The organism is Variovorax ureilyticus (genome assembly GCF_037889935.1).
Taxonomy (GTDB): Bacteria; Pseudomonadota; Gammaproteobacteria; order Burkholderiales; family Burkholderiaceae_C; genus Variovorax; species Variovorax ureilyticus.
The window spans coordinates 506177-617913 of sequence record NZ_JBBKZU010000001.1 but is presented as its reverse complement, the minus strand read 5'-3'; the positions used below and the strand labels follow the sequence as shown (position 1 = coordinate 617913).

General features: G+C 66.9%; 108 protein-coding genes, 1 tRNA gene and 1 riboswitch (2 of these 110 running past the window's edge). Of the genes, 55 read left to right on the top strand and 54 right to left on the bottom strand.

Going from position 1 to position 111737, the window contains the following annotated elements:
* The 10 genes in view from WKW77_RS02990 to WKW77_RS02945 are tightly spaced (at most 45 nt apart) and all read left to right on the top strand, a layout consistent with a single transcriptional unit that may run on beyond the window.
* Positions 1-957 carry the 3' portion of an aldehyde dehydrogenase gene (locus WKW77_RS02990; protein ID WP_340355320.1) on the top strand. Its footprint begins 519 nt before the window's first position, so only the last 957 of its 1476 coding nucleotides appear in the window; its start codon lies beyond the left edge, outside the window; its stop codon occupies positions 955-957.
* A gap of 13 nt (positions 958-970) precedes the next feature.
* Positions 971-1942 carry a VOC family protein gene (locus tag WKW77_RS02985; RefSeq protein ID WP_340355319.1) on the top strand — a complete coding sequence of 324 codons (972 nt, stop codon included), beginning with the start codon at positions 971-973 and terminating at the stop codon, positions 1940-1942.
* A gap of 11 nt (positions 1943-1953) precedes the next feature.
* Positions 1954-2949, top strand: a complete 996-nt coding sequence (locus WKW77_RS02980) for a Bug family tripartite tricarboxylate transporter substrate binding protein (protein ID WP_340355594.1) — start codon at positions 1954-1956, stop codon at positions 2947-2949.
* Between the two features lie 21 nt (positions 2950-2970).
* Entirely contained in the window at positions 2971-3303 is a 333-nt protein-coding gene (locus WKW77_RS02975; protein ID WP_340355318.1) for a hypothetical protein, read from the top strand.
* Between the two features lie 45 nt (positions 3304-3348).
* Positions 3349-3579 carry a recombinase-like helix-turn-helix domain-containing protein gene (locus tag WKW77_RS02970; protein ID WP_340355317.1) on the top strand — a complete coding sequence of 77 codons (231 nt, stop codon included), beginning with the start codon at positions 3349-3351 and terminating at the stop codon, positions 3577-3579.
* A gap of 36 nt (positions 3580-3615) precedes the next feature.
* Positions 3616-4650: a Rieske 2Fe-2S domain-containing protein gene (locus WKW77_RS02965; protein WP_340355316.1), complete on the top strand. Its 1035-nt coding sequence runs from the start codon at positions 3616-3618 to the stop codon at positions 4648-4650.
* Positions 4651-4664: 14 nt separating this feature from the next.
* Positions 4665-5096, top strand: coding sequence for a RidA family protein (locus WKW77_RS02960; protein WP_340355315.1), 432 nt, complete (start codon positions 4665-4667; stop codon positions 5094-5096).
* A gap of 23 nt (positions 5097-5119) precedes the next feature.
* Positions 5120-6091, top strand: coding sequence for a PDR/VanB family oxidoreductase (locus WKW77_RS02955; RefSeq protein ID WP_340355314.1), 972 nt, complete (start codon positions 5120-5122; stop codon positions 6089-6091).
* 35 nt (positions 6092-6126) lie between these two features.
* Positions 6127-7257, top strand: coding sequence for a porin (locus tag WKW77_RS02950; RefSeq protein WP_340355313.1), 1131 nt, complete (start codon positions 6127-6129; stop codon positions 7255-7257).
* 32 nt (positions 7258-7289) lie between these two features.
* Complete coding sequence (locus tag WKW77_RS02945) at positions 7290-8585, top strand: MFS transporter (RefSeq protein ID WP_340355312.1); 1296 nt, start codon at positions 7290-7292, stop codon at positions 8583-8585.
* 34 nt (positions 8586-8619) lie between these two features.
* On the opposite strand, the gene alaC is transcribed toward WKW77_RS02945, so the two are convergent.
* The 6 genes from alaC to WKW77_RS02915 all read right to left on the bottom strand — a co-directional run bounded on the left by alaC (position 8620) and on the right by WKW77_RS02915 (position 15638).
* Positions 8620-9846, bottom strand: coding sequence for an alanine transaminase (gene alaC / locus WKW77_RS02940; RefSeq protein WP_340355311.1), 1227 nt, complete (start codon positions 9844-9846; stop codon positions 8620-8622).
* 118 nt (positions 9847-9964) lie between these two features.
* Positions 9965-10843, bottom strand: coding sequence for an SRPBCC family protein (locus WKW77_RS02935; protein WP_340355310.1), 879 nt, complete (start codon positions 10841-10843; stop codon positions 9965-9967).
* Positions 10833-11309, bottom strand: coding sequence for a (2Fe-2S)-binding protein (locus tag WKW77_RS02930; RefSeq protein ID WP_340355309.1), 477 nt, complete (start codon positions 11307-11309; stop codon positions 10833-10835). Before WKW77_RS02930 ends, WKW77_RS02935 begins: the two co-directional genes overlap by 11 nt.
* Positions 11306-12187 carry an FAD binding domain-containing protein gene (locus WKW77_RS02925; protein ID WP_340355308.1) on the bottom strand — a complete coding sequence of 294 codons (882 nt, stop codon included), beginning with the start codon at positions 12185-12187 and terminating at the stop codon, positions 11306-11308. Before WKW77_RS02925 ends, WKW77_RS02930 begins: the two co-directional genes overlap by 4 nt.
* Positions 12180-14495 carry a xanthine dehydrogenase family protein molybdopterin-binding subunit gene (locus WKW77_RS02920; protein ID WP_340355307.1) on the bottom strand — a complete coding sequence of 772 codons (2316 nt, stop codon included), beginning with the start codon at positions 14493-14495 and terminating at the stop codon, positions 12180-12182. The genes WKW77_RS02925 and WKW77_RS02920 overlap by 8 nt, the downstream gene beginning before the upstream one ends.
* 153 nt (positions 14496-14648) lie before the next feature.
* Positions 14649-15638 carry a Bug family tripartite tricarboxylate transporter substrate binding protein gene (locus WKW77_RS02915; RefSeq protein ID WP_422823107.1) on the bottom strand — a complete coding sequence of 330 codons (990 nt, stop codon included), beginning with the start codon at positions 15636-15638 and terminating at the stop codon, positions 14649-14651.
* A 224-nt stretch (positions 15639-15862) separates the two neighbouring features.
* On the opposite strand from WKW77_RS02915, the gene WKW77_RS02910 reads away from it, so the two are divergent.
* Positions 15863-16426: a MarR family winged helix-turn-helix transcriptional regulator gene (locus tag WKW77_RS02910; RefSeq protein WP_340355305.1), complete on the top strand. Its 564-nt coding sequence runs from the start codon at positions 15863-15865 to the stop codon at positions 16424-16426.
* Positions 16427-16712: 286 nt separating this feature from the next.
* On the opposite strand, the gene WKW77_RS02905 is transcribed toward WKW77_RS02910, so the two are convergent.
* Together WKW77_RS02905 and WKW77_RS02900 are read right to left on the bottom strand one after the other, a co-directional pair.
* Positions 16713-17480 (bottom strand): class II aldolase/adducin family protein, encoded by a 768-nt coding sequence (locus tag WKW77_RS02905; RefSeq protein ID WP_340355304.1) that lies wholly within the window; start codon positions 17478-17480, stop codon positions 16713-16715.
* 23 nt (positions 17481-17503) lie between these two features.
* Positions 17504-18097 (bottom strand): HD domain-containing protein, encoded by a 594-nt coding sequence (locus WKW77_RS02900; RefSeq protein ID WP_340355303.1) that lies wholly within the window; start codon positions 18095-18097, stop codon positions 17504-17506.
* A gap of 94 nt (positions 18098-18191) precedes the next feature.
* Here WKW77_RS02900 and WKW77_RS02895 point away from each other — a divergent pair, with 94 nt between their 5' ends.
* Entirely contained in the window at positions 18192-18914 is a 723-nt protein-coding gene (locus WKW77_RS02895; RefSeq protein ID WP_340355302.1) for a Crp/Fnr family transcriptional regulator, read from the top strand.
* Between the two features lie 75 nt (positions 18915-18989).
* Here WKW77_RS02895 and WKW77_RS02890 read toward each other — a convergent pair whose 3' ends face one another.
* The gene (locus tag WKW77_RS02890; protein WP_422823106.1) at positions 18990-20177 is read right to left on the bottom strand and encodes an ABC transporter substrate-binding protein; all 1188 of its coding nucleotides are present in this window, start codon (positions 20175-20177) and stop codon (positions 18990-18992) included.
* 180 nt (positions 20178-20357) lie between these two features.
* On the opposite strand from WKW77_RS02890, the gene WKW77_RS02885 reads away from it, so the two are divergent.
* On the top strand, positions 20358-20849 hold the full coding sequence (locus tag WKW77_RS02885) for a hypothetical protein (RefSeq protein WP_340355300.1): 492 nt from the start codon (positions 20358-20360) through the stop codon (positions 20847-20849).
* Positions 20850-20877: 28 nt separating this feature from the next.
* On the opposite strand, the gene trmB is transcribed toward WKW77_RS02885, so the two are convergent.
* The 4 genes from trmB to WKW77_RS02865 all read right to left on the bottom strand — a co-directional run bounded on the left by trmB (position 20878) and on the right by WKW77_RS02865 (position 24642).
* The gene (gene trmB / locus WKW77_RS02880) at positions 20878-21651 is read right to left on the bottom strand and encodes a tRNA (guanosine(46)-N7)-methyltransferase TrmB (RefSeq protein WP_422823105.1); all 774 of its coding nucleotides are present in this window, start codon (positions 21649-21651) and stop codon (positions 20878-20880) included.
* A complete protein-coding gene (gluQRS, locus tag WKW77_RS02875) occupies positions 21621-22535 on the bottom strand; it encodes a tRNA glutamyl-Q(34) synthetase GluQRS (protein ID WP_340355298.1) in 915 nt (304 codons plus the stop codon). Before gluQRS ends, trmB begins: the two co-directional genes overlap by 31 nt.
* 16 nt (positions 22536-22551) lie before the next feature.
* Entirely contained in the window at positions 22552-23622 is a 1071-nt protein-coding gene (locus tag WKW77_RS02870; protein ID WP_340355297.1) for an NAD(P)/FAD-dependent oxidoreductase, read from the bottom strand.
* 66 nt (positions 23623-23688) lie between these two features.
* The gene (locus tag WKW77_RS02865; protein ID WP_340355296.1) at positions 23689-24642 is read right to left on the bottom strand and encodes a LysR family transcriptional regulator; all 954 of its coding nucleotides are present in this window, start codon (positions 24640-24642) and stop codon (positions 23689-23691) included.
* A 147-nt stretch (positions 24643-24789) separates the two neighbouring features.
* Here WKW77_RS02865 and WKW77_RS02860 point away from each other — a divergent pair, with 147 nt between their 5' ends.
* The 4 genes from WKW77_RS02860 (at position 24790) to WKW77_RS02845 (ending at position 27742) form a co-directional block, all read left to right on the top strand.
* Positions 24790-25491, top strand: a complete 702-nt coding sequence (locus WKW77_RS02860; protein WP_340355295.1) for a pirin family protein — start codon at positions 24790-24792, stop codon at positions 25489-25491.
* A 48-nt stretch (positions 25492-25539) separates the two neighbouring features.
* A complete protein-coding gene (locus WKW77_RS02855) occupies positions 25540-25983 on the top strand; it encodes a DoxX family protein (protein WP_340355294.1) in 444 nt (147 codons plus the stop codon).
* Between the two features lie 165 nt (positions 25984-26148).
* The gene (locus WKW77_RS02850) at positions 26149-26691 is read left to right on the top strand and encodes a flavodoxin family protein (protein ID WP_340355293.1); all 543 of its coding nucleotides are present in this window, start codon (positions 26149-26151) and stop codon (positions 26689-26691) included.
* A 133-nt stretch (positions 26692-26824) separates the two neighbouring features.
* Positions 26825-27742 (top strand): pirin family protein, encoded by a 918-nt coding sequence (locus WKW77_RS02845; protein WP_340355292.1) that lies wholly within the window; start codon positions 26825-26827, stop codon positions 27740-27742.
* A gap of 9 nt (positions 27743-27751) precedes the next feature.
* Here WKW77_RS02845 and WKW77_RS02840 read toward each other — a convergent pair whose 3' ends face one another.
* Complete coding sequence (locus WKW77_RS02840; protein WP_340355291.1) at positions 27752-28537, bottom strand: sulfurtransferase; 786 nt, start codon at positions 28535-28537, stop codon at positions 27752-27754.
* A gap of 84 nt (positions 28538-28621) precedes the next feature.
* On the opposite strand from WKW77_RS02840, the gene dnaE reads away from it, so the two are divergent.
* Genes dnaE through WKW77_RS02825 form a run of 3 tightly spaced genes read left to right on the top strand, consistent with a single transcriptional unit; the run spans position 28622 to position 33287 of the window.
* Positions 28622-32122 carry a DNA polymerase III subunit alpha gene (gene dnaE / locus WKW77_RS02835; protein WP_340355290.1) on the top strand — a complete coding sequence of 1167 codons (3501 nt, stop codon included), beginning with the start codon at positions 28622-28624 and terminating at the stop codon, positions 32120-32122.
* 14 nt (positions 32123-32136) lie between these two features.
* A complete protein-coding gene (locus tag WKW77_RS02830) occupies positions 32137-32718 on the top strand; it encodes a phosphatase PAP2 family protein (RefSeq protein WP_340355289.1) in 582 nt (193 codons plus the stop codon).
* Between the two features lie 2 nt (positions 32719-32720).
* Positions 32721-33287, top strand: a complete 567-nt coding sequence (locus WKW77_RS02825) for a YbhB/YbcL family Raf kinase inhibitor-like protein (protein WP_340355593.1) — start codon at positions 32721-32723, stop codon at positions 33285-33287.
* 9 nt (positions 33288-33296) lie between these two features.
* On the opposite strand, the gene tolA is transcribed toward WKW77_RS02825, so the two are convergent.
* The 10 genes from tolA to ribD all read right to left on the bottom strand — a co-directional run bounded on the left by tolA (position 33297) and on the right by ribD (position 41180).
* The gene (tolA, locus tag WKW77_RS02820; protein WP_340355288.1) at positions 33297-34268 is read right to left on the bottom strand and encodes a cell envelope integrity protein TolA; all 972 of its coding nucleotides are present in this window, start codon (positions 34266-34268) and stop codon (positions 33297-33299) included.
* A gap of 3 nt (positions 34269-34271) precedes the next feature.
* Positions 34272-34709 (bottom strand): ExbD/TolR family protein, encoded by a 438-nt coding sequence (locus tag WKW77_RS02815; protein ID WP_340355287.1) that lies wholly within the window; start codon positions 34707-34709, stop codon positions 34272-34274.
* A 16-nt stretch (positions 34710-34725) separates the two neighbouring features.
* Positions 34726-35439, bottom strand: coding sequence for a protein TolQ (tolQ, locus tag WKW77_RS02810; RefSeq protein ID WP_340355286.1), 714 nt, complete (start codon positions 35437-35439; stop codon positions 34726-34728).
* Entirely contained in the window at positions 35436-35900 is a 465-nt protein-coding gene (gene ybgC / locus WKW77_RS02805) for a tol-pal system-associated acyl-CoA thioesterase (protein WP_340355285.1), read from the bottom strand. The genes tolQ and ybgC overlap by 4 nt, the downstream gene beginning before the upstream one ends.
* On the bottom strand, positions 35897-37096 hold the full coding sequence (locus WKW77_RS02800) for a pyridoxal phosphate-dependent aminotransferase (protein ID WP_340355284.1): 1200 nt from the start codon (positions 37094-37096) through the stop codon (positions 35897-35899). Before WKW77_RS02800 ends, ybgC begins: the two co-directional genes overlap by 4 nt.
* A gap of 82 nt (positions 37097-37178) precedes the next feature.
* Complete coding sequence (gene nusB, locus WKW77_RS02795; RefSeq protein WP_340355283.1) at positions 37179-37712, bottom strand: transcription antitermination factor NusB; 534 nt, start codon at positions 37710-37712, stop codon at positions 37179-37181.
* Positions 37709-38170 (bottom strand): 6,7-dimethyl-8-ribityllumazine synthase, encoded by a 462-nt coding sequence (ribH, locus tag WKW77_RS02790; RefSeq protein ID WP_340355282.1) that lies wholly within the window; start codon positions 38168-38170, stop codon positions 37709-37711. The genes nusB and ribH overlap by 4 nt, the downstream gene beginning before the upstream one ends.
* Before the next feature lie 28 nt (positions 38171-38198).
* Positions 38199-39359, bottom strand: coding sequence for a bifunctional 3,4-dihydroxy-2-butanone-4-phosphate synthase/GTP cyclohydrolase II (ribBA, locus tag WKW77_RS02785; protein WP_340355281.1), 1161 nt, complete (start codon positions 39357-39359; stop codon positions 38199-38201).
* Positions 39356-40009, bottom strand: coding sequence for a riboflavin synthase (locus WKW77_RS02780; protein ID WP_340355280.1), 654 nt, complete (start codon positions 40007-40009; stop codon positions 39356-39358). Before WKW77_RS02780 ends, ribBA begins: the two co-directional genes overlap by 4 nt.
* Before the next feature lie 43 nt (positions 40010-40052).
* Positions 40053-41180, bottom strand: coding sequence for a bifunctional diaminohydroxyphosphoribosylaminopyrimidine deaminase/5-amino-6-(5-phosphoribosylamino)uracil reductase RibD (gene ribD / locus WKW77_RS02775; protein ID WP_340355592.1), 1128 nt, complete (start codon positions 41178-41180; stop codon positions 40053-40055).
* A gap of 202 nt (positions 41181-41382) precedes the next feature.
* Here ribD and pilV point away from each other — a divergent pair, with 202 nt between their 5' ends.
* The 6 genes from pilV to WKW77_RS02745 are packed head-to-tail and all read left to right on the top strand — an operon-like array spanning position 41383 to position 46621.
* Positions 41383-41961 carry a type IV pilus modification protein PilV gene (pilV, locus tag WKW77_RS02770; RefSeq protein WP_340355279.1) on the top strand — a complete coding sequence of 193 codons (579 nt, stop codon included), beginning with the start codon at positions 41383-41385 and terminating at the stop codon, positions 41959-41961.
* A 10-nt stretch (positions 41962-41971) separates the two neighbouring features.
* Positions 41972-42898 carry a PilW family protein gene (locus tag WKW77_RS02765; protein ID WP_340355278.1) on the top strand — a complete coding sequence of 309 codons (927 nt, stop codon included), beginning with the start codon at positions 41972-41974 and terminating at the stop codon, positions 42896-42898.
* Positions 42895-43539, top strand: coding sequence for a pilus assembly protein (locus WKW77_RS02760; RefSeq protein ID WP_340355277.1), 645 nt, complete (start codon positions 42895-42897; stop codon positions 43537-43539). Before WKW77_RS02765 ends, WKW77_RS02760 begins: the two co-directional genes overlap by 4 nt.
* A 30-nt stretch (positions 43540-43569) precedes the next feature.
* The gene (locus WKW77_RS02755; protein ID WP_340355276.1) at positions 43570-45645 is read left to right on the top strand and encodes a pilus assembly protein; all 2076 of its coding nucleotides are present in this window, start codon (positions 43570-43572) and stop codon (positions 45643-45645) included.
* Positions 45642-46085, top strand: a complete 444-nt coding sequence (locus WKW77_RS02750; RefSeq protein WP_340355275.1) for a type IV pilin protein — start codon at positions 45642-45644, stop codon at positions 46083-46085. The genes WKW77_RS02755 and WKW77_RS02750 overlap by 4 nt, the downstream gene beginning before the upstream one ends.
* Positions 46082-46621: a GspH/FimT family pseudopilin gene (locus WKW77_RS02745; protein ID WP_340355274.1), complete on the top strand. Its 540-nt coding sequence runs from the start codon at positions 46082-46084 to the stop codon at positions 46619-46621. The genes WKW77_RS02750 and WKW77_RS02745 overlap by 4 nt, the downstream gene beginning before the upstream one ends.
* Before the next feature lie 15 nt (positions 46622-46636).
* Here WKW77_RS02745 and nrdR read toward each other — a convergent pair whose 3' ends face one another.
* The 3 genes from nrdR to WKW77_RS02730 all read right to left on the bottom strand — a co-directional run bounded on the left by nrdR (position 46637) and on the right by WKW77_RS02730 (position 49498).
* Positions 46637-47080, bottom strand: a complete 444-nt coding sequence (nrdR, locus tag WKW77_RS02740) for a transcriptional regulator NrdR (RefSeq protein WP_093159501.1) — start codon at positions 47078-47080, stop codon at positions 46637-46639.
* 115 nt (positions 47081-47195) lie between these two features.
* A complete protein-coding gene (gene glyA / locus WKW77_RS02735) occupies positions 47196-48440 on the bottom strand; it encodes a serine hydroxymethyltransferase (protein ID WP_340355273.1) in 1245 nt (414 codons plus the stop codon).
* Between the two features lie 41 nt (positions 48441-48481).
* Positions 48482-48609, bottom strand: a riboswitch (ZMP/ZTP riboswitch).
* A 40-nt stretch (positions 48610-48649) separates the two neighbouring features.
* Positions 48650-49498: a transglycosylase SLT domain-containing protein gene (locus tag WKW77_RS02730; protein ID WP_340355272.1), complete on the bottom strand. Its 849-nt coding sequence runs from the start codon at positions 49496-49498 to the stop codon at positions 48650-48652.
* A 598-nt stretch (positions 49499-50096) separates the two neighbouring features.
* Between WKW77_RS02730 and WKW77_RS02725 the strand changes: the two genes are divergently transcribed.
* Positions 50097-53915 carry a DUF748 domain-containing protein gene (locus WKW77_RS02725; RefSeq protein WP_422823104.1) on the top strand — a complete coding sequence of 1273 codons (3819 nt, stop codon included), beginning with the start codon at positions 50097-50099 and terminating at the stop codon, positions 53913-53915.
* Between the two features lie 93 nt (positions 53916-54008).
* Entirely contained in the window at positions 54009-56807 is a 2799-nt protein-coding gene (locus WKW77_RS02720; RefSeq protein WP_340355270.1) for a DUF349 domain-containing protein, read from the top strand.
* A gap of 18 nt (positions 56808-56825) precedes the next feature.
* Here WKW77_RS02720 and WKW77_RS02715 read toward each other — a convergent pair whose 3' ends face one another.
* The 5 genes from WKW77_RS02715 to WKW77_RS02695 are packed head-to-tail and all read right to left on the bottom strand — an operon-like array spanning position 56826 to position 60141.
* Entirely contained in the window at positions 56826-57620 is a 795-nt protein-coding gene (locus tag WKW77_RS02715) for a M90 family metallopeptidase (RefSeq protein WP_340355269.1), read from the bottom strand.
* Positions 57620-58381: a UDP-2,3-diacylglucosamine diphosphatase gene (locus WKW77_RS02710; protein WP_340355268.1), complete on the bottom strand. Its 762-nt coding sequence runs from the start codon at positions 58379-58381 to the stop codon at positions 57620-57622. Before WKW77_RS02710 ends, WKW77_RS02715 begins: the two co-directional genes overlap by 1 nt.
* Before the next feature lie 8 nt (positions 58382-58389).
* Complete coding sequence (locus WKW77_RS02705; RefSeq protein ID WP_340355267.1) at positions 58390-58899, bottom strand: peptidylprolyl isomerase; 510 nt, start codon at positions 58897-58899, stop codon at positions 58390-58392.
* Between the two features lie 15 nt (positions 58900-58914).
* Complete coding sequence (locus WKW77_RS02700) at positions 58915-59508, bottom strand: peptidylprolyl isomerase (protein ID WP_422823103.1); 594 nt, start codon at positions 59506-59508, stop codon at positions 58915-58917.
* A 51-nt stretch (positions 59509-59559) separates the two neighbouring features.
* Positions 59560-60141, bottom strand: coding sequence for a tetratricopeptide repeat protein (locus WKW77_RS02695; RefSeq protein ID WP_340355266.1), 582 nt, complete (start codon positions 60139-60141; stop codon positions 59560-59562).
* Between the two features lie 192 nt (positions 60142-60333).
* On the opposite strand from WKW77_RS02695, the gene cysS reads away from it, so the two are divergent.
* From cysS to WKW77_RS02665, 6 genes are all read left to right on the top strand, one after another.
* Positions 60334-61713 (top strand): cysteine--tRNA ligase, encoded by a 1380-nt coding sequence (gene cysS / locus WKW77_RS02690; RefSeq protein ID WP_340355265.1) that lies wholly within the window; start codon positions 60334-60336, stop codon positions 61711-61713.
* Positions 61695-62378 carry a DNA-3-methyladenine glycosylase family protein gene (locus tag WKW77_RS02685; RefSeq protein ID WP_422823120.1) on the top strand — a complete coding sequence of 228 codons (684 nt, stop codon included), beginning with the start codon at positions 61695-61697 and terminating at the stop codon, positions 62376-62378. The genes cysS and WKW77_RS02685 overlap by 19 nt, the downstream gene beginning before the upstream one ends.
* Positions 62379-62394: 16 nt before the next feature.
* On the top strand, positions 62395-63375 hold the full coding sequence (locus WKW77_RS02680) for an acetyl-CoA carboxylase carboxyltransferase subunit alpha (protein ID WP_340355263.1): 981 nt from the start codon (positions 62395-62397) through the stop codon (positions 63373-63375).
* A gap of 39 nt (positions 63376-63414) precedes the next feature.
* A complete protein-coding gene (gene tilS / locus WKW77_RS02675; RefSeq protein ID WP_340355262.1) occupies positions 63415-64365 on the top strand; it encodes a tRNA lysidine(34) synthetase TilS in 951 nt (316 codons plus the stop codon).
* Between the two features lie 98 nt (positions 64366-64463).
* A complete protein-coding gene (locus tag WKW77_RS02670) occupies positions 64464-65732 on the top strand; it encodes an aspartate kinase (RefSeq protein ID WP_340355261.1) in 1269 nt (422 codons plus the stop codon).
* A 23-nt stretch (positions 65733-65755) separates the two neighbouring features.
* Positions 65756-65848: transfer RNA gene (locus tag WKW77_RS02665), tRNA-Ser, on the top strand.
* Positions 65849-66470: 622 nt separating this feature from the next.
* Here the strand turns inward: WKW77_RS02665 and WKW77_RS02660 are convergent.
* The 3 genes from WKW77_RS02660 to WKW77_RS02650 form a co-directional block, all read right to left on the bottom strand.
* Positions 66471-66872 (bottom strand): hypothetical protein, encoded by a 402-nt coding sequence (locus tag WKW77_RS02660; RefSeq protein ID WP_340355260.1) that lies wholly within the window; start codon positions 66870-66872, stop codon positions 66471-66473.
* 159 nt (positions 66873-67031) lie between these two features.
* Positions 67032-67370: a hypothetical protein gene (locus tag WKW77_RS02655; RefSeq protein ID WP_340355259.1), complete on the bottom strand. Its 339-nt coding sequence runs from the start codon at positions 67368-67370 to the stop codon at positions 67032-67034.
* 185 nt (positions 67371-67555) lie between these two features.
* Entirely contained in the window at positions 67556-69073 is a 1518-nt protein-coding gene (locus WKW77_RS02650; RefSeq protein WP_340355258.1) for an N-acyl-D-amino-acid deacylase family protein, read from the bottom strand.
* Between the two features lie 396 nt (positions 69074-69469).
* Here WKW77_RS02650 and WKW77_RS02645 point away from each other — a divergent pair, with 396 nt between their 5' ends.
* The 4 genes from WKW77_RS02645 to WKW77_RS02630 all read left to right on the top strand — a co-directional run bounded on the left by WKW77_RS02645 (position 69470) and on the right by WKW77_RS02630 (position 73713).
* Positions 69470-70519, top strand: a complete 1050-nt coding sequence (locus WKW77_RS02645; protein WP_340355257.1) for an aromatic ring-hydroxylating dioxygenase subunit alpha — start codon at positions 69470-69472, stop codon at positions 70517-70519.
* Between the two features lie 58 nt (positions 70520-70577).
* Positions 70578-71543, top strand: a complete 966-nt coding sequence (locus tag WKW77_RS02640) for a PDR/VanB family oxidoreductase (RefSeq protein WP_340355256.1) — start codon at positions 70578-70580, stop codon at positions 71541-71543.
* A gap of 60 nt (positions 71544-71603) precedes the next feature.
* Complete coding sequence (locus WKW77_RS02635) at positions 71604-72071, top strand: MarR family winged helix-turn-helix transcriptional regulator (RefSeq protein ID WP_422823119.1); 468 nt, start codon at positions 71604-71606, stop codon at positions 72069-72071.
* Between the two features lie 73 nt (positions 72072-72144).
* Entirely contained in the window at positions 72145-73713 is a 1569-nt protein-coding gene (locus tag WKW77_RS02630) for a fatty acyl-CoA synthetase (RefSeq protein ID WP_340355254.1), read from the top strand.
* A gap of 15 nt (positions 73714-73728) precedes the next feature.
* Here the strand turns inward: WKW77_RS02630 and WKW77_RS02625 are convergent, their stop codons facing one another.
* From WKW77_RS02625 to WKW77_RS02605, 5 genes are all read right to left on the bottom strand, one after another.
* Positions 73729-73905, bottom strand: a complete 177-nt coding sequence (locus WKW77_RS02625; RefSeq protein WP_340355253.1) for a hypothetical protein — start codon at positions 73903-73905, stop codon at positions 73729-73731.
* 135 nt (positions 73906-74040) lie between these two features.
* Positions 74041-74847 carry a PPK2 family polyphosphate kinase gene (locus WKW77_RS02620; RefSeq protein ID WP_340355252.1) on the bottom strand — a complete coding sequence of 269 codons (807 nt, stop codon included), beginning with the start codon at positions 74845-74847 and terminating at the stop codon, positions 74041-74043.
* A gap of 61 nt (positions 74848-74908) precedes the next feature.
* Entirely contained in the window at positions 74909-75331 is a 423-nt protein-coding gene (locus WKW77_RS02615; RefSeq protein ID WP_340355251.1) for an RNA-binding S4 domain-containing protein, read from the bottom strand.
* A 3-nt stretch (positions 75332-75334) separates the two neighbouring features.
* Positions 75335-76750: a sensor histidine kinase gene (locus WKW77_RS02610; RefSeq protein ID WP_340355250.1), complete on the bottom strand. Its 1416-nt coding sequence runs from the start codon at positions 76748-76750 to the stop codon at positions 75335-75337.
* Positions 76747-77427 (bottom strand): response regulator transcription factor, encoded by a 681-nt coding sequence (locus WKW77_RS02605; RefSeq protein ID WP_340355249.1) that lies wholly within the window; start codon positions 77425-77427, stop codon positions 76747-76749. Before WKW77_RS02605 ends, WKW77_RS02610 begins: the two co-directional genes overlap by 4 nt.
* Before the next feature lie 109 nt (positions 77428-77536).
* On the opposite strand from WKW77_RS02605, the gene WKW77_RS02600 reads away from it, so the two are divergent.
* The 3 genes from WKW77_RS02600 to WKW77_RS02590 are packed head-to-tail and all read left to right on the top strand — an operon-like array spanning position 77537 to position 80533.
* Complete coding sequence (locus tag WKW77_RS02600; RefSeq protein ID WP_340355248.1) at positions 77537-78496, top strand: Bug family tripartite tricarboxylate transporter substrate binding protein; 960 nt, start codon at positions 77537-77539, stop codon at positions 78494-78496.
* 23 nt (positions 78497-78519) lie between these two features.
* Positions 78520-79026 (top strand): tripartite tricarboxylate transporter TctB family protein, encoded by a 507-nt coding sequence (locus WKW77_RS02595; protein ID WP_340355590.1) that lies wholly within the window; start codon positions 78520-78522, stop codon positions 79024-79026.
* A gap of 1 nt (position 79027) precedes the next feature.
* Positions 79028-80533: a tripartite tricarboxylate transporter permease gene (locus WKW77_RS02590; RefSeq protein ID WP_340355247.1), complete on the top strand. Its 1506-nt coding sequence runs from the start codon at positions 79028-79030 to the stop codon at positions 80531-80533.
* Positions 80534-80621: 88 nt separating this feature from the next.
* Here WKW77_RS02590 and WKW77_RS02585 read toward each other — a convergent pair whose 3' ends face one another.
* A complete protein-coding gene (locus WKW77_RS02585) occupies positions 80622-81071 on the bottom strand; it encodes a hypothetical protein (RefSeq protein WP_340355246.1) in 450 nt (149 codons plus the stop codon).
* A 128-nt stretch (positions 81072-81199) separates the two neighbouring features.
* On the opposite strand from WKW77_RS02585, the gene WKW77_RS02580 reads away from it, so the two are divergent.
* Positions 81200-81904 carry a Crp/Fnr family transcriptional regulator gene (locus WKW77_RS02580; protein WP_340355245.1) on the top strand — a complete coding sequence of 235 codons (705 nt, stop codon included), beginning with the start codon at positions 81200-81202 and terminating at the stop codon, positions 81902-81904.
* A 3-nt stretch (positions 81905-81907) separates the two neighbouring features.
* On the opposite strand, the gene WKW77_RS02575 is transcribed toward WKW77_RS02580, so the two are convergent.
* From WKW77_RS02575 to WKW77_RS02555, 5 genes are all read right to left on the bottom strand, one after another.
* Positions 81908-82333, bottom strand: a complete 426-nt coding sequence (locus WKW77_RS02575) for a hypothetical protein (RefSeq protein WP_340355244.1) — start codon at positions 82331-82333, stop codon at positions 81908-81910.
* Positions 82330-85461 carry an efflux RND transporter permease subunit gene (locus WKW77_RS02570; RefSeq protein ID WP_340355243.1) on the bottom strand — a complete coding sequence of 1044 codons (3132 nt, stop codon included), beginning with the start codon at positions 85459-85461 and terminating at the stop codon, positions 82330-82332. Before WKW77_RS02570 ends, WKW77_RS02575 begins: the two co-directional genes overlap by 4 nt.
* A 133-nt stretch (positions 85462-85594) precedes the next feature.
* Positions 85595-86743 (bottom strand): efflux RND transporter periplasmic adaptor subunit, encoded by a 1149-nt coding sequence (locus WKW77_RS02565; protein ID WP_340355242.1) that lies wholly within the window; start codon positions 86741-86743, stop codon positions 85595-85597.
* Positions 86740-88248: an efflux transporter outer membrane subunit gene (locus WKW77_RS02560; RefSeq protein ID WP_340355241.1), complete on the bottom strand. Its 1509-nt coding sequence runs from the start codon at positions 88246-88248 to the stop codon at positions 86740-86742. Before WKW77_RS02560 ends, WKW77_RS02565 begins: the two co-directional genes overlap by 4 nt.
* The gene (locus WKW77_RS02555; RefSeq protein ID WP_340355606.1) at positions 88166-88381 is read right to left on the bottom strand and encodes a hypothetical protein; all 216 of its coding nucleotides are present in this window, start codon (positions 88379-88381) and stop codon (positions 88166-88168) included. Before WKW77_RS02555 ends, WKW77_RS02560 begins: the two co-directional genes overlap by 83 nt.
* A 77-nt stretch (positions 88382-88458) precedes the next feature.
* On the opposite strand from WKW77_RS02555, the gene WKW77_RS02550 reads away from it, so the two are divergent.
* The 9 genes from WKW77_RS02550 (at position 88459) to WKW77_RS02510 (ending at position 98235) form a co-directional block, all read left to right on the top strand.
* A complete protein-coding gene (locus WKW77_RS02550) occupies positions 88459-89988 on the top strand; it encodes a sigma-54 interaction domain-containing protein (RefSeq protein ID WP_340355240.1) in 1530 nt (509 codons plus the stop codon).
* 217 nt (positions 89989-90205) lie between these two features.
* Complete coding sequence (locus WKW77_RS02545; RefSeq protein WP_340355239.1) at positions 90206-91402, top strand: substrate-binding domain-containing protein; 1197 nt, start codon at positions 90206-90208, stop codon at positions 91400-91402.
* A gap of 184 nt (positions 91403-91586) precedes the next feature.
* Positions 91587-93056, top strand: a complete 1470-nt coding sequence (locus WKW77_RS02540; protein WP_340355238.1) for an extracellular catalytic domain type 2 short-chain-length polyhydroxyalkanoate depolymerase — start codon at positions 91587-91589, stop codon at positions 93054-93056.
* 49 nt (positions 93057-93105) lie between these two features.
* A complete protein-coding gene (locus WKW77_RS02535) occupies positions 93106-93870 on the top strand; it encodes an ABC transporter ATP-binding protein (protein WP_340355237.1) in 765 nt (254 codons plus the stop codon).
* A 58-nt stretch (positions 93871-93928) separates the two neighbouring features.
* A complete protein-coding gene (locus WKW77_RS02530) occupies positions 93929-94657 on the top strand; it encodes an ABC transporter ATP-binding protein (protein ID WP_340355236.1) in 729 nt (242 codons plus the stop codon).
* 83 nt (positions 94658-94740) lie between these two features.
* Complete coding sequence (locus WKW77_RS02525; RefSeq protein ID WP_340355235.1) at positions 94741-95721, top strand: branched-chain amino acid ABC transporter permease; 981 nt, start codon at positions 94741-94743, stop codon at positions 95719-95721.
* Positions 95722-95732: 11 nt separating this feature from the next.
* Positions 95733-96785, top strand: a complete 1053-nt coding sequence (locus WKW77_RS02520; protein ID WP_340355234.1) for a branched-chain amino acid ABC transporter permease — start codon at positions 95733-95735, stop codon at positions 96783-96785.
* Between the two features lie 17 nt (positions 96786-96802).
* Positions 96803-97678 (top strand): alpha/beta fold hydrolase, encoded by an 876-nt coding sequence (locus WKW77_RS02515; protein ID WP_340355233.1) that lies wholly within the window; start codon positions 96803-96805, stop codon positions 97676-97678.
* A gap of 50 nt (positions 97679-97728) precedes the next feature.
* Entirely contained in the window at positions 97729-98235 is a 507-nt protein-coding gene (locus WKW77_RS02510; protein WP_340355232.1) for a DUF1993 domain-containing protein, read from the top strand.
* A gap of 2 nt (positions 98236-98237) precedes the next feature.
* Here the strand turns inward: WKW77_RS02510 and hemH are convergent, their stop codons facing one another.
* On the bottom strand, positions 98238-99281 hold the full coding sequence (hemH, locus tag WKW77_RS02505; protein WP_340355231.1) for a ferrochelatase: 1044 nt from the start codon (positions 99279-99281) through the stop codon (positions 98238-98240).
* A gap of 15 nt (positions 99282-99296) precedes the next feature.
* Between hemH and WKW77_RS02500 the strand changes: the two genes are divergently transcribed.
* Positions 99297-100028: an HAD family hydrolase gene (locus WKW77_RS02500; protein WP_340355230.1), complete on the top strand. Its 732-nt coding sequence runs from the start codon at positions 99297-99299 to the stop codon at positions 100026-100028.
* A gap of 134 nt (positions 100029-100162) precedes the next feature.
* On the opposite strand, the gene WKW77_RS02495 is transcribed toward WKW77_RS02500, so the two are convergent.
* From WKW77_RS02495 to WKW77_RS02480, 4 genes are all read right to left on the bottom strand, one after another.
* Positions 100163-100705 carry a hypothetical protein gene (locus WKW77_RS02495; RefSeq protein WP_340355229.1) on the bottom strand — a complete coding sequence of 181 codons (543 nt, stop codon included), beginning with the start codon at positions 100703-100705 and terminating at the stop codon, positions 100163-100165.
* Positions 100705-101397: a C39 family peptidase gene (locus WKW77_RS02490; protein ID WP_340355228.1), complete on the bottom strand. Its 693-nt coding sequence runs from the start codon at positions 101395-101397 to the stop codon at positions 100705-100707. Before WKW77_RS02490 ends, WKW77_RS02495 begins: the two co-directional genes overlap by 1 nt.
* Positions 101398-101407: 10 nt before the next feature.
* A complete protein-coding gene (locus tag WKW77_RS02485) occupies positions 101408-101779 on the bottom strand; it encodes a hypothetical protein (protein WP_340355227.1) in 372 nt (123 codons plus the stop codon).
* Positions 101780-101875: 96 nt separating this feature from the next.
* Complete coding sequence (locus tag WKW77_RS02480) at positions 101876-103351, bottom strand: hypothetical protein (RefSeq protein ID WP_340355226.1); 1476 nt, start codon at positions 103349-103351, stop codon at positions 101876-101878.
* A gap of 794 nt (positions 103352-104145) precedes the next feature.
* Between WKW77_RS02480 and WKW77_RS02475 the strand changes: the two genes are divergently transcribed.
* Both WKW77_RS02475 and WKW77_RS02470 read left to right on the top strand, forming a co-directional pair.
* Positions 104146-105378, top strand: coding sequence for an acetate kinase (locus WKW77_RS02475; RefSeq protein ID WP_340355225.1), 1233 nt, complete (start codon positions 104146-104148; stop codon positions 105376-105378).
* 16 nt (positions 105379-105394) lie between these two features.
* Positions 105395-106897 (top strand): sigma-54 dependent transcriptional regulator, encoded by a 1503-nt coding sequence (locus WKW77_RS02470; RefSeq protein WP_340355224.1) that lies wholly within the window; start codon positions 105395-105397, stop codon positions 106895-106897.
* Here WKW77_RS02470 and hpnE read toward each other — a convergent pair.
* From hpnE to hpnC, 3 genes are all read right to left on the bottom strand, one after another.
* Positions 106852-108195, bottom strand: coding sequence for a hydroxysqualene dehydroxylase HpnE (gene hpnE / locus WKW77_RS02465; protein ID WP_340355223.1), 1344 nt, complete (start codon positions 108193-108195; stop codon positions 106852-106854). The genes WKW77_RS02470 and hpnE overlap by 46 nt on opposite strands.
* Position 108196: 1 nt before the next feature.
* Complete coding sequence (gene hpnD, locus WKW77_RS02460; RefSeq protein WP_340355222.1) at positions 108197-109036, bottom strand: presqualene diphosphate synthase HpnD; 840 nt, start codon at positions 109034-109036, stop codon at positions 108197-108199.
* 157 nt (positions 109037-109193) lie between these two features.
* On the bottom strand, positions 109194-110090 hold the full coding sequence (gene hpnC / locus WKW77_RS02455; RefSeq protein WP_340355221.1) for a squalene synthase HpnC: 897 nt from the start codon (positions 110088-110090) through the stop codon (positions 109194-109196).
* Positions 110091-110146: 56 nt separating this feature from the next.
* Between hpnC and WKW77_RS02450 the strand changes: the two genes are divergently transcribed.
* A protein-coding gene (locus WKW77_RS02450; protein WP_422823101.1) for a potassium transporter Kup crosses the window boundary here: on the top strand, positions 110147-111737 show its 5' portion. It continues 323 nt past the right edge of the window; only the first 1591 of its 1914 coding nucleotides appear in the window; the start codon lies at positions 110147-110149; the stop codon falls past the right edge of the window.

The window sequence follows — 111737 nt, the reverse complement described above, 5'->3', positions numbered from 1 at the left end:
GTCGTCAAGCCCGCCGAAGTCACGCCCGTCATGGCGCTCGAACTGGCCCGCATCTGCGAAGAAGCCGGCGTGCCGAAGGGCATCGTCAGCGTGCTGCCGGGCAAGGGGTCCGTGATCGGCGACGCCATCACCAAGCATCCGCTGGTCAAGCGCGTGTCGTTCACCGGCGGTACCACCACGGGCAAGCACATCGCGCACATCGCGGCCGACAAGATGATGCCGGTCTCGCTCGAACTCGGCGGCAAGTCGCCGACGATGGTGCTCGAAGACGCGGACCTCGACCACGCGGTCAACGGCGTGCTCTACGGCATCTTCAGCAGCTCGGGCGAATCCTGCATCGCGGGCTCGCGCCTGTTCGTGGCGCGCGACATCTACGACGAGTTCGTCACGCGGCTGGTCGAAGGCGCCAATGCGCTGCGCGTGGGCGACCCGGCTTCCGAGCGCACGCAGATGGGCCCGCTGATCACCGCGCGCCACCGCGAGAGCATCGAGCGCTACGTAGAACTCGGAGTCTCCGAGGGCGGGCACATCCGCACCGGCGGCGTGCGTCCGCACGGCAACGGCCTCGACAAGGGCTACTTCTACACGCCGACGATCCTCGAAGGCCTGACCAACAACGCGCGCATCACCCAGGAGGAAATCTTCGGCCCGGTGCTGGTCGCCATGCCATTCGACAGCGAGGAAGAGCTGATCAAGCAGGCCAACGACAGCGTCTACGCGCTGGCTGCCGGCGTGTGGAGCCGCGATTTCAAGCGCGCCTGGAAGCTCGGGCGCGCAGTGCAGGCCGGGACCGTCTGGGTCAACATCTACAAGCAGTTCTCTGTGTCGACGCCGTTCGGTGGCTGGCGCGACAGCGGCCTGGGCCGCGAGAAGGGCCGCGAAGGCATCTTCCAGTACATGGAGCAGAAGAGCATGTACTGGGGCACCAACGAGCAGCCGCTCCCTTGGGCCAACTGACAGGAAGAACAAAATGAGCGTACTTGGCATTGACCAGATCACCTACGGCGCGGAAGACCTCGCGACCTGCCGCACCTTCTTCCAGGACTGGGGCCTCGCCCTGAAGTCCGAAGCCGTCGACGAACTCGTCTTCGAGTGCCTGAACGGCTGCCGCGTGGTGGTCGCTGCGCTGGGCAAGCCCGGCCTGCCGGTCGCGATGGAAGAGGGCCCGACGCTGCTCGAAGTGGTGTGGGGCGTGCAGAACGACGCCGACCTCGACCGTTACGCCGCCGCGATCGCGAAGGACCCGGGTTTCACCGACGGCAACGTCGAGGGCGCACGCCGCATCGGCTGCATCGACCCGAACGGCCTGGCGGTGCGCCTGCAGGTCTCGCGCAAGCGCGCAGTCGAAGTCGACTGCGGCGCGATGAACACCTGGAACGCGAAGCAGCGCATCAACCAGCCCGCGCCGATCTACGAACGCGCGACGCCGATCGAAGTCGGCCATGTGGTCTTCTTCGTGAGCGACGTGAAGGGCACCAGCGCGTTCTACAGCGACCGCTTCGGCTTCGTGGGCTCCGACAGCTACCCGAACCGCGGCGCCTTCATGCGCTGCGCCCCGGACGGCGGCCACCACGACCTGTTCCTGCTGCAGCTCCCGTCGGGCAAGCGCGGCCTGAACCATGTGGCCTTCACCGTGCGCGACATCCACGAAGTGTTCGGCGGCGGCCTGCATTTCTCGCGCAAGGGCTGGGACACGCAACTGGGTCCGGGCCGTCACCCGATCTCGTCGGCGTACTTCTGGTACTTCAAGAATCCGGCCGGTGGCCTGATCGAGTACTACGCGGATGAAGACCAGCTCACCGCCGAATGGCAGCCGCGCGAGTTCGAACCTGGCCCGACCGTCTTCGCAGAATGGGCGATCGATGGTGGCCTCGACGGCAACACCCGTCGCCAGAAAAACGTGCAAGGCCCCGAAGGCAAATTCCTCACTGAAAAAAGATGAAGGTCATGACCATGAATCGCCGCACTTCCATGTTTCGCCTGCTCGGCACGACGTTGCTGGCCCTGGGGGCCCTGGCGTCGGCGCATGCCCAGACCGAAGCCCAGAAGCAGCTCGGCAGTGATCGCTTCACGATCGTCTCGCCGTTCCCGCCGGGCGGGCCGGTCGACACGCTGGCGCGCATCCTTTCGGACGGTCTCGCCAAGCGCTACGGCCAGGTGGCCGTGGTCGACAACGCCGCCGGTGCGGCGGGGAACATCGGCATGGACAAGGTCAAGCGCGCCAAGGGCGACGGCCACACGCTGCTCGTCGTGCCGGCCGGCAACCTGACGATCAACCCGACCTTGATGCCGAACTTCCCGTTCAACATCGAGAAGGACTTCGTGGCGGTCACGATGCTCGCCAAGGCGCCCAACGTGCTGGTGGCCGCACCGACCGCGGGCATCAAGACCGCGAAGGACCTCGTCGCACAAGCCAAGGCCAAGCCGGGCACCCTGTCGTATGCATCGCCGGGCGTGGGCAGCGGCCTGCATCTGGCGGGCGAGCTGTTCAAGCAGCAGGCCGGCGTCGATCTGCTGCACGTGCCGTACAAGGGCACGGCGCCCGCGCTCAACGACGTGCTCGGCGGCGTGGTGCCGCTGATGTTCAGCAACCTACCGGGCACGCTGCAGTTCATCAAGGGCGGCAAGCTGGTCGCACTGGGCATTACCGACACCAAGCGCACGCCGGTGGCGCCCGAGATTCCGACGCTGGCGGAGCAGGGCATCCAGGGCGTGAACGTGACCTCGTGGTACGGCCTGCTGGCGCCCGCCGGTACGCCGTCGGCCGTGGTCGAGCAGCTCGCGAAGGATGCGGCCGACATGCTGGCCAGCCCCGACGTGCGCGAGAAGCTTCAGGCGCAGGGCATGACGGCGGCCACCATGAAGCCGGCCGAATTCGCCACAGCCATGCGCGACGAGACCAAGGTCTGGGCACAGATCATCAAGGCGCGCAACATCGTCGCCGAATAAGCGCAGGAACCGGACCACAGCATGAGCACCGCAGCCGCCTCGCCCTCGTTGCTTCTCACGATCGTGATGAAGCATCACCCCGGCCTCACGCTGGACGACGTGCAATCGCGCATGAAGGCCAGCGACTGGTGGGAGTCCTTCCCGCCGGCAGGCACGCGCATCGTCTCGTGGACGGTGGCGATGGGGCTGGGCCAGATCCTCACGCTGGAGCTGCCGCCGGAGAAGCTGCCGCTGGTGAACCTCGAACTCGAACGTCGTGCCTGGGGCGTGTTCAGCACCGAGTGCTATCCGACCTACGACTTCGTTCCCGTGCGCGAACGCATCCGCGAACGCGTACGCAACGGCGGCCAGTGAGGCCGTATCCAACGCAACCTTTGACGCACCTCCCAACAACCCCCGATGGAGCGAACCATGACCGACCGCATTCTCCAACCGCATCAGGCGCGTACGCGCACTCCCACCACCTACGAAGACCTGCTCGGCGACGCGATCGAGCGGGCCTATGCCGCGGGCGTCCACGACCTGACCGGCCTGGTGGAAGCGCTCAATCGCGATGGCATCACGAGCCCGAGCGGCCAGCTCTGGACCGAGGCCATCTACCGCGAAGAGATCGCCGCGCTCGGCCGCTGATCCGCCGACATCCTTTCTTCATTCGAGGAACCCACCATGACGACCATTCCCATCCAAGTCGATCCCGTTGACCAACTGCTCGAAGTCGGCCTCAAGGACCTCTGGTATCCGATCTGCCCGTCGAGCCTCATCAAGGAACGGCCGGTGTCGCTGCGCCGCCTCGGTCGCAAGCTCGCGTTCTGGCGCGATCACGCGGGCAAGCTGCACGCGCTCGAAGACCGCTGCCCGCACCGCGGTGCGCCGCTGTCGCAGGGCGTGATCCTGGGCGACCGCCTCTCGTGTCCTTACCACGGCGTGGAGGTGCGCTGCGACGGCGTGGTCACCAAGGTGCCGGGCAGCCCGGGCTGCAAGCTCGAAGGCTCGCACGCGACGCGGTTCTTCCACGTGGAAGAGAAGGCCGGCGCGGTGTGGCTCTACAACTCGAAGAACGATGTCGAGACGCCGCCCCCGCTGGTGCTGCCCGAGCAGCTCACCAACGAGGACGAGTACTCGCATTTCCTCTGCTATGCCGAGTGGAAGGGCGACTACCGCTACGTGCTCGACAACGTGATGGACCCGATGCACGGCACCTTCCTGCACAAGCAGTCGCACTCGATGGCCGAGGGCGATTCGAAGGCCAAGTTCGGCATCCGCGCGACCGACACCGGCTTCGTGTTCGAGAAGGAAGGCCAGCGCAACGTCAATTTCGACTGGACCGAATGGGCCGACACCGGCCTGCACTGGATGCGCCTGGAGATCCCGTACCCGAAGACCGGCGGCCCCGGCGGCAACTTCATCATCGTCGGCAGCTACACCCCGATCTCGCCGACCCTGTCGTGCGCCTTCCACTGGCGCGTGCGCAAGCTGCCGAAGGGCTGGGAGCGCGATACGTGGCGCTTCCTCTACAAGAACCGCCTCGAGGCACGCCACTGGCACGTGCTCGAGCAGGACCGCGTGCTGATCGAGAACATGGAGCTCGATGCGAACCAGCACGAGCAGCTCTACCAGCACGACCTGGGCATCGTCCGCCTGCGTCGCCACATGCGCAACCTGGCCCAGCAGCAGATCGAGGCTGCCACCCAGACCGCATGACCGCGGGAGCCGCCATGTCCGTGCGCCGCGTCGCCTGCCAGTCGGTGCCCGATCTGCCGCACGCCACCTGGTCCAACGCGCTTGTCGTCGGCCAGGAGGTGGTGCTGTCCGGCCAGACGGCGCATCCGGCGACGCGCGACGCCGCGCAGGCGGGCAAGCCGCTCGGCGCCTACGAGCAGGCGCTCGTGGTGCTGCGCAAGGTGCAGGCGCTGCTCGAAGCCGCGGGCGGCGGCATCCACAACATCGTGAAGCTCGTGGTGTACGTGACCGACATCGCGGACAAGGACGAGGTCGGGCGCGCCCGGCGCGATTTCTTCGCGCAGGCGCCCGGATCGGCCTACCCGGCCTCCACCCTGGTCGCGGTCAGCGCGCTGGTGTTTTCCGAACTTCGCGTCGAGATCGACGCTTTCGCGCGGCTCGACGTCGACCTGCGCACCGTCAACTGAATCGTTTCTTCGAGGTTTCCGCCATGTCTTCCCCCACGCTGAACGCCCTGGTGCACACGATGCGCTACGAAGCCGACGGCATCGTCAGCGTCGAATTCCGCCCCGCCTCGCCGGACGTGGACTTCCCCGCCTTCGAGGCCGGCTCCCACATCGACCTGCACCTGCCCAACGGCCTGGTGCGCAGCTACTCGCTGTGCAATCCGTCGAGCGACCGCCAGCGCTACGTGGTGGGCGTGCTCAACGACCGCAAGAGTCGTGGTGGCTCGCGCTACGTGCACCAGCAGCTGCGCGTGGGCATGACGCTGCCGATCTCGGCGCCACGCAACAACTTCAAGCTCGAAGAGGGCGCTGAGCGCTCGGTGCTGGTGGCCGGCGGCATCGGCGTGACGCCGATCTGGTGCATGCTCCAGCGACTGGTGGCGATCGGCAAGCCGGTGGAGATCCTGTACTGCGCGCGCACCCGCAAGGAAGCGGCTTTCTGCGAGTCGATCGGCGCGCTCGCGGCCGAGAAGGGTGTGCAGCTCACCTGGCACTTCGATGACGAGAAGGGCGCGCCGCCCAACCTCGTCGAACTGCTGGCAGGCAAGGGCGCCGATAGCCACTACTACTGCTGCGGCCCGACGCCGATGCTCGACAGCTTCGAGAAGGCCTGCGAGCAGCTCGGCTTCCCGCATGCGCACATCGAGCGCTTCGCGGCGGTGCACGTCGAAGCGCCGGCGGCAACGGCGACCTACATCGTCGAATGCGCGAAGAGCGGCAAGTCCGTCGAAGTGCCGCCGGGCAAGTCGATCCTCGACAGCCTGATCGATGCGGGCCTCAATCCCGACCACAGCTGCAAGGAAGGCGTCTGCGGCGCCTGCGAAACGAGGGTCATCGAGGCCGGCGAGATCGACCATCGCGACGGCATCCTGACCAAGGCCGAACAGGCGGCCAACAAGACCATCATGATTTGTGTTTCGGGCTGCAAGCGCGGCCCGCTCGTCCTGGATATCTGACGCGATATCCCCCAGCCCTCGAAAGAAAAAACTAGATGAAGAAGACCTTTGTGGCCGCGGCCGCATGCATGGCCGCGGGCGTCGCCTGCGCGCAATCGAGCGTGACGCTGTTCGGCGTGCTCGATGCGGCCGTCGCCTACACGACGGGTTCCGGCCCGCTGGCCACCAGCAAATGGCAGCTGACCAACAGCTCGAACACCTTCAGCCGCCTGGGCTTCCGTGGCACCGAAGACCTCGGGGGCGGCTATGCGGCGAGCTTCTGGCTCGAAGCCGGCCTGCAGAACGACACCGGCAGCGGCTTCACGACCAACACCAACAACCAGTCCAGCGGCAACACCACGCTCGGGGGCCTGACCTTCAACCGCCGCTCCACCGTGAGCCTGTCGGGCCCTTTCGGCGAAGTGCGCGCGGGCCGCGACTACACGCCCACGTTCTGGAATACGGCGCTGTTCGATCCTTTCGGCACGGGCGGTGGCATCGGCGCCAACCAGATCTACTTCTCGGGCTTCGGCGGGCTGACCTCGCCCACGGGCACGCGCGCGTCCAACAGCGTGGGCTACTTCCTGCCGCCCACGCTCGGCGGCTTCTACGGTCAGCTCATGTATGCGATGGGCGAGAACGAATCGCGCTCGGACATCGTGGGCCTGCTGCCGACCTGGAGCCACAACGACGGCAACTACGTCGGCGCGCGCGTGGGCTACCTGAACGGTCCGTTCAACATCGCGCTGGCCACCGGCCGCACCACCTATACGCTCATCGCGGCCAATCTGCCGGTGTCCAACAACCTGCGCGTGTCGAACATCGGTGCGTCGTACATCTTCGAATCGCTGTGGAGCCTCAAGCTCATGGGCGAGTACTACGACGAGTCGCAGGGCACGCTGGACGGCAAGGGCGCACTCGTCGGCTTCAACCTGCCGATCGGCGCGAGCGAGATCAAGCTGTCCTACGCACGCTACGAGCGTGAGCCGGCGGGCAACGTGCCGAAGCCGACCTCCTCGAAGGTCGCGCTGGGCTACGTCTACAACCTCTCCAAGCGCAGCGCCGTGTATGCGACGGTCGCGCGCATTTCCAACAGCAACGGTGCCTCGCAGGCGCTCAGCGGCTCGACGACCTCGCCGAACCACGCGTCCACCGGAACCGAGTTCGGCATGCGGCACGCCTTCTAGCGCCGGCGCCGCCCACTCACAGGAGCATTGCCATGCAAGCCAGACAATTTCGTTGGTACGGCGTGATCACGTTGTTCGTGATCGTCGCCATCTCCTATGTGGACCGCATCAACATCGCGGTCCTCATCACCGACCCCGCGTTCCTCGGTCACATGGGCATCGCCGCGACCGACCGCGTCAGCCAGGGCTTGCTCGCGACCGCCTTCATGGTGGGCTACGGCGTGTCGGCCTTCGTGCTGACGCCGTTCTGCGCGGCGCTGTTCGGAGTGCGAAAGAGTCTGATCATGGGCCTCGTCCTCTGGGGCGTGGTGACCTTCGTCACGCCCTGGTTCACCGGCTACGGCATGCTCCTCGCGTCGCGCATCCTGCTGGGCGTCTCGGAAGGGCCCTTGTTCTCGCTGGCTTCGTCGTACATCAAGGCGCACTTCGAAGACCGTGAGAACGGCAAGCCGAACTCCTTCGTCAACATGGGCACCGGGCTGGGTCTCGCGGTGGGCTATCCCTTCGTGGGGTATCTGCTCGCCACCTACGCGTGGGACACCTCGTTCCACGTGCTCGGCCTGCTGAACATCGTGCTGGGCATTCCGCTGGTGCTCGCCTTCGTGCGCATGCCGGCGTCGTATGTGAACCAGGCCAAGCCGCGCACTTTCGGCGAGGCGATGGCCAAGGTGGCCGGCATCGCGCGCGGCGCACTGCACACGCGGCACCTCGTGCTCATCACGGTGCTGACTTCCGCGGTGCTTGCCTACCTCTGGGGCGGCAGCAACTGGTTGCCGGCCTACCTCAAGGAAGCGCGCGGCTTCTCGCTGCGCGAGATGGGCTGGCTCGCATCGCTGCCGCAGTACGCGACGGTGCTCGCCGTGCTGCTGGGCGGCGTGCTCATCGACAAGATCGAGCGGCTGCACGTGCCCTTCATATTCATGGGGGCGAGCGTGGGCGTGGCGCTGGCGGTGCTGCTGGCGATCAGCGCGCAGGACCGCTACGTCGCCGCGTACTCGCTCGTCGCCGCCAACTTCTGCTGGGGCCTGATGAGCCCGGCGATCCCGAGCACGGTGCAGTACTGCTCGCGGCCAGAGCACGTGGCCAGCGCCTTCGGCGTGGTCAACGGCACGGGCAGCCTCGTGGCGGGCTTCATGCCGGCCGTCATGGGCGCGGTGATCGGTGCGCTCTCGGGCGGTGCGGGCACGTCGGGCGGCTCGGCAGCGGGCTTCTTCGCGGGCTTCGCGATGCTTATCGGCACGCAGTTGGTCGTGTTCGTCTGCGGCCTGATCCTGTGGCTGCGCGAGCGCCACGCGCCGCAGCCGGGCATGACCGCGACGGTGGCCTGAATGCCGGAGACGGGTTGCGGGCCCGCCTCGACGCTCAGACGGACGCGGGGGCGGTGGCCGGCTTCACCAGGCCATCGGCTTTGAACATGGCCTTGATGCCCCGCACGGCTTGCCGGATGCGCGACTCGTTCTCGATCAGCGCGAAGCGCACGTAGTCGTCGCCCTGGTCGCCGAAGCCGATCCCCGGCGAGACCGACACCTTGGCCTTGGCCAGCAGCTGCTTGGCGAACTCGAGCGAGCCGAGTGCGCGGTAGGGCTCCGGGATCTTCGCCCAGATATACATCGACGCCTTGGGCTTGTCGACCTGCCACCCGGCTTCCATGAGCCCCTTGTAGAGCACGTCGCGCCGCCGCTGGTACTGCGCGGCGATCTCGCGCACGCATTGCTGGTCGCCTTCGAGCGCCGCGATCGCCGCGACTTGCACCGGCGTGAAGGAGCCATAGTCGTGATAGCTCTTGATGCGCGCGAGGGCCGTGACCAGATCGGCGTTGCCCACCATGAAGCCGACGCGCCAGCCGGCCATGTTGTAGCTTTTGGAGAGGGTGAAGAACTCGACGGCGACGTCCTTCGCGCCCTTGACCTGCATGATCGACGGCGCCTTCCAGCCGTCGAACACGATGTCGGCATAGGCGAGGTCGTGCACCACCAGGATCTCGTGCTTGCGCGCGAGTGCAATGACGCGCTCGAAGAAGTCCAGCTCCACGCACTGCGCGGTGGGGTTCGACGGAAAGCCGAGGATCATCATCTTCGGCTTGGGATAGCTGCCGCGGATCGCCTTTTCGAGCTCGGCGAAGAAGTCGATGTCGGGGTTCATCGGCACCGAGCGGATGTCGGCTCCGGCGATGACCGCGCCGTAGATATGGATCGGGTAGCTCGGGTCCGGCACCAGCACCGTGTCGCCGCGATCGAGCGTCGCGAGCATCAGGTGCGCGAGTCCTTCCTTGGAGCCGATGGTGACGATCGCCTCGCTGTCCGGATCGATCTCGACGTCGTAGCGCTCGCGATACCAGTGGGCGATGGCGCGGCGCAGCCGCGGAATGCCCTTGGACGACGAATAGCCGTGCGTGTCCGGCCGTTGCGCGACTTCGGTGAGCTTGGCGACGATGTGCGCCGGCGTGGCCCCGTCGGGGTTGCCCATGCTCATGTCGATGATGTCCTCGCCGCGCCGGCGAGCCGCGAGCTTGAGCTCGGCGGTGATGTTGAAGATGTAGGGGGGAAGGCGATCGATGCGCGCGAAGCGGCGCGTGCCAGCGGATGACATGAAGAGTTTTCCTTGACGTTAGCGCCCGGAACCGTCCGAGCGACGTTTGGCGCCGCGTGTACCGACCGGGGTCGATGCATGTGGCGCCGGACTCATCATAGCGGCTGCTGCCGCTTGGTCACTTCGCGAGCAGTTCGCGCAACCAGTTCTTGCACTGGTCCGCGCCTTCGAGCGGCCATTCGATGTGGATCGTCTTGTCGAGCTGGCGGACCTCGATGCGAATCGAGCGGTCCGTTGCGAGGGCTTGGGCAGCGCGACCGTTGCGCACGCCGAGCAGGCGGGACCACCAGCCGGGTTCGGGTTCGCGCTCATGCGCGTTGGCCGCTCGCGCCGGCGCAACGTGCTGGCGGGCCGCGTGGGTCGGCTTGCCGCTGTCGGAAAGGACCGGGGCGACGGCCGAGGCCGCTTCGTGTACGACCTGTGGCGCTGGCTTGCTCGGGGCGGCAGCAGCCTTGGGTGCAGGCGTCGGCGCGGCAGGTGCCTCCGTCGCCGTTGCAGGCGCGGGAGAGGGCGAAGCGACCGGCGCCGATGCCGATGCCGCCGGCGCCTCCCCGCCATCGATGCGCGCCGCGAGGTTCGCGCCGAACTCTTCCCACATCCGGTCGGCCTTGGTCTTCATCACGCTGAGCCCGAAGGTGCCGAGGCGGCCGAGCACGTCGACGTTGACCTTGATGCGCAGCTCGGTGCCGCCTTCCGCGGTCGGCGTGAGGAAGATCTCGCTCTGCTGCTTCAGCGAACTCGCGACCGAGGCGTCTTCGCCCGTGCCTTCGGCGCGCAGGTAGCTGGGTTCGCGCTGCTCCACGATGGTGGTGCGCAGCTTGAACTTGGCGTTGATGAAGGCGATCTTCACGTGCATCAGCGCCACGTACTCGACATCGCTCACGACCTCGATCGACTTCATGCCCGGCACGCAGCCGCCCATCACCTGCGGATCGAGCAGCAGGGCCCATACGCGCTGCGGGGCCGCAGCGACGGTCAGTGTTTTTTCAATTTCCATGCATCTTCTCCGCGGCGGTCAGGATGGATTCGACGATCTGCGTGTAGCCGGTGCAGCGGCAGAGATTGCCGTTGAGGCCATGCCGCACCTCGTCGGCGGTCGGTCGGGGGTTGTTCTTGAGCATCGCGCACGAGGTCATGAGGAAACCCGGCGTGCAGTAGCCGCATTGCAGTCCGCCGCATTGCATGAAGCTTTCCTGCAGCGGATGGAGCTGGTCGCCGTTGGCCAGGCCTTCGACGGTCGTGATCTCGCAGCCCTGCACCTGCACGGCCAGCTTGAGGCACGACTTGACGACTTCGCCATCCACCAGTACCGAGCAGGCGCCGCAGATACCGGTTTCGCAGCCGCGCTTGGTGCCGGTGAGATGCAGGTCGTCGCGCAGGAAGTCCGACAGCAGTCGGCGTGCCGGCACTTCGACGCTCTGCGCCTCGCCGTTCACGGTGCATTCGATTCGGTGCTGGCTCACTGGAGGGCTCCTTCGTTCATGTCGAGGCCGAACAACTCGGCCACGGTGCGGCGCGCAACGACGCGCACCATGTCGCGGCGGAAGTCCGCCGAGCCGCGCGCGTCCGACACCGGCTCGATGTCCGCGGCGACGATGTTGGCGACCTCGGCCGCGATGTCGGCAGTGACCGTGCGGCCTTCGAGGAAGGCCTCCGCGCGGCGCAGCCGGGTCGGGATCGGCGTCGATGCGCCGACGCTGAGCTTCGCTTCGCGGCACAGTGCGCCTTCGCGCCGTGCCACGAAGGCCACGCTGGCGAGTGGACGATGCTCGGCGGCGGTGCGCAGGAAGCGCGTGTAGACGCCATCGGTGCCGGCGGCGAGCGGCGGCACGCGGATCTCGACGACCATCTCGTCGGGCTCCAGTGCAGTGACGTAGTAGTCGACGAGGAACTCCTCGATGCCGAGGACGCGCTCGCCGCGCGCGCTGCCGAGCACGACTTGCGCATCGAGCGCCATCAGGCAGCCCGGCGGGTCGGTGGAAGGATCGGCATAGCAGAGGTTGCCGCCGATCGTGCCCTGGTTGCGCACCTGCGGATTCGCGACGCGCGAGGCCATGCTCGCGAGCACCGGGTAGTGCTTCTGAACGACGCCCGAGTTCGCGACATCCGCATGGCGCGAGAGGGCGCCGATGCGAAGGCCGCGTTGGGGATCGAAGTCGATGCCGCGAAGCGCCTCGATGCGCGCGAGCGAGACGAGGTGCGTCGGCGTCAGCATGCGCTGGCGCATGCCGAGCATCAGCGCGGTGCCGCCCGCGATGGCGCGGCATTCGTCGCCGAGGTCCGCGAGCATGCGGCTGGCTTCGTCGATGGTGGTCGGTTCAAGGTAGTCGAAGTCACGCATGGCGCGTCTCCTCATTCTTCGCCCGCCATGCGGCGAGGATCTTCTCGGGGGTGATCGGCAGATCGGTGATGCGCACGCCGATGGCGTCGAACACTGCATTGGCGATGGCGGGCGCGCCGGGCAGGATGGCGGTCTCGCTCGCGCCCTTCGCGCCATAGGGGCCGTTCGGATCGTTCGATTCCACGAAGCCGCCGCGCAGCATCGGCACCGCATCGGCGGTCGCCATCGTGTAGTCGGCGAAGTTGCCGTTCATGAGGCGGCCGTTGTCGAGCTGAAGCTGCTCGTAGAGCGCCCAGCCGAAGGCCTGCACCGTGGCGCCGTTGGTCTGGCCATGGATCGCGATCGGGTTGAGCGCCTTGCCGCAGTCGTCCGAGACGTAGCTGTCGAGCACGGTGACCTGGCCGGTTTCGGTGTCGACCTCGACTTCGACCGCCTGCGCGGCGAAGGAGTAGGCCGGCGCGATGTTGCCGTAGACCTTGTCGTCGTGCATCACGGTCTTGGCGTCCCAGGTGCCGCTGACCTGGATGCCTTCGCCGCCGTGCGTCCAGACATGGAGCTTCGCCAGTTCGGCGATGGTCGCGCGGCGCTCGGGCGCATCGGCCACGAAGACCGCGCCGCCCGCGAGCCTTAGTCGCTCGACCGGCACGTTCCACTGCTTCGACGCGAGCGCGAACAGCTTGTCGCGTGCCATGCGCGCCGCGACGATCGCGGCATTGCCGGCCGCGATGGTCACGCGCGAGGCGAGCGAGCCGATCGCGATCGGCGAGGTGTCGGTGTCGGGCTGCAGCACCAGCACATGCGAAAGCGGCAGGTCGAGTTCGTGCGCGACCACCTGGCTCAGCATGGTCATCGCGCCCTGGCCCATGTCGCATTCGCCGCTCATGATGAAGATGCGGCCGTCCTCGTTGATCTTGACGACGACGGTCGAGCCGTCCCAGTTGCCGATGGTGCGGTTGCCGCTGACGTGCATCGCGGCGGCCATGCCGATACCGCGCTTCTTCGGTCCGCTGGACTTCGGCGCCTTGCGCTTGGCCTCCCAGTCGAGCGCCTGCGTGGCCTGGTCGATGCACTCGACGAGGCCGGTGCTGCCGATCTCCCAGCCGTGGATCGACACGTCGCCCTTGCGGATCGCGTTGCGCTTGTGGATCTCCACCGGATCGAGCCCGAGCATGCCGGCCATCGTGTGGATGTGGCTGTTCAGCGCGAACTGCATCTGCGTGCCGCCGAAGCCGCGGAACGCGCCGTGCGGCGGGTTGTTGGTGTAGACCAGCGTGGCATGCGAGCGCACGTTGGGGTTGCGATGCATGTTGTCGCTGCGCATCGCGGTGACGTGCATGACCTCGGCGGAGAGGCCGGAGTAAGCGCCGCATTCGGCAATGATGCGGACGTCCTTCGCGACGATGATCCCGCCCTGGTCCATGCCCAGCTTGAGCGTGATGCGCTCGGGCACGCTGGAGCAGCACGCGAGAAAGTCCTCGAGCCGGTTGTTGACCACGCGCACCGGCTTGCCGGTCTTCACTGCCAGCAGACCGGCGATGAGGTTGTTGGCGTCTTCCACCATCTTGCCGCCGAAGCCGCCGCCGGTGGTCGCCTGCAGCACGCGAATGCTCGAAATCGGACGTTCCAGCGCTGCGGCGAGCCGCAGGCGCGCCTGTGTGATCGACTGCGTCGACGTCCACACCACGAGGCGGCCTTCCGGATCGATGGTCGCGACCGTGCCCATCGGCTCCAGGTAGCCCGGGTACTGCGCGTGCGTGTCGTAGGTCGCTTCATGCACGATGTGCGCGGAAGCGAATCCCGCATCGGCATCCCCGCGCTCGAAACGGATCTCGTGCGAGATGTTGTTGCGTCCCGGGTGCACGCCCGGCGCTTCCTCGTCCATCGCCTCCTCGGGCGTGAGGATCGCCGGCAGTTCTTCGTACTCGACCCGGATCAGGTCCAGCGCATCGCGGGCGATCTCTTCCGTCGTCGCGGCCACCGCGGCCACTTCCTCGCCGGCGAAGCGAACGATGCCTTCGGCGAGGATGCGCCGTTCCTTGTGGTGCACGCCCCACATCGCGCGCGGCGCATCGGCGCCCGTCAGCACCGCCTTCACGCCCGGCAGCGCGAGCGCTTCCGACACATCGATCGACACGATCCGCGCATGCGGATAGGGACTGCGAAGCACCTTGCCGTGCAGCATGCCCGGCACCTTGATGTCGCCCGCGTACATCGCGCGCCCGAGCACCTTGGCCCGCGCCGTGACCTGCGGAATATCCGCCCCCAGCGTCGAAGCGCTGGGCGTGGAGAGTTCAGGGGGATTCTTCATGATTCACCTCAATACCTTTGCGGCGTCACAAGGACGAGCAAGGCGAAGTCCGTTCGCGAAACACCGCGGATCCGGCTCTGCCGGTCCGCCGGTGTTGCCCCCGGTAGGGGGTTGGCGTAGCGACACGAAGTGCGCGCAGCCTGGGGGCGAGCTTTATTCAGCGGAAATGCCCAGGTCCTTGATGACCTTGCCCATGACCGTGTAGTCGGTCGAATTGATCTTGCCCAGCTTGTCGGCCGCGCCGCCTGCCGGCAGGGCGCCGAACACCGCGAGCTTCTCGGCCACTTCAGGCTGCTTGAGGATCTCGTTGAGGTTCTCGTTGAGCATCTTCACGACCGGTGCCGGCGTGCCCTTGGGCGCGAAGAAGCCGTTCCACGAACCGACGATCACGTCCTTGTAGCCCAGTTCCACCAGCGTGGGCACGTTCGGCGCGAGCTTGGAGCGCTGCGCGTCGCCGATCGCGAGCGGGACCAGGCGGCCGTTTTCCAGGTACGCACGCACCGCGCCGAAGGTGACCCAGGCGGTATCGACATGGCCGGCCACCACGTCGGTGACCGAGGGGCCGACGCCCTTGTAGGGCACGTGCGTGAACTTCACGTCCGCGGCCTTGTTGAGCCATTCGCCCACGATGTGCATCGGCGAGCCGGCGCCCGGGCTGGCATAGGTCACCTGCTTGCCGCCCTTGGCGAGCTTGATCAGGTCCGGAAGCGTCTTCACGCCGACGGCCGGGTTGGCGACCAGCACCAGCGGCTGCGTCGCCGTATTGACGATCGGCTCGAAGCCGTGCAGCACGTCGTAGCTGGCGCTCGGCGACAGCTTCATCACCAGCGGGGCGGTGGTGAAGGGGTTGGGCGTGAACAGCAGCGTGTAGCCGTCCGCCGGAGCGCGGCTGACGAAGTTGTTGCCCAGCGCGCCGCCGGCCCCGGGCTTGTTGTCGATGATGACCGTCTGGTTCAGGCGCTGCGAGAGCTTGTCCGCGAACATACGCGCAATGGCGTCGGTATCGCCGCCCGGGGGATAGGACACGATCACGCTGATCGTCTTGGCGGGGTACGGCGCCTGGGCGAAGGCGGCGGGTCCGGCGGTCATGGCGCAAGCCTCCATCGTGGCTGCAAGAAGAACTTGGCGACGGGTCGAGAACATCACTGGCTCCTGGAAAGAGCCATGGGGAGGTGAAGGCTCCGCATGGCAGCTGGCATCGTGGAAGGGATGATTTATTAGTGAAACAGTGATTCACTAGCGAGAGGTCATTGTCCGCTCGTATGTTGATGCATCAACTTGCCGTAACCACCTATTGACGCAATTAATTTCTAATTGAGTTATTTCACGATGGACTGCCGGAACGGCCATGGAACAATGCGCGCCACATGACTGAACAAAGTTCTTCCCGGACAGCCGGCGCACAGACAACGCCGTGGACCGAACTCGACGCGGCGGGCACCGGCCTCACCGTCGATGCCTTCATCACGACCATGATGAGCCAGGTGGGCAACGCCCTGCGGCGCATCGTCACGCTGCCTTATGCCGACCAGTTCGGCCTTTCGGTGTCCGAATGGCGCGTGCTCTCGCTCGTGGCCCATGCGGAGACCCTGGCCTTCAGCGACCTCGTGCAACAGTCGACGTCGGACAAGGCACTGGTGAGCCGCACGCTCAAGCTGCTGGAAAACCGGGGCTTCGTGGAACTGCGCGCAGAAGGCAACACGCCGCGCAAGAAGGTGTTCTGCTCGATCACGGAGGCGGGCAGGGCGCTGCACGCCGAGGCGATTCCGATCGCGCGCCAGCGTCAGGCGACAGCGCTGCGAGTGCTGGATTCGCAAGAGCGCGACGCGCTGTACCGCGCGCTGATCAAGCTGCGCGAGTACTGCCGCGTGGAGGAGGAATCGAGGGGCCGCCTGCCGGCATCACGGGACGGCTCAGGGTTGGATATCTAGCGGGGAGACCTGCCGTGATCGGTCGGGGGTGCGTGGCGAGGCCACCGGGTGGTCCCCTCCGCGGATGTCCCCCGGCCTTCGGCCTCCTCCTTTATTTCGCTGCGGGGACCACCCGGCGACCTCGCCACGGGAAGCGTTGCGTGGTGCCCGCCGATCGACCACGGCCGTGACGGATCACGACGATGGTGTGCTCTGCGCAGCGAAATAAAGGAGGAGCCCGAAGGGCGGGGGACATTCGCGGAGCAGAGCACACCGTCGGCGTGATCCCGCCCCAGCCCCAAAAGGCTCAGTTCTTGTACGAAGGATCCACCCGATCCAACTTGCGGATCAACGACGGCCACACGAAGGCGCCCCCCATCCCCCCGGTCTGCACCTTCATCGCGTGCCCCACGCCCTCGACGATGCGCGGATCGACCTGCGTGAGCTCGCCGCCACCCGCCTGTGCAGCGATCTGGATCTGGCAGGTGTTCTCGAAGGTGTACATCGAGAGGAAGGCGTCCGCGATGGTCTTGCCCACTGTCAGCAGGCCGTGGTTGCGAAGCATCAGGAAGTTCGCCTGGCCCATGTCGGCCTGCAGGCGCGGCTTCTCATCGTCGCGGAAGGCCACGCCCTCGTAGTCGTGGTAGGCCAGCGACGCCAGCACGAAGGTCGACTGCTGGCTGATCGGCAGCACGCCGTTCTTCTGCGCGCTGACCGCGATGCCTGCGCGGGTGTGGGTGTGCAGCACGCACTGGATGTCCTCGCGCGCCTCGTGCACCGCACTGTGGATCACGAAGCCGGCCGGGTTCACCGGGTAGGGCGAGTCGATGATCTTGTTGCAGGCCTTGTCGACCTTGATCAGGCTCGACGCGGTGATCTCGTCGAACATCAAGCCGTAGGGATTGATGAGGAAATGATGCTCGGGCCCCGGCACGCGCGCGCTGATGTGGGTGAAGACGAGATCGCTCCAGCCGTAGAGCGCGACGAGCCGGTAGCAGGCGGCAAGGTCGACGCGCAGCTGCCATTCTTCGGCGCTGACGAGTTTCTGGACTTCGCTGGTGGAGGTGGCGTTCATCGGGGGTCTCCTGTTGACGGGGTTCAGGCCGCGGCCGGTTGGGATTTCAGTGCGGACTTGTAGAGGCTCTGGCGCGGCTGCGCCATCACCCGCCGAAGCATCGGCTCGAATTCGATGATCGGCAAGGTCTCGGCCTTCGGGTCGAAGGCGGGGTTGTCGTAGAGCTCGCAGAACTCGGCGGTGCGCTCGAAGCAGGGATGGTCGCGGAAGTTCTCGCGCAGGTCGCGATCGAGTCCGATGTGATGGAAGAAGTAGTGGCCCTGGAAGATTCCGTGGTGCTGCACCATCCAGTGGTTCTCTTCGCTCACGAAGGGCTTCACGATTGCGGCGGCAATGTCCGGATGGTTGAAGGTGCCGAGCGTGTCGCCGATGTCGTGCAGCAGCGCGCAGACCACGTACTCCTCGTCGCGGCCGTCGCGCAGGGCGCGCGTCGCGGTCTGCAGCGAATGCGCGTAGCGGTCGATCGGGAAGCCGCCGTAGTCGCCTTCGAGGATCTGCAGGTGCCTGATCACGCGGTCCGGCAGGCTGGCCGCGAACTGCATGAACTCGCCGCCGATCAATTGCCAGTCTTCGCGCGTGCTGTCCTGCATGCGGGTGAAGTTCGCTCTTGCGTTCATCGTCTCGTCTCCGTGGGATGCGGCCCACTGTAGACCGCCGGTTGACTCTCAACTGTCAAGAAATTGACAATGCGGCGCCCATACAAACCCCCGCATGCCGAACCCTTCCAGACCCCGCATCTCCGCCGCCCACCGCAGCGCGCTGGAGGCCAATCCATGGTTCGACTCGATGAGCCGCACGCAGCGCGAGGCCTTGCTCGGCGCCGCCGAATTGATCCACGTGCGGCGCGGCGCCATGGTCTTCAGGCAGGGCGATCCGGTGCATGTGGCGGGCGCGGGCTTCTACGGGCTCGCGGCGGGAACCATCAAGATCTCGACGCTGCGACAGGACGGGCGCGAGGCGATCCTCGCGGTGCTCGAGCCCGGCAACTGGTTCGGCGAGATCAGCCTCATCGATGGTTCGCCACGCACCCACGATGCCACCGCGCTGTCGGCGCTCGACCTGATGGTCGTGCCCTACGAAGCCTTTGCACGCCAGATGCAGGATGCCGCCTTTGCGCGCGCGATCGCCGCGTTGCTGGCGGCGCGCGTGCGCGGGCTGTACGGATTGATGGAGGACGCCACCCTGCGCGGCCTGCGCGCCCGCGTGGCGCGGCGCCTGATGTCGCTCGCGCGTGGCGACGTCACGCAATCGCCCGAATTGCGCCGATCCGTCTCGCTGCCTCAGGAGGCGCTCGCGATGATGCTCGGGGTGACGCGCCAGACGCTGTCGAAGGAACTCAACGCGATGGCGCAGGAAGGTGTGATCGCACTCGGCTACGGCCGCATCGAGTTGCTGTCGATCGACGCGCTGCAACGGTTGTGCATCGCCCCATGACGGGAGCACCCGCGGAACGTGGCTCCGCCGGCTGCGGGTGCAGAGCCATAGGCAGCGGGGGGAGGCTGGAGGCGTTCAGCGAAGAACTCGGCCGTCCTTCGCGATGCTGATGAGATCGATGCTTCGGCCGGCATCGCGCAGGCCCGGCCGCAGATTGATTCGGAAGCCGCCGACGTCGTAGTCCGTCATCCCGGTCATCGTGCGCTGCAGCGTGGCGGGTGTGAAACCCTTGCCCGCGCGGCGCACGGCTTCACCGGCGGCCTTGGCGGCGATGAAGCCCTCGAGACCTTCATAGGATGCGGTCTGGTCGGAGTTGTCGACCGCCGCCAGGTATTCCTTGACGATCGGGATCGCCGATGGGCGCGGCGACGGCACCACCTGCGAGATCACCATGCCGCCCACGTCCTTGCCGAGCGTTGCGTACAGCGGATCGATGCCCACGATCGAGAAGGTCGTCAGGGTGCCGAAATAGCCGCTCTTGCGCAGCTTGCGCACGACGCTGGACGTCGTGCCCGACAGCGACACCAGCACGATCGCCTGCGGCGATTGCTTGAGCACCGTCGCCACCGCGGCGTCGATCTTGTCGCTGCTGTCCGACACCATCGCCGTGGCGACGAGCGGCGGGTTCTTGAGTTCGGTGATCGCCTGCTCGACCGCCGCAAGGCCCGCGCGGCCCATGGCGTCGTCGTCGCCGATCAGCGCGATGCGCGTTTGCCCGACGGCGGCGCATTGGCGCAGGATCTTGATCGCCTCGTCGGCCATGCTCGGGCGCACGTGGAAGACGTTGGGAGAGTTCGGACCGCGCAGGTTGTCGGCGGCGGCGAATGGCGCGAACAGGATCGAGCCCTGCTTCGCGGCGATGGCAGCGCCGGCGTCGCTGCTGGCGGTGCCGACGAAGCCGAAGAGCATGTCGGCCTTGTCCGCGTCGAGGAGCTTGCGCGCGTTGGCGGTGGCGCGCGCGGCGTCGTAGCCGTCGTCAAGCTGCAGCAGCTTGAGTTGGATGCCGCTGGCGGCGCTGGATTCGTTGAACTGGTCGGCGTAGAGCTTGGCGCCGGCCGCGAACGCGAGACCGATCTCACTGGCCGCGCCGGTCAGCGGCACCGACTGCCCGAGGACCACGGTGCGCGGCGGCGCGGCCGGGACTGGGGCGCGGCCGGAAGCGGCCGATTGCGCGCGGGCCGGCCGGCCCGCGTAGATCGCACCGCCGCCAAGCAAAAGCATGGCGCCGGTTCTGCCCACCCAACTCCTGCGCGTCAGTTCCATTGCTCACCCTTTCTTGCAATTGATAAAAAATGTATCAATTCGATTGGCGCAGACCAAGGGATTAGTTCACGGGACTGACGTAGTCCCGTCATGAACGCGATCGGGGAGCCGTTGCACTGATCCAAAAATGTTAACTTTTGCATCAAGCATGTGGCATTTTTCACAGGGGCAATCGGGCCCGTGCTGTCACCATTCCGGCCGTACCGGAAATCACCGGCGGCGAATCAAATGAAGTCAACGTCCACCGATATCGTTCTCCTTGAAAACGCGCTCCTGGCCATCGAAAAAGTGCTTGCCCACGCCGACAGTGATCTCGACGGCGGACCGTATTTCGGATTGGCGATCGACCTGCCGTTCAATGCGATCGACGTGGCTTCCCATGATGAGGTGCAGCGTTTTCGCGCCAGTCCTGCGCAGTCGGCGGTCAACATCTGCCTGAGCGCCGCCGCGGCGCTGGTCGATGTCAGCAAGACCTTGATGAGCGCGCCGGGCGACCGGTCGCCGGAAGACCTCGAGCGCGAGTTTCAGGCGCTGATCACCCACACCAAGATCGCGAGCCGCTCCGCGCTTCGCGCAGCGCTGATCCTGGCCGAGCAGAAAGACGCCCTGTCGGCGCGCGGACTCGATGCCGCGACGGCTGGCGAGGCACGGATGCTTTCGCTCGCGTACTGAGCGGCCGGCCTACGGGCGGCGAGCCCGCTCAGACGCGCTCGAACACCAGGTCCCAGACGCCGTGGCCCAGCTTCAGGCCCCGGTTCTCGAACTTCGTCAGCGGACGGTAGGCCGGCTTGGGGGCGTAGTCCGGCGCGGTGTTGTGCAGCAGCGGTTCCTGCGAGAGGACTTCGAGCATCTGCTCGGCGTAGGGTTGCCAGTCGGTGGCGCAGTGCAGATAGCCACCGGGCGCCAGCCGTTCCGCGAGTTTGTGCACGAGAGGCCCCTGGATCAGCCGCCGCTTGTTGTGCCGCTTCTTGTGCCACGGGTCGGGGAAGAACACGTGAACGCCTGCGAGCGTCGCGGGCGGCAGCATGTGGTCGAGCACGTCGACCGCGTCGTGCGCGCAGATGCGGATGTTCTGCAGGTTCTGCTCGCCAATGCGCTTGAGCAGCGCGCCCACGCCGGGCTCGTGCACCTCGCAGCAGAGGAAGTTCTTCTCGGGCAGCAGCGCCGCGATGTGCGCGGTGGCTTCGCCCATGCCGAAGCCGATCTCCAGGATCGTCGGCGCCTTGCGGCCGAACGCCGATTCGAAGTCGAGTGGCTCGGGGTTGTAGGGCAGGAGGAATCGGGGGCCGAACTCCTCGTACGCGCGCGCCTGGCCGTCGGTGGTGCGGCCGGCGCGCCGCACGAAGCTCTTGAGGCGCCGATGCAGCGGATGCGCCTCGCCGGTGGGCTTGTCGCCGGGAGGGGCTTCCGGTGGGATGTCAGGGATGTCGTTGATGGGGCTGGTCACGGGCGCGAATTGTAGAGATCGCGCCATTGGGCAACCCACTGCGCAAGCGCTTCCTTGGCCGAGTGGCCGGATATCGCGCGAAGCCCGAGCCGCTGCGCGGCTGCATCGAGCGCGGCGAGCGCCTCGCCAGCCGTGCCTGTCTGCAAGGGGGTCGCGCCGTTCTGCTTGGAGAGCTTGTCGCCGTCCGGCCCCAGCACCAGCGGCGTGTGAAGGTAGCGGGGCGTCGGCAGGCCGAGCGCGCGTTGCAGCAGGATCTGCCGCGCCGTGTTGTCCGCAAGGTCCTCGCCGCGCACGACATCGGTCACGCCTTGCTCGGCATCGTCGACCACCACGGCGAGCTGGTAGGCCCATGGCCCGTCCGCGCGCTTGAGCACGAAGTCGCCGACTTCGCGCGCCACGTCCTGCTGCTGGTCGCCGAGGCGCCGGTCGTGCCAGTGCACCGGGGGCTCCCCCGATGCCTGCTGGAATGTCGTCGCGGCAAATCGCCATGCGCGCGCGGCCTTGCCATGCAGGCCATCGCGGCAGGTGCCGGGGTAGACCCGCTCCCCATGCCGTGTGTGCCCGATGCCGAGACGCGTCAGCGCCTCGTCGATGTCCTTGCGGGAACAGCCGCAGGGATAGGCGAGTCCGGCGGCTTTCAGCTTGCCGAGTGCCAGTTCATAGCGATGCGTGCGCTGCGTCTGCCACACCGGCGCTTCGTCCGGCACCAGCGCGCAGGCGGCGAGCTGCGAAAGAATCAGCTCGCCCATGCCCGGCAGGCAGCGCTCGGTGTCGGCGTCTTCGATCCGCACCAGCCAGCGCGAATCCGGCCCCTGCGCCCGGACGTCGAGCCAGCTCGCCAGGGCCGCCACCAGCGAACCTGCGTGGAGCGGGCCGGTCGGCGAGGGAGCGAAGCGGCCGATCCGCGTCATGCCTTTGCGCGAGGCGTCAGATGACCTTCAGTGCGAGCGTCAAGCCGGAGAGAAAGGCGTCCTCGACCCGGTGCCCCAGGCACCAGTCGCCCGCCACGCCGATGCGGGCTTCGGCGTCCCACACATGCTCTTCGCCGACAGGCACCTGCGTCTGTGCCTCGGGCCAGCAACGGGCCTGCGAATGCGACGGCTCGGCGCGGATGCCGGTGATCTCGGCGAAGGCCCGCAGCAGCTTGGCTTCGACGCGCGGGCGGTCGTCGCGCAGGTGTTCGTGGGACCAGGCTGGGCTGGCCTGCACCGTCCAGCGTTCGATGCGGTCGCGGCCGGGCTTCGACGATTCGCGCGCCAGCCAGGCGATGCGGTGATGGGTGCTGCGCGCCACGTTCCATTGCGGGCCGAGGTGCGACATCGTGGGCTGGTTGGCCTGCGGGAACGCGATCATCAGCGTCCAGCACGGCGCGATGCGGACGGGATCGACCTTCTTGCTGAGCTTTCGCGAGAGCCGGCCGCCATCGAGCAGTTCGCGCGTGCGCGCCGGCGGCACGGCCAGGAGCACCCCGTCGAAGCCCGAATAGACGTGTTGCGAATCGTCGTCACCGGTCGTGCGGAGCTGCCAGCGCGCTGCATCGAGCGCATCGGGCTCGATGCGCGTCACGCTGGTCCGGGCGACCAGGGCATCGCCCAGCGGGGCTGCCCACTTGGCGACGAGTGCGTCCATCCCCGGCTGGGCCACCCAGTGCTGTTCGAGGCCGGGGAGGGCCGCTTCGGCAACACGGCCATGCGCGTCGAGGACGCGCACGAGGTTTGCGCTCCAGGGCTTGCAGATGCCCGGCGCGGTGTCGATCGCTGCCATGAAGCGCGGGTCGCGCACGGTGAAGTACTGCGCGCCGGTGTCGAAGCGGCCGAACGGCGTCGACACGCTGGCCATGCGCCCGCCCGCTGCGGCTTCGCGTTCGAACGCGGTGACGCGATGCCCCGCCTGGATCAACGTGCGGGCGCAAGCCACGCCCGCGATGCCCGCCCCGACCACCGCATAGTGGCGAGACGGGGTGGATCGGTGGCGGTCGGCAGGGGGGCGAAGAATCATGTCGGTCGTCTCGCTGGTTGGTTTGTGTGAAGCAGGCAAGCCACTCTAACCGCTGGCGACCGGTCTTCAGCGTCCGCGGTGACGTTCGAGCAACGCCCGGCGGCTGCCTTCGTGCTCGAACTGTTCCAGCCACCACTGCAGTGCGCGCCCCGGATTGCCGGCGGCGGGGATGCGCCAGGCGCAGTGCATGGTGGCCAGCGGCTGCACGCGCACCGTCTTGCGCTCGACCAGGTGGCCGGCCTCGATGTAGGGCCGGGCCATCGGCTCGGGAAGGAAGCCGCCGCCCAGGCCGTGGAGTTGCGCGGCCAGCTTGGCCTGCATGGTCGGCACGGTCAACACGTCCTGCCCGCCCACGAGGTTGACCGTCATGCTCGGGCCGGCCCGCGAGGAATCCGCTGCCGCGACCGCGCGGTATCGCTTGAGCACGTCGTCGCTCAGCGGCTCGTCGATGCGCGCGAGAGGGTGGTGCGGCGCGACGGCATAGACGAACGCCAGTTTGCCGATCGGCCGGCTGCGGATGCCCGACGCGGTGAAGGCGAGGCTGGCGGCGTCGAGCACCGCGCCGATCGCGAGATCGGCTTCGCCGCTCGTCAGCGCCTCGATGGTGCCCAGCAGCGTCTCGTCGCGCAGCTTGAGGCGGGTCGGCGGTTCGAGCGCATAGAAGGCGTTGACCAGGTCCAGCAAAGGATCGCGGGCGATGACGCTGTCGACCGCGATGGTGAGCATCGGCTCCCATCCGGTGGCGACGCGCTTGACCCGGTTCGCCACCGAATCGATCTCGCCGAGCAGGCGGGACGCCTCGCGCAGCAGTTCGACGCCGGCCTCGGTCACGCGCGCCTGCCGGCCGCTGCGGTCGAACAGCAGCACGTCGAGTGCGTCCTCGATCAGCCGGACCCGGTAGCTCAAGGCGCTCGGCACGAGGTTCAGCGTGCGTGCCGCCGCAGCGAAGCTGCCCGTGCTGGCCACGGTCTGCAGCATGGCCAGGGCGTCGGGCGTCAGGACATCGCGAGGGGTCGGCATGACGAGTGATCGTTCAAAAAAATTGAATGATGCCATCAAACGGCATTGCTTTTCGCAGAAGGCCCGAGCCCTAAAGTTCTGGACATCCGCCGCGCACAGGGCGCGGCATACCGAATGGCCCTTGATGCAGGGGCAGGAAGTTCAACGATGTTGCAAGTCCGTAAATCCCAGGAACGCGGCTATGCCGATCACGGCTGGCTGCGCTCGTTTCACAGTTTTTCCTTTGCCGGCTACTACGACCCGGAGCACATGGGCTTCGGCAACCTGCGCGTGATCAATGAAGACCGCGTCGCGGCGGGCGCCGGTTTCGGCACGCACGGCCACCGGGACATGGAGATCATCAGCTACGTGCTCTCGGGCGAACTCGCGCACAAGGACAGCATGGGCAACGTGGAATCCATCCCGCCCGGCGACGTGCAGCGGATGAGCGCCGGCCGCGGCGTCATGCACAGCGAGTTCAACCACAAGGCGGACCAGACGACGCACTTCCTGCAGATCTGGATCGAACCGAACGTGCGCGGCATCGAGCCGGGCTACGAGCAGAAGAGCTTTTCCGATGACGAGAAGCGCGGGAAGCTGCGTCTCGTCGCCTCGCCCGACGGCGCCGACGGCTCGGTGCTGGTGCATGCCGACGCGAAGCTCTTCGCGGGGCTGTTCGACGGCGACGAGAAGGCCGATCTGACGCTCGACCCCAAGCGCAAGAGCTACGTGCACCTGGTGCGTGGCGAGCTCGAGGCCAACGGTACGAAGCTCACCACCGGAGATGCCGCCTTGATCCAGGGCGAATCGAAACTCACGCTCGACGGCGGCAAGAACGCCGAAGTGCTCGTCTTCGACCTCGCAGCCTGAGGCCGCAGGATTTCTCTTTCACGTTTTTTCAACCCAGGAGTCCATCCAATGACCACCACCACCGCATCCAACTACGCCGCCCCGGCCGCCACCACCGGCGCAGCGCAAGACGCGCTGGCCCTGATCGGCCGCATCCTGATCGCGGCGCTCTTCATTCCAGCCGGCTTCGGCAAGCTCATGGGCTTCGCGGGCACCGCGGGGTACATCGCTTCGGCCGGCCTGCCGATGCCGCAGCTCGGCACGGTGATCGCGATCGTCGTCGAACTCGGTCTCGGCATCCTGCTGCTGGTCGGGTTCAAGACGCGCCTGTCGGCGATCGTCATCGCCGTGTTCACCGTTGCCGCAGCGGTGTTCTTCCACAACTACTGGGGCATGCCCGCCGAGAAGGCGTACGTGAACCAGCTGATGTTCTTCAAGAACATCGCGATTGCCGGTGGCCTGCTTGCCATCGCAGCGTTCGGTCCGGGTCGCATCAGCATCGACAAGAAATAAGGCCCACCCCCAGCCTCGCCCACTTCGTGGGGCTCTGACACCCCCTTGCAGGGGGCAACACCAGCGGACCGGTCAAGCCGGTCCGCTGTGTTTCTGGCATTAAGCTTCGCCGATTTCAAGCGCCTCGCCACTGGCGGGGCAGGTCGGAGATTCAAAGGAAGAGTGATGGCCGAGATCGTTGTTGTTTTTCATTCGGGCTACGGCCACACGCAGCGCGTGGCGAAGGCCGTGGCCGATGGTGCTGGCGCGCATCTTCTCGCGATCGATGCGGACGGCAACCTGCCTGCCGGTGGCTGGGAACTGCTCGCCGGTGCCGACGCGATCATCCTCGGTGCGCCGACCTACATGGGCGGTCCGAGCTGGCAGTTCAAGAAGTTCGCCGACGCCTCGTCGAAGGTCTGGTACACGCAGGGCTGGAAGAACAAGTTCTTCGCCGGCTTCAGCAACAGCAGCGCGATGAACGGCGACAAGGACGCGACGCTCACCTACCTGTGGCACTTCGCGATGCAGCATGGCGGCCTGTGGATCAGCCTTGGCATCATGCCGAGCAACGACAAGGCGGCGAAGCGGGATTCGATCAACTATGTCGGCGGCTACAACGGGCTGCTGACGACGTCGCCAACCGATGCCAGTCCGGCGGAGATGGCGAAAGGCGATCTGGAAACCGCCATCGCATTCGGCGAGCGCATCGCCGCAGTGCTTGCGTAGACTCTCCCCCAGGCTTGCCCAATTCGCGGGGCCGCCAACCCCCTCGCCGGGGGCAACCTCTGCGGCCCAAGGCGGTTCCGCGGCGTTCCCGGCCGAAGGCAAGAACCAAACGCAACTCCCGGAAGGCAACGCGATGACCGCAACGCTCCAGCTTCAACCGCATGACAAGGACCTGGGAGGCGGCTTCAACGTCCGCCGCCTGCTGCCGGCCGCCCAGCGCCGTTCGGTCGGGCCCTTCGTCTTCTTCGATCATTTCGGGCCGGCGACCGAGCAGCCCGGCAACCAGCATGACGTGCGACCGCATCCGCACATCGGCCTGGCGACGGTCACCTATCTTTTCGAGGGCGCGATGATGCATCGCGACAGCCTCGGGAGCAGGCAGGAGATCCGCCCCGGCGCGATCAACTGGATGACTGCCGGCCGCGGCATCGTGCATTCGGAGCGCAAGCCCGAGCGCCTGCTCCAGGCGACCTATGTGAATCACGGCCTCCAGCTCTGGTGCGCGCTGCCGCAGGCCTACGAGGAAGTCGAGCCCAGCTTCACGCACACCGCCGAGGAGGACATCCCGGCGCTGGAGGTGCAGGGCGTGCCGGTGCGGGTGCTGATCGGCGAAGCCTTCGGCGCGCGGTCGCCGGTGAAAACCTTCTCGAAGACGATCTACCTCGATCTCGCCTTGCCGGCCGGCGCGCGCTTCGAGCTGCCGGCGCTGGCGGAAGAGCTCGCGATCTATCCGGTCGATGGCGACCTCGTGCTCGACGGTGAACCGGTCGCGCGGCACACGATGGCGATGCTGCCGGACGGGCAGGGCGGCGTGCTCACGACGCAGGGCCCGGTGCGCGCGGTGGTCATCGGCGGCGAGCCGCTCGATGGTCCGCGATTCATCACCTGGAATTTCGTCTCGAGCCGGCGCGAACGCATCCTCGAAGCCGGTGCCGACTGGACCGCGCAGCGCATCGGACACGTGCCCGGCGAAACGGAGTTCATCCCGCTGCCCGACCACCCGGCCTTCCGGGTGCAGACGCCGCCCGACAACGGCACGACGCCGGTATGAGCCTGCGGCTCAGCGCTTGATGGCGATGTCCGGGTCTTCGGAGGCCCGGGCACTGACGCCGTTAGCGCGCGCCTTGAGATCCGGTGAGAGCGATTCGCGCCCGTCGAAGACGAAGCATTCGCCCTGATAGTGCGCGCCGCCGACTTCCTCGAAGTACTTGAGGATGCCGCCGTCGAGCTGCAGCACGTTGTCCAGACCGAGTTCGTGCATCAGGATCGCGGCCTTTTCGCAGCGGATGCCGCCGGTGCAGAAGCTCACCACCGTTTTGCCGGCGAGCTCGTCGCGATGCTTTTGCACGGCCTTGGGGAATTCGGTGAACTTGTGGATGCGCCAGTCGATCGCCCCTTCGAAAGTCCCATAGTCGACCTCGAACGCATTGCGCGTGTCGAGCATCGCGACCGGCTTGCCGGCATCGTCATGGCCCTGGTCGAGCCAGCGCTTGAGCGTGGCGGCGTCCACGCCGGGCGCGCGGCCGGTAGCTGGCTGGATCGCGGGATGGTCCATGCGGATGATCTCGCGCTTGACCTTGACCAGCATGCGGCGGAACGGCTGCGACGCAGACCAGCTTTCCTTGGCTTCGAGGTCTGCAAAACGCGGGTCCGCGCGCAGAAAGGCCAGGAAGCCGCGCACGGAATCGGGCGTGCCCGCCACGAACAGATTGATACCTTCCTGCGCGACCAGGATGGTTCCCTTGAGGTCGAGCTCATGGGTCTTGGCGCGAAGCGTTTCGCGCAATTCAGCGGCATCGTCGATCGGGACGAACTTGTAGGCCGCAATGTTTAAAGTCTCTTGCACGGGGCGGCATTTTAGGCGGCCGGGCTCAATGCAATAGGGACAGCGAGATCACATCGTGGAGGTCCCGCTTTCTACAATCGGCGGATGTTTGTTCACCTGCGCCTGCACACCGAGTTTTCCGTCGTCGACGGCACCAATCGCATCGATGACGTCGTCAAGGCGGCCGCCGCCGACCGGCAGCCTGCGCTGGCGATCACCGACCTGAACAACCTGTTCGGCGGCGTCAAGTTCTACAAGGAAGCGCGGGGCAAGGGCGTGAAGCCAGTTCTTGGCGCCGAAGTGGTGGTCGAAGGGCTGGGATCGGACCCCGCCGCGCTCACGCGCATCGTGCTGCTGGTTCAGAACAAGGAGGGATACCTAAACCTCTCCGAACTCCTCGCACGCGCCTGGACCCAGAACGTCGGGCGCGGACAGGCGCAGGCGGCGTGCAAGCTGGCCTGGCTGAAGGAATTGCAGGGCGGGCTGATCGCGCTGTCCGGCGCGCAGGCCGGGCCACTGGGGGGGGCGCTGCTGCAGGGGCAGCACGAGCGCGCCGCCGAACTCGCGCTGCAACTGGCAGGCATCTTTCCGCACCGCTTCTACATCGAGCTGCAGCGCGCCGGCCGGCCGGACGACGAGCCGCACGTGATCGCCGCCGTGCAGCTCGCCGCGCGCCTGAAGCTGCCGGTGGTCGCGACGCACCCGGTGCAGTTCGCGACCGCCGACGACTACGAGGCGCACGAAGCTCGCGTGTGCATTTCCGAAGGCGAAATCCTCGGCAACGCCCGCCGCATCCGCAAGTTCACCAAGGAGCAGTACTTCAAGTCCTCGGCGGAGATGGAGGCGCTCTTCGCCGATGTGCCGAGCGCGATCGCCAACACCGTCGAGATCGCCAAGCGCTGCAGCTTGACACTGGTGCTCGGCAAGCCCCAACTGCCGAACTTCCCGACGCCCAATGGCATGCCGATCGAGGAGTACTTCCGGCACGCATCCTTCGAAGGCCTCGAAGCGCGGCTTGCGCACCTTTATCCCGATGCGGCCAAGCGCGATGCCGAGCGGCCGCGCTACGTCGAGCGGCTGGAGTTCGAGATCAACACCATCCTGAAGATGGGGTTCCCGGGCTACTTCCTGATCGTGGGCGACTTCATCAACTGGGCCAAGAACAATGGCTGCCCGGTCGGTCCCGGCCGGGGGTCGGGCGCGGGCTCGCTGGTGGCCTATGCGCTGAAGATCACCGACCTCGATCCGCTGGAATACAAGCTCCTGTTCGAGCGCTTCCTGAACCCGGAGCGCGTGTCGATGCCCGACTTCGACATCGACTTCTGCCAGGGCAACCGCGACCGCGTGATCGACTACGTCAAGGACAAGTACGGCCGCGATGCGGTGAGCCAGATCGCCACCTTCGGCACCATGGCCGCGCGCGCCGCCATCCGCGACGTGGGTCGCGTGATGGACATGAGCTACACCTTCTGCGACGGCATCAGCAAGCTGATTCCGAACAAGCCGGGCATGTCGGTCACGCTGCAATACCCGCCGTCGCCCAAGGTCGAGGGCGACAAGAACAACTACGCGATCGAGATGGAGCCGCAGCTCGCGGCGCGCATCGAGAAGGAAGAAGAAGTCCGCACCGTCGTCGAAATGGCGCAGAAGCTCGAGGGCATGACGCGCAACATCGGCATGCATGCCGGCGGCGTGCTGATCGCACCGGGCAAGCTCACCGACTTCTGCCCGCTCTACCAGCAGCCCGGCAGCGACTCGGCCGTTAGCCAGTACGACAAGGACGACGTGGAAGCGGTCGGCCTCGTGAAGTTCGACTTCCTGGGCCTGGCGACGCTCACGATCCTGGAGATCGCCAAGGAGTTCATCGTTCGCCGCCACAAGGGACAGGAGAACTTCGCCTTCGAGAACATCCCGCTCAACGACGCGCCGACCTACCGGCTCTTTGCGGACGGCAAGACCGAAGCCGTGTTCCAGTTCGAATCGCGCGGCATGCAGGGCATGCTGAAGGACGCGCGGCCGACGCGGCTCGAAGACCTGATCGCGCTGAACGCGCTGTACCGGCCGGGCCCGATGGACCTGATCCCGAGCTTCGTCGCGCGCAAGCACGGGCGCGAGACGGTCGAGTATCCGCATCCGCTGGTGGCCGACATGCTCTCCGAGACCTACGGGATCATGGTCTACCAGGAGCAGGTGATGCAGACCGCGCAGATCCTCGGCGGCTACTCGCTTGGCGGCGCCGACCTGCTGCGCCGCGCGATGGGCAAGAAGAAGGCAGAGGAAATGGCCGAGCACCGCCAGATCTTCCGCAAGGGCGCTGCGCAGAACGGCATCGACGAAGCGAAGGCCGACGAGATCTTCGACCTCATGGAGAAGTTCGCGGGCTACGGCTTCAACAAGTCGCACGCGGCCGCGTACTCGCTGCTGGCCTACCACACCGGCTGGCTGAAGGTGCACTACACGGCCGAGTTCTTCTGCGCCAACATGACCGTGGAAATGGACAACACCGACAAGCTCAAGGTGCTGTTCGAGGACGCGCAGAAGAACTTCGGCATCACCTTCGAGCCGCCGGACGTGAACCGCGGCAACTATCGCTTCGAGCCGGTCAATGACAAGGTCATCCGCTACGGCCTCGGTGCGGTCAAGGGCACGGGGCAGCTTGCCGTCGAGGCGGTGGTCCGGGCGCGGGAGGAGGGCGGCCCGTTCAAGAGCCTGTTCGATTTCTGCGTGCGCGTGGACCGCCAGCGCATCAACAAGCGCACTGTCGAAGCCCTGATCAAGGCCGGCGCCTTCGATTCGCTGCAGCAGAACCGCGCGTCGCTGATCGCATCCCTCGATCGCGCCTTCGAGTTTGCGTCGGCGACCGAGGCCAATGCGGCGCAGGTGGACATCTTCGGCGACAGCGAGCACGGCTCCGCCGCGCAGGAGCCCGACCTGATCGATGCCACGCCGTGGGGCGTGAAGGAGCGGCTGACTTTCGAGAAGACCGCCATCGGCTTCTACCTGTCGGGCCATCTTTTCGACGAGGTCGAGCACGAGGTGCGCCGCTTCTGCAAGCGCGCGATCGACGACCTGATCGACAGCCGCGAGCAGCAGGTGATCGCAGGCATCGTGAGCGACTTCCGCATGATCAACGGGCAGCGCGGGCGGCTGTGCATCTTCAAGCTCGACGACAAGTCGGGGTCGATCGAGGCGACCGCCGACGAAGCGCTGTTCAACGCGAACCGCAATGTGCTCAAGGACGATGAGCTGGTGATCGTGAGCGGCCGGCTCCAGCCGGCGCGCGGCGGCTTCGAGGCGCGCTTCCAGGTCATGCAGGCCTGGGACCTGGCCGCGGCGCGCTGCCGGTTCGGCAAGTACCTGCGCGTGGCGGTCAACGGCAAGGCGCCGGACATCGCGCGGCTGGTGAAGGAGTTCCCGCCGCGCGCGGAGCAGAGCGAACACGGCGAACTGCTGCAGGGCTTGGCCGTGCGGCTGTCGATGGCCCGGAACGGGGCGCAGGTCGAACTCCAGCTCGGGGAGCGCGCCAAATTCTTCCCGACCGATGCCGCGCTGGCGAGCTGGATGGCGCAGGCCGATGCCGGCAAGGCGGCGGTCGTCTACGAGTAGCGGGTTTTCGTCCGATGTTCGACGCGCTGGACCGCCAGCTTTTTCTTCTGCTGAATGCGCACGGCGATGCACCCCGGTGGTGGATCGGCACGGCGTATTTTTTTGCGGCCTATGCGCACTGGGTTCTTCTGGCGCTGCTCGTGGGCTATGCGCTGCGTCGGGGCAAGCCGTTCCTGACGCCGCTGCTGGCGGCGATCCTCGCGCTGGGACTGGGCGCGGTGGCCTGCGAACTCATCGGCGAGGTCTGGAACCGTCCGCGGCCCTTCGTGCTCGGGCTGGGCTTCCTGCACTTGCCGCATGGTCCGAGCCCCTCGTTTCCGAGTAGCCATGCGACGGCGTACAGCGCCGTGGCTTTCGCGTTCCTGCTCATGTCCGGGTATCGGGCCTTCGGCGGCATCCTGCTCGTGCTCGCCGGCCTCGTGGGCGTGGCCCGGGTGGTGGTCGGGGTGCACTACCCGATGGATGTGTTGTTCGGGGTCGTCGTCGGCGGCCTCGCGGCGATGGCGGCGCACTGGGTGGTCGCGAGGGCTGGACGGCGCTATGCGGCGCGCGGCATGATCGTGCCCCCCCAAACATCCGGGAAGGAGGAGCGATGACCATGCATTCCAAGCTGCGTTCGGTTTCCCTTGCGGTGGCGCTGGCCGCCTGTGCGACGCTGTCGCAAGCTGCCGGATTCGTCCTGACGAGTCCGACCATCAAGCCCGGCAGCACGCTGACGGAGGCGCAGGTGTTCAACGGCTTCGGCTGCAGCGGTAAGAACATCTCGCCTGCGTTGAAGTGGAGCGGTGCGCCCAAGGACACCAGGAGCTTCGCGGTGACTGCGTACGACCCCGATGCGCCGACCGGCTCGGGCTGGTGGCACTGGGTCATCTACAACATCCCCGCCACTGTCAGCGAAATCCCCGAGGGCGCAGGCACCGCCGACGGCAAGGGCATGCCGGCGGGGAGCGTGCAGGGGCGCACGGATTTCGGCGCACCCGGATTCGGCGGCGCGTGCCCGCCGGCGGGAGACAAGCCGCACCGGTACATCTTCACGGTGTATGCGCTGAAGACCGACAAGCTGGACATTCCGGCAGATGCCACTGCCGCGCTGGTCGGCTTCATGATCAATGCCAACAAGCTCGGCTCGGCGGGCTTCACTGCGAAGTACGGTCGCGCGAAATAGCCGTGCGGCTCAGCGCTTGGGCCGTAGCGTGACGATCAGGCGTGGCGGCACCGTGCCATCGATGTCGCGCGGCAGTTGCTCGGTCTTCTGCAGTGCGCGCAGCGCTGCTTCATCCCAGCCCGGCAAGCCGCTCGACTTGGTCAGGACCGGCTTGCCAACGATGGTGCCGTCGGGCGCCAAGCGGACGTCGAATTCCGCGCCCGGATTGCCGTTCACGAGCTCAGCTTCCGGGAAGACCACGTTGGGCCTCACCTTGGCGGCGACCAGGCCGCCGTAGCTACCTGATGGACCGGAGGACCGTGCGGCAGTGCCTTCGCCACCGGTGCCGGCCATCGCCTGCATGCGCTTGAGCGTTGCCGCGCGATCGGCGGCCGCCTGGGCGGCCTGCTTGGCCTCGGCTTCCTTCTTCTTCGCGGCCTCGGCCTGCTGCTTGGCTTCGGCTTCCTGCTTGCGCTTCTGTTCGGCGAGCTTCTTCTGCTCGTCCTTCTTGCGCTCGGCTTCTTCCTCTTCGCGCTTGCGCGCTTCGGCTTCCTTCTTTTCCTGCGCGGCCTTCTTCTGGGCTTCGAGCTTCTTCTGCTGTTCGGCTTGACGCTCCAGCTCGCGCTCGCGTTCCTTCTGCTCCTTGAGCTTCTTCTCGCGTTCGAGCGCGATGTCGGGCGCCTTCGGCGTGGGAGTGGGCTCGGGCGGTTTCACCGCCTGTGGCGGCGGCGGAGGAGGAGGTGGTGGCGGCGGTGCCGGCGTCGGGACCGGAGGGGGAGGCGTCGGCGTCGACGGCGCGACCGCTCTGGGCGCGGCCTGCTGCACGGTCGATGACCACAGCTCGGCCTCGACGGCATCGTTCTCGGCCTCGCGGCGCCAGTTCACGCCCCACGTCAGCAAGGCGATCAGCAGCGCGTGCGCGAACAGCGCCAGCAGCACGGCGCGCAGCGTGCCGCGCTGCGGCGGCGGCGCGAATTCGGGGCGTTCCGCGGCGAGCGACATGCCTTACTTCGCGCCCGTGGTTTGCACCGAGAGGCCGACCCGCTCGATGCCGCTGCGCTTGAGCTGGTTCATGGCCTTGACCACGGTTTCGTACTTGACGGACTTGTCGGCGCTGATGACGACGGGGCGATCGCCATCGCCGCCCTGCGCGTTCTTGGCGGCCGAACCGATCTGCGTCATCGGAATCGAGCTGCCGCCGCTGCCGGTGGACGGGTCCTTCTTGATCTGCACCTCGTCATCGCTCTTGATGACGATCTCGATCGGCTTGTCAGGCTGCTTGTTGGCCTTGTCGACACTGGGCAGGTTGATCACGCTCGGCGTGATCAGCGGCGCGGTGACCATGAAGATGATCAGCAGCACCAGCATCACGTCGATGAACGGGACCATGTTGATCTCGTTGATCGTTCGGCGGCCGCGGCCGCGGGAGGACATGGCTGGCATGGTGTCGTGCTCCGCTTCAGCGGCCTGCAGCCGACGCGACGCTCGCCGGGCTCTGGTGGGCCGTCAGGTTGCGCTGGAGGATGTTCGAGAACTCTTCGATGAAGGTCTCGAGCGCAATCGCGATCTTGTCGATCTCGCGGGCAAAGCGGTTGTAGGCGACCACGGCAGGGATCGCGGCGAAGAGGCCGATCGCGGTGGCCACGAGCGCTTCGGCGATGCCGGGCGCGACGGTGGAGAGCGTCACCTGCGCCAGCGCGGCGAGTCCGGTGAAGGCATGCATGATCCCCCACACCGTGCCGAAGAGGCCGACGTACGGCGAGACCGATCCGACGGTGGCGAGGAACGAGAGGTTCTGTTCGACCGCGTCGAGCTCGCGCTGGAAACTCGCGCGCATCGCGCGGCGCGAACCGTCGAGCAGGGTGCCGGGGTCGGACACGTGGCGTTCGCGCAGCTTTTGATATTCGCGCATGCCGGAGGCGAAGATGCGTTCCATGGGGCCGGCGAACTTCGCGTTCTGCGCGGCCGAGGAGAAGAGCTCGTTGAGGCTCGTGCCCGACCAGAAGTCGCGCTCGAAGTCCTCGTTGAGCGCACGCGTGCGCTTGAGAGAGAAGTACTTGCGGAAGATGGCCGCCCAGCTCCCGACGGAAACGACGATGAGCAATGCCACCACCAGTTGGACCGGGAGGCTGGCGTGCAGCAGCAGGGAAATGATCGAGAGGTCTTGATTCATGGCTTGAAAGGTTGAGACATGGAGCCGGCATGCCGCTCGAGGGTTCCCGAAACGTGACGCGGGATTCGTGCCGGCCGCAGCGTGTCGGCCTGGACCCAGCCGATGCGGATCGTGCCTTCGCACAGGAGCACTGCATTGTCCGCGGTGCCCGCATCGGTGCGTTGCTCTGATTTTGATAGCACGCGCTGGGCAATTATCAGCGACGCGGAGCCGATCTGACGGAGTTCGGCTGTAACCAGCAGTTCATCGTCGAGCCGGGCCGGCCGATGGTATTTGAGCTGCGTTTCGCTCACGACGAAGATGCCGCCGGTCTCCTCACGCAGGCGTTGCTGCGCGATGCCCATCGAGCGTAGCCATTCGGTGCGGGCGCGCTCCATGAACTTCAGGTAGTTGGCATAGAACACGATGCCGCCCGCATCGGTATCTTCCCAGTAGATACGGATCGGCAGAGCGAAGCTCATGCAGCGACGGTCGCGTTCGCCCACACGCGCAGGCGATCGATCGATTCTTCGAGGTGTGCCATCGAGCTGGCGGTCGAGAAGCGCACGAAGCGCGAGGTCTCGGCCGAGCCGAAGTCGCGCCCCGGCGTGACCGCGACGTGCGCCTGCTTCATGGCTTCGAAGGCGAAGTCCCAGCTGCCGGAGATGCCCAGACGTTCCGCGAAGTTCGAGCAGTCGGCCCAGGCGTAGAAGGCGCCGTCGGGCATGACGGGCACTTCGAGCCCGAGCGCGTCGAGCTGCGGGATGAACCAGTCGCGGCGTGCCTTGAATTCGGCGCGGCGGCGTTCGTACTCGGCGATGCTGTCGGGTTCGAAGCAGGCGAGAGCGGCGTGCTGCGACACCGTGCTCGCGCAGATGAAGAGGTTCTGCGCCAGCCGTTCGACCGCAGGCACCAGCGCTTCGGGCACGACGAGCCAGCCCAGACGCCAGCCGGTCATGTTGAAGTACTTGCTGAAGCTGTTGATGCTGATGACCTGGTCGTCGATCGCCAGCGCGGTCTGGCCGAAGGTGCTGTCGTAGGAGAGGCCGAGGTAGATCTCGTCGATCAGCGTGATGCCGCCGCGCTGCGACACGACTTCGTGGATGCGGCGAAGCTCGTCGGGCGCGATCGAGGTGCCGGTCGGGTTCGACGGCGACGCGAGCAGGACGCCGCGCGTGCGCTCGTTCCATGCCGATTCGACCTTGGCGGCGCTGAGCTGGAAGCGCTCGGCGGCGGTCGTCGGCACCAGCACCGCGCGGCCGTCCGCCGCCGTCACGAAATGGCGATTGCACGGGTAGCTCGGGTCCGGCAGCAGGATCTCGTCGCCGGCCTCGATCAGCGCGAGGCAGGCGAGCTGCAGCGCCGCCGAAGCACCGGCCGTGATGACGATGCGCCGGGCCGGCACGTCCACGCCGAAGCGCTCCGCATACCAGCCACTGATGCGCTCTCGCAGGCGGTCGAGCCCGGTCGCATGGGTGTACTGCGTGGCGCCGGCGCGGATCGCACGCAGCGCCGCTTCCTGCACCAGCGGCGGTGCGGTGAAGTCGGGCTCGCCGATGTTCAGGAAGATCATCGGGCGGTCGGTGTGTGCGACTTCGCGCGCGAGTGCGGAGGCGGCCTTGGCGACCTCCATCACATAGAACGGCTCGATGCGCTCAGCGCGCTTCGAAATCTTCATAGGGCCCCCAGGCTCGGCACTGGCGTGTCCTCGCTGCCCCCCGAGGGGGTGTTCGCTTGCTTGGGGCGGCCCGGCGCCGCGCTCATGAACGAGCCTTTCCGGTGGCGCGGTCGGCTTCGACTTCGGCAGCGCGCAGCTTGGGCGCCAGGCCGTTGAGCACCGCGTTCACGTACTTGTGGCCGTCGGTCCCGCCGAACTCCTTGGCGAGCTCGATGCACTCGTTGAGGACCACGCGCCAAGGCACGTCGAGGCAGTTCTGGAACTCGTAGACGCCGATCCACATCACGGCGTGCTCGATGGGCGAGATTTCCTCGAGCTTGCGATCGAGCAGCGGGACGATCAGCGCATCGAGGCTTTCGGCGGATTCGATGGCGCCATGCAGCAGCGCGTCGTAGTGCGCCGCATCGGCCTTGTGGAAGCCGGCGAGGTCGCGTGTGAATTCGTCGATGGCGGTGGCGTCGTTGCGTCCGACCAGGTACTGGTACAGCGCCTGCAGGGCGAACTCGCGCGCGCGGCTGCGCGTGGACTTGGCTGACGCCTTGCGTGCGCCGGTACTCGTGAGGCCGGTGCGCGTCTGGCGCGGCTTGCCGCCGGTGGCTTTGATGTCGTCGCTCATTGGAGGCTCGCCAGCAGTCGCGCCATCTCCACCGCCACGCGCGCCGCATCGCGGCCCTTCTCGCTCTGGCGCGCAACGGCCTGTTCGAGGTTCTCGGTCGTGAGAATCGCGTTCGCGATCGGAATGCGATAGTCGAGCGCCACGCGGCTCACGCAGGCGCCGGACTCGTTCGCCACCAGCTCGAAGTGGTAGGTCTCGCCGCGAATGATGCAGCCCAGCGCGATCAGCGCGTGATAGCAGTTGCGCTCGGCCAGGCCTTGAAGCGCCACCGGCACTTCGAGCGCGCCCGGCACGCGCACATGGTCGATGTCCGCATCGCCCACGCCGAGTGCCGCGAGTTCGTCACGGCAGGCCTTGGCCAGTGCGTCGGTGATGTCTGCGTTGAAGCGCGCTTGCACGATGCCGATGCGCAATCCCTTGCCGTCGAGTTCGACGTCGCCCTTGTTCGCGTATTGCATCAGTCGGCCTGCCCTGCGTTGGCGTTGTTCATTGTTCGTCTTTCGTGATGTAGCCGGCGATCTCGAGTCCGAAACCGGCGGCCATGCTGGGCATGCGACGCGGCGTGCCCATGAGGTTCATGCGATGCACGCCGCATTCGCGCAGGATCTGCGCGCCGATGCCGTAGCTGCGAAGGTCCATGCGTCCGCGCTCGGGCGCCTGCGCGGGGCGGGCGGTGCCGTCGAACTGCGACAGCAGCTCTGCGCCGGTTTCGCCGCAGTTCAGCAGCACGGCGACGCCTTTGCCTTGCGCGGCGAGATGGGCGAGGCTCGCATCCAGGCTCCACGAGTGCATGGCGCGATCGCGTTCGAGTGCGTCGAGCACCGAGAGCGGCTCGTGCACGCGCACGTCGACCGTGTCGCCGGCAGTCCATTGGCCGCGCACCAGCGCCAGGTGCACGCCATTGCTCGGCTTGTCCTTGAAGGCGTGCGCGGTGAAGGGGCCCCAGGCGGTCTGGATCTCGCGGCAGCCGACTTTCTCGACCAGCGATTCGGTGCGGCTGCGATGCTCGATCAGGGCCGCGATGGTGCCGATCTTGAGGCCGTGCTCGGCTGCGAAGAGCTGCAGGTCGGGCAGCCGCGCCATGGTGCCGTCTTCGTTCATCACCTCGCAGATCACCGCGGAGGGCGAGCACCCCGCCATCGCCGCGAAATCGCAGCCGGCCTCGGTATGGCCGGCGCGCATCAGCACGCCGCCGTCCACCGCCTGCAACGGGAAGATGTGACCCGGCTGGACCAGGTCGGACGCCACGGCATTGGGAGCGACCGCGGCCTGCACCGTGCGGGAGCGATCGGCGGCCGAGATGCCGGTCGTGACGCCTTCGGCGGCCTCGATCGACACCGTGAACGCCGTCGAATGCTTGGCGCCGTTGCGCGCGACCATCGGCGGCAGATTCAGGCGCTCGCACATCTCGCGCGAGAGCGTGAGGCAGATCAGGCCACGGGCGTGGCGCGCCATGAAGTTGATGGCCTCGGGCGTGACGTGGTCCGCGGCGAGCACGATGTCGCCTTCGTTCTCGCGGTCTTCTTCGTCGACCAGGATCACCATGCGGCCGGCGCGCAGCTCGGCGACGATTTCCTCGACCGATGAAATGGGCGCCGGCGCGTGGTTGCTGCGAGGCGCGCTGATCGGCGTGACGGCTGCGTTCATGGGGCTTTGTCTTTCTGTGGGGTTGGAATGGCGCCGGCCTGGAGCATGCGCTCCACGTAGCGCGCCACGGTGTCGATCTCGAGGTTCACGCGGCTGCCGTTCTTGAGGCTGCCGAGCGCGGTGTTCTCGACGGTGTGGGGAATGAGGTTGATGCTGATCTCGCTGCCGTCCGCCTGGTCGGTCACGCTGTTGACGGTGAGGCTCACGCCGTTGACCGTGATCGAGCCCTTGTAGGCGAGGAAGCGGGCGAGGGCGGGCGGGGCGAGCACGCGCAGTTCCCAGCTCTCGCCGACCGGTGCGAAGCGGGTGACGATGCCGATGCCGTCCACATGCCCCGACACGATGTGTCCGCCCAGGCGATCATGCGCGCGCAGTGCCTTTTCGAGATTGATCTGGGCGGCTTCTTCCGAGAGGCCGGCGGTCTTGTCGAGCGACTCCGCGGAAATGTCGATGGTGAATTGCTTGCCGGGCAGGTCGAGCGAGGTGACCGTCATGCAAGCGCCATTGAGCGCGATGCTGTCGCCGAGCCCTACGTCGTCGAGATAGCCGTCGGGCGCCGCGATGCTGAGCCGCTTGCCGTGGGATGAAGAGCTGCCGAGGTCGTGGACGGCGGCGATGCGCCCCACGCCGGTGATGATTCCGGTGAACATCCTGCCATTTTCGCAGAGATGCGGCCGGGAATCGGGGGGAACCCTAAAACCGGTGGCGTCCCGCCACCCGCGCGACGATCCGCAGGTCCGGACCGACCGCGTCGAAGGTCCGGAATTCGAGCGCAAGCGCGTCTCCCAGCGAGGTCAGCGCGCCGCCGGCATGTGGCTGGCTGGCAATGCCGAGGCCGTCGCCGATGAACTTCGGAGCGACGTACAGCAGCAGTTCGTCGACCAGCCCTTCGCGCATCAGCGAGCCATTGAGCTTGTGGCCGGCCTCGACATGCAGTTCGTTGACTTCGCGCGCCGCCAGGTCGCGCAGCATCGCCGCGAGGTCGACCTTGCCTTGCGAGTTGGCCATGCACGAGACCGTGGCGCCGCGAGCCTCCAGCGCCGCCGCTTTCGACTCGTCGCGCGTCGCGGCGTAGATCCAGACCATGCGCTCGATCTCGAAAAGCCGGGCAGTCGGCGGCGTCTGCAGGTGGCTGTCGACGATCACCAGGGGTGGCTGCCGCGTCGTCTCGACCAGCCGGACATCGAGTCGGGGATCGTCCTCGATGACGGTGCCGACGCCGGTCAGGATCGCGCCGGCGCGTGCGCGCCAGGCGTGACCGTCGGTGCGTGCCGCTTCGGAGGTGATCCATTGGCTCGTGCCGTTCTCGAGCGCCGTCTTCCCGTCGAGCGAGGCCGCCGCCTTGAGCCGGACCCACGGGGTCTTTCGGACCATCCGGCTGAAGAAGCCGATGTTGAGTTCGCGGGCTTCTTCGGCAAGCGGTCCGATTTCGACTTCGACGCCCGCGGCGCGGAGGCGCTCGAAGCCTTGACCAGCGACCAACGGATTGGGGTCGGCGATCGATGCGACCACCCGGCGGATGCCTGCGGCAATCAAGGCGTCGCAGCAAGGCCCGGTCCGTCCGTGGTGCGAGCAGGGCTCCAGCGTCACGTAGGCGGTAGCGCCCGCGACCGAGTGGCCCTGCGCCGCCGCATCGCGCAGCGCCATGACTTCGGCATGCGGGCCCCCGACGGGTTGCGTGCGACCCTGCCCAAGCACCGCGCCCGATGCATCCACCAGAACACAGCCGACGCGTGGATTGGGGTCGGTGAGAAAACGGCTCTGGATGGCGAGCTGATGCGCGCAGGCCATCAGGTGCGCGTCTGAGGAAAGTGAGGACATGGACATGGAAGAGATCGCGACGCTTCTCCGCGGCAGTCGCGCGGCGCCGGAAAGCGGCGGAAATTGCAGGGCAATTTCTCGAATGATACGAGCGGTAGGGATTGAAGGCCGAACGGTGCATCGATTCAGGGGCGCCTTCATAGACTTCGCCCCGGTCCGTTGGGAGACCTCCGTCGGCCGTTGATCAGGGAGACACAAGAACATGGCGCCATCCAGACGCCGGGCCGCCGGCTTTTCGCTTCTCGAAGTACTCGTCTCGATCGTCGTTCTCAGCTTGGGGTTGCTGGGGGTGGTGGGCATGCTGATGACCTCGGTGAAAAGCATGGGCGAGTCCGGAGCCTTCACTTCAGCAGTCAATCTCGTTCGCGAGCTGTCGGAAGCGGTTCGCATCAACAAGAACGTTTCGACAAGGCATGAACGGGCCGTCAATCCCTATCTGCTTGGCGAGCTGAAGCGCCGGGACGCGCTCCCCGGTGAGCTGACTGGTGTTTCGTGCGTCGGCCTTGGCGCCAGTTGCGATGCGAAGACACTGGCGGCTTGGGATATTCGCCAATGGGTAGGGCGGGTGAGAAGCACGCTGCCCGAAGCTCGCATCGCCGTGTGCTTCGACGACGGTGATGGCATTGACTGGGTCTGCACCGATACGGGTCGCACCCTCGTGGTCAAACTGGGCTGGACGCCGCACATCGGCAGTCCGGAGGAAATGAGTCCCGATGCATCGCCGCGGGTCGTCATGCAATTGGCTCCGGGATATGGCGGCAGCGGTTCGGAAGGTCCATGAGATGACGCGTTTGTCTTCACAGCGCGGCGTGACCTTGATCGAGCTGATGGTGGCGATGGCCTTGGGGCTGGTCGTCGTGCTGGCCGCCTCGACGGCGTTTCTCGCCGGCAAGAGGCTTTTCGACACCGATTCCGACGTGCAGGCCGTCCAGGATTCGCTGCGCTTCGCACGCTACGTGGTGCAGGGACTGGTCCGTCAGGCGGGCTACGCGGACTATGCGCCCGATCCACTCACCGATGGCGTGCCGGTCGTCGCAAGCAATGCCAATCTGCTGGCCGATTCGTCGGACCCGATGGACCTGAACGTTGCGGGCGCGAGCAACACCACGGTGAGCGGCAGCGGCTTTGGTCAGAATGATTCCGACCGGACAGGTGGGAACGATTCGCTTATGGTGCGCTTCTTCGGGCGCAGCGAAGTCGGCAGCCGCAGTGCCGACGGATCGATGATCGATTGCATGGGCACCAAGAGGGCCGGACCTGTCGATGCGCCGACAGCCGGTGATCGGGTGTTGAACATCTTCCATGTGAAGGTCGCGCGCGACGGCGAGCCGAGCCTCTACTGCAAGACCGATGCGAAGTCCGTGGGGCAGCCTCTGGTTCGGGGTGTCGAGAAGTTCAAGGTCGTCTATGGCTACGACGGCAACGGCGATGGCGTGGCGGAGACCTGGCTCGACGCCAGCGCGATCGCGGCCAAGGGAGCGGATAGCGGCAGAACCCATGCCGAGTGGCGCAAGGTCGTGGCGGTCCGTGTGGGCATGGTGGTCAGGAGTCAGCGTCCGAACGGCGACCTGAAGCAGGTGACGGGCGAGGACTATCGCCTGTTTCCGCTGGGGCCCGGATTCGAGGATATCTCCTTCGCGCCGCCCGATGACGGGCGCTATCGCTCGGCCGCGACGTTCACCGTGATGTTGCGCAACGTCGTCAAGGACCCCGGATGAGCGCGTATTCCCCAGGACCTGTTGCGGTGCATCGGGAGGCCGGCTTTTCGCTGATCGTTGTTCTGCTGCTCCTGGTGGTGGTCACGGTCCTCGGCGTCGGCGCGGCACAGCTTTCCATCGTCAACGAATTCGGTGCGCGCAGTGATCGGGACCACGAAGTGGCCTTCCAGGCGGCGGAGGCGGCGCTGATCGAGGCCGAACTGGACGTTTTCGGGCCGAACCGCGACGGCAGGGCGCGTCACTGCCTCTTCGACGAACGGGACATCTCGCCATTCGCTCCGGGCTGCGGACGCGAGGGAGCCCGCAACCATGGTCTTTGCGCCGCGGCCGATCCTGGCGCGATGCCCACCTGGATGAAGGCGGACCTCTCACCCGAAAGCGAGACGTCGGTGGCGTACGGAACCTTCACCGGGCAGAACTATGCGGCCGTTAGCGGCGGCAGCGCTGCGCCCCCGCGTTACGTCATCGAGGCGGTGCGCAACCGCGGCGGCTGGGAAGCCAACCGGCTTCCGAGTGCGAGTGCCGGAGACGTGACCCACATCTTTCGCGTGACCGCCATCGGTTTTGGCGTCAGGAAGGAAACGCGGGTGGTTCTGCAGACCACGCTCTACAAGCCGGTGCCCAGCGCCGGTTGTCCGTGAAGAGGAGTTGAATTGACAAGGACGAACGAATTGAAGGTCGCCTTCGCTGCGGTCGTGCTGCTGCTTGCGGGCGCATCCGAACCCGCGGGGGCTGCGCCAACGGTCGATGTCACGCCGGATGCCGTGCTGGCGAGCGAGCCGCTGTTTTCCACGACCTCGCCGGTCTCGAGCCCCCGTGTCGCAGCCAACAGCGCGACAGTTTTCATCCCCCAACTCGATAGCACCAGCTGGTCTGGTTCCTTGCTGGCCTACGGGCTGAAGTACCAGGACGGTGCGGTGAGCCGCGAAACGACGCCGATCTGGAATGCGGGCGAGTTGCTGACCGGAAATCCCCTTGCAAGCCCCCCGATCGCCGCACGGCTTCCGAGTACGCGAAGGATCTTCACGATGCTCGATTCCGGCCGAGGCGTTCCATTCACCTGGGACGACGTGAAGGACGACGCGGCCCTGGCAGGCTACCTGAATGCCGGGCCCTACCAGCCGACGGGCAGGGTGGACGATCTGGGGGCCGACCGCATCGCCTACTTGCGTGGCGATCGCACGAAGGAAACGCGCCACGCCGGGGGCGTCTTCAGGACGCGCAGTTCGGTCATGGGGGACATCGTCAACTCGACACCCTTGCTGGTCGGTCCCGCGGACAGCCGGGAGAACGATGCACAGGCGGTGTACGTCGACGCCAACGACGGCATGCTGCACGCGTTCGGCGCCGATAGCGGCACCGAGCTGTTCGCCTACGTGCCCCGATCCCTGCACGCCAAGCTCGGCGCGTACACGTCCCCGAACTACGTACACCAATCCTTTGTGGACGGCAGCCCCGTCGCGGGTGAGGTGCAGTTGGCGAATGGCTCGACCAAGACCGTGCTGGTTTCGGGCATGGGCGCGGGGGCGCGCGGCGTGTTCGCCCTGAACGTGACTGAACCGAGAGAGTTCTCCGCGAACGACGTGATCTGGGAATTCAACGGCGACGACGACTCCGACATGGGCCATGTCATGCAGGCTCCGCGCATCATGAAGTTCCATGCCGCGGCGGCCGCGAAAGGCCAGCCGGCCACCTTCGCGGTGGTTGCCTCCGGCTTCAACAATGGCAACGCGGGTAAGGCAGCCGCATTGTTTTTGCTCTCCCTGGACAAGGCCGTCCACGAGCCATGGCAACTTGACAGGAACTACTACAAGATCGTGCTGCCCGAGCCGCTCGACAAGTCGATCGTGAATGCGCTGGGGCCCGTGACTGACTACAGCATTGCCGACAACGCAACGCGCCGGCTGTACGCCGGAGACACGCAAGGCAACCTGTGGCGATTCGACTTCGCGAAAGGTCCGCCAGGGCGACAGGGCGCCTTGGCTTTCAACCGAACACCGTTGATGGTCGCGCAGGACTCGCAAGGCAGCCGTCAACCCATCACGACTGCGCCGCTTGTCGGTGTAGGTCCCCAGGGCGGCGCGATCGTCCTGTTCGGCACCGGCAAGCTTGTCGAAGTCGGCGACCTGAGCACTCGTCGCGCGCAAACGCTCTATGGCGTGCATGACGACGACACGATCATTCCCGATTCCCAGGCGCGGAGGCAACTGGAGCCGCGGCGCATGACACCCGATGAGAGCGGGAAGTTCACCGTCTCCGGCGACACGTTCGCCTATGGAAGCCACGACGGCAAGTCATCGCGGCGCCGTGGCTGGTTCTTCGATTTGCCCGATGCAACGACTCGAGGCGAGCGACTGGTCTCGCAAATGGTGCTCCGCGATGGCTACCTGCTGTTCAACACGCTCATCCCTGATGCCGACGCCAGCAGTGCGGATGGCGGCGGAGGCCACAGCTGCGCCGTGAATGCAATGACCGGCTTGTCGTCGGACAGTACCTGCATCCCTTCGACGGTCGGACCGCTCGGTTCACCGCTCGTGATCGAGGAGGGGGACGCTGCCTTCGTGTCGACGGACGCGTTCGGTCGCCGGATCTACAGGAAGAAGCTGTCCGTCATCAACTTCGGGGCCGGAGCGGGTGCGGGGTCCGGCACCTCGATCGAGAGCCCTCTGGATCGCGGAACGGTGTCGCTGGTGGGCGGGCGGCTCAACTGGCGTCAAGTCGTCAACTTCAAGGGGGCCAGGCCATGAAGAGCGGGACCCGTTCGGCCGCGCGGCAGGGACTCGCCCGTGGTTTCACGCTGCTCGAACTCATGATCGCGTTGGCGGTGGTTGCCATCCTTGCGTCCATCGCCTATTCGGCCTACACGGAGTCGGTTCGAAAGGGCTGGCGCGCGGAAGCGCGTGCTGCGCTCATCCGCGAGATGCAGCAGCAGGAGCGCTTCTACACCCAGCGTGCGAAGTACAAGACCGACAAGGCGTTCGCGGCGACCGCGGGCGTCAATGCGCCAAGCAGCAAGTACGACATCGCCGTGGCTGCATGCGAAGGACGCAACGACCCTGCGCAATGCATCCGCTTGACCGCCATCCTGAGGTCCGGACTCTCCGATTCCGCAGCCGGAAGCATCTGGATCGAAAGTTCAGGCCTCAAGGGCTGCAGCGGTTCGGACGCCAGCAGGTGCTGGCAATGAGCAGCGCACGTCTGTCGTCCCGCAAGGGGCGTGGCTTCACGCTCATCGAAATGATGGTGGTGGTTGCACTCGCCGCGATCCTGGGGGCGGTGGCGGTGCCCGGTTTTCGTGATCTGCTGGTCAACCAGAGGCTGGCGGCGACCACCAGTGACTTCGTCGCCTCTTTGGGCCTGACGCGCGCCGAAGCGATCAGGCATTCGCAGTTGGTGACCTTGCTTCCGAGGAACCAGGATTGGTCCAACGGCTGGGAGGTGGCGACCACGGATTTCGATGGCAATCGGGTCCTGTTGCGCGCGTTCGAAGCGCTGCGACCGGGCATCGCAGTGGATCCCCGCAACGGCGACGGCTTCAACAAGTTCGTCAGCTACGACGCGAGTGGCTTCTCCAAGACCAAAAGCGGCGCCTTTGGTGCGGGCTGCCTGACGTTCGTGGCGGAGACCGGCAGGCGAAGTTCCGTTGTGATTTCTGCTTCCGGTCGGCCCAGGGTCTGCGATCCTGACAAGAAAGGCGATTGCGCCGGTGCTTGCGGCACCTGATCGCACAGTCGCGCCTCAGATATCGCGCAACAATTGCCTGAACTCGTCCACGTCCTCGAAGCTGCGGTAGACCGAAGCAAAGCGCACGTAGGCCACCTTGTCGAGCTTCTTGAGTTCCCGCATCACGAGTTCGCCCACCTTGGTGGACTCGATCTCGCGCAGGCCGCTCGAAAGGAGCTTCTGTTCGATGCGCAGCAGCGCGGTGTCGATCTGTTCGATGCTGACCGGCCGCTTGCGCAGCGCCAGCATCATCGACGCGCGAACCTTGGCGGGCGTGAAATCGGCGCGGCTGCCGTCCTTCTTGACCACGACCGGGAAGTTGACGTCGGGCCGTTCATAGGTGGTGAAGCGCTTGTCGCAGGCGCCGCACTGCCGCCGGCGCCGGACGAAGTCGCCGTCCTCCGAAACGCGGGTCTCGACGACCTGCGTTTCGAGGTGGCCGCAAAAGGGGCACTTCATGCCGACCCGCTGCTTGAAACCGGCACAGCCGAATCCAGGGCGCCTGCGGAACCGGCTCCGCTGGGCCGCTGGGTGCGCCCCCTTGAGGGGGAGCGCCGAAGGCGCTCGGGGGTGATCAAAGGTAGACCGGGAAACGGCTGGTCAGCGCGTTCACCTTGGCGCGAATGGCCTCGATGTTGGCTGCGTTGCGCGGGTTGTCGAGCACGTCGGCGATCAGGTTGGCGGTGAGACGGGCTTCTTCTTCCTTGAAGCCGCGCGTCGTCATCGCGGGGGTGCCGATGCGCACGCCGCTGGTCACCATCGGCTTTTCCGGATCGTTCGGGATGGCATTCTTGTTGATCGTCATGTGGGCGTCGCCCAGCACGGCTTCGGCTTCCTTCCCGGTGATGCCCTTGGCGCGCAGGTCGACCAGCATCACGTGGCTCTCGGTGCGGCCGCTCACGATGCGCAGGCCGCGCTGGGTGAGGGTCTCGGCGACGACCTGCGCGTTCTTGACCACCTGTTGCTGGTAGGCCTTGAACTCGGGCGACAGCGCTTCCTTGAACGCCACGGCCTTGGCGGCGATCACGTGCATCAGCGGACCACCCTGCAGGCCCGGGAAGATCGCGCTGTTGATCGCCTTCTCGTGCTGCGACTTCATGAGGATGATGCCGCCGCGCGGGCCGCGCAGGCTCTTGTGCGTGGTGGAGGTGACCACGTCCGCGTGGGGAACCGGGTTGGGATACACGCCCGCGGCCACGAGGCCCGCGTAGTGCGCGATGTCCACCATGAAGATCGCGCCGACGTCCTTCGCGACCTTGGCGAAGCGCTCGAAATCGATGCGCAGCGAATAGGCCGAGGCGCCTGCGATGATGAGCTTGGGCATGTGCTCGTGCGCCTTGCGCTCCATCGCGTCGTAGTCGATCTCTTCCTTGGCGTCGAGGCCGTAGCTCACGACGTTGAACCACTTGCCGCTCATGTTCAGCGGCATGCCGTGGGTCAGGTGGCCGCCTTCGGCGAGGCTCATGCCCATGATGGTGTCGCCGGGCTTGAGAAAGGCGAGCATCACGGCCTCGTTGGCCGACGCGCCGCAATGCGGCTGCACGTTCGCGGCATCGGCGCCGAAGAGCTGCTTGACGCGGTCGATGGCCAGCTGTTCGGCGATGTCGACGTTTTCGCAGCCGCCGTAGTAGCGCTTGCCGGGGTAGCCCTCGGCGTACTTGTTGGTGAGTTGCGAGCCCTGCGCGGCCATGACGGCCGGCGAAGCGTAATTCTCGCTCGCGATGAGCTCGATGTGGTGTTCCTGGCGGGCGTTCTCGGCCTGGATGGCGGCCCAGATTTCAGGATCGGTCTGTTCGACCAGGTTGTCGCGGTGGTACATGGCAGTCCTTCAAGACGATGGGCCTTGTTCTTCAACCAAACAAGGGCTGCCCAGGCGAACGGCTGAACGCCTGCTCAAGACAGCAGGCGGCACGCTTCCCAGTGGTAGTCCACGTCAGCGCAGCGCACCTGAAAAGATGCAGCGCCTATCGCCAGTCGCGTGCTCGCCGAGTGTAGCTGACCGCGGGAGCCGACGGTTCGAAAAAGGTGTTAATCCCCGACCATCGCGACGCGTTCCGAAGCGGCTTCCTGCTGCTTGGCGGGCGCGGGGTTCACGACCGGCACCGGATTCTGGCGCGGTGCGGCTGATGGCGTATTGACCGCCGGGGGGCGTCCGGCGACGACCTGGCGCAGGCGCTCGTGCTCGGCGAGGACCTTGGAGGCGTAGCCGCCGTCGTCCGTCAGATTGGCCGCACCGACGTAGAAACGCAGCCCGCCTTCGAGCGAACCGGCACGTGCGATGCACTCCTGCAGAACCTTGACGCCGACCCGCATGTTGGTGACTGGGTCGAAAGCGGTCAGGGTGCCGCCGGCGCTCTCGTACTTTTCGCCGTGGACGCGCGTCATGACCTGCATGAGGCCCTGGGCGCCGACTTGGCTCTGGGCGAATGGGTTGAAGCTGGACTCCACCGCCATGATCGCCAGGATCAGCGTCGGGTCGAGCTTGGTGCGCTTGCCGAGGTCGAAGGCTTCCGAAACCAGGACCGCCAGCGGTTCGGCGGCGACGCGGTATTTCTTGCTCAGCCAGTAGGCGACGGCAGCCTGCTGCTTCGGCAGCTCGTGGGGGCTGGCCGCGGTGGTGCGCTCGATGGCGGTCGGCTCGAGTTCGAACTCGGCGGCGGCGGCCACCGGCTGCGGCTTGCGGGACTGGAGCCAGCCCATCAGTTGCTCTTCGCCCGATTGGCGCAGGTCCGGCCTGGCAGCCAGTGCGAGCGCCGCGAAGACGATCGCCAGCCCGACAAGGGCGAAGCCGTTGTGCGTGATTTCAAAGAAGCCGTCGACCACGTCGGACATGAACGTCCGTAGCCCTCGGGCTGTGGCATCAAGCGCCTGCTTCATCGCGTTTCCTTTCTATGCGGAACCTTGTTCGCTAACGCCACGAGGGCGAACGAGAACGCAGCAGCGCCTGGATTGGTACGGATCAGGTCCGCGCGAAGGAGGGGGGGAGCGCGGCCGCCTGATCAAGCCGATTGCATATCGGCAGCGGATTGGGGGATGAGTCCGGACGATTTGGCGATCCGGGTTGGCGGCATTCTAGGAGCGGCTAAATACCCGGTCAAGAATAAGACATGGAGTCGTTATTCTAATTTTGGTTGTAAAAAATGTGAGGATTAGTGCGCGAATCGGCCGCGCCGAACCGATTGAAAAGCTCATTTGGAAATCTTTCCGCTACAGGCCTAGGCTATAGATGCCTCGACTTTGTAGGCGCTTCACCAAGGTCCGGTAACCCAAGGAGCAATCCGGCGGTTCAGCGACTGCGGCCCGACGGTGGCAATCTCTTGCTGCCAGCCTGACCGGAACAGATCAACTTCCGGTCGCGCGAAAAGATGGCATGGGCGTTGCGTCCGCCATCGAGCCCGGTGGCATGACTTCGGTCCCGCCACCGGGCTTTCTCGTTTCTGGGAAGGCGGAGTCGTTTGGGGCACACTCCCGGGCGATGAAAGCAGGTGAGTTGAAACAGAACAAATGGGTTCGGCGCGGGGTGGTCGCGCTGCTGGTCCTCCTGGCCGTGTGGGCGCTCGCATGGATCGCGGTGCCGCCCATCGCCAAGGGGCAGATCCAGCGCATCGCGAGCGAAAAGCTGGGCCGCGAGGTCACCGTCGGCAAGATCGACTTCAAGCCCTGGACGCTCGAGCTCACGGTGCGCGACCTGCGTATCGCCACCGCCGATGGCAAGCAGGCGCAGGTGGCGGTCAATCGCATCTATGTCGATGCGGAGCTGCAATCGATCCTGCGCCTTGCGCCGGTGGTGGACGCGGTGTCGATCGATTCGCCGGCCATCCTGCTCACGCATTTGAGCGACGGCAAGTACGACATCGACGACATCCTGGCCAAGCTCGCGCCCGCGCCGGATGCGCCCAAGAGCGAGCCGCCGCGCTTCGCGATCTACAACATCGGCATTTCGAACGGCTCGTTCACTTTCGACGACCAGACGGTCCAGCGCCGGCATGAGTTGCGCGACCTGACGCTGGCGGTGCCGTTCCTGAGCAATCTGGCCTCCAAGCGGGACATCACGACCGAGCCGAAGCTGGCGTTCGTGCTCAACGGCAGCAAGTTCGACTCGGCCGCGTCGTCGACGCCTTTCGCCGAGAGCCACAAGACCGACGCCCAGATCAAGTTCGAGGGGCTCGATCTCGTGCCTTACCTGGGCTATGTCCCCGGCGGGCTTCCCGTGTCGCTGCGGGCGGGCAAGCTCGATGCCGACCTCCGGATCGATTTCGCGCAGGCCGCTGCGCCGACGCTGAAAATCACCGGCACTGTCGCGGCGAACGGCATCAAGGTGGCGGATGGCAGGGGCAAGGACCTGCTCGGGTTCGAGTCGCTCAAGGTGGCCTTGACAGACGTGCGGCCGCTGGAGCGGATCGTGCACTTGAGCGAGGTGGCGCTGGCCGCGCCGCAATTGGTCGTGGCGCGCGACGAGGCCGGCAAGTTGAATCTGCTGGCGACCGATCCAGCGACCGGCGCCAAGGAAAAGGTGGCGACCGTTCCGGCGCCTGAAGCCCACGGCGACGGCGCGCCCAGGCCAGCCGAGCCGCCGGGGTGGCACCTCCAGGTGGACAAGGTCGCGCTCACCGGCGGCCATGTCGGATGGCGCGACCAGACCACGAAGCCGGCCGCGGAAATCGACGCCAAGGATCTGGCCGTCGAGGTGAATGCGGTGGCCTGGCCGATGGAAAAACCGGCGACCTTCAACGGGTCGACGTCCGTTGCCGGCGCGACCATCAAGTTCGAAGGCCACGCGACGGACAAGGAAGCGAAGGTGCAGACGGAAGTCGGCGCACTGCCGCTGTCACTGGCGGCGCCGTACCTCGCGCAGAGCCTCGAGCCCACCCTGGACGGCAAGCTCAGCGGCCAGGTCGAGGTGGCGTGGGCCAAGCCCGACCTGAAGTTCAAGGCGAGCCGCGTGATCGCCGAGGATCTCGCGCTCACGCAAGAGAAGACGGCGCTCGCCAGCGTCGGCCGGTTCGAGTTGCAGAACGCCGAAGTCGATATGACCAGGCACACGCTGGCCATCGGCTCCTTCGCGGCCGCGAACCCAAAGGTGCGCGTGGAGCGCGACAAGGAGAAGCGCTGGATGTTCGATCGCTGGCTCAAGGTGCCCGCCGGGGGCAACGGCGGCGAGGCCGGTGCGAAGGAGGCCAAGGTCGCCGCGCCGAAAGACCGCGAGGCATCCGAGGCGCCATCGCCGGCGGCGAACACGAAGCCGTGGGAGCTTTCCATCGCCTCGGTCGCGGTCGACGACGGCGCGCTCTCCTATGCCGACAACGCCAGCGACACGCCGGTCGCGTTCGAGATCAGCTCGCTGAAGGTCAACGCGCAGAAGATCGCGCCGAACACCGCCACCGTCTCGCCGCTCAAGGTCTCGGGCCGCATCGCGGCAGGGCGCGCCGAGCCGGGCCGCTTCGAATACGACGGCAACCTGGCGCTCAAACCGATCGCCGCCGAGGGCAAGTTGACCCTTGCGTCGCTGCCGGCGCACGCCTTCAAGGCCTACTACGCCGACGCGCTCAACATCGACATCCGGCGCGCCTTCGCGAGCTACCGGGGGACCGTCAAATATGCGTCGACCCCGGCCGGCATGAGCGTGCGGCTTGCCGGCGACACCGCCGTCGACGACTTCCGCGCCAATAGCGTGATCCTCACGCAGGCGCAGGGGCAGGCGAGTTCGGGCAACAGGCAACTGCTGAGCTGGAAGACGCTGGGGTTGCGCGGGGTGCAGGTGAACATGGTGCCCGGCGCGCCGCTGAACCTCGACGTCCGCGAAACGACGCTCACCGATTTCTTCGCCCGGATCATCATCGACCCGACCGGCAAGCTGAATCTGCTGTACCTGGTCAAGCAGCCTGGGCAACCGGGAACCCCGGATGCCTCGGCGCCGGCGCCCGAGGTCACGACCAAGCGAAGCCTGGGAGGAACCACCACGACGACGAACACCCGCCGCGCGGCCCGCTCGCGCGGCCAGGCGGAAGCGGCACCTGCGGAACTGATGGTGGGTGGCGCTTCGCAGGCGCCGGCAGCCGCGGCGGCCGCGCCTGCGCCCGCTGCGCCGCCGAACCCGATGGCGCCGGTCATCAACTTCGGCCCGATGGCGCTGGTCAACGGTCGAATCGATTTCTCCGACACCTTCATCAAGCCGAATTACTCGGCGGACCTGACCGAACTGACGGGCCGGCTGAGCGCGTTCTCTTCCAAGCCGGTGGGCGACAAGCCGGCGCTGGCGGACCTGGAATTGCGCGGCAAGGCCCAGCAGACCGCGTCGCTCGAAATCACCGGGCGACTCAATCCGCTGGTCAAGCCGCTCGAACTCGACATCACGGCGAAGATGCGCGAGCTCGACCTGCCGCCGCTGTCGCCGTATTCGGTCCGGTTCGCCGGCCACGGGATCGAACGCGGCAAGCTCAGCATGGACGTCAACTACAAGATCGCGCCGGACGGTTCGCTCACCGCGTCCAACCGCCTGATCCTGAACCAGCTCCAGTTCGGCGAGCAGGTGGAGGGCGCGCCTGCGAGCCTTCCGGTTCGGCTCGCGGTGGCGCTGCTGGCGGATCGCAATGGTGTGATCGACGTGGACCTGCCGCTTCGGGGGTCGATCAACGATCCCGAGTTCAGCATCGGGCCACTGATTCTCAAGGCCATCGTGAACCTGATCGCGAAGGCCGCGACCGCACCGTTCGCGCTGCTGACGGGCGGCGGCGGGGGCGGCGAGTCCAGCGCCATCGTTTTCGCGCCAGGCAGCGCCGAACTCTCCGCGGAAGCCAAGCAGAGCCTCGACAAGGTTGCGAAGGCCATCATCGACCGGCCGGGGCTGCAGATGACCGTCGTCGGAACCGCCAGCCTCGAGCAGGAGCGCGACGGCTACCAGCGCCAGCGCGTGCGGCAGCTCGCGCAGGCCGAGAAGCGGCGCGCAGCGGTGCGGGCGGGCCAGAACGCGGCGGACGTCGACACGCTCAGCGATTCCGAATACCCCGACCTCCTGGCTGCGGCCTACAAGCGTTCGGACGTCACCAAGCCTCGCAACATGGTGGGACTCGCCAAGGACCTGCCGCAGCAGGACATGGAGAACCTGCTGGCGGCCAGCATCGCCGTCGACGAGGAGTCGATGCGCCAGCTGGCGGTGGCTCGCGGCGTCGCGGTGCGCGACTACCTGCTCGAGCAGAAAGTGCCGAGCGAGCGCCTTTTCCTCGGCGCGGTGCGCACCAGGGCCGAAGGCGACAATTGGAAACCCAGTGCCGAGCTGAAACTCGCGACCCGTTGAACCGGGCGGCGACAAGTCGGTGAAAATGCAGCGGTGCGCCGGCAAATTGCCGGCGCCTTCGCTTTTCTTCTACAGATAACGATTCTTCGCGCAGTGACTTCAACTTCTTCCAAGCCTCACGACATCCAGTCCCTCGACACGCTGACCGGCGGCGCTTTCACCGCGCCGACCTCGGGCGAGCGTGCGCAGCGCATCCGTGATTGGCTCGCGGGCAATCCGTCATCCGAGCAGATGCAGGACGTCTTCAAGGAACTGAGCGGCCGCGACAAGGGCGCCGCCCGGCTGCTGCGCGAGAAGCTCGACGAACTCAAGCGCGCGAAGGGTCAGGAGGCGATCGCCGCCGAATGGACTCAGAAGGCCCAGGCGCTGCTCGCCCAGCCCAAGCTCAACATTGCCGATGCGCTCGCCTGGCAGCGCGATGCCGCGAAGGCCGGCGCGCCCCTTTCGCGCGAGCCGCTGGCCGGCATCAAGACCCAACTGGCCGAGCGGGTCAAAGGCATCGAGGACCTGCAGCACCGGGCTCAGGTGCATCGCGAGGCCGCGGTACTGCTCGCCCAGCGCTTCGAGGTGCTGTCGACCAAGAGCTGGCGCGACGCGCAGGCGGCCGAGGAGGCCTTGCGCAGCGATGTCGCGCACTGGCAGCAGCAGGCGGCCGAGATCGTTGCCGACGGCAACTGGAGCAGCCTGGACGCGAAGTTCGCACCGCAGCTCGAGTCGTCCAAGGCACAGCTTCTGGTCGTCTCCGATGCATTCCACGGCGCTCTGGCGCAGGCGCAGGCTGCGGCCACCGATCTCGCCGCGCCGCTGCCGCCGGTGCCGGTATGGGCCGACGAACTGCGCGTTGCGCGCGGTGGCGTGCCCGAGGCGGCCGCGCCGGCTCCCGTGAAACCCGCTGCGCCCAAGGTCGATCCTGAAAAGCGCGCCGCGGCACATGGCGCGGTCGAGGCCGCGCTCCTCAAGCTGGAGCAGGAAACCGCGCAGGGACATGGCAAGGCAAGCGCCGGTGCGGCTGCCGCACTGCGGGCAGTGCTCAAGGAGCATGGTCGGTTGGTCGATGCAGCGCTCGAAGCCCGCGTGCATGCCGCGCTCGTCGCGGCGGGCGAACTCGAAGGCTGGCAGCGCTGGAGCGCCGACAAGGTTCGCGAAGAGCTCGTCGCCAAGGCCGAAGGCCTGCTCAAGCGCCCCGAGGGTCAGGCGCTGGGTGGCCGGAAGATGCAGGAAACCCTGCGCGCCCTGCGCGAGCAGTGGAAGCAATCCGATCAGGGCGGGGTGCCGAACCATGCGCTGTGGAAGCGCTTCGACGAGGCCTGCAACGAGGCCCACAAGGTGGTCGAAGCCTGGCTCGAAAAGGTGCGCGCGGATGCCGCGGAACACCGGGCACATCGTCTCGCGTTGATCGAGGAAGTGAAGGCCTGGGCGGCCGAGCACGCGAACGGATCGGATTTGAAGGCCATCAATCGCGCGCTGCATCAGTTCGCGGATCGCTGGCGCGATGCGGGTCACGTCGGCGAGAAGGTGTTCGCCGAATTGCAGTCGCAGTGGTCCGAGGCTTTTGGCGCCGCGCGTGCGCCGTTCGAAGCCCAGCAGAAGGCGAGCATCGAGCGCCGCCAGGCCATGATTGCGGAAGCGGCCGAACTCGGTGCGGCGCCCATGCTGCGCATCGATGCGGTCAAGTCGCTTCAGCAGCGCTGGCAGGCCGAGGCGCAGTCGGTGCCGCTCGATCGCCGGCAGGAACAGAAGCTGTGGGACGCATTCCGCGCGCCTATCGACGAAGCCTTCAACCGCAAGACCGCCGAGCGCGAAAAGGCGTCGGCGGCCATGAGTGCGCATGATCGCAGCGTCCTCGATGCGTCGAAGGCGCTCGAAGCCGCCAGCGGCACGGGCGACGCACAGAAGATCCGCGCAGCGATCGCGCAACTGGAGGCCGCGATGCGCAACCAGGCGTCCGCCGAGGCAGCGCCGGCGGCAGCTTCCGCCGACGGCCCGTCCGTCGGTGCGACCGAAGTCGTGGCTCCGGGGCAGGCGGCTGCCGAGTTCAGCGAAAGCGCGGAGCAGTCGCCCTCGCCGGAAGATGCGGAGGCACAGCCCGCACCCTCGCAGGTCGACGCCCCTGCGGCATCGGCCGATCTGGTGGCACCGGCCGATGGCGCCGATCCGTCGGCGCGCAGCGATGCCGAGGCGACGCCTGCCCCCGCGCCGGCCAAGCCCGCGCCGAAGCCGGTGATTGCCGTGCGCGGCGACGACCGCCCCGGCAACAAGAAGTCCGAACCCGCGCTCGCTGCGCGTGGCGGTCGATTTGGTGATCGCCGCGACAGCCGTGGTGCACCGGGTGGACGACCGGGTGACCGTGCGCCTCGCGGCGGCGAACGTGGCGCGCCCGCGGGCGGGCGCTTCGGCGATCGGCCGCCGCGCGAAGATCGCGGTCCGCGGCTGGGTGATGCCGCGTTCCGCGCGCAGCGTGACGCGTTCGAGCGTGCGGACCTTGCACTGCGCAAGCTGGCGGCGCAAGCCCACGGGGAGGCGCTCACCCAGGTGCTCGGCGCATGGGAGAAGCGCGATGCGTCTCAGCTTCCGAGCGCGCAGGAACTCGGGCGCGCCGTGACGCCGGCCGTCCGCAACGCGTGGTCGCAAGCGCTGGTGGCGACGCCTTCCGCGCCGGCCGGCGATGCGGCGGAAGCCCTGTTGCGGCTCGAAATGGCGGCGGAAGTGCCGACGCCGGCCGAGCAGCTCGAAGCCCGTCGCGCGCTGCAACTCAAGCTGCTCACGCGTCGTGGCGATCCGGCGCCCACGCAGACCTGGGGGCAGGATGCGGGCAAGGTGTTGGCCGCGCCGCACGATGCAGCGTCGGCACGCCGGCTGCAGAACGCGCTCAAGGCCTTGCTGCGCAAGTGAGCGCCGCGCCGGCCCGGACTATCGTTTGTCGGGCGGCGTGAAGAACTCGTCGAAGAGCAGGGCGAGTTCCGCGAACTCGCTGCGCAGCCTCTCGCGGTTCACGAAATACGCTTCACAGGCCACGGCGAAGAACTCGCCGGTCGATTGCGCGCCGTAGGCGTCGAGCCACGGTTCCTCGCCGCCGAAGCGTTCGACGACGATTGTTCTTTCGCGGAAGCTGTCGTAGGCCGGCTGCAGGACCGCGAGCCACGCGGCCCGCGCGTCTCGCGAATTCGACGTGCCGCGAAAGCTCCGAGGCAGCGGCGGGCAGCCATCGGCCGCGCCGCCGCGCATGTCGATCTTGTGGGCAAATTCGTGGATGACGACGTTGTAGCCCTCGTCGCGCGTGGCGCCGCTGGCGAGGACGTCCTGCCAGCTCAGCATCACCGGGCCGCGGTCCATGGCCTCGCCAGCGACGACCTCCTCATACTCGTGCACGACGCCCGTCGCGTCGACCGTCGTGCGCTGCGCGACCGCTTCGGACGGGTGCACGACCACGCCGACGAAATCGTCATACCAGTCCAGTCCGCCCTTGAGGTGCAAGACCGGCAGGACGGCTTGCGCGGCGATCGCCAGTGCGACCTCGTCGGAGATAACGAAGCCGTGCGCGCCGTAAAAGCGCTTGTCGCGCAGGAATTCGGCCGCGAGTTCGCGCAGACGGTCGATGTCGGCCCGCGGGCGCTCGGCCAGAAAGCGGTAGCGGGCCAGCGTGGCCTGCCAGGCCTCGTCGGGAATGCGGGGCGCCGGGCGTAGCCGGCGCAGCCAGGCGAACATCAGCGCAGATCGACGCGCTGAGCGCCGGCGGCGGAAATGCAGAGCAATTGCGCGCGGGGCGGATGCGCCGCCGCATCCCAATCGCTCAGCACGATGCGTTCGAGGCCATCGCCCAGGTCATGTTTCCTGGGCTTGTGCGTATGGCCGTGGACCAGCGTAGCGGCATGGGCGCGATGCAGCCAGTCGCGCGCGGCGCCAGCATCGACATCGGCCCAGACCATGCCGGGACTTTGCTTGCGATCCTCGCTCTGGGCGCGGACCGAGCGGGCAAGGGCGCGGCGCTCCTCCATCGGGCGGGCGAGTACGGCGGCTTTCCACTCCGGCGTGCGCACCTGGGCGCGAAAGCGCAGGTATTCGACGTCGTCAAGACACAGGAGATCGCCATGACTCAGCAGCCAGCGCTTCTCGTGCAGGACGAGCACCGTCGGATCGTCGATCAGCGTCATGCCGCACTGGGTAGCGAAGGCGGGGCCGAGCAGGAAATCCCGGTTGCCGTGCATGAAGAAGACGGGGCGCCGCGCCGTGGCGGTGCGTAGCACCTCGGCGCATTGGGCCTCGAAGCCCGGGAGCGTGGCCGCGTCGTCGCCGATCCAGACTTCGAACAGGTCGCCGAGGATGAAGATCGCGTCGGCGGGCGAGGTTTCGAGATAGCCGCGCCAGGCGCCGAAAGTGGCCTGGTCCGCGGCCTGAAGATGGAGGTCGGAGATGAGATCGACCGTGCGCCAGCTTGTGGGCGCGACGATCTCTGCAAACGCCTCCATTGTCGGCTTCAGGCCTTGACGACGGCCTTCTCGATCACGACGTCCTCGAGCGGCACGTCGTCATGGAAGCCCTTGCGGCCCGTCTTGACTGCCTTGATCTTGTCGACGACCTCCTTGCCGTCCACGACCTTGCCGAACACGGCATAGCCCCAACCCTGGGCCGAAGGCGCGGTGTGGTTCAGGAAGCCGTTGTCCGCGACGTTGATGAAGAACTGGGCGGTGGCCGAGTGCGGCGCGCTGGTGCGTGCCATGGCGACCGTGTAGGTGTCGTTCTTCAGGCCGTTGTTGGCTTCGTTCTGGATTTCGGCGCCTGTGGGCTTTTGCGACATGCCGGGCTCGAAGCCGCCGCCCTGCACCATGAAGCCGGGAATCACGCGGTGGAAGACGGTGTTGTCGTAGTGGCCGTTCTTGACGTAGTTCAGGAAGTTCTCGACCGTCTTCGGGGCCTTGTCCTGATCGAGTTCGAGCGTGATGACGCCCTTGTCCTTGATGTGAAGTTCGACTTGGGGATTGCTCATGAAGGCTCCTTTGGATTACTTGGCCACCACGGTGGCGGATTGAATGGTGATGGTTTCGACCGGCACGTCCTGCATGCCGCCCTTGTTGCCCGTGCGGGCGGCGCGGATTTTGTCGACCACTTCGGTGCCCGAGACCACCTTGCCGAAGACGGTGTAGCCGTAGCCGTCGGGCGAGGGCGCATTGAGGCTGGCGTTGTCCTTCACGTTGATGAAGAACTGCGAGGTGGCGGAGTTCGGATCGGAGGTGCGCGCCATCGCGATCGTGTACTTGTCGTTCTTGAGGCCGTTCTTGGCTTCGAGGGGGATGGGCGCGCGCGTGGGCTTCTGCCGGAGCTCGGACGTGAAGCCGCCGCCCTGGATCATGAAGCCGTCGATGACGCGATGGAAGATCGTGCCGTCGTAGTGCTTGTCGTTCACGTACTGGAGGAAGTTCTCGACCGTCTTGGGCGCCTTGTCCGGATAGAGCTCGACCACGATGTCGCCGGCCGAGGTGCCGAGCTTGACGCGGGGTGCGGCAGCCTGGGCCCAGCCGAGGGTGCTGGTGCCGGCAATCGCCAGCGTAGTGGCAGCGACGAGCGCCGCGCGGCGCGAGAGGATTCGAAGAGTCACTGGAGGTTCGCTTTCCGAAAATGCGCCAAGGCGCGGGACAACGTGGCCGAGTTACCTGCGCACGGGTTTGCGTGCATCCGGCGCCGCCGAAGGCAGATCGCCCGAGGCGGACGTGCCGAACATCTGGCGGATCAGCGCCAGTTTGGGGGGCACGGTGGCGTTGCCGGCCTCGAGCTGCTTGGCCCGGCTGTAGGACTCCGCAGCGAGTCGCACGTACACGTCGCCGAGGTTCTCGTGCGCCGTCGCATAGTCGGGGTTGAGCTTGACCGCCATCTCGAGCGCAGCGCGGGCCTTGTCGAACTGGCTCTGCGCGGCATAGAGGGCGGCGAGGTTGTTGTAGGGCTCGGGCAGCTCGGGGTAGTCCTGGTTGAGCTGCGTGAACGCGGTGATCGCGTCGGCTCGCTTGCCCTGCTCGGTGAGGATCACGCCGCGCAGGAAACGCATCTGCGGATCGCGGGGCTTGCCGCTGATGTAGGCGTCTGCCTTCGCGAGCGCTTCGTCCGCCTTGCCCTGACGCAGCAGCGCGTTGACGTCGCCATAGTCGTCCGCATGCGCGGCGCCGATTGCCAAAGCCAGCACGAGGGCAGGGAAAACGCGGAGGAGGGGAGCGGGGGAGAAGGCGGCAAGCTGCATGGAGCCTCGAGAGTGGGAGGGGGCACAAGCCGCGTAAACACGCGGAAATGTCCGCCGGTGGCCGTTTATACTGCGGGGCATTGTAGCCGAGGGGTCATGCCGAACCGCTCGTCTGCGCAGCACTTCCACCCCTGAAAATCAGCTGTCCTTCGCCCGTTCCTGCACGAGCGCGAACTGACGCTCCTAGTCTTCATGAGTCTTCGCATCTACAACACGCTCTCGCGTGAACTGGAGGAGTTTTCTCCGCTGCAACCCGGCCGGGTTCGCATGTACGTGTGCGGAATGACCGTCTACGACTACTGCCATCTGGGCCATGCGCGCTCAATGATCGCGTTCGACGTGGTGCAGCGCTGGCTCAAGGCGTCTGGCCTTGCGGTCGATTACGTGCGCAACATCACCGACATCGATGACAAGATCATCCGCCGTGCCGTCGAGAACGGCGAAAGCATCCGCGCGTTGACCGATCGCATGATCGATGCGCTGCACGAGGATGCCGATGCGCTCGGCATCGAGCGGCCCACGCACGAGCCACGGGCCACGGAGTACGTGCCGCAGATGCTCTCGATGATCGGCACGCTGGAGCAGAAGGGCCTGGCCTACCGCTCGCCCAACGGCGACGTGAACTACGCCGTGCGCAAGTTCCCGGGCTACGGCAAGCTCAGCGGCAAGTCGCTCGACGAACTGCACGCAGGCGAGCGCGTCGCCGTGCTCGACGGCAAGGACGATCCCCTGGATCCGGTGCTCTGGAAGAGCGCCAAGGCGACCGAGCCCGAGGAGGTCAAGTGGACGAGTCCGTTCGGCGCGGGGCGACCCGGTTGGCATATCGAGTGCTCGGCCATGGCCTGCGAGCTGCTCGGCGAAACGCTCGACATCCATGGCGGGGGCGCGGACCTGCAATTCCCCCATCACGAGAACGAGATCGCGCAGAGCGAAGGCGCCAACGGAAAGCCGCTGGCGCGCTTCTGGATGCACAACGGATTCATCAACATCGACGACGAGAAGATGTCCAAGAGCCTGGGCAACTTCTTCCTCATCCGCGATGTGCTGAAGGAGTTCGACGCCGAGACGATCCGGTTCTTCGTAGTGCGGGCGCACTATCGCAGCCCGCTCAACTACAGCGACGTGCATCTTGGCGATGCGCGTGCATCGCTCAAGCGGCTCTACAACGCCCTGCATCTGGTGCCGCCGGCGGAAGGGGTTCGGATCGACTGGGGCAATCCGTATGCTGCGCGCTTCAAGGCCGCGATGGACGAGGACTTCGGCACGCCCGAAGCCGTGGCGGTGCTGTTCGATCTGGCTGGCGAAGTCAATCGCACTCGGTCTACGGAAACGGCCGGCCTGCTGAAGGCGCTCAGCGCCTGCCTGGGTATTCTGCAGTCCGATCCGCAGGCCTTCCTTCAGGCCGGCGCGACACTGGACGAGGCCGCCATCCAGGCCTTGATCCAGCAGCGCGCGGATGCCAAGGCCGCGAAGAACTTCGCCGAGGCGGATCGCATCCGCAACGACCTTCTCGCACAAGGCATCGTGCTCAAGGATTCACCGACCGGCACCACCTGGTCTTCGGCTCAGTGAACGCGACCAAGACGATGCCCCCTGCGAAGAAGCCGGCCGTGGAGGTCTTCACGCCCGACTATTGGGAAGAGGCCTGCAAGCACTTGGCCAAGAAGGACCGCGTCATGAAGCGGCTCATTCCACGCTTCGGCGACGCGTGTCTCGAATCCCGCGGCGATGCGTTCACCACGCTGGCGCGCAGCATCGTGGGCCAGCAGATCTCGGTGAAGGCCGCCCAGTCCGTGTGGGACCGATTCGCGAAGCTGCCCCGCAAGATGGCGCCGGCGAGCGTGCTCAAGCTCAAGGTCGACGACATGCGTGCGGCAGGTCTTTCCGTGCGCAAGATCGAATACCTGGTCGATCTCGCGCTGCATTTCGACTCGGGCGCGGTCCACGTCGACCGGTGGAAGGACATGTCCGACGAGATGATCATCGAAGAACTCGTCGCCATCCGGGGCATTGGTCGCTGGACGGCCGAGATGTTCCTCATCTTCCACCTCATGCGCCCCAACGTGCTGCCGCTGGATGACCTCGGGCTCATCAATGGCATCAGCCAGAACTATTTTTCGGGCGACCCCGTCAGCCGCAGCGATGCCCGCGAGGTGGCTGTCGCCTGGGCCCCATACTGCAGTGTGGCGACTTGGTATATTTGGCGGTCGCTCGACCCGCTACCGGTCGCATACTGAATAACAGGAGAAGACGTTGGCGAAACGAACCTTTCTCGACTTCGAGCAGCCCGTTGCGGAACTCGAAAGCAAGATCGAAGAGCTGCGCTATGTGCAGACGGAGTCGGCAGTCGATATCTCGGAAGAAATCGATCAGCTCGGCAAGAAGAGCCTTCAGCTCACCAAGGAAATCTACAGCGACCTGACGCCTTGGCAGATCACCAAGATTGCACGGCACCCGGAACGCCCCTACACCCTCGACTACATCAACGAGATCTTCACGGATTTCGTCGAATTGCACGGTGACCGCCACTTCGCGGACGATCTCTCGATCGTCGGCGGCCTTGCGCGATTCAACGGCACGCCATGCATGGTGCTCGGCCACCAGAAGGGCCGCGACACCAAGGAACGTACCGCGCGCAACTTCGGCATGAGCAAGCCCGAGGGCTACCGCAAGGCTTTGCGTCTGATGAAGACGGCCGAGAAGTTCAAGCTCCCGGTCTTCACCTTCGTCGACACGCCGGGCGCGTACCCGGGCATCGACGCCGAAGAGCGCGGCCAGTCCGAAGCCATCGGCCGCAACATCTTCGAGATGGCGCAGCTCGAGGTGCCGATCATCGTGACGATCATCGGCGAGGGCGGCTCCGGCGGCGCGCTGGCGATCTCGGTGGGCGATCAGGTGCTGATGCTCCAGTACTCGGTGTATTCCGTGATCAGTCCGGAAGGATGCGCATCCATCCTCTGGAAGACCAGCGACAAGGCGCAGGAAGCGGCCGATGCCCTGGGCATCACCGCGCACCGGCTCAAGGCGCTGGGGCTGGTGGACAAGATCGTCAACGAACCCGTGGGTGGTTCGCACCGCGATCACCGCCAGATGGCCGCTTTCCTGAAGCGCGCGTTGAACGATGCCTTCCGCCAGGTCGGCGACCTGTCGGTCAAGGAACTGCTCGCGCGCCGCTACGACCGGCTGCAGGGCTACGGTCGCTTCGCCGACACCAAGGCCGACAGCGGCAAGTAAGGCGCGGCGCAGGCACCGGCCTGCGGCGCGATCGCTCGTATGGACAATCCCGCCGACCATGCACTGGCTTCATGGTTGGCGGTTTTGCCGTTGGGCGTGGCCTACAGTGGCGGGGCCGATTCGACCGCCTTGCTGCACGCGGCTGCGAGACGCTGGCCGGGGCAGGTTCATGCACTGCATGTCCACCATGGACTGCAGCGGGCCGCGGATGATTTCGAGGCGCATTGCGCCGCAGCGTGCGCCGCGCTGGGCGTACCACTGCATGTGGGACGCGTGGATGCACGCCATGCGCCCGGCGAAAGTCCCGAGGATGCTGCTCGGCGCGCCCGGTATGCGACTTTGGCGGAGTTGGCGCGGCAGCAGGGGCTGCAGCACGTCGTCCTCGCGCAGCATGCCGATGACCAGGTCGAGACGCTGCTGATCGCCCTCAGCCGAGGCGCCGGCGTGGACGGCCTGGCCGGCATGCCCAGCCGCATGGAGCGTCACGGCGTGGTGTTTCATCGCCCGCTGCTCGACCTGCATGCCGAGGCCTTGCGCGAGTGGATCGCAGCGGCAGGCATTCCCCATGTCGATGATCCGAGCAATGCCGATCTGCGCTATACGCGCAATCGCATCCGCCGTCTGGTGCTGCCCGCGCTCGCGGAAGCCTTGCCGCAGTACCGCGAGACGTTTGCGCGTTCGGCGCGCAATGCGGCGAGGGCCTCCCGGTTGCTGGCCGAGGCGGCTGCAGGCGACCTCGCCGATGCGGGCTCGCCGCCCAGGCTGGCCGCGCTGCGGGCCTTGCCGCGCGAACGGCTGGCGAATCTTCTTCGCCACTGGCTCAAGAGCGAACATGGCGTGGTGCCGAGCGAAGCGCAGCTCGAGCAACTTCTCGACCAGATCGCCGCCTGCAGCACCCGAGGCCATCGGATCCGCATCAAGGTGGCTTCCGGCCGGGTCGAACGCGAAGGCGACACGTTGCATTGGTACAATGCTTCGCCCTTGCCGTAGCTCTCAGCCTCGCGCTGATCTTGATAGGTGAGCTGATTGGCGAAGGCGCACGAATGCCGGCATTGCGGCATGCGAACTCTTCTCTTCTGACTTCACCCATGGCATTGATCGTTCACAAATACGGCGGCACGTCGATGGGCTCGACCGAGCGCATCCGAAATGTCGCCAAGCGCGTCGCCAAATGGGCTCGCGCCGGCCACCAGATGGTCGTGGTCCCGAGTGCCATGAGCGGCGAAACCAATCGCCTGCTCGGGCTCGCGAAGGAGCTTGCGTCCGGCACGCCCGACGACGACCACAACCGCGAACTCGACATGCTCGCCTCGACCGGCGAGCAGGCGTCCTCGGCGCTGCTGGCCATCGCGCTGCAGTCCGAAGGTCTCCAGGCCGTCAGCTATGCAGGCTGGCAGGTTCAGGTGAAGACCGACAGCGCCTTCACCAAGGCCCGCATCGAGCGCATCGACGACGAGCGCGTGCGCGCCGACCTCGATGCCGGCAAGGTGGTCGTGATCACCGGTTTCCAGGGCGTCGACGATGCCGGCAACATCACCACGCTCGGTCGCGGCGGCAGCGACACATCGGCGGTGGCGATCGCCGCGGCGATGAAGGCGAACGAATGCCTCATCTACACCGACGTCGACGGCGTCTACACGACCGATCCGCGCGTCGAACCCGATGCGCGCCGCCTCGCCACCGTGAGCTTCGAGGAGATGCTCGAAATGGCGAGCCTGGGCTCCAAGGTGCTGCAGATCCGCTCGGTGGAATTCGCCGGCAAGTACAAGGTGCCGCTGCGCGTGCTTTCGAGCTTCACGCCCTGGGACATCGACATCAACGAAGAAGCCAAGTCAGGCACGCTGATCACTTTCGAGGAAGACGAAAACATGGAACAAGCCGTCGTATCCGGCATTGCGTTCAATCGCGACGAAGCCAAGATTTCCGTGCTGGGCGTGCCCGACAAGCCGGGCATCGCATATCACATCCTCGGCGCTGTCGCCGATGCGAACATCGAGGTCGATGTGATCATCCAGAACCTGAGCAAGGACGGTCGCACCGACTTCAGCTTCACGGTTCACCGCAACGATTACGCCCGCGCGGTCGATCTGCTCAAGGCCAAGGTGCTGCCCACCCTGGGCGCGGCGGACATCGTCGGCGACACCAAGATCTGCAAGGTGAGCATCGTGGGTATCGGCATGCGCAGCCACGTCGGCGTGGCGAGCAAGATGTTCCGCGTGCTCAGCGAGGAGGGCATCAACATCCAGATGATTTCCACCAGCGAGATCAAGACCTCCGTCGTGATCGACGAGAAATATATGGAGCTTGCGGTCCGCGCGTTGCATAAAGCCTTCGACCTGGACCAAACCGGCGTCTGAAACTGGCATAATGGAGAGCTTCAGGAGCTGTGACCGAGTGGCCGAAGGTGCTCCCCTGCTAAGGGAGTATGGGGTGTAGAGCCTCATCGAGGGTTCGAATCCCTCCGGCTCCGCCAATTCAGGCCTTGGATGTATCCAAGGCCTTCGAGAAAACCCCGTAAGTCATTGACCTGCGGGGTTTTTCTTTGCCTTTCTGGCGCAGCGCGGGAAGGCAGACACGCGATGCGTGATCAGCTGCGCTCGTAGCTTCCGCTGGAGCACCTGGCTTAGGCGGCCTTCCGTGCAGCATTGCTTCTCTCCGGCAGCGGCTCGGTCGTCCTGGATTCTTGTTTCAGCCGAAATGACCAGCGGCGCGTCGACGTGCGGCTCCGTCAGCCGAGTTCTCCATCGCGATCGGCGTCGGCGTCAACCTCGGCGCAGCATGGCTGCCCTCGAGCGCCATGCCCGGTCCATGGAAGAACCGTCGTCCTAGTTGATGGGGCAGCACGGCATGCGCTGAACGAGGCGCGATTGGCGGCGCTTCCATCCTTGCGACGAACCTTCGTTTCTCGCCAATGGATGATGGGCCCCCTGCCGGCCGACTTCCCGATGATCGGATTTGTCCTTGCCGGATGTCCGTGGAGAGAGGCCTCCTCGACCGGCTTGACGGTCTGCAAGCTTTCGGGGCAGAGTCAGGGCGCGAACGGAAGCGCACAGGACCTGCCCGGGTTCTGGCAGAGGACGGATATGCGAACTACGCTACGTGTATGGCTGACAGGCTTTCCGCGTCGACTTGCGCGGCAGGCGTTGATCCTGGATCTGGCGGATCACCGCGCGGCGCTGAAGCGGGTCCGTCACGCGCTGTTCGTACTGCGGCCGACGCCGCTCGACTGCACGGTGAGGGGAGGGCTGACGCGCGTGCCAGAGACTTTTTCTGAGCGCCAAGCCCACCTGGTACTCGATCTGGCGACACTTCATCTGTGCAGCCGTGCGCGAGCTCTTCAGACGTTGCAGGCCTGGGAGCATGCGCGCCTCCTGAGCCCGAGCCAGGCCGAATGCATTGCGCAGATGCTCCTGCTTGACCGGCAGGACTTTTTGGCAACCCTCGCCGACGCGATGGAGCCGTGCGCGCTTCGCCACGAGTTGCGTGCCGTGCGTCATCACTCTCGGCGCAACGGCGCGGCTGCCGCTTGGTCTTGAGTCGAGCCGTCTAGGCGGAGCCAAGGTGACGTCCACATGGCCCCCGCGGGCGCGACCCGTGCGGCACTAAAGAACATGGCGACGTATCGAGGCCTTCCTTGGCGTGGTCGGCCGTTGTTCTCACTTCGGTGCCGGGGAGAGGTACTCGGTCGCGTGCTCCAGCAGCCCTACCAGCCAATAGCGTGCGTCCGTGGCGTCGCCGTGATAGGCGGCAGGAAGCCATGCGCCGGGTCTGCCGTACTCGGTCACCAACTCGTCGAGCGGCGGACAAGGCACGTCGCCGGCTCGTTCGCCGAGCGCTCGCCCGAGTACCAGCCGCCAGTTGTCGTCTGGCAGGGGGATGGTCGGCAGGTACGCCATCGCCATCGATGCGGCGAAGCGCGGCAGGTGTTCGGCCTCCGCACGGAGCACGCGCAGCACGGCGAACTCGTGCATGGTGGGGGGCCTGGTCAAGCTCATGATGTCGCTAGCCGCGGCGCATGAATTCCCGCGCGAGCCGGCGTGCAAGTGTAGGAGCATCGCCATACCGGGCACGCCTTCCGCCGTTATCCCGAGGCTCGCGGGTTGCGCCGACGCGACGTTTTCTTAGGCGCAGCGTCTTCAGGCGTATGAAGGCGCGGACCCCCAATCAGCGGAAGACCTGTTCAGGCGGGGCAGGTGCCCGGCTTCGGCGCGCGCAGCAAAGCCTGGCCGGCGGCGACGCCCGTGGGCTCCCCGTCGTCGACCGCGAGCTGTCCGTTGACCAGAACGGTCTGGACGCCTGTCGACAGCAACGTCGGCTGGGTGTAGGTGGCTCGCGCTGCGTAGCCCTGGGGATCAAACACCACCACGTCGGCGATGTAGCCCGGGCGCAGGTGGCCGCGCCCGGCCAGGCCCAGCGTATCGGCGGTCAGCGCGCTGCTGCTGCGGATGAACTGCGCGAGGGTGATCGTCTTTTCCTTGACCACGTACTGGTCGTACTTGCGCGAGAAAGTGCCGACGGCGCGCGGGTGGCCGGGCGAAGAGTCGGACGAGGTCATCACCCACGGCTGCTTCATGAAGGCGCGGACGTCGTCGTCGCTCTGGTTGAACGATGCAATCAGCAGGTCGCCGCCGCGCAGCACGGCGATGGTGGCGTCCACCGCGTCCTGTCCGCTGGCCTGCATCACCTGCGTCAAGGTCTTGCCGACGTACCGGGGATTGCCGGCCGCAAAAAGAATGGCGTCGGGGCCGCCGCGCAGCCGCAGGTTCTCCTGGGTGTCCGTGCGCAGCTTCTGCTGCACAGACGGATCGTCGAAGCGCTGCAGCAGCGCCTTCGCGCCGCCATCCAGCGCCCACGGCGGGATCAGCGCGGCGGAGAAGCGGGTGCTCGAAGCGGTCCACGGATAGTGGTCGGCCGTGATGTCCAGGCCTTTGGCGCGCTCGGCATCGATGCGCCGGATGATGTCGCCGCTCTGGCCCTGCACGTCCACGCCCAGGGCCTTGATGTGCGCCACGTGAACCGGCAGCCTGGCCTCGCGGCCGATGCGGATGACCTCGTCGATCGAGGCTTTGAGGCCGATGTTGTAGATGGACTCGTCCCGGATGTGGCTGTCGTAGATCCCGCCGTGGCGCGCCGCGACCTTGGCGAGCTCGATGACTTCCTCCGTCTTCGCGAAGTTCTGCGGCGAATAGAAAAGCCCGGTGGACAAGCCGAGGGCGCCTTCGCACATGCCGCGCGCGACGTTCTTCTTCATCGCATCGAGCTGCTCCGGCGTGGGCACTGCGTTCTTCTCGCCGAGCTGATCGATGCGCACGGGGCCGAATCCGACGTACATCGCGAAATTGGTGCCCACGGGCTGCCGGCGGGCGCGCTCGGCTTGCGCAGCGATGTCGAAGCCGCCGAAGCCGTCGTTGCCGATCACGGCGGTCGTGACGCCCTGCGTGAGGAAGGGGGTGTTGAGGCGCTTCTTCAGGTCGTCGGCGAACAGGTCCTGGTCGGCATGCGTATGGGCGTCGATGAAGCCGGGCGCCACGATGCGGCCTGTGACGTCGATCGTGCGTCGTGGGTTGAAGCGCCGGCCCTGCGCGGGCTGACCGACGAAGACGATGCGGTCGCCGGCGATGCCCACGTCGCCGACGACGGGTTGGTCGTCGTCGCCGGTGTAGATGGTGCCGCCGTGGAGGACGAGATCCAGTTCCACGGGTGCTTCCGTCGCATCCGCCGCCTGCAGGGCAGGAGCCGTCAGTGCGATCAGGAGCGCTGCGAGCGGTCTCAGCGCGAAGGATCCGAAGACTTTGGGGCTGGCGGTCGGGACGGTCGGGCAAGCGCGCATCGGATGGAAGTCGGAAGCTGAAGAGCTTGCCAGTTTAGAAGTCGCCTCCTGCGGCGAGCCATTGCATTTGGGCCAGCAGCCATAACCGGAAGGCATGGGCGCGCCGGTCCAACCTGCGTCGCTAAGGGTAATCACGGGGTAGGTCCTGAAAGCTTCGTTCAGTACACTCATCGACAGCAATTCAGTGTACTGAATAAAGCCGAAAAAGCGCACTAAACCGCCACCTCCCGATCCCACTCGCATCCACCCCCACGAGGAGCCACCATGTTTCCGAAGAACGCCTGGTACGTAGCCTGTTCCGCCAACGAGATCGACGACAAGCCCCTGGGCCGCAAGATCTGCGGCGAAAGCCTGGTCCTGTACCGCGCGCTCGGCGGCAAGGCGACGGCGCTGGAAGACTTCTGCCCCCACCGGGGCGCGCCGCTGTCGCTCGGCCACGTGATCGAAGGCAAGCTGGTCTGCGGCTATCACGGCCTCGAGATGGGCTGCGACGGCAAGACGATCGCGATGCCCGGCCAGCGCGTGCGGGGCTTTCCTGCGATCCGCAACTACCCGGTGATCGAGCGCTACGGCTTCGTCTGGGTCTGGCCCGGCGATGCGGCGCTGGCGGACGCGTCCAAGCTGCACCATCTGGAGTGGGCCGAGAGCCCCGAATGGGCCTATGGCGGCGGTCTCTTCCACATCAACTGCGACTACCGCCTGATGGTCGACAACCTGATGGACCTGACGCACGAAACCTATGTCCATTCCACCAGCATCGGCCAGAAGGAGATCGACGAGACGCCGACCACCACCAAGGTCGACGGCGACACGGTCGTCACCAGCCGCTTCATGGAAAACATCCAGGCGCCGCCGTTCTGGCGCATGGCGCTGCGCGGCAACCACTTGGCCGACGACGTGCCGGTGGACCGCTGGCAGATCTGCCGCTTCACGCCGCCGAGCCACGTGATGATCGAGGTGGGCGTCGCGCACGCGGGCAAGGGCGGCTACAACGCCGATCCGGCGCACAAGGTGTCGAGCATCGTGGTCGACTTCATCACGCCCGAGACCGAGACTTCGCACTGGTACTTCTGGGGCATGGCGCGCAACTTCCAGCCGCAGGACAAGGCCCTCACGGCCACCATCCGCGAAGGCCAGCACAAGATCTTCAGCGAGGACCTGGAGATGCTCGAGTCGCAGCAGCGCAACCTGCTCGCGCATCCCACGCGCAACCTGCTCAAGCTCAACATCGATTCGGGCGGCGTTCAATCGCGCCGCGTGCTCGACCGCCTGATGGCGCAGGAAGGCATCGGCGCCGAAGGGGTGACGACATGAGCGCCGCCCGGCCGCCCGAAGGCGCTCGCACCGCAGTGCGAAGCACGGAGGTCTTCATATGAGTTCCGCCGAGCTCGAAGTGCGCATCGCGCGCAAGCACACGGAAGCCGTGGACATCTGCACCTTCGAGCTGGTGCAGGCCGAAGGCCATCCGCTGCCGGCGTTTTCCGCCGGCTCTCACATCGACGTGCACATGCCAGGGGGCGTCACGCGCCAGTACTCGCTATGCAACGACCCGCGCGAAAGCCATCGCTACCTGATCGGCGTGCTGCGCGACCCGGCTTCGCGCGGCGGCTCGAAGACCATGCACGACGCGATGGAAGAGGGTGCCTTGCTGCGCATCAGCGCGCCGAAGAACCACTTTCCCCTCGCGCACGGCGCGACCCGCAGCCTGCTGATTGCCGGCGGCATCGGCGTGACGCCGATCCTCTGCATGGCCGAGCGCCTCGCGATGACCGGCGGCGTGTTCGAGATGCACTACTGCGCACGCTCGCGCGATCGGATGGCCTTCGTCGATCGCATCGCGCAGTCGGCCTTCGCGCCGCAGGTGCATTTCCATTTCGACGACGGCGACGCGTCGCAGAAGCTCGCGCTCGATCCCTTGCTGGCCGCGCCACAGCCCGGCGTGCATCTGTACGTCTGCGGCCCGAAGGGCTTCATGGACTGGGTACTCGATGCCGCGCGCGCAGCGGGCTGGCCGGCCGACCAGCTCCACTACGAGTTCTTCTCCGCCGAAGTGGCCAAGTCCGACGACGACGCCGCCTTCGAGGTCAGGCTGGCGAGCTCCGGCCGCGTGGTCAAGGTCGAGAAGGACCAGACCGTGGTGCAGGCGCTCGCCGCGATCGGTGTCGAGGTGCAGACTTCCTGCGAGCAGGGCGTGTGCGGCACCTGCCTCACGCGTGTGCTCGAAGGCGAGCCGGACCACAAGGACATGTACCTCACGCCGGAAGAGCAGGCAGCCAACGACCAATTCACGCCGTGCTGTTCGCGGTCGCGTTCGCCGGTGCTGGTCCTCGATCTCTAGCCTCGCCCGGGGCCTGCTTCGCCATCGATAATCGCGGGCTGAATGCCAATCGAACGCGCCATGCAGAGCCAGCAATCCAGCACCGCCGAAATCAGCCTGAACGACCAGCCCGGACACCTCATCCGCCGGGCGCATCAGATTTCGGTGTCGGTCTTCTACGAGACGCTGGGCCGCGAGGTCACGCCGGTCCAGTACGCCGTCATGCGCACCCTGCAGGACAACCCCGGCATCGACCAGGTTACCCTCGCGCAGCAGGTGGCGCTCGACACATCGAGCACGGCCGACATCGCGGTTCGCCTCGAAGGCAAGGGCTGGATCACCCGCAAGCTTCTCGCGCGGGGCCAGCGCGAGCTGCGCCTCACCGCCGAAGGCGAAGCGCTTCTCGAGAGGATGGTGCCCGGAATGCAGCAGATGCAGAACGCGCTGCTGGGCATGCTCTCCGACAGCGAGCGCGATGCCTTCCTGCAACTGCTCAGCAAGTTCGTGACGGTGAACAACGAGCGCAGCCGCGCACCCATGCGGACCTGAGCGCCTCAGGCCGGACCTCTGGCGGCGGCGCCGGCCGGGCACTATGCTCGGTGCGCCAAAAAAGGAGACACCGATGCCGCAAGAGACAGCACGCCGCCAGACGCTGGCGGACCTTCTGCGCCGCAGTGCGAGGCGCTACCCCGACAAGCTCGCCATCGCCTGCGGCGAGACGCGATGGACCTACGCCGAATTCGATGCGATCTGCTCCCGCGTGGCCGGTGCGCTGGCCCGCCACGGCATCGGGAAGGGCGAACGCGTCGCGGTCCTCGCGCGCAACTCGCACGCCTTCGCGGCGCTGCGCTTCGCACTCGCACGGCTCGGCGCGGTGCTGGTGCCGATCAACTTCATGCTGAAGTCGGAAGAGGTGGCCTACATCCTGCGGCATGCGGGTGCCTCCATGCTGGCGACGGACTCCGGCCTTGCGGCCCTCGCGCGCGAGGCCGCGGCGCTCGACACCGCGGTGCGCGACTTCCTCTGGCTGCCGTCCGAGGACGCGAGCGATCCGGTGCCCGGCATGCTGCGCTTCGATGCGTTCGCCCGCGGCGACGCCGAAGCGCCGGAGGTGGACTTGCAAGCCGGCGATCTCGCGCAGATCGTCTACACCAGCGGGACCGAATCGATGCCCAAGGGCGCGATGCTCACCCACGACGCGGTGATCGCGCAGTACGTGAGCTGCCTCGTCGACGCCGAGATCACCGGCAGCGATCTCACGCTGCATGCGCTGCCGCTCTACCACTGCGCGCAGCTGGATGTGTTCCTGGGGCCGTCGATCTACGCGGGTGCGACCAACGTCATCACCGCCAAGCCGACGCCGGACAACCTGCTGCCCCTGATCGAGAAGTTCCATATCGGCTCGTTCTTCGCGCCGCCGACGGTCTGGATCTCGCTCCTGCGTTCGCCGCTCTTCGACACCAGCGACCTCGGCAGCCTGCGCAAGGGCTACTACGGCGCGTCGATCATGCCGGTCGAGGTGATGCCCGAGATCATCCGGCGGCTGCCGCAGATGCGGCTGTGGAATCTCTACGGCCAGACCGAGATCGCGCCGCTGGCGACCATGCTCGGCCCGGACGACCAACTGCGCAAACCCGGATCGGCGGGGCGCGCGGTGCTCAATGTCGAGACCCGCGTGGTCGACGACCTGATGAAGGATGTGGCGGTCGGCGAGATCGGCGAGGTGGTGCACCGCTCGCCGCACCTGATGCTGGGCTACTTCCACGACGACGAGCGGACCCGGGCCGCCTTCGACGGCGACTGGTTCCATTCGGGCGACCTCGCGACCATCGATGAAGAGGGCTACATCACGATCGTGGATCGCAAGAAGGACATGATCAAGACCGGCGGCGAGAACGTGGCAAGCCGCGAGGTCGAGGAAATGATCTATCGGATGCAGCAGGTGTCGGAGGTCGCGGTGGTGGGCGTGCCGCATCCGCGCTGGGTCGAGGCAGTGGTCGCCGTGGTGGTGCGCAAGGCCGGTCACACGCTCGACGAAGGGAAGGTGCTCGCGCACTGCAACGAGCACCTCGCCGGCTTCAAGGCCCCCAAGCGGGTGGTGTTCGTCGAAGCACTGCCCAAGAACCCGAGCGGCAAGCTGCTCAAGCGCGACCTGCGCAAGGCGCACGCCGGGCTCTTCGCCGGGGCGTAATCCTCCTGGATGAACTCAGCGGCGCGGCCCGGCGCCGCATTCGTCGAGCACCGCGATGGTCGTCTCGACCCGATGAGCGATCTCGTCGCTGAGAGCCTTGGGCGGCCGGTGGGCCGTCGTCATGATCAGACTGGCCGTGCCGACCAGCATCACGAGCCCTGCAAGCAGATCCATGTGGGTGAGAAAGCTCATCGAAAATATCCCCGCGTTGCACCGGCGGGCGCCGGAATGAACTCGGGACTCTCTCAACGGTGCCGCGCGGCTTCAATCCGTCCGATGGCGTCACGCGTTGTCGGACGGCGCCTACTGCACCGGATTCGCCGCGGCTCACTGCACGACGAGATGGCTCACCGCGGGGCTTGCCGCCGGCAGCGTGAGCTTCATGTTTTCCAGTGTCTTCACGATCAGGTGCGCGACCATCAGGTTGCGGTGGCTCTTGCTGTCCGCCGGCACCACGTGCCAGGGCGCATAGTCGGTGGAGGTGGCGGAGAGCGCCTTCTCGTACGCCTCCTCGTAGTCCGCCCACTTCTTGCGCACCGCGAGGTCGTCCATCTGGAACTTCCAGCGCTTGTCCGGTTCGTCGATGCGCGCCTGCAGGCGCTTGCGCTGTTCTTCCTTGCTGATGTGCAGCATGCACTTGATGACGACCGTGCCGGTTTCCGTCAGCAGGCGCTCGAAGTCGTTGATCTGCGCATAGCGCCGCCGCGCGCCGGCCTTGTCGATGAGTCCTTCGACCACCGGGACCAGCACGTCCTCGTAATGGCTGCGGTTCCAGATGGCCAGTTCGCCGGCCGACGGCACGACCGCGTGGCAGCGCCAGAGGAAGTCGTGCGCGCGTTCGTCCTCGCTGGGCACCTTGAAGGCCTTGACCCGCACGCCCAGCGGCGACGTGCGCGAGAAGACCCATCGGATCGTGCCGTCCTTGCCGCTGGTGTCCAGCCCCTGCAGCACCAGCAGCAGCTTGCGCCGGCCCTCGGCATGCAGCTTGTTCTGGAGGTCGTCGAGGCGAACCGCGAGCGTTTCCAGCTCCTGCCGCTGCGCCTCCTCATCCCCCTTCAGAAAAGGGGTGGCGGCGGGATCGATGCTCGAGAGCTTGAACTTGCCGGTGATGCAGTACTTCTTGAAGCTGGTCATGGCGAGGGGACTCCTTTCGAAAAGCCGCAGGGTACGCCAGGCGGCGGAGCGTGGCCTCGGCTCACTCGTCGTCGTCGAGCGATGCGCTCCAGCGGTTGTCCCAGTTGCCGCGCCGGGCGCTTTCCAGTTCGCGCCGGTCGCGCTTGGTCGGGCGGCCCTGCTCGATGCTGAGCGCGGGCTCGCTGCCGAGACGGCGCTGCTCCCGCACGGCAGCCTGCGCCGCCAGGCTTTCCGGCGTTTCTTCGTAGAGCTGCTGAGCGACCGGCGCCGGCCCGCGCTGGCCGCTGAGTCCGCGCACCAGCACCTCGCGCGTGAACGGGCCGAGCCGCACCGTGACCTTGTCGCCCGGCTTCACCTCGCGCGAGGCCTTGGCGACCTCGCCGTTGACCTGAACGCGATGCTTGCCGATCTCGTCGGCGGCGAGCGAGCGCGTCTTGTAGAAGCGCGCGGCCCAGAGCCATTTGTCGATGCGTAGGCGATCCATGAGTCACCGATTGTCGCGCGCCAGCGGCAGGTGGACCACGGCATCGAGCCCGATCACCTGTCCGCCGGATTCCCGGTTTTCCAGTGCGATGGTGCCGCCGAGCGCCAGCACGATCTCGCGGCAGATCGCCAGCCCGAGCCCGGAGCCGCTCGCCACGTCGCCGGCCGCGAACGGCGCGAACAGGCGCTGGCGCAACTCGTCCGAAATGCCCGAGCCCTCGTCGCTCACGGTCAGCATGGCCGACTGCGCATCCGCCGCCACCCGGACCCACAGCGCGCCGCCGGGCGGGCTGTGCTTGATGGCGTTGTGCAGCAGATTGCGCGACAGCTCCTGCAGCATCCAGCGGTGCGCGCGCACCGGCACCGCCGCGGGCGCGGCCGAGAGCTCGAAATCGAGCGCCTTGTCCGCGATCAGCGGGGACACGTCGAGCGCGATGTCGCGCACGCATTCGGCGAGGTCCAGCGTCACCGATTCGGGCTGCTGCCGCAGCTGCTCGACCTTCGCGAGCGACAGCATCTGGTTGGCCAGGGTCGTCGCGCGTTCGACGGTCTGGCTGATTTCGCGGAGCGCCTGATCCGCCGGCACGTCGCCGCGGCGCGCGGACTGCACCTGTGCCTTGAGCACCGCCAGCGGTGTGCGCAACTGGTGCGCACTGTCGCGCACGAATCGCTTCTGGTGGTCCAGCAGGCGCTGGAGCCGCCCCATGACGCGCGTGGTCGCATCGACCAACGGGCGCAGTTCGCGCGGCGCGTCGGGCGCGTCGATGGGCGAGAGGTCGTCGTCGGCGCGGGCCTCGATCGCCTCGCCCAGCTCGCGCACCGGCCGCGTCGCGCGCTGCACGACCACCACCGTGACCGCGGCGATCACCGAGATCAGCACCAGTTGCCGCCAGAGGGTGTCGATGAGCAGCTTGCGCGCCAGCGTCTCCCGCAGCTCCAGTGTCTCGGCGACCTGCACGACGGCCATGCCGCGTCCCCGCGGGCTCGCCACCGGCTGCAGCAAGACGGCGACGCGCACCGGCATGCCGCGGAACTCGGCGTCGTAGAAGTCCACCAGCGCCGCATAGGGCGGCCGGTCCGGCAGCTTGCCGTGCCAGACGGGCAGGTCTTCGAAGCCGGAAACGAGGTCGCCGCCGAGCGCGGACACCCGGTAGTACATGCGGCTCTGGTTGTCGGCCTCGAAGGCTTCGAGCGCGGAGTAGGGCACGATGGCGCGAAGCTGCGCCTGATCGTCGTAGCCATTCACGTCCAGCTCTTCGCCAATCGTCTTTGCCGAGGCGAGCAGCGTGCGGTCGTAGGCGGTGGTCGCGGCGGCCAGGCTCTGGCGGTAGAGGCTCACGCTGTTGATGACGATGAAGAGCGCGATCGGCGCGAGGATGCCGATCAGCAGCCTCGCGCGCAGCGAAGACACCGGCTTCATGTTTCTTCGCGCAGCAGGTAGCCCAGTCCGCGCAGCGTCATCAGCGTGACGCCCGTGGTCGCGAGCTTCTTGCGCAGGCGGTAGACCACGACTTCGATGGCCTCGTACTGCACGTCCATCTCGCCGGGAAAGACCAGCTCGAACAGGCGCTCCTTCGAAACCGCGTGGCCGGGCTTGACCATCAGCGCCTTCAGCAGCGCGAGTTCGCGCGGCGTGAGTTCGAGCACCTCGGCGCGGTGGTAGATCGCGCCGTTCTCGGCGTCGTAGCGAAGGCCGCCGACTTCGGGCAGCCGCGCGGGCGAATCGGCACCCGCGCTCTGGTTGCGGCGGTGCAGGGCGCGGATGCGCGCCTCCAGTTCGTCGAGGTCGAAGGGCTTGGGCAGGTAGTCGTCGGCGCCGGCGTTCAGGCCCATGATGCGGTCGCCGACCGTGCCGCGCGCGGTCAGCAGCAGCACCGGCGTGCGCAGCCCGGCGGCGCGGGCCTGTGCGAGTACCTGCAGGCCGTCGAGGTTGGGAAGGCTCAGGTCGAGCGCCACCACGTCGGGTTCGAGCGAACGCCATTGCGCGATGGCCTGTGCGCCATCGCCGCACACGCGCACGTCGATCTGGCGGCGCCCGAACGTGCGCTGCAGCGTGGTTTGCATCGACGCGTCGTCTTCGACTAGCAGCAGCTTCATGCCGGGATTTTCGGTGTTTACCCCAGTCCGCTGGACAGCCAACTGACAGCGGGGCGGCGCATCATACCGGCGTCAGCTTCTACTCAGGTCCAAACAAAGGAGACATCGAATGCGCCGAGACACGTTTCTGAAATCCATGGTCGCGCTGGCGGCCACCGGTGCCTTGCCGCTGTCGGCATGGGCCGGCGCCAACATCAAGATGATGATCCCCGCCAATCCGGGCGGCGGATGGGACACCACCGGGCGCGCGCTCGGCAAGGCCCTGACCGACGGCAAGCTGGCCGATACGGTCACCTTCGACAACAAGGGCGGCGCGGCCGGCGCACTGGGCCTGGCGCAGTTCGTCAACGGCTCCAAGGGCGACCCGAACGCGATGATGATCATGGGCGCCGTGATGCTGGGCGGCATCATCACCGGCAAGCCGCCGGTGTCGCTCTCGCAGGCCACGCCGATCGCTCGCCTGACCAGCGAATACAACGTCTTCGTGCTGCCGGCCAACTCGCCGTTCAAGAGCATGAAGGACGTGATCGAACAGCTCAAGAAGGACCCGGGCAGCGTGAAGTGGGGCGGCGGCTCGCGCGGTTCCACCGAGCACATCGCGGCGGCGATGATCGCGCAGCGGGTGGGTGTCGATCCGTCCAAGATCAACTACGTCGCCTTCCGTGGGGGCGGCGAGGCCACCGCGGCCATCCTGGGCGGCAACGTCACGGTGGGCGGCAGCGGCTTCAGCGAATTCGCCGAATACATCAACGCCGGCAAGATGAAGCCGATCGCCGTCACCTCGGCGCAGCGGCTGCCCGGCATCAACGTGCCGACGCTCAAGGAGCAGGGCATCGACGTCGAGATCGGCAACTGGCGCGGCGTGTACGGTGCGCCGGGCATCACGCCCGAGCAGCGCAAGGCCCTGACCGACCTCGTGCTGGCCGCGGTGAAGACGCCGGCCTGGGCGGAGGCGGTGAAGAAGAACGACTGGACGCCGGCGGTGCTCTCGGGCGATGCCTTTGCCAAGTTCGTGGACGACGAGTTCGCGAGCCTGCGCGCCACCATGGTCAAGTCGGGAATGGTCTGATCGTGGAGGCCGAACTGACCTCGATGCCGACGCCAGCGAACTGGCCCCAGACGCTGGTCGGCGTCGGGGTCCTGGTCACCGGCCTTGCCCTCGCGTTCGGCGCGATCGGCATCTCGTCCGAGGCCGGCTACGGCGGCGTCGGACCCAACTTCCTGCCCTGGCTGGTCTCGATCGCGCTCACCGTGTGCGGCGCGTGGATCGTCTGGGAAGCGCGCACCGGCGGCTTCCGCGAAATGGAAGAGTCGGACTCCGCACCTCCGTACTGGACCGGGTTCGTCTGGGTCTCGGCCGGGCTGATGCTCAATGCCGGGCTCATCACGACCATCGGCTTCGTCCTGAGCTGCGCGCTGTGCTATCTGCTCGCGGTGCAGGGCCTGCGCCGCGCCAGCGGGCAGCCGATCGCGAATTCGCCGCGCACGTGGTTCATCGACCTCGCGACCGGTCTCGTCATCTCCGCGCCGGTGTACTGGATGTTCACGAAGTTCCTGGCGATCAACCTCCCGGGCCTGACTGCGACGGGCTGGATCTGACATGGACATTTTCAACGCACTGCTGCACGGCTTCGCGCTCGCGATCACGCCGGCGAATCTTCTCTGGTGCCTGGTCGGCTGCGCCCTCGGCACGGCGGTCGGCGTGCTCCCCGGCATCGGCCCGGCGGTCGCGGTCGCGATGCTGCTGCCGATCACCGGCAAGGTCGACGTCACCGCGTCGATGATCTTCTTCTCGGGCATCTACTACGGTGCCATGTACGGCGGCTCGACCACCTCCATCCTGCTCAACACGCCGGGCGAAACCGCCAGCATGGTGACCGCCATGGAAGGCAACAAGATGGCCAAGAGCGGACGCGCGGGCGCCGCGCTGGCCACCGCGGCCATCGGGTCGTTCGTGGCCGGCACCATCGCCACGGTGGTGGTCACGCTGTTCGCGCCGTTCGTCGCCGACTTCGCTGTGCGGCTCGGCCCGCCGGAGTACTTCCTGCTGATGCTGCTGGCCTTCACCACGGTGAGCGCGGTGCTCGGCAAGAGCACCCTGCGCGGCATGACGGCGCTGTTCATCGGCCTGGCGGCCGGCTGCATCGGCCTCGACCAGATCTCGGGGCAGGGCCGCTACACCGGCGGCATTCCCGAACTGCTCGACGGCATCGAGATCGTGCTGGTCGCGGTCGGACTGTTCGCAGTGGCCGAGGTGCTCTATGCGGTGCTGTACGAAGGCCGTGTCGTCGAAGGGCAGAACAAGCTCAGCCGTGTGCACATGACGGCGCGCGACTGGAAGCGCTCGATCCCCGCATGGCTGCGCGGCACCGCCATCGGCACGCCCTTCGGCTGCATCCCGGCCGGCGGCACCGAGATCCCGACTTTCCTGAGCTATGCGGCCGAAAAGAAGCTGGTGAAGGACCCGGAGGCCCGCGCCGAATTCGGCACCAAGGGCGCGATCGAAGGCGTGGCCGGCCCCGAGGCCGCGAACAACGCGACGGTGACCGCGGCATTGATCCCGCTGCTGACGCTCGGCATCCCGACGTCCAATACCACGGCGATCCTGCTCGGCGCGTTCCAGAACTACGGCATCCAGCCGGGGCCGCAGCTCTTCACTACCTCGGCCGCGCTGGTGTGGGCGCTGATCGCATCGCTCTACATCGGCAACGTCATGCTGCTGGTGCTGAACCTGCCGATGGTGGGCCTGTGGGTCAAGCTGCTCAAGATCCCGAAGCCGCAGCTCTACGCCGGCATCCTGATCTTCGCGACGGTCGGCGCCTACGGCATGCGGCAGAGCGCTTTCGACCTGCTGCTGCTCTACGCCATCGGCGTGCTGGGCGTCGTCATGCGCCGCTTCGACTTTCCGACCGCGCCGGTGGTGGTCGGGATGATCCTCGGGCCGCTCGCCGAAGCGCAGCTTCGCAACGCGATGTCGATCGGCGAGGGCAGTGCGTCGGTGTTCTTCCAGCGGCCGATGTCGATCGCGCTGATTGTCGTGATCCTGGCGGTACTGGTGTTGCCGCGCCTGGCCAAGCGGATGAACGCGAAGCCGAAGCTGGCCTGATTTTCCGGGGCGGCCCCGCACGCAAAAAGACGCCGCAGACCGCTCCAGCGGTCCGCGGCGTTCGCGACGCTACTGCTTGTTCGAATGCCTATTCGGCAGCGGCCGAGCCACGGCCGAACCTCGCGAGGCTCATCGTGCGCGTGCTCTGCGCGCGCTGCACCTCGGCCATGAATTCCGGCCCGTTGCGCATGCGCTGGTAGGCGGCCATCTGCTGGCGGTATTCCGCGCTGTTCGGATCGAAGTTGTCGCGGTTCGCGACCTCGCCCATGCCGGAGCGAATCCACAGGCGCTCGTCGGCGGCGACTTCGGCGCGGCTCATGGCGCCGGTCTTCGCATCAGCAGGACCGACACGGTATTCCGCGGGCGCGCTCGCGTAGGTCGCGCGGCTCGAGGACAGGTCCGCCGCTACTTCTGCGCGGCTGAAATGGCCCATGGCGGGAATCGGTGCACCGACCCATTGCTCGGCCGGGACGGTCTGAGCGGATACGGCACCGGCAAGCGCGAGTGCGGAGATGCCGAGAAATAGTTTTGCATTCATGTTGAAATCTCCTTGAAGCCTTGATGTGTGACGGCGGGGAATCGCTGGATCACAGGGCTGTACTGTGGCGTCGGCAGGCCATTTGCGCTGTGCGTTTGCGCACAGGTTTTCTCAACTGCTTCACACGAATGACCATCCAGCGTTCCAGCCTGGCCCTGAAGCAGATCGCACTGCTCGACGGGCTGTCGCAGCAGCGGCTCGATCAACTGGCCCAGCAATGCCTGTGGCAGAACGTTCCGGCCGACACGCCGCTCCTGTTGCGCTCCGAAGAGAAGAGCGACGTCTATTTCCTGGTGTCGGGCCAACTGCGCGTGACCACCTATTCGGCCAACGGGCGGCAGATCACCTTCCGCGATCTGAACGAAGGCGAGCACCTCGGCGAGATCGCCGCCATCGATGGCCGGCCGCGTTCGGCCGATGTGGTGACGCTGAGGCCGAGCGTGGTCGCGAGCCTGGATCGCCTTGCGTTCCTCGAACTGCTGCGCAGCGAGCCGACGGTGGCCGAGCGCGTGATGCAGAGCCTGACCTCGCTGGTGCGGCAACTGTCGGAGCGCGTCATCGACCTGAGCACGATGGGCGTGCAGAACCGGGTGCATGCCGAGCTGCTGCGTCTGGCGCGCGAGGCGGGCGTCGATGCCAATCGCGCGCGCCTGGATCCGGCGCCCACACATGCCGAGCTGGCGAGCCGGGTCAGCACCAACCGCGAGCAAGTCACGCGCGAGCTCAATGCGCTGCAACGCGCGGGCGTTCTGGAGAAGCACGGCAAGGCGCTCGTCGTGCTCGACGTGCAGCGCCTCGTCGCGATGCTGGCGGAGGTGCGGGGCTTTCCCTGAAATTCAGCGCTGCGGCTGCGCCGGCACCACCACCGTGGAGCGGCCGTCCGGCGAGGTGACCGTCGCCGATCCGGCCGGTGCGGGCGTGCCTTGCGGTGTCACCACGGTCGAGCGGCGATCGCCCGACCGGACCGTCTTCGTGCCGCCGGGCACGGGCGCGCCTTCCGGCTTGACCACGGTGGAGCGCCGATCCTGCGAACGCGTGGTGACGTTGCCGGTGGCACCGCCGCGCGCCCGATCCAGCGCAGCGCCGGCGTCGCGGATGCAGGCATCGCGCTGCGGCCGGGGCAGCGAGCCGCTGTTGCACTTCGCGACCTGCTCGTCGTACTGCCTCTGGGCTTGCGCGAGGTCGGGAGCCTGCGCAAAGGCAGTCAACGAGATGCCCAGAAAGGCGCCGGAAACCGTCACACGCTGAAGGATGTTGATCACGGTGTACCTCTGTCGATCGACGATGGCGGGAGTCTATCGCCAGCATCGTGGCCGTGGCCGTGAGGCATCGCTCCACGAATGCGCTTGACCGTCTTGCGAATCCAGTGCTCGGTGTCGTCCACATAGGTGAACACGGCCGGCACCACCAGGAGGCTCAGCACGGTGGAGGTGATGAGTCCGCCGATCACCGCCATGGCCATCGGCGAGCGGAAGCTCGAATCCGCCGCGCTCCAGCCGAAGGCGATCGGCGCCATGCCCGCGCCCATCGCGAGCGTGGTCATGATGATCGGCCGAGCCCGCTTGTGGCAGGCGTCGCGCAGCGCGTCGAAACGGCTCATGCCATGGTCGCGGCGAGCGACGATCGCGTATTCGACCAGCAGGATCGAGTTCTTCGTCGCGATGCCCATCAGCATGATCAGGCCGATCAGCGAGGGCATCGACAGCGCCTTCTGCCCGACCAGCAGCCCGACGAATGCGCCGCCGAGCGCGAGCGGCAGCGCGCACAGGATGGTGATCGGATGCAGGAAGTCCTTGAACAGCAAGACCAGCACGATGTAGATGCACAGCACGCCGGTCAGCATCGCGAGGCCGAAGCTGTTGAAGAGTTCGGTCATCACTTCCGCATCGCCCACCTCGGCGACACGCACGCCGGGTGGCAGGCTGCGGATGGAGGGCAGCTTCATGGCCGCATCCTTCGCGTCGCCGAGGCCCACGCCCGAAAGCTCGATCTCGAAGTTGACGTTGCGCGACCGGTCGTAGCGGTCGATCACTGCCGGGCCGCCTTCGATGGCGAGCGTGGCCACCTGGCCCAGCATCACCGGCCCGCGCGCACCGGGCACCGCGAGGCGTTCGAGCAGCGAGAGGTCCTGCCGCGCCGAGTCCTCCAGCTTGACCACGATCGGCACCTGCCGCTGCGCGAGGTTGAGCTTGGGCAGGTTCTGGTCGTAGTCGCCGAGCGTGGCGACGCGCAGCGTGTCGGCGATGGCCGTGCTGGTCACGCCGAGGTCGGCCGCGCGCGCGAAGTCGGGCCGCACCGCGATCTCGGGACGGATCAGGCTCGCGGTCGACGTGATGTTGCCGAGGCCCGGGATGGTGCGCAGGTCGCGTTCCACTGCGCGTGCGGCCGTGGTGAGCGCATTCGGGTCGTCGCCGGAGAGCGCGAGGATGTACTTTTCGCCCGAGCCGCCGAGGCCGACGGTGCTGCGCACGCCGGGCAGCGTTTCGAGCGCCGCGCGGATCTTGTTCTCGATCACCTGCTTGCGAGGGCGGTCGCCGCGCGGATCGAGCTGGATCGTGAGCGTTGCCTTGCGGGTCTCCGGCGTGCCCATGTTCGCAAAGGGATCGCCGCCCGCGCTGCCGCCGCCGACCGTGGTGTAGACGCTGCGCACGTGCTCGACCGCCATCACGCGCCGTCGTGTTTCCTCCGCCATCGCGGTGGTCTGCGCGAGCGTCGCGCCCGGCGCGAGAGAGAGGTAGACCTGCGTCTGCGAGTTGTCGTCCGGCGGGATGAAGCCGGTCTTGAGCAGCGGAATCATCGCCACCGAGCCGAAGAAGAAGAGGGTCGCGAGCACCATGGTCACGAAACGATGGCGCATCGAGGCTTCGGCCAGTCGCATGTATGCCGCGAGCCAGCGCGGTTCCTTCTCGGCCGTGACGATGGGCTTGAGGATGTACGCCGCCATCATCGGCGTGAGCATCCGCGCCACCACGAGGGAGGCGAACACCGCGAGCGAGGCCGTCCAGCCGAACTGCTTGAAGAACTTGCCGGCCACGCCGCTCATGAAGGCGGTCGGCAGGAACACCGCGATCAGCGTGAAGGTGGTCGCGATCACCGCAAGGCCGATCTCGTCGGCCGCCTCCATCGCGGCCTGGTAGGGCGTCTTGCCCATGCGCAGGTGGCGCACGATGTTCTCGACCTCCACGATCGCGTCGTCCACCAGGATGCCGACCACCAGCGACAGCGCGAGCAGCGTGACCACGTTGATGGAAAAACCCAGCAGGTACATGCCGACGAACGCCGGGATCACCGACATCGGCAGCGCAACGGCGGACACGAAGGTCGCGCGCCAGTCGCGCAGGAACAGCCACACCACCACCACCGCGAGGATGGCGCCTTCGTACAGCAGGTGCAGCGAGCCTTCGTATTCCTCGCGCACCGGCTCGACGAAGTTGAAGGCCTCGGTCAGATGAATATCGGGCCGCTCGGCGCGCATCTGCGCGAGCACCTTCTGCACCGCATCGCCCACTTCGACCTCGCTCGCGCCGCGGCTGCGCGCGACCTCGAAGCCGACCACCGGCTTGCCGTCGAGGAAGGCGGCGGCGCGCGGCTCCGCAATGGTGTCGCTGATGCGCGCCACCTGGTCGAGCCGGATGCGCCGGCCATCCGTCAGCGAGATCTGGATGTCCGCGATCTCGTTCGCCGAACGCACCGTGGCGAGCGTGCGCACCGGCTGCTCGCTGCCGCCCAGGTCGGTGCGGCCGCCGGCGCTTTCGATCTGTTGCTGCCGCAACTGGCGCGAGATGTCGGCCGCGGTTGCGCCGAGCGCCTGCAGCTTGCCCGGGTCGAGATCGACGTGCACCTGCCGAGTGACGCCGCCCACGCGATTGACCGCGCCCACGCCGCTGATTGCGAGCAGGCGGCGGGTCACGTCGTTGTCGACGAACCACGAGAGCTCCTGGTCGTCCATGCGCGACGAGGAGATCGTGAACGCCAGCACCGGCTGCGCCGCGAAGTCGAGCTTGGTGATGACCGGATCACGCAGGTCCGCAGGCAGGTCGGCGCGCACGCGCTGCACCGCGGAGCGGACATCGTCGACCGCTTCCTGCACCGGCTTCTCGAGGCGGAACTCGACGATCAGCGTCACGGCGCCGTCCTGCACCTTGGTCGTGATGTGCTTGAGGCCCTGCACGGTGGCGATCGAGTTCTCGATCTTGCGCGCGACGTCGTTCTCGAGCTGCGATGGCGATGCGCCCGGCAGCGCTGCCGAAACGGTGACCGTCGGCAGGTCGATGTCGGGGAAGTTCTGCACCTTCATGGCGTTGAAGGACAGCAGACCGGCGAAGGTGAGCAGCACGAAAAGCATCACCGCCGGGATCGGATTGCGGATCGACCAGGCGGAAACATTCATACCACCCCCAGCCTCGCCCACTTCGTGTGGCTCTGCACCCCCTTCCAGGGGGCAATCCCAGCGGCCCGGCAAAGCCGGTTCCGCGGGATTCCTGACCTTGGCTGCGCCGGATTCATCGGATGTGGAGGGTGAATCACTTGGCAGCTCCATTTGTCGGATTGCCGGGCAACGCGTCCACGACGCGCACCAGGTCGCCGTCGTTCAGGAATCCCGCGCCCTGCACGACCACGCGCGCATCGGGCGGCAGCGGCGTCGTGATCTCGACCCGGTCGCCGACGCGGCGTCCGGTCTCCACGCGCAGCATCGAGACGCGGCTGTCGGGCTGCATCACCAGCAGGTGATTGAAGCCATCGCGCGGCACCACCGAGGCGAGCGGCACCGTGACCGCGCTGCTGCGGCCCAGCATGAAATCTCCGCGCGCGAACATGCCGGCCTTGATGCCGGTGTTCTGCTGCACGTCGGGGATGTCCACGTAGATCAATGCGGCGCGCGTCTGCGGGTCGACCGTGGGCGCGACGCTGCGCACCTTGCCGTTGACCATCGCGCCGGTCGCGCTTACGACAACCGCGGGCGTGCCGACCGCGATGCGGCCGAGTTCGGACGACGTGATCTCCGCGCGCCATTCGAGACGGCCCTGGCGGATCAGCCGGAAGAGTTCGGTGCCCGCCGACACCACGCTGCCCACGGTCGCGGTGCGCGAGGAGATCACGCCGTCGTCCGGCGCCATCACCTTGGTGTTGCGGCCGCGCACCTGCTGCGCCGCGAGCACCGCTTCCGCCGCCTCCACGCGCGCTTTGGCGGTCTGCTCGGCGGTCGTGTACTGGTTGATCTGTTGCTGGCTCATCGCGCCGGTCGCCTGCAAGGTGCGCGCACGCGCCGCGGTGCCTGCCGCATCGGCGGCGGTCGCACGCGCCTCGGCCAGCGAGGCCTTGGCCTGCGCCACGTCGGCATCCACCGATTCGCCGGAGAACACCGCGAGCACCTGGCCCTTCTTGACCGCATCGCCCACGTTGACGCGCACTTCGGCGAGTCGCAGGCCGGTGGACTCGGAGCCGATGCTGGCTTCCTGCCACGCGGCGACATTGCCGTTGGCGGAAAGGGTGACGTTGAGCTCGCTGGTTTCCGGCTTGGCGACCGTGACCGTGAGCGTGGGCCGGGCGGCCGAGGCCGCCGCCTTCGCATGTTCGCCGCCTGGCGACTTGCCGCGGACAAGCCAGAACCCTGCGCCCGCGAGCACGAGCACAAGCAGTGCGATGAGGATGAGAGTAGAGCGCTTCTTCATTCTTGTGAGGGTGACGGAGCGGCCGCAGGGGCCGCCGTTGCGACGGATTCGGGCCGCGACCAGCCGCCGCCCATGGCACGGTAGAGCGCGACCCAAGCTTCGGCGCGTTCGCGCTGCAGCGACACGCGCGAGGTCTGCGAGACGAACAGCGTGCGCCGGGCGTCTTCCAGATCGAACAGGCTCGCCAGTCCGGTGCTGAAGCGTGCCTGCGTCGCGTCGAACGACGCCTGGTAGTTGCGCACCGCGGTCTCGGCGTCCTCGGCCCGATCGTCGGTGCTGCGGAGGTTGATCAGCGCCTCCTCGACCTCGCGCACCGCCTGTCGCACGCTCGCGCGGTATTGGGAGACCGCCTCGTCGTAGCGAACCTTCGCCGCCGCTTCGTTGGCCGCGAGCGTGCCGCCGTCGAAGATCGGCAGGTTGAGCGCGAGCGGGCCGATGGTCCAGGTGTCGAAGGTCTCGCGGAAACCGCCCGTGCGCACCTGCACGGTGGCGATCGAGCCTTGCAGCGTCAGCCTCGGAAAGCGCTGCGCGAGCGCGGCGCCTGCATCGGCGCTCGCGGCCGCAACGCCGAGTTCGGCCGCATACACATCGGGCCGTTGCGAGAGCGCTTCGGCCGGCACGCTGTGGACGGCCTGAACGGCCGGCAGCGCGACATCGATCGGCGCCGCCTCGAGCTTGGCCTTGAGCACCGGCGCCTCGATGCCCGTGAGCGACACCAGCGCCTGTTCGAGCACTGCGCATTGCGCCCGCTGCTGCGTGAGCCGCCCCGACGCTTCGGCGGCGCTCGCGCGCGCGAGCGCCGCATCGGCCGGCGCGGTGAACCCCGCGCGCATCGACAGATCGGTGAGGCGCGCCGTCTCGGCACGCGATTGCGCATCGGAAGAGGACACTGCGAGTTGCCGGCGGCAGGCGCGCTCGGCCAGGTAGGTGTTTGCGGTCTCGGCTGCGACCGAAACGCGCGCGTCATGCCACTTCGCATCCGCACCCGCGAGCCGCGCCTGGCTGGCGTCCCGGTTCGCGCGAAGGCCGCCGAACAGGTCGATCTCCCAGCTCGATTGCAGCGCGGCCTGCCCGGTCGTCAGGATCGGCAGGCTGGTGCTCACGCCATCGGTGCTGGTCGATGCACCGGTGAACCCGGACGTCGGCGAATTGCCGCGGCTGGCCGAAAGCTGGCTGTTGAGATTCGGAATCAGCGCTGCACCGGCCGACACACGCGTGGCCCGCGCTTCCGCGATGCGCGCCCCTGCGCTTGCGACCGTGGGGCTCACGGATTCGGAAGCAAAGATGAGCTCGACCAGCAGCGGGTCATGCAATTGCTCCCACCACTGGCCGAGTGTCGGAAGCGAGCCGCCGTGCGGCAACGGAGCGGTGGAGGCGGGGAGCGGGTTGCTCCAGGCCGGTGGTATCGGCGCGTCTGCCTTTTCAGGTGGACGCGGGACGGCGCACGCGGAAAGCAGCAACAGGGACGCGACGAGCGGGAGCGCCGGAAGCCGGAGATTCCTCATGAGAGTGGGGTTCCGCAAAAAAGGCGTCGTCGGCCGGCAGGATCAGCCGTCGCAACGCCATCGCGAGGCCGATAGGCCTCTGGAAATCGCGGAGCATAACAAGGCGAATGATCGTGCCGGTGTCGGTGTGCATCGCGTCTTCAGGGGATCTTTCTTGCGTGAAGGGAAGGCCTGTCCTGAGGCCGCGCAGAGAACGCTACGATCCCGCCCATGCCACCCCCCACCGCCGCTCCACCTGCACTCCCGCTCGATGCCGACGGCATCCTCGCGCTGGCCGCGCGGTCGATGTTCCATCTGTTCTCCAGCATCAGCCAGGGGATGTTCCTGGTCGATCGCACCGGGCGCATCGTGTGGGTCAACGAGGGCTATCGGCGCTTCCTGCCGGCGCTGGGCTTTTCATCGATCGACCAGTTCCTCGGCCACATGGTCGAGGATGTGATCCCCAACACGCAGATGCGCCGCGTGCTCGAAACCGGCGAGCCGATCCTGGTCGATCTGCTGACCAACAAGGCCGGGACTTTCGTGGTCAGCCGCATTCCTTTGCGCGAGGAGCGCGAGGGCGCGGCGATGGGCGAAGTGATCGGCGCGATCGGCATCGTGCTGTTCGATCATCCCGAGACGACGCTGCAGCCGCTGATCAGCAAGTTCGCGCTGCTCCAGCGCGACCTCGACGATGCGCGGCGCGAACTGGCGAGCCAGCGGGCCAATCCGCTCTACCAGCAGTCGGCCGACGGGCAGCGGCGTTCCAAGTACACCTTCGCGAGCTTCATCGGCAGCAGCCCGGCGGCGGTGGAGGTCAAGCGCCATGCGCGGCGTGCGGCGCAGTCGTCGAGCCCGGTGCTGCTGCTGGGTGAGACCGGCACGGGGAAGGAACTGCTGGCCCATGCGATCCACGCGGCGTCGTCGCGGGCGCAGGGCCTTTTCGTGAGCGTGAACATCGCTGCGGTCCCGGACACGCTGCTCGAAGCCGAGTTCTTCGGCGTTGCGCCCGGCGCTTTTACCGGCGCGGATCGCAAGGCGCGCGAGGGCAAGTTCAAGCTGGCCGATGGCGGCACGCTGTTCCTCGACGAAATCGGCGACATGCCGCTGGGCCTGCAGGCGAAGCTGCTGCGCGCCTTGCAGGAAGGCGAGATCGAGCCGCTGGGGTCGAACAAGCTGGTGCCGTTCGATGCCCGCGTGATCGCCGCGACGTCGCGGGATCTGGCGGCGCTGGTGCGGGAAGGGCGCTTCCGCGAAGACCTGTATTACCGCCTCAACGTGCTGCCGGTGCGCGTGCCGCCGCTGCGGGAGCGCCGGGGCGACATCCCCGCGCTGGTGGAGGCGCTGGGCGAAGACATGGCGCTGCGCAGCGGCGAAGCACCGCCCGAACTGACGCCCGACGCGCTCGCACTGCTGGCCGCGCAGCACTGGCGCGGCAACATCCGCGAGCTGCGCAATGTGCTGGAACAAGTCACCATGCGCAGCGATTCGCAGCGCATCGATGCGCCGCAACTCGAACGCATCCTGCGCGAAGCAGGGCAGGAGAACATCGCGCCGCCGACCCGCATGCAGCCCGAGGCCGCCACCGAAGCGGACGAGCGTGCCCTGCTGCTGCGACCGCTCGCGCAGCAGGTCGCCGAGCTGGAGCGCAAGGCGATCGCCGCCGCGATGGCGGAGACCGGCGGGAACAAGCTCGCGACGTCACGGTTGCTCGGCATCTCGCGCGCAACGCTCTACGAACGTCTGGAAAACCCTGAATAAGGAAAATACAAATGCCTGAAATTCAGACAATCTCTTTGTTCTGAACTTGGGCATCTCGCTCCTCAAGCCAGGAACCCCGCGGAACCGGCTCCGCCGGGCCGCCGGGGTTGCCCCCGGAGAGGGGGTGGAGAGCGACACGAAGTGCGCGAGCCTGGGGGTGAGCCTTGATGTGGCACGAACTGTGCAACATTAAGTCACCTTCATCTGGAGACAAAGAATGCAACGTCGTCACCTCGTCGCGCTGGCTGCCATGGCCACTGCGGCTGTCACCACCCTGACCGCACCGGCCTGGGCGCAGTCCAACGAGATCCGCATCGCCCATATCTACAGCAAGACCGGGCCGCTCGAAGCCTACGGCAAGCAGACGCAGACCGGCCTGATGATGGGCCTGGACTACGCCACCGGCGGGACCATGATGGTCAACGGCAAGAAGCTCGTCGTGATCGAGAAGGATGACCAGGGCAAGCCGGACCTCGGCAAGTCGCTGCTGGCGGCGGCCTATGCGGACGACAAGGCCGCGATCGCGGTCGGGCCGACGTCTTCGGGCGTCGCGCTCGCGATGCTGCCCGTGGCCGAGGAATACAAGAAGATCCTGCTGGTCGAGCCGGCCGTGGCCGATTCGATCACCGGCGACAAGTGGAACAAGTACATCTTCCGCACCGGCCGCAACAGCTCGCAGGACGCGATCTCCAACGCGGTCGCGATCGACAAGCCCGGCGTCACCGTCGCCACGCTCGCGCAGGACAACGCCTTCGGCCGCGACGGCGTCAAGGCGTTCAAGGACGCCCTCAAGAAGGCCAAGCTGGCCCATGAGGAATACCTGCCCGCGGCGACGACCGACTTCACCGCCGGCGCGCAGCGCCTGATCGACAAGCTCAAGGACCAGCCGGGCCGCAAGATCATCTGGATCGTGTGGGCGGGCGCGGGCAACCCGTTCAAGATCGTCGACCTCGACCTCAAGCGCTACAACATCGAGATCGCGACCGGCGGCAACATCCTGCCGGCGATGGCGGCCTACAAGGCGCTGCCGGGCATGGAAGGCGCGGCCTACTACTACTTCGGTATCCCGAAGAACCCGGTGAACGAGGCGATGGTCGCGGCGCACTACAAGGAATTCAAGACGCCGCCGGACTTCTTCACCGCCGGCGGCTTCTCGGCCGCGATGGCGCTGGTGACCGCGCTCAAGAAGACGGGCGGCGACACCAACACCAACAAGCTCATTTCGACCATGGAAGGCATGAGCTTCGACACCCCGAAGGGCAAGATGACCTTCCGCAAGGAAGACCACCAGGCGATGCAGAGCATGTACCACTTCAAGATCAAGGTGGATCCGGCCTTTGCGTGGGGTGTGCCCGAGCTGGTCCACGAGATCAAGCCCGAAGAGATGGACATTCCCATCAGGAACAAGCGCTGACCCCCAGCCTCGCGCACTTCGTGTCGCTCTGACACCCCCTTTCAGGGGGCAACCCCGGCGGCCCGGCCGAGCCGGTTCCGCGGGGTTCCTGGCTTCAGTCGCCTAGCCAGCAATGCTTTCCCCATCTGTCCCCTCGCAAGAGGGGTCGGTTCAGTGCACCTCGAAAAACCAAATGGAGACAACGATGAAGCGCAACTGGATGACGATGAAGATGAGCATGGTCGCGGCCTTCGCCGCGCTGGCGGGCCATGCGGCAATGGGCGCGGTGCCGCTGCTGGCGCTCGGGGCCAATGCGGCGGAGGTCAGCGTGTCGGGGCTGTCCGCCGGCGGGTTCATGGCCGTGCAGCTGCACGTCGCCTATTCGGCGACCTTCAAGCGCGGGGCAGGCGTCGTGGCGGGCGGGCCGTACTACTGCGCCGAGGGATCGATCGTCAACGCGACCGGCCGCTGCATGTCGCACAGCAGCAGCATCCCGGTGTCGTCCCTGGTGAGCACCACCAACAGCTGGGCGTCGAGCGGCACGATCGATCCGGTGTCGAACCTCGCGAACTCGAAGGTCTATCTCTACTCCGGCACCTCGGACAACACGGTGGTGCAGGCCGTGATGAACGATCTGAAGACCTACTACCAGAGCTTCGTTCCGACGGCCAACACCTTCTACAAGAACACCATCGGCTCCGGTCACGCGATGATCACCGACGACTACGGCAGCAGCTGCAGCACGACGGCCTCGCCCTACATCGACAACTGCGGCTTCGACCTCGCGGGCGACATCCTCCAGTACCTCTACGGCACGCTGAACGCGCGCAACAACGGCACGCTCTCGGGCACCTTCACCGAGTTCAACCAGACCGATTTCGTGAGCGGCCACGGCATGGCCACGACCGGCTGGATCTACGTGCCGCAAAGCTGCAACAGCACCTCGTGCCGTGTGCACGTGGTGCTGCACGGCTGCAAGCAGAACTACAGCGACATCGGCGACAAGTACGTGCGCAACACCGGCTACAACCGCTGGGCCGACACCAACAACATCGTGCTGATCTATCCGCAGACCAGCACCGCGGCGACCAACAGCTGCTTCGACTGGTGGGGCTACGACAACGCGAACTACGCGAAGAAGTCCGGCCCGCAGATGGCCGCGATCAAGGCCATGGTCGATCGCGTGACGAGCGGCTCGACCGGCGGCAGTGGCGGCGGATCGACGCTCGCCGCACCGAGCGGCGTCGGCACTTCCGGTGCGACCAGCAGCAGCATGGTGATCGGGTGGAACGCCGTTTCGGGCGCCGCGAGCTACAACGTCTACCGCGGCGGCAGCAAGGTCAACGCGTCGGCGGTCTCCGCCACCAGCTACACCGACACCGGGCTTGCCGCATCGACCACCTACAGCTGGACCGTGACCGCGGTGGACGCGAGCAACGTCGAAGGCGCGATGTCGGCCGCCGCCACCGGCACCACGCTCGCCAGCGGCGGCGGCACCACGCCGGTCTGCTACACCGCGAGCAACTACGCCCACACCACTGCCGGCCGCGCCACGCAGACCGGCGGCTACACCTATGCCAACGGTTCCAACCAGAACATGGGCCTGTGGAACACCTTCGTCACCACGACCCTGAAGCAGACCGGAACCAACTACTTCGTGATCGGCACCTGCTGATTCCAAACTCCAAACCGCACCGCCGCAAGGCGGCTTCAACCTTCGATCGATGCTCGAGACCCGAAACCTGACCATCCGCTTCGGCGGCCACGTGGCGGTCAATGCCGTGAGCTGCGCTTTCGCGCCCGGCACGCTGACTGCCATCGTCGGCCCCAACGGCGCCGGCAAGACCACCTACTTCAACCTCATCTCGGGCCAGCTCAAGGCGACCGAGGGCACGGTGACGCTCGACGGGCAATCGCTCTCGGGCCTGCCGGCCTCGGCGCGCACGCGGGCGGGGCTGGGGCGCGCGTTCCAGCTCACCAACCTGTTCCCCAACCTCACGGTGCTGGAGAACGTGCGTCTCGCGGTGCAGGCGACGCGCGAAGGCGCGCACCGGCGCGGCCTCAATCTCTGGAGCATCTGGAGCGACCACCGCGCGCTGACGGAGCGCGCCGACCAGATCCTTGCGGACGTCGCGCTCAAGGCCAAGGAGCACGCGACCGTCGCGAGCCTTCCGCACGGCGACCAGCGCAAGCTCGAAGTCGCCTTGCTGATGGCGCTCGAACCCAAGGTGTTCATGTTCGACGAACCGACCGCCGGCATGAACGCGGCCGAGGCGCCGGTGATCCTCGACCTGATCCGCGCGCTCAAGAAGGACAAGACGAAAACCATCCTCCTGGTCGAGCACAAGATGGATGTGGTGCGCGAACTCGCGGACCGCATCATCGTGCTGCACAACGGCCAGCTCGTGGCCGATGGCGAGCCGTCCGAGGTGATCGCCTCGCCGGTGGTGCAGGAGGCCTATCTCGGCGTCGCGAAGGAGGTCGCATGAGTGCCGCCCGGCCGCCCGAAGGCAATCGCACCGCAGTGCGAAAGCACGGAGGTTTTCAATGACCACGACCAATTTGCTGGAACTGAGCGGCGTGCACACGCACATCGGCGCGTATCACATCCTTCATGGGGTGAATCTCGCGGTGCCCAAAGGGCAGCTCACCATGCTCCTCGGCCGCAACGGCGCGGGCAAGACCACCACGCTGCGGACCATCATGGGCCTGTGGCATGCATCGCAGGGCAGCGTGCGCTTCGGCAGCACCGACATCACCGCGATGCACACGCCGCAGATCGCGGAACTCGGCATCGCTTACGTGCCCGAGAACATGGGCATCTTCTCGGACCTCACCGTCAAGGAGAACATGCTGCTCGCCGCACGCGCCGCGAAGAACGCCGACCAGATGGACGACGCGCGGCTCAAGTGGATCTTCAAGCTCTTCCCCGCGGTCGAGAAATTCTGGAACCATCCCGCGGGCAAGCTCTCGGGTGGACAGAAGCAGATGCTCGCGGTGTCGCGCGCGATCGTCGAGCCGCGCGAGCTGCTGATCGTCGATGAGCCCAGCAAGGGCCTCGCGCCCGCGATCATCAACAACATGATCGACGCGTTCAGCGAGCTCAAGAAGAGCGGCGTGACGATCCTGCTCGTCGAACAGAACATCAACTTCGCGCAAAGGCTGGGCGACACGGTGGCCGTGATGGACAACGGCGCCGTGGTGCACAGCGGCAGCATGGCCGCGTTCTCGGCTGACGAAGCCTTGCAGCAGTCGCTGCTGGGGTTGGCACTATGAGCGCGACGACGGAGCGCCCCGGGCAGGCGCGCACCCCTTCGGCAGGCAGCGCAGCACACGAAGCGGCAAGCATGGGAGCACGAATGAACAAGGACTTCGACTGGAAACCGCTGGCGCTCGTGCCGTTGCTCGCACTGATTGCCTTGCCGCTGACGGGCTCGGTATCGACCTGGCTCACGCTCACCGTGGCGGGCCTCGCGATGGGGATGATCATCTTCATCATCGCCTCGGGCCTCACGCTGGTCTTCGGGTTGATGGACGTTCTCAACTTCGGCCATGGCGTGTTCATCGCGCTCGGCGCCTTCGTGGCGAGCACCGTGCTCGGCGGCATGAGCGACTGGACCGGCTCGCAGGAACTGTGGCGCAATCTCGTCGCCGTCTTCCCGGCCATGCTGGTCGCGATGCTGGTTGCGGGCGCGGTCGGCCTCGCATTCGAGCGCTTCATCGTGCGGCCGGTCTACGGACAGCACCTGAAGCAGATCCTCATCACGATGGGCGGGATGATCATCGGCGAGGAACTGATCAAGGTGATCTGGGGTCCTGGCCAGATCCCGCTGCCGCTGCCCGACGCGCTGCGCGGCTCGCTGTTCATCGGTGACGCTGCGATCAGCAAGTACCGCATCCTCGCGGTCATCGTCGGCGTCTTCGTCTTCGGCCTGCTCGCCTGGACGCTGGGCCGGACCAAGATCGGCCTCCTGATTCGCGCCGGCGTGCAGGACCGCGAGATGGTCGAGTCGCTCGGCTACCGCATCGGGCGGATCTTCGTCGGCGTGTTCGTGGTGGGCAGCGCACTGGCGGGCCTGGGCGGCGTGATGTGGGGCCTGTTCCAGCAGAACCTCATTCCGCAGATGGGCGCGCAGGTCAACGTGCTGATCTTCATCGTGATCATCATCGGCGGGCTCGGCTCGACGACCGGTGCGCTGATCGGCGCGCTGCTCGTGGGCCTGATGAACAACTACACCGGCTTCCTCATGCCGACGCTCACGCAGTTCGCGAGCATCTTCCTGATGGTCGCTGTCTTGTTATGGCGTCCGCAGGGCGTCTATCCCGTCGCGAACCGTTGAAAGGACGAACCATGATTTCCCGTCTTCTTTCCAACGACATGCCGCGCAACCGCTTGCTGGCGCTGCTGCTGCTCGCCGTGGTGCTGGGTCTGGCTTTCGCGCCTTTCATCTTCCCCGGCGTCAAGGCCCTCAGCGTAGCGGCCAAGGTGCTGGTGTTCATCGTGCTCGTCGCGAGCTTCGACCTGCTGCTCGGCTACACCGGCATCGTGAGCTTCGCGCAGACGATGTTCTTCGGTATCGGTGCCTACGGCGTCGCGATCTCGGCGACGCGTCTGGGCTCGGGCTGGGGCGCCTTGCTGCTCGGGCTGGGCGTGGCGCTGGCGATCTCGCTGGTGCTGTCGCTGGCGATCGGCCTGTTCTCGCTGCGGGTGCGCGCGATCTTCTTCGCGATGATCACGCTCGCGGTGGCCTCGGCCTTCCAGACGCTGGCGTCGCAGATGTCGGATTTCACCGGCGGCGAGGATGGCCTGACCTTCAAGTTGCCCGAACTGATCTCGCCGAGCTTCGAGTTCGCGGAAGAACCCTTCCTCGGCGTGTCGCTCGACGGGCGGCTGCTGTGCTACTACCTGCTCTTCGTGCTCGCGGTGGTGCTGGTGCTCGCGTTGCTGCGCATCGTGAACTCGCCGTTCGGCCGCGTGCTGCAGGCGATCCGCGAGAACGAGTTCCGCGCCGAGGCGATCGGCTACCGCGTGGTGGTGTATCGCACGACCGCATCGGTGCTCTCGGCGCTGTTCGCGACGCTGGCCGGCGCGATGCTTGCGATCTGGCTGCGCTACAACGGACCGGACACCTCGCTGAGCTTCGAGATCATGATCGACGTGCTGCTGATCGTGGTCATCGGCGGCATGGGCACGATGTACGGCGCGGTGGTCGGCAGCGTGATCTTCGTGGTCGCGCAGAGCTATCTGCAGGACCTGCTGCGCATCGGCAGCGAAGCCGCGAGCGGCTTGCCGGGGCTGTCGTCGCTGCTGTCGCCGGACCGCTGGCTGCTGTGGCTCGGGGTGCTGTTCGTGCTCTCGGTCTATTACTTCCCAACGGGCATTGTGGGCCGACTGCGTAAATGAATGCGAGGGCGATCGAAATGAACACACCGACTTCCAACTACGCGCAACTCGCCGGGTACGAGATCCACTGGATGGACTGGGGCAGGGCGGGCGACCCGGTCGTGATTGCATGGCATGGCCTTGCACGCACCTGCCGCGACATGGACGAACTCGCGGCGCATTTCGCGGCGCGCGGCTTCCGCGTGATCTGCCCTGACACGATCGGCCGGGGCCTGAGCCAGTGGAGCAGGGCGCCGGACGACGAATACAAGCTGTCGTTCTACGCGAGGCTCGCCTCGGCGCTGTGCGACGAATTGAAGCTGACGCGCGTGCATTGGGTCGGCACTTCGATGGGCGGTGCGATCGGCATGGTCTGCGCGGGCGGGCTGGTCGAGCCGGCGATGAAGCCGCGCATCGCGAGCCTCGTGCTCAACGACAACGCGCCGCAGCTTGCGGCGGAGGCGGTGGAGCGCATCCGCGCCTACGCGGGCCAGCCCCCGGCCTTCGACACGGTGGCGGAACTCGAAGCCTTCTTCCGCACGGTCTACAAGCCCTACGGCTGGCTCAGCGATGCGCAGTGGCGGCGCCTGACCGAGACCTCCGCCCGGCGCCTGCCCGACGGCCGCGTGACGCCGCACTACGACCCGATGATGGTGCGCCAGTTCATCTCGCATCCCGAGGACTACGTGCTCTGGTCGCACTACGACGCGATCGAAGCGCCGGTGCTGTGCCTTCGCGGTGCGGACTCGGACCTCGTCCTGCGCGAGACGCTGGATGAAATGCACCGCCGAGGCCCCGGCGACAAGCGGCGCCTGCAGGTCATCGAAGTGCCAGGCTGCGGCCACGCCCCGGCGTTGAACGTGCCGGCGCATCTGGACCCGATCGAGGCCTTTGTGCGCAGAGCCAGCACATGATTCGTGGCGGCCGCACAATCGCGCGGCCATAAACAACACGGAGTCATCTCATGGCGGTTTCGCTCTATGACGTCTCGGTCCCGGTGTTCACCCGCGGGCTGGGCCAGCTTTCCCACATCCTCGACAAGGGCCTGGCGCATGCGCAGGCTTCGGGCATCGACCCTTCGCAGCTTTTCGATGCGCGCCTCGCGCCGGACATGTTCACGCTCGCAGGCCAGATCCAGAGCGCGAGCGATGCCTCCAAGTTCGGCGTGGCGCGCATCGCCGGCGTCACTGGGCCGAGCTTTCCGGACGACGAGGCGACCTATGCGCAGTTGCAGGCGCGCGTCGCGAAGACCATCGACTATCTGGGCACCGTGGATCGTTCGCTGATCGACGGCCACGAGGATCGCGAAGTGGTCATGAAGGTCCGCGGCAACGAACTGAAGTTCACCGCCCAGCGCTACCTGCTCCAGTTCGCGATCCCGAACTTCTTCTTCCATCTCACGACCGCGTACGACATCCTGCGGCACAGCGGCGTGCCGATCGGCAAGCTCGACTACCTCGGGCGCTACTGAGCCTACTGAGCGCGCGCCCGAGAGTCGGTCGGCCAGCCTGCGATGTGCCGCTCGGCGATGCCCGCGAGCGCGGTGATCCACGTGTGGCTGTCGTTGAGGCAGGGGATGTAGGTGAATTCCTTGCCGCCGGCCTGCAGGAAGGCTTCTCGGCCTTCCATCGCGATTTCCTCCAGCGTCTCCAGGCAGTCGGCGGGGAAGCCCGGGCACATCACGTCGACCCGCTTCACGCCCTTGGCGCCGAGTTCGCGCAACGTGGGCTCGGTGTACGGCTCGAGCCACTTCGCGCGGCCGAAGCGCGACTGGAAGGTGACGCGGTATTGGTCGGGCGTGAGCTGCAGGCGTTCGGCCAGCAGGCGCGCGGAGACCACGCATTGCACATGGTACGGATCACCCAGCCGGATGTTGCGCGACGGAATGCCGTGGAAGCTCATCACGAGCTGGTCCGGCCGGCCGTTGTGCTGCCAGTGGCGCATCACACTTTGCGCGAGCGCATCGATGTAGCCCGCATCGTCGTGGTAGTCGTTGACGAAGCGGAACTCGGGTACGCGCCGCACGCGTGCGCTCCACGCGTTCACGGCGTCGATGACGCTGGCCGTCGTGGTGGCGGAGTACTGCGGGTAGGCCTGCAGTACCAGCACGCGGGTGACGCCTTCGGCCTTGAGTTCGTCGAGCCGGCTTGCGATGGACGGCTGGCCGTAGCGCATGGCGTCGCGCACCATCAGGCGATGGCCGCGCTCGCCGAGCCAGCCGCGCAGCAGGGTGGCCTGCTTCTGCGTCCAGACCTTGAGCGGCGAACCCTCGGGCATCCAGATGCTGGCGTACTTGGCGGCTGATTTCGCAGGCCGGGTGCGCAGGATGATGCCGTGCAGGATCGGCATCCATGCGGCCTTCGGAATTTCGACGACGCGCGGGTCGCCGAGGAATTCCGCGAGATAGGGCCGAACGGCCTTCGCCGTCGGTTCGTCGGGCGAGCCCAGGTTGCACCAGAGCACGGCAGTGCGGCCTGGGGCCATGTCGGCGGCGGGCGGTTCTTGTCGAAAAGGCATGCGATATTCTCGACCATGGCCCTCGCAACCCCGGATTCCCTGACCCTCGACGTGAAGCGCATCGCCGCGATCTCGCTCGATCTGGACGACACCCTCTGGCCGATCTGGCCCACCATCGAGCGCGCCGAGCGCGTGCTGCATGCATGGCTGACGCGCGAGGCTCCGAAGACCGCCGATCTTCTGGTCACGCCCGGTGTGCTGCGCGAGTTGCGCGAGGCGACTGCCAAGGAGCGTTCCGATCTGGCCCATGACCTGAGCGCACTGCGCCGCGAGTCCATCCGCGCCGCATTGGAGCGCTCCGGCGAAGACCCGGCCCTGGCCGAGCCGGCCTTCGACATCTTCTTCGCGGAGCGCCAGCGGGTGGAACTCTACGAGGATGCACTCCCGGCGCTCAAGTGGCTCAGCGAGCGCTATCCGCTGGTCGCGGTTTCCAACGGCAATGCCGACGTGCAGCGCACCGGCGTCGGTCGCTGGTTCCGGGCCGCATTCAACGCGCGCGAATTCGGTAGCGGCAAGCCGCACGCGCCGATCTTCCGAGCGGCAGCGGCATCGGTCGGCTTGCTACCCAGGGACGTGCTCCACGTCGGCGACGATGCCGCGCTCGACGTGGTCGGCGCGCTCGGCGCCGGCATGCAGGCCGCCTGGCTCGTGCGCGAGGAGCGTCCGTGGGAACACGATGCCCGCCCGCAACTCATCGTGCCCAACCTGCACGCGCTGTGCGTGGCACTGGAGACGGCCGGGGCCTGACGCCGACTCCGACCGGAGAAGTCCGCAACCGAGTCCGGGAATCCCGTGGAACCGGCCTCGCCGGGCCACTGTGATCGGGATTGCCCCTGGAAAGGGGTGCAGAGCGACACGAAGTGGGCGAGGCTGGGGGCGGGCTATCGTGATCCGAGCGCCGCCGCGACGCTGTCGTTCAGCGTCGAGAGGATGTTGAGGTTCCTCACCATCCCCGCCGAATTGCTCGACGCGTTGATGATCGTCTGGTTGACGATGGTCTGGTTGTTCAAGGAATTCTGGATCACCGTGCCGGCGTTCGAAACGCCGCTCTGCGCCTGGAAGGTATTGCCGGGCCCGTTCTGGACCAGATTCAGGCTCGCCAGCTGCTTGTCGAGTTGCGCCATCTGTACAGGCGTCAGGTCCGAAATGCGGCCGAAGTCGAGCGTCGTCTGAGTGACGAGGTCACCGTTGATGTAGACGGCGCGCGTGATGCCGAAGCTCACCATCAGCCCGGTGCCGGCGGGGTCGAAGCCGCCCCGCATGCCGTCGAGGTCATGGTTGCTCGCTGCGATCCAGATCTCTTCCGTTCTTTGCGGCTGCTCGGATTCCGGGTCGTCCGCACGCGCGGGCGACAGCACGCTTCCCACCATCAGCGCATAGAGTCCGATGACCAGATGGACCAAAGGGAAGCGACGGACGGCCATCAGAAGTCTCCCGGTCCCAGCTTGGGCAGCGCGATCATGTCCATGCCCTCGCGGGAAATGCCCTGGCCCAGGGGCGCGCGCGGCGCGACGCGCCAGTCGGCGGCGACGTTGAAGCGCGCGATGTCCATCCGGTTGTGGATCACGAAGAGCAGTCCGTTCTGCCACATCTCGTCGAATTCCTTTCGCGGGAGCGCGCGCGTGCCCTGTGCCGGATCGCCGATGAGCACGCGGCCCGGCTGCAGACCCTTCACGACCACGAAGTGGTGGTACCCATTGTTGTTGACGAGCACGATGGCCGGAACGCGCGCCTGCGTAAGTTTTTCGAGTGGCAGCTCGAACCCGTCGGCCTCGAAGCCCAGCGTCTTGAGGTAACGCTTCATGTCCAGCAGCGAGAAGCCTTCCTGGTGGATCTTGATCTGGTCGCCGTTCTCGTACATCCAGGTGAAGACCTGCTGCTCGCTGACCGGATAGTTGAAGTGGTGCGTGAGCAGCGTGGCGACCGCGGCCGAACCGCAGCTGAAGTCGTACTTCTGGATGAGCGTGCGCGACTGGCGCTGCTTCTTCAAACTCGTCACGGGTATGTTGAAGTCGCCCATACCCATGGATGGCATATAGGCCCGCTCCTTGTCGTCCTGGGCGGGCGCCGCGGTGGCCACGGCCAGCAGTGCGAGGGAAATCAGCATGCCACGCATGTCTGTCCCCTCAGTTCATCTGCACGTGGACGATCACCGCGTTCTGGATCAGTACGTTCGCGCCAGAGTTCTGGATCACGACCGGTAGCCCGCTCATGTTGGCGAACGAGCCCGAACTGATGGTGTTGTCCCCTGTGTCGACATTGCGGGCCGAATTGCCGGCCGTGGTGCCGTTCAGGGTCATGTCGTTGCGGACCACCTCGGCTCCGCCCCGATAGCCTGCCAGCGTCTCCGAATCGACCGGGGTGGCGACGAACGCCACGACCCCTTCGGACTTCGCCGTCGTTTCGCTGCCTGGCAGGGCGCTTTGCGCCGCGGCCGCCATCGGCAGCAGCATCCCCAGGGCCATGCTCACGGTCCCCGGAAGAGTGATGGATCTCATGGCGTCTCCCTTTGGCCAGCCGTGAAGGAGAACCCGATGGCGCCGCGCAGCCCGAGCAGGTCAGGCTGCGCAGCACGCACCGGGCTTCACTATCGATCAGTGAACGGTCAGGTTGGCCTGGACGGTCACAGCCTGCTGAACCAGCGACGACAAGCCGCTGTTCTGGTTCATGATCACCACGCCCGCAGCCGATTGAGCGGCGTTGCCCATCGTGTTGGACATGTTGAACGTGCCGGCATTGAGCGACACCGTGCCGCCTGCGCCACCCGTGCCACCGTTGCCGGTGCCGCCGGTGCCGCCATTGGCCGTCTGGGTTCCGCCGCTGCCCGCGCCGCCTGCGCCGCCCGTGCCGCTGCCACCATTGCCGCCCGAGCCGGCCGTGTTGTTGCCGTTGCTGTCGCTGCCGGCAGTGGCGCTGCCATTGGTGCTCGAGCCGCCTGCGCCGCCCGTGCCCGCCCCGCCAGTGCGGGTTCCGCCGGACGCGCTGGTTGCCGCGCCGCCGCCACCGCCTGCACCGCCCGCTCCGCCAGCGCCCGTTGCGCCGCTCGCGCCGCCCGCACCAGCCGTGCTGGTTCCGGTGCCCGCGCCGCCTGCGCCGCTCGCACCGCCCGCACCTGCCGTGCCAGTGCCGGTGCCCGCGCCGCCTGCGCCGCTCGCGCCGCCTGCGCCAGCCGTGCCGCTTGCACCTGCTGCGCCACCTGCACCGCCCGCACCGCCGGCACCGCTCAAGCCGCCGTTGCCGCCGTTGCCGCCGTCGCCACCGGCCGTCCCGCCGGAGCTGCCGCCGCCACCGCCGCCGCCGCTCCTGCCGCCCAAGCCGGCTCCGAGGCTGCTGCTGCTTCCGCCGCGGCCGCTGTCGCCGCCACCGGCAGCTGCCAGGCTGCCGCTGCTTCCGCCGCGGCCGCTGTCGCCGCTGGAGCCGCCGCGACCGCCGCTACCGCCGAGCGATGCCGCCGTTCCGCTGTCGCTCGAACCATTGGCGCCGCCGCCCGTGCCGCGTCCGCCATTGCCGGCATCGCCCGAACTGCCATTCGTCGTGTTGCCGCGCGTGATCGCGCCGTTGGAGGCGCTTCCGCCCGTCGCGCCCACTGCACCGTTGCCCACGGCGCCATTGCCGCCGGTACCCGTGCCGCGTGCATCGCCGCCCTGGCCGGTGCCGCCGTGTCCGCCCAGACCCGTGCCGCCATTGGCCGAGCCGGTGTTCGCCACGGTATTGCCAACACCCCAGATCCTGTTGTTCGACACGGAGCCTTCGAGCTTGCTGATGGCCGCGACCCGCGTGTTGGAGAACGCGTTCGTGAAGTTGTTGTTGCTCGATCCGTTGTTGAGCGCGGCGGAGCGATCAGCACTGGCCCTGGCGTCGCCTGTGTCGTTGTGGCTGTCCGTGCGAGTGCTCGTACTGTTACGCGTACTGCTGCGCGTACTGGTACTCGTGCTCGTGCTCGTATCCGTACTCGTGTTGTTGCCCGCCGTCGTTCTCTGACCGGTGATCTGATCGGTGTCATTCGCGAGAGCAAGACCGCAGAACCCGTAGGCAAGCGCAATGGCCGAGGCCACTAATGTCTTTTTCATGAACCCTCCAGTAAAAGTTGAACAAGCGTGGATTGACGTGCGTCGCCGCAAATCCAGGGGCGCAGTGCAACTTCAATGCCAGCAAATTACGGCTTGTTTCTCAGGCACCTCTCCTCATTGGGAGCGAATCGAAGGCGACGGATCGGCGACAAAGCGACAGGGGCTCGAGGGGCGCGCCGACAGGGGTTTATTCAGCGCTGACTGTCACATCCGATTGACGGTGAGTTGCGTCCGATCCGCCCTGATTTCACTCGCAACGCCAGCGCGCGTATTGGCTTGAGCCGCGACACGCGCGGATTCGCAGTCTGTCTCAGGCGTGATACATGGGCCGCAATCGCTCCAACGTCGTTCGCGGAACCCCGCACCGAGGCAGCGACACCGTGTCTGACGCGTGAACTGCCGTGTTCGCCGGGCGGATTCGCAACGGAAGTGCCACATTCGTGAGACAGCAATCGGGAGACGATCGGGCGCTTACCTTTGTTTGCAACTTCTGGCTTTGCGCAGTTCGAGCATTCCGCTTACGCTGGCTGCAGAAAGCTGGGCGCACGTCCGGCGCAAGAAGTAGGAAGAGAGGGACATTGATGGAGACTTACCGCTCATACGGGGCGTTCTTGTTGCTTGCCTGTTCGTCGATGGCATGGTCGGATGCCACGGCTCAGTCGCAAAGTGAGCAAGGCGCCTCAAGTGCCGCTTCGCCCTCGAGCGCCTCCAGGCCCAAGTCCACGGCCGGGCGAAGCCAGGCATCCCCGGCGAACGCGACCAATACAACCAGCACGACGAACCCGAACAGGCGCGTGGAGGCCCTGCAGAAACAGGTGACCGAGCAGGGCCAGCAGATCGATGCGCTACGCAGGCAGGCCGCCGACCAGGATGCCCGCTATCGCGAACTTCAGGAACGGCTGTCGTCGCAGGAAGCGAGGTCGGCCGCACCCGCGAGACCCGTTCCGATGCCGGCGCCGGGCTCGAAGATCGCCGAGGAAAGGCCCGTGCCCGGCGGCGCCGCCGCCGATGCTTCCGACACCTCGACGCGCGCCGTGCGCGTGGGTGTCGCGCCGAGCGAGGAAACGCAGGCGCCACCGGTGGCTCAGCTCTTCGAAGAGCCCAGCATCCTGACGCCGCAGGGCCATTTCGTGCTCGAGCCTTCCCTGCAATACGGCTATTCGTCGAACAATCGCGTCGCGCTCGTCGGCTACACGGTGATCCCGGCCATCCTCATCGGTCTCATCGACGTGCGCGAGTTCAAGCGCAACACCTTCATCGGCGCGTTGACGGGCCGCTGGGGCGCGACGAATCGCACGGAACTGGAGCTGAAGCTGCCCTACGTCGCGCGTTCGGACTCGACCATCAGCCGCGAGATCTTCACCGGCTCCGCAAACGACAACGTCTTCAACACGCACGGCAACGGCATGGGCGACATCGAGGCGGCCATTCGCTACCAGATCGCCGACGGCCGCGACAACAACAAGCCTTACGTGGTCGGCGGGTTGCGCTTCAAGGCGCGCAACGGCACCGACCCATTCGAAGTCCCGGTCGACTGCGTGACGCGCTGCATCGGCAACACCACAGGCACTGGGCTGCCGCTCGAACTGCCGACGGGCTCGGGTTTCTATTCGCTGCAGCCGAGCCTGACTTTCCTGCTGCCGTCCGATCCCGCAGTGTTCTTCGGGGGGCTGAGCTATACCTACAACTTCCAGCGCAACGACGTCAGTCGCACGGTGCTGAACGGGCAGAAGGAATTCATCGGCGACATCAAGGTCGGCGATGTCTGGGGACTGAATTTCGGCATGGGTTTGGCACTCAACGAGCGCTCGTCGTTCAGCCTGGGCATGGAGCTGTATACCGTCGCGCCGACGAAGCAGAACGGCCAGACGGTGATCGGCTCGGTGCGCACACAGCTCGCATCGCTGCTGCTGGGCTACTCGTACCGCTACAGCGCCAAGTCCGTGTTGAACGTGAGCGTGGGCGCTGGCCTGACGCGCGACACACCCGATCTCCAAATGACGATCAGGTTCCCGATGTCCTTCTGAGCGGGGGAATATCGGCATGCAGCCGGGAAGCATTCTTTGCGTGACGCTGGGCGGTGACGCCACCCAGGTCCTCGAGCCCCTGATCGCGAGGGGCTGGGACGTGACGCAGGCCGGCGACCTCGTCGCCGCGGGCCGTATCCAGGCGCATCGGCATTTCAAGGTGGGCGTGCTCATCGTGGGCGCGTCGCTGAACGTCCCGGAAGCCGCTGTCGAAGCCTGTGTCAATGCCTCGCCGGGCTCCGAATGGGTGACCCTCTGCGAGACCGAGGCGCTGGAGCACCCGGGCTTTCGGGAACTGGTCCTTGGCTGTTTCTTCGACCACCGGGTGATGCCGATCGACCTCGGCGAGCTCGAGATGACGCTGCAGCACGCGGATCAGCGCGCGCTGCTTCGATTGCGCCACGACGCGGCGCATCGCCATGCGGTCGATGCGCTCGGCATGGTGGGTCAGGGGCCCGCGATCACGCGGCTGCGCCAGCAGATCCGCAAGGTGGCCGCCACCGACGCGCCGGTGCTGATCGGCGGGGAAAGCGGCAGCGGCAAGGAGCTTGCGGCGCGTGCGATCCACCAGTGCTCGCAACGATCGGCGGGGCCGTTCGTCGCGGTGAACTGCGGCGCGATCTCGCCGAACCTGATCCAGTCCGAGCTCTTCGGGCACGAACGCGGCGCGTTCACCGGTGCCTCCTCGGAACGGCGGGGGCTCATCGAGGCGGCCAACGGCGGCACCATCTTCCTGGACGAGATCGGCGATCTCCCGGTGGAGCTGCAGACCAACCTGCTTCGCTTCCTGCAGGAAAAGACCATCAGCCGCGTGGGCGCGGTGCGCAACCTGCATGTGGATGTGCGGGTGGTCGCGGCATCGCATGTGGACCTGGCGGAAGCGGTGGCGGTCGGGCAGTTTCGCGACGACCTCTTCTACCGCCTGAACGTGCTGTCCATCGAAGTCGCGCCCTTGCGGCGGCGCATGGAGGACGTGCCGATCCTTGCCGAGTACTTCTTCCAGCGCTGTGCCGCGAAGAGCCGGGCGCGCGTCAAGGGCTTCAGCCGGCAGGCCGTCGCGGCCATGCTCGCGCATGCATGGCCGGGCAATGTGCGGGAGCTCTTCAACCGCGTGCAGCGCGCGGTGGTGATGACCGACCGGCGCCTGATCGGCCCCAACGACCTGGGCCTCGCGCCCGCGGACAACCCGGTGGGCATGGGACTCGACGTCGCCCGAACCGTCGCCGAGCGGGATGCGATCGTGCTGACCCTGACCCGCGTCGGCCGCAACATCACGCATGCCGCGCGCGAACTCGGCGTGTCGCGCATGACGCTCTACCGCTTGATGGACAAGCACAGCATCGCGCTGGATTCCGAAGTCCGGCCGCATGTGACCCAGCCCTGGCCGACACCGCAGCCGAACCTGCGCACCGCGCCCGCCGCATCGACGGCCAATCCGCTGGAGACGATGCTGGGCACGCCGGTGCCCGGCTTTCACGCCGACTGGACCGGCGCGGGCAAACCCTCCGGGCGGGCCTGACGCCCAGGTGTGTTCCATGGCGCCGCGGCGGCCGCGATCGCGCTTCGCACCGCGCCTTCGATCGTTCCGGGGTAGGCGCCTTCGATGTAGTCGCCGCACGCCAGGAGTTGCGGCGCGAGTTGCATCGGCGGACGGACCAGGCCTGGCGTGCATGCGAAGGTCGCGCGCCGTTCCATCACCGTGAGCACGGGCCGCAGCCCGTCCAGCCCGAGCTGTTCGCGGGCCTGCAGGGTGACCTGGCGCTGCAGCAGTTCGCGATCGTCGCCGCTCGCGCTGATGACGAAGGCGAGCAGGCCGCGCGGACCGCCGAGTCTTCCCCGGTCGAAGGCGAACTGAGCGGGAGCCTCCGGCTTGCAGCGCAGCGCGAGGAAGGGCGCCGGGAGTCCTGCATCGCCGTGCAGGTACACGGTGGTGATGGCTTCGTGCGCCAGCCCGTCGGCCGTGGCGGACCAGGTTGGCGCGATGCCGACGGCGATCCGTGCGGCTTCCCACGGCGAGCACGCGAGCACCACGCGATCGAAGAGCTCGCCATCGACACGCCACCCATGTCCGTCCGGCTCGACCGTGCGAACCCGGCGGCCGAGTTCCGTGCGGGCGCCGCGTTCGCGCAGCCAGCGGTCCGCTGCATCTGGAAACAACGCGCCGAGATCGACGCGCGGCAGCAGGAGTTGGGACCCGCCCGGCGTGCGGAACAGCGCCTCGTCGAGCACGCGAAGAAAGACCTGGCCGCTGGCCTCTGCGGCCGGCGTGTTGAGGGCCGAGACGCACAGCGGTTCGGTGAGCTCCGCACGCACGCGCGGCGTGAGCGGCGCGCACAGATCGGACACTGTTTCATGGCCCGCGCAGACGAATCCCTGCCGCTGCCAGAGCGTGGAGGTCTTCAGCAGCGACAGCTTGTCCTGCCATGACCATCCGCGTGCGCCGAGCACGCCGGTCAGCACGTCGAGCGGCGCGATGCGGCGAGTCGCACGGTCGAGCCACGACGGCAACTGAGGCAGCGACAGGCCGGTGCCGTCCGGAAAGCGCAGGTTCAGCGGAACGCGCTGCAAGGCCTGCCGTGGATCGACGCCGACCCGCGCCATCACCTCCAGCGATGCGGTGTAGGCGCCGATGAGGATGTGCTGGCCGTTGTCGAGCAGGACTTCACTGCCGTCGGGCAGCGTGGCTGCGACGGCGCGCGCACGCCCACCCCAGTTGCGAGCGGCTTCGAAAACGCTGACGGCATGTCCCGCGCGCACGGCTTCGACCGCACACGCCATGCCCGCCCAGCCGCCGCCGATGATCGCAACGCGCCCCAAGCTACAGCTTCCCGAGTGCCTGGACACGCCACGCCAGCCAGAGCTTGCGCACCGGCGTCAGGCTCACGCGCTGGTTCAGGACCTGGAAGTTGTCGCGCTCGATTTCCGAGAGCAGCGTGCGATAGATGCTGGCCATCATCAGCCCGGGCTTCTGTGCGCGGCGGTCGGCGGACGGCAGCAGCGCCAGCGCTTCGTCGTACGCGGCCTGCGCGCGCTCCGCCTGGAACTTCATCAGCGCGACGAAGCGGTCCGAATGCACGCGGTTGAGGATCTCGTGCGCCTTGACGTCGAACTGCTGCAGTTCGTTCACCGGCAGGTAGATGCGGCCGCGCAGTGCGTCCTCGCCGACGTCGCGGATGATGTTGGTCAGCTGCAGCGCCAGGCCGAGCCTGTGCGCGTAGGCGGTGGTCTGCGGGTCGGTCTGTCCGAAGATGCGCGCCGCGCCTTCGCCCACCACGCCGGCGACGAGATGGCAGTAGCGGCGCAGCGCCTGGAAGTCGAGATAGCGCGTCTGCTCCAGGTCCATCTGGCAGCCCTGGATCACTTCCTGGAGCTGTCGTTCCTCGATGCCGTACTCGGCCGCGTGCGGCATCAGCGCCTGCATCACCGGATGGTGCGGCTGGCCGGCGAAGGCTTGCGACACTTCGGCCCGCCACCAGGCGAGCTTGGTCGCGGCGACGCCGGGGTCGCTGACTTCGTCGACCACGTCGTCGACCTCGCGGCAGAACGCATAAAAGGCGGTGATCGCTGCGCGGCGCAGCTTCGGCAAAAACAGGAACGCGTAATAGAAACTGCTGCCCGATGCAGCGGCCTTGTCCTGGACGTACTGCTCGGGTGTCACGCTCCAGTGACTCCACCATGCCGCGTGTGATCGGCGACGCGTAAGACCGTACGGTCTGCATCGGGGCTCCCGCGGAACCGGCTTTGCCGGGCCGCTGGGTGCGCCCCCTCGAGGGGGGAGGCGGCTACACGAAGTGAGCAAGCAACGAGGGTGAGGTTCATCCTGGCGATTGTCTCCGCATACGCAGCGCCCGCCATGCGAGCAGCGGTGCATCGGCCTTGCCGACCGTCGGCCGGGACGCGAAGGTGTCGCAGCCGAGTGCCTCGATCTTGTCGAGGATGCGCAAGCCACCCTGAATCACGAAGCGCAGCTCCCACCCGGCGCGGCCTGGGAGCGCGTGAACCAGCGGCGCACCTTCTTCCATGAGGCTGCGGGCCCATCGGGCGAGGCTGGCGACCAATGCGAGCGCCGGTGCGGGCGCCGGCGCCGAACCGAGCGGGCGGAAGGTCTCGAAGCTCGACCCGCTCAATCCGTGCGCCTCGCAATCGTGACGCGGCAGGTAGTAGCGGCCGCGCGGCAGGTCGACACTCAGGTCCTGCCAGAAATTGATGAGCTGCAGCGCGCTGCAGATCGCGTCGCTCTGGCGGAGCGATCGCTCGTCGTTCACGCCGTAAAGATGCAGCAGCAGCCGGCCCACCGGGTCGGCGGAGCGGCAGCAATAGTCGAGCAGTTCAGTGCGGTCCGCGTAGCCGGCGCGGTCGCGCGTCTTCTCGATGTCCTGCATGAAGGCGGAGAGAAGATCGGCGAGCAACTGTTCAGGCAGTGCGAAGTCGTGCATCGCGTGAGCGAGCGGGCCGAACACCTCGGGCCAGCGCGGCGAAGGTGGCGTGCCGTGCGCTACCGCCGCGAGATCGCTGCGATAGGCGCGCAGGTCATCGAGGCGCTGCGCCGCACTGGCGTCGCCTTCGTCGGCGATGTCGTCGGCCGTCCGTGCGAAGGCGTAGATCGCCGCGATCGGCGGCCGCAGCCGCGGCGGGCAGAGCCAGGAGGCGACGGGGAAGTTTTCGTAGTGGGTCGGCGGCGCGGCGACGACCGGAGAGGCACGGGTGGACACGCGGCGGATTGTCCTGCACGCAGGGGTACGATCCGGCACCGGAGGATCTCCACATCATGAAAACGACGTCGCAGCCACTGAGCCCAGGGGATTCCGCCTCCCATCCCCGTGCCGGGCCCGCGTTGATGATTGCGGCCCTGGGGGTGGTCTTCGGCGACATCGGCACCTCGCCGCTCTATGCCTTCAAGGAAACGCTGAATCCCGATCACGGCATTCCGTTCACCCCGGAGGCAGTGCTCGGCCTCCTGTCCCTGGTGTTCTGGGGCCTGATCGTCGTGGTGACGCTGAAGTACGTCGTGTTCGTGCTGCGCGCCGACCACGACGGCGAGGGCGGCATCCTGGCGCTGCAGGCGCTCGCGCGCAAGGCGGCGACGGAGACGAAAGCCGCGCCCTGGGTGCTGCAACTCATCGCGGGGCTCGGACTGGTGGGCTCGGCCATGTTCTACGGCGACAGCCTCATCACGCCGGCCATTTCGGTCCTCTCGGCAGTCGAAGGCCTCGAGGTCGAGGCGCCGGGGCTGCAGCCGTTCGTGGTTCCCATCGCGATCGCGATCCTCATCGGGCTGTTCGCGGTCCAGCGGCGGGGAACGGGTGTCGTGGGCAGGATCTTCGGTCCGGTCATGCTGCTGTGGTTCCTGGTCATCGCGGTGGGCGGCCTGCAGCAGGTGATGCGCGAGCCGCAGGTTCTCGCCGCGCTCGATCCCCGGCATGCGGTGGACTTCCTGTTCACGCACCGGGCGCAATCTCTGGCGGTGCTCGGCGCGGTCTTCCTGGCCTTCACGGGCGGCGAGGCACTCTACGCGGACATGGGGCATTTCGGCGCGCGGCCGATCCGCCTCGCCTGGCTCTTCATCGCTCTTCCGTCCCTGGTGCTGAACTATTTCGGCCAGGGCGCGCTGGTGCTCGGCAACCCGGCCGCGATCGACAATCCGTTCTTCCGGCTGTTTCCGCCCTGGGCGGTGCTGGCGATGGTGGTTCTCGCGGCGATGGCCACGGTCATCGCTTCGCAGGCGGTCATTTCCGGCGCGTTTTCGATCACGGGGCAGGCCATGCGCATGGGCTATCTGCCACGCATGCGCATCGTGCAGACGTCGGGCGAGGCCATCGGGCAGATCTACGTGCCGGGCGTCAACTGGCTGCTGATGGTCGGCGTGGTGCTGCTGGTGCTCGGGTTCCGCAGTTCGAGCGCGCTGTCGGCGGCCTACGGCATCGCGGTGTCGATCACGATGGTCACCACCACGCTGCTGGCCGGGCTCATCGCTTACAAGCTGTGGCGCTGGAACCGCGTGGCCGTGGTGATCGGCACGCTGGTCTTCGCGCTCGTCGACATGACCTTCGTCATCGCCAACAGCCTCAAGATCGCGGACGGCGGCTGGCTGACCCTCGCGGTGGCGGTGATGGTCATGGCGGTATTCACGACCTGGGCGACCGGCCGGCGCCTCGGGCTCCAGGCGGCCGAGGCCGAGCGGCTGCCGCTCGCACCCTTCGTCGAGTCGCTCGCGGCCGACATGCCGCACCGGATCAAGGGCACGGCGGTGTTCCTCAATCCCGATGCCGAGACCGTGCCGCATGCACTGCTGCTCAACCTGAAGCACAACCAGGTCCTGCACTCGCAGGTCATCGTGCTCCGGGTGCAGTCGTGCGACA

Excerpts from the sequence above, each read along its gene's own strand:
- WKW77_RS02845 (WP_340355292.1), top strand. The coding sequence starts at position 26,825 with ATGACCGCAACGCTCCAGCTTCAACCGCATGACAAGGACCTGGGAGGC.
- WKW77_RS02605 (WP_340355249.1), bottom strand. The coding sequence starts at position 77,427 with ATGAAGCTGCTGCTAGTCGAAGACGACGCGTCGATGCAAACCACGCTG.
- dnaE (WP_340355290.1), top strand. The coding sequence starts at position 28,622 with ATGTTTGTTCACCTGCGCCTGCACACCGAGTTTTCCGTCGTCGACGGC.
- WKW77_RS02750 (WP_340355275.1), top strand. The coding sequence starts at position 45,642 with ATGAAGAGCGGGACCCGTTCGGCCGCGCGGCAGGGACTCGCCCGTGGT.
- tilS (WP_340355262.1), top strand. The coding sequence starts at position 63,415 with ATGGACAATCCCGCCGACCATGCACTGGCTTCATGGTTGGCGGTTTTG.
- cysS (WP_340355265.1), top strand. The coding sequence starts at position 60,334 with ATGAGTCTTCGCATCTACAACACGCTCTCGCGTGAACTGGAGGAGTTT.
- WKW77_RS02550 (WP_340355240.1), top strand. The coding sequence starts at position 88,459 with ATGCCACCCCCCACCGCCGCTCCACCTGCACTCCCGCTCGATGCCGAC.
- WKW77_RS02980 (WP_340355594.1), top strand. The coding sequence starts at position 1,954 with ATGAATCGCCGCACTTCCATGTTTCGCCTGCTCGGCACGACGTTGCTG.
- WKW77_RS02965 (WP_340355316.1), top strand. The coding sequence starts at position 3,616 with ATGACGACCATTCCCATCCAAGTCGATCCCGTTGACCAACTGCTCGAA.
- WKW77_RS02600 (WP_340355248.1), top strand. The coding sequence starts at position 77,537 with ATGCGCCGAGACACGTTTCTGAAATCCATGGTCGCGCTGGCGGCCACC.
- WKW77_RS02915 (WP_422823107.1), bottom strand. The coding sequence starts at position 15,638 with ATGTTCTCGACCCGTCGCCAAGTTCTTCTTGCAGCCACGATGGAGGCT.
- WKW77_RS02515 (WP_340355233.1), top strand. The coding sequence starts at position 96,803 with ATGAACACACCGACTTCCAACTACGCGCAACTCGCCGGGTACGAGATC.
- WKW77_RS02660 (WP_340355260.1), bottom strand. The coding sequence starts at position 66,872 with ATGACGCACGGCACGCAACTCGTGGCGAAGCGCGCACGGCTCCATCGC.
- WKW77_RS02760 (WP_340355277.1), top strand. The coding sequence starts at position 42,895 with ATGAGCGCGTATTCCCCAGGACCTGTTGCGGTGCATCGGGAGGCCGGC.
- WKW77_RS02480 (WP_340355226.1), bottom strand. The coding sequence starts at position 103,351 with ATGAAAAAGACATTAGTGGCCTCGGCCATTGCGCTTGCCTACGGGTTC.
- hemH (WP_340355231.1), bottom strand. The coding sequence starts at position 99,281 with ATGCCTTTTCGACAAGAACCGCCCGCCGCCGACATGGCCCCAGGCCGC.
- ribD (WP_340355592.1), bottom strand. The coding sequence starts at position 41,180 with ATGTCCTCACTTTCCTCAGACGCGCACCTGATGGCCTGCGCGCATCAG.
- tolA (WP_340355288.1), bottom strand. The coding sequence starts at position 34,268 with ATGTCGCTCGCCGCGGAACGCCCCGAATTCGCGCCGCCGCCGCAGCGC.
- WKW77_RS02470 (WP_340355224.1), top strand. The coding sequence starts at position 105,395 with ATGCAGCCGGGAAGCATTCTTTGCGTGACGCTGGGCGGTGACGCCACC.
- WKW77_RS02595 (WP_340355590.1), top strand. The coding sequence starts at position 78,520 with ATGCCGACGCCAGCGAACTGGCCCCAGACGCTGGTCGGCGTCGGGGTC.
- nrdR (WP_093159501.1), bottom strand. The coding sequence starts at position 47,080 with ATGAAGTGCCCCTTTTGCGGCCACCTCGAAACGCAGGTCGTCGAGACC.
- WKW77_RS02615 (WP_340355251.1), bottom strand. The coding sequence starts at position 75,331 with ATGGATCGCCTACGCATCGACAAATGGCTCTGGGCCGCGCGCTTCTAC.
- WKW77_RS02555 (WP_340355606.1), bottom strand. The coding sequence starts at position 88,381 with ATGCACACCGACACCGGCACGATCATTCGCCTTGTTATGCTCCGCGAT.
- WKW77_RS02745 (WP_340355274.1), top strand. The coding sequence starts at position 46,082 with ATGAGCAGCGCACGTCTGTCGTCCCGCAAGGGGCGTGGCTTCACGCTC.
- WKW77_RS02970 (WP_340355317.1), top strand. The coding sequence starts at position 3,349 with ATGGAGCGAACCATGACCGACCGCATTCTCCAACCGCATCAGGCGCGT.
- WKW77_RS02645 (WP_340355257.1), top strand. The coding sequence starts at position 69,470 with ATGTTTCCGAAGAACGCCTGGTACGTAGCCTGTTCCGCCAACGAGATC.
- nusB (WP_340355283.1), bottom strand. The coding sequence starts at position 37,712 with ATGAGCGACGACATCAAAGCCACCGGCGGCAAGCCGCGCCAGACGCGC.
- WKW77_RS02570 (WP_340355243.1), bottom strand. The coding sequence starts at position 85,461 with ATGAATGTTTCCGCCTGGTCGATCCGCAATCCGATCCCGGCGGTGATG.
- WKW77_RS02780 (WP_340355280.1), bottom strand. The coding sequence starts at position 40,009 with ATGTTCACCGGAATCATCACCGGCGTGGGGCGCATCGCCGCCGTCCAC.
- WKW77_RS02560 (WP_340355241.1), bottom strand. The coding sequence starts at position 88,248 with ATGAGGAATCTCCGGCTTCCGGCGCTCCCGCTCGTCGCGTCCCTGTTG.
- ribH (WP_340355282.1), bottom strand. The coding sequence starts at position 38,170 with ATGCAATACGCGAACAAGGGCGACGTCGAACTCGACGGCAAGGGATTG.
- WKW77_RS02800 (WP_340355284.1), bottom strand. The coding sequence starts at position 37,096 with ATGAAGATTTCGAAGCGCGCTGAGCGCATCGAGCCGTTCTATGTGATG.
- WKW77_RS02495 (WP_340355229.1), bottom strand. The coding sequence starts at position 100,705 with ATGGCCGTCCGTCGCTTCCCTTTGGTCCATCTGGTCATCGGACTCTAT.
- pilV (WP_340355279.1), top strand. The coding sequence starts at position 41,383 with ATGGCGCCATCCAGACGCCGGGCCGCCGGCTTTTCGCTTCTCGAAGTA.
- WKW77_RS02640 (WP_340355256.1), top strand. The coding sequence starts at position 70,578 with ATGAGTTCCGCCGAGCTCGAAGTGCGCATCGCGCGCAAGCACACGGAA.
- WKW77_RS02830 (WP_340355289.1), top strand. The coding sequence starts at position 32,137 with ATGTTCGACGCGCTGGACCGCCAGCTTTTTCTTCTGCTGAATGCGCAC.
- WKW77_RS02630 (WP_340355254.1), top strand. The coding sequence starts at position 72,145 with ATGCCGCAAGAGACAGCACGCCGCCAGACGCTGGCGGACCTTCTGCGC.
- WKW77_RS02525 (WP_340355235.1), top strand. The coding sequence starts at position 94,741 with ATGAACAAGGACTTCGACTGGAAACCGCTGGCGCTCGTGCCGTTGCTC.
- WKW77_RS02535 (WP_340355237.1), top strand. The coding sequence starts at position 93,106 with ATGCTCGAGACCCGAAACCTGACCATCCGCTTCGGCGGCCACGTGGCG.
- WKW77_RS02855 (WP_340355294.1), top strand. The coding sequence starts at position 25,540 with ATGACCACCACCACCGCATCCAACTACGCCGCCCCGGCCGCCACCACC.
- WKW77_RS02955 (WP_340355314.1), top strand. The coding sequence starts at position 5,120 with ATGTCTTCCCCCACGCTGAACGCCCTGGTGCACACGATGCGCTACGAA.
- WKW77_RS02920 (WP_340355307.1), bottom strand. The coding sequence starts at position 14,495 with ATGAAGAATCCCCCTGAACTCTCCACGCCCAGCGCTTCGACGCTGGGG.
- WKW77_RS02655 (WP_340355259.1), bottom strand. The coding sequence starts at position 67,370 with ATGAGCTTGACCAGGCCCCCCACCATGCACGAGTTCGCCGTGCTGCGC.
- WKW77_RS02530 (WP_340355236.1), top strand. The coding sequence starts at position 93,929 with ATGACCACGACCAATTTGCTGGAACTGAGCGGCGTGCACACGCACATC.
- WKW77_RS02975 (WP_340355318.1), top strand. The coding sequence starts at position 2,971 with ATGAGCACCGCAGCCGCCTCGCCCTCGTTGCTTCTCACGATCGTGATG.
- WKW77_RS02485 (WP_340355227.1), bottom strand. The coding sequence starts at position 101,779 with ATGAGATCCATCACTCTTCCGGGGACCGTGAGCATGGCCCTGGGGATG.
- WKW77_RS02500 (WP_340355230.1), top strand. The coding sequence starts at position 99,297 with ATGGCCCTCGCAACCCCGGATTCCCTGACCCTCGACGTGAAGCGCATC.
- gluQRS (WP_340355298.1), bottom strand. The coding sequence starts at position 22,535 with ATGACGCGGATCGGCCGCTTCGCTCCCTCGCCGACCGGCCCGCTCCAC.
- WKW77_RS02865 (WP_340355296.1), bottom strand. The coding sequence starts at position 24,642 with ATGCCGACCCCTCGCGATGTCCTGACGCCCGACGCCCTGGCCATGCTG.
- WKW77_RS02705 (WP_340355267.1), bottom strand. The coding sequence starts at position 58,899 with ATGAGCAATCCCCAAGTCGAACTTCACATCAAGGACAAGGGCGTCATC.
- WKW77_RS02670 (WP_340355261.1), top strand. The coding sequence starts at position 64,464 with ATGGCATTGATCGTTCACAAATACGGCGGCACGTCGATGGGCTCGACC.
- WKW77_RS02850 (WP_340355293.1), top strand. The coding sequence starts at position 26,149 with ATGGCCGAGATCGTTGTTGTTTTTCATTCGGGCTACGGCCACACGCAG.
- WKW77_RS02860 (WP_340355295.1), top strand. The coding sequence starts at position 24,790 with ATGTTGCAAGTCCGTAAATCCCAGGAACGCGGCTATGCCGATCACGGC.
- WKW77_RS02730 (WP_340355272.1), bottom strand. The coding sequence starts at position 49,498 with ATGAAGCAGGCGCTTGATGCCACAGCCCGAGGGCTACGGACGTTCATG.
- WKW77_RS02580 (WP_340355245.1), top strand. The coding sequence starts at position 81,200 with ATGACCATCCAGCGTTCCAGCCTGGCCCTGAAGCAGATCGCACTGCTC.
- WKW77_RS02545 (WP_340355239.1), top strand. The coding sequence starts at position 90,206 with ATGCAACGTCGTCACCTCGTCGCGCTGGCTGCCATGGCCACTGCGGCT.
- WKW77_RS02635 (WP_422823119.1), top strand. The coding sequence starts at position 71,604 with ATGCAGAGCCAGCAATCCAGCACCGCCGAAATCAGCCTGAACGACCAG.
- WKW77_RS02625 (WP_340355253.1), bottom strand. The coding sequence starts at position 73,905 with ATGAGCTTTCTCACCCACATGGATCTGCTTGCAGGGCTCGTGATGCTG.
- WKW77_RS02725 (WP_422823104.1), top strand. The coding sequence starts at position 50,097 with ATGAAAGCAGGTGAGTTGAAACAGAACAAATGGGTTCGGCGCGGGGTG.
- WKW77_RS02520 (WP_340355234.1), top strand. The coding sequence starts at position 95,733 with ATGATTTCCCGTCTTCTTTCCAACGACATGCCGCGCAACCGCTTGCTG.
- WKW77_RS02985 (WP_340355319.1), top strand. The coding sequence starts at position 971 with ATGAGCGTACTTGGCATTGACCAGATCACCTACGGCGCGGAAGACCTC.
- WKW77_RS02610 (WP_340355250.1), bottom strand. The coding sequence starts at position 76,750 with ATGAAGCCGGTGTCTTCGCTGCGCGCGAGGCTGCTGATCGGCATCCTC.
- WKW77_RS02715 (WP_340355269.1), bottom strand. The coding sequence starts at position 57,620 with ATGTTCGCCTGGCTGCGCCGGCTACGCCCGGCGCCCCGCATTCCCGAC.
- glyA (WP_340355273.1), bottom strand. The coding sequence starts at position 48,440 with ATGTACCACCGCGACAACCTGGTCGAACAGACCGATCCTGAAATCTGG.
- WKW77_RS02815 (WP_340355287.1), bottom strand. The coding sequence starts at position 34,709 with ATGCCAGCCATGTCCTCCCGCGGCCGCGGCCGCCGAACGATCAACGAG.
- WKW77_RS02585 (WP_340355246.1), bottom strand. The coding sequence starts at position 81,071 with ATGAATGCAAAACTATTTCTCGGCATCTCCGCACTCGCGCTTGCCGGT.
- WKW77_RS02565 (WP_340355242.1), bottom strand. The coding sequence starts at position 86,743 with ATGAAGAAGCGCTCTACTCTCATCCTCATCGCACTGCTTGTGCTCGTG.
- WKW77_RS02950 (WP_340355313.1), top strand. The coding sequence starts at position 6,127 with ATGAAGAAGACCTTTGTGGCCGCGGCCGCATGCATGGCCGCGGGCGTC.
- ybgC (WP_340355285.1), bottom strand. The coding sequence starts at position 35,900 with ATGAGCTTCGCTCTGCCGATCCGTATCTACTGGGAAGATACCGATGCG.
- WKW77_RS02870 (WP_340355297.1), bottom strand. The coding sequence starts at position 23,622 with ATGATTCTTCGCCCCCCTGCCGACCGCCACCGATCCACCCCGTCTCGC.
- alaC (WP_340355311.1), bottom strand. The coding sequence starts at position 9,846 with ATGTCATCCGCTGGCACGCGCCGCTTCGCGCGCATCGATCGCCTTCCC.
- WKW77_RS02890 (WP_422823106.1), bottom strand. The coding sequence starts at position 20,177 with ATGGAACTGACGCGCAGGAGTTGGGTGGGCAGAACCGGCGCCATGCTT.
- tolQ (WP_340355286.1), bottom strand. The coding sequence starts at position 35,439 with ATGAATCAAGACCTCTCGATCATTTCCCTGCTGCTGCACGCCAGCCTC.
- WKW77_RS02925 (WP_340355308.1), bottom strand. The coding sequence starts at position 12,187 with ATGCGTGACTTCGACTACCTTGAACCGACCACCATCGACGAAGCCAGC.
- WKW77_RS02620 (WP_340355252.1), bottom strand. The coding sequence starts at position 74,847 with ATGACCAGCTTCAAGAAGTACTGCATCACCGGCAAGTTCAAGCTCTCG.
- trmB (WP_422823105.1), bottom strand. The coding sequence starts at position 21,651 with ATGGCGCGATCTCTACAATTCGCGCCCGTGACCAGCCCCATCAACGAC.
- WKW77_RS02910 (WP_340355305.1), top strand. The coding sequence starts at position 15,863 with ATGACTGAACAAAGTTCTTCCCGGACAGCCGGCGCACAGACAACGCCG.
- WKW77_RS02905 (WP_340355304.1), bottom strand. The coding sequence starts at position 17,480 with ATGAACGCCACCTCCACCAGCGAAGTCCAGAAACTCGTCAGCGCCGAA.
- WKW77_RS02935 (WP_340355310.1), bottom strand. The coding sequence starts at position 10,843 with ATGGAAATTGAAAAAACACTGACCGTCGCTGCGGCCCCGCAGCGCGTA.
- WKW77_RS02825 (WP_340355593.1), top strand. The coding sequence starts at position 32,721 with ATGCATTCCAAGCTGCGTTCGGTTTCCCTTGCGGTGGCGCTGGCCGCC.
- WKW77_RS02510 (WP_340355232.1), top strand. The coding sequence starts at position 97,729 with ATGGCGGTTTCGCTCTATGACGTCTCGGTCCCGGTGTTCACCCGCGGG.
- WKW77_RS02710 (WP_340355268.1), bottom strand. The coding sequence starts at position 58,381 with ATGGAGGCGTTTGCAGAGATCGTCGCGCCCACAAGCTGGCGCACGGTC.
- WKW77_RS02900 (WP_340355303.1), bottom strand. The coding sequence starts at position 18,097 with ATGAACGCAAGAGCGAACTTCACCCGCATGCAGGACAGCACGCGCGAA.
- WKW77_RS02540 (WP_340355238.1), top strand. The coding sequence starts at position 91,587 with ATGAAGCGCAACTGGATGACGATGAAGATGAGCATGGTCGCGGCCTTC.
- WKW77_RS02895 (WP_340355302.1), top strand. The coding sequence starts at position 18,192 with ATGCCGAACCCTTCCAGACCCCGCATCTCCGCCGCCCACCGCAGCGCG.
- WKW77_RS02960 (WP_340355315.1), top strand. The coding sequence starts at position 4,665 with ATGTCCGTGCGCCGCGTCGCCTGCCAGTCGGTGCCCGATCTGCCGCAC.
- WKW77_RS02490 (WP_340355228.1), bottom strand. The coding sequence starts at position 101,397 with ATGCGTGGCATGCTGATTTCCCTCGCACTGCTGGCCGTGGCCACCGCG.
- WKW77_RS02590 (WP_340355247.1), top strand. The coding sequence starts at position 79,028 with ATGGACATTTTCAACGCACTGCTGCACGGCTTCGCGCTCGCGATCACG.
- ribBA (WP_340355281.1), bottom strand. The coding sequence starts at position 39,359 with ATGAACGCAGCCGTCACGCCGATCAGCGCGCCTCGCAGCAACCACGCG.
- WKW77_RS02945 (WP_340355312.1), top strand. The coding sequence starts at position 7,290 with ATGCAAGCCAGACAATTTCGTTGGTACGGCGTGATCACGTTGTTCGTG.
- WKW77_RS02695 (WP_340355266.1), bottom strand. The coding sequence starts at position 60,141 with ATGCAGCTTGCCGCCTTCTCCCCCGCTCCCCTCCTCCGCGTTTTCCCT.